The organism is Mesorhizobium sp. CA7, assembly GCF_020165015.1.
Classification (GTDB): Bacteria; Pseudomonadota; Alphaproteobacteria; order Rhizobiales; family Rhizobiaceae; genus Mesorhizobium.
Genome location: NZ_JAIUHH010000014.1, coordinates 1 through 112,648, shown reverse-complemented (window position 1 = coordinate 112,648; position 112,648 = coordinate 1). Strand labels below are relative to the sequence as shown.

Annotated in this window: 104 protein-coding genes (1 of these 104 cut by a window edge); 47 read left to right on the top strand and 57 right to left on the bottom strand. The window is 64.8% G+C overall.

Translation table 11 applies throughout. The features are described 5' to 3' along the window. Together LB552_RS21850 and LB552_RS21845 are read left to right on the top strand one after the other, a co-directional pair. Window positions 1-502, top strand: the 3' portion of a protein-coding gene (locus LB552_RS21850; RefSeq protein ID WP_224604322.1) for a glycosyltransferase family 2 protein. Its footprint begins 176 nt before the window's first position; the window shows 502 of its 678 coding nt (coding positions 177-678); its start codon lies off the left edge, out of view; its stop codon occupies window positions 500-502. Then, window positions 502-1,974, top strand: a complete 1,473-nt coding sequence (locus LB552_RS21845; protein WP_224604324.1) for a nucleotidyltransferase family protein — start codon at window positions 502-504, stop codon at window positions 1,972-1,974. The genes LB552_RS21850 and LB552_RS21845 overlap by 1 nt, the downstream gene beginning before the upstream one ends. 25 nt (window positions 1,975-1,999) lie before the next feature. Here the strand turns inward: LB552_RS21845 and LB552_RS21840 are convergent, their stop codons facing one another. From LB552_RS21840 to LB552_RS21805, 8 genes are all read right to left on the bottom strand, one after another. Then, window positions 2,000-2,404 (bottom strand): type II toxin-antitoxin system VapC family toxin, encoded by a 405-nt coding sequence (locus tag LB552_RS21840; protein ID WP_224610172.1) that lies wholly within the window; start codon window positions 2,402-2,404, stop codon window positions 2,000-2,002. Beyond that, window positions 2,401-2,634: an AbrB/MazE/SpoVT family DNA-binding domain-containing protein gene (locus LB552_RS21835; protein WP_095768178.1), complete on the bottom strand. Its 234-nt coding sequence runs from the start codon at window positions 2,632-2,634 to the stop codon at window positions 2,401-2,403. Before LB552_RS21835 ends, LB552_RS21840 begins: the two co-directional genes overlap by 4 nt. Before the next feature lie 68 nt (window positions 2,635-2,702). Continuing rightward, entirely contained in the window at window positions 2,703-3,443 is a 741-nt protein-coding gene (locus LB552_RS21830) for a ferredoxin reductase (RefSeq protein ID WP_224610169.1), read from the bottom strand. Between the two features lie 24 nt (window positions 3,444-3,467). Continuing rightward, on the bottom strand, window positions 3,468-4,079 hold the full coding sequence (locus LB552_RS21825; RefSeq protein ID WP_224610168.1) for a sulfite oxidase-like oxidoreductase: 612 nt from the start codon (window positions 4,077-4,079) through the stop codon (window positions 3,468-3,470). 115 nt (window positions 4,080-4,194) lie between these two features. Further along, window positions 4,195-5,733: a DegQ family serine endoprotease gene (locus LB552_RS21820; RefSeq protein ID WP_224610166.1), complete on the bottom strand. Its 1,539-nt coding sequence runs from the start codon at window positions 5,731-5,733 to the stop codon at window positions 4,195-4,197. Window positions 5,734-5,922: 189 nt separating this feature from the next. Continuing rightward, entirely contained in the window at window positions 5,923-6,669 is a 747-nt protein-coding gene (locus tag LB552_RS21815; protein ID WP_224610165.1) for an MBL fold metallo-hydrolase, read from the bottom strand. Between the two features lie 14 nt (window positions 6,670-6,683). Beyond that, window positions 6,684-7,850 (bottom strand): diphosphate--fructose-6-phosphate 1-phosphotransferase, encoded by a 1,167-nt coding sequence (locus LB552_RS21810; RefSeq protein WP_224610163.1) that lies wholly within the window; start codon window positions 7,848-7,850, stop codon window positions 6,684-6,686. Window positions 7,851-7,962: 112 nt separating this feature from the next. Then, a complete protein-coding gene (locus LB552_RS21805) occupies window positions 7,963-8,631 on the bottom strand; it encodes a L,D-transpeptidase (protein WP_224610225.1) in 669 nt (222 codons plus the stop codon). A gap of 323 nt (window positions 8,632-8,954) precedes the next feature. On the opposite strand from LB552_RS21805, the gene LB552_RS21800 reads away from it, so the two are divergent. From LB552_RS21800 to xylB, 3 genes are all read left to right on the top strand, one after another. Beyond that, window positions 8,955-9,578 carry a LysE family translocator gene (locus tag LB552_RS21800; protein WP_224610161.1) on the top strand — a complete coding sequence of 208 codons (624 nt, stop codon included), beginning with the start codon at window positions 8,955-8,957 and terminating at the stop codon, window positions 9,576-9,578. Between the two features lie 4 nt (window positions 9,579-9,582). After that, window positions 9,583-10,902 carry a tetratricopeptide repeat protein gene (locus LB552_RS21795; protein WP_224610159.1) on the top strand — a complete coding sequence of 440 codons (1,320 nt, stop codon included), beginning with the start codon at window positions 9,583-9,585 and terminating at the stop codon, window positions 10,900-10,902. 82 nt (window positions 10,903-10,984) lie between these two features. Beyond that, a complete protein-coding gene (gene xylB / locus LB552_RS21790) occupies window positions 10,985-12,439 on the top strand; it encodes a xylulokinase (RefSeq protein ID WP_224610157.1) in 1,455 nt (484 codons plus the stop codon). 197 nt (window positions 12,440-12,636) lie between these two features. On the opposite strand, the gene LB552_RS21785 is transcribed toward xylB, so the two are convergent. Continuing rightward, a complete protein-coding gene (locus tag LB552_RS21785) occupies window positions 12,637-12,999 on the bottom strand; it encodes a nuclear transport factor 2 family protein (RefSeq protein ID WP_224610155.1) in 363 nt (120 codons plus the stop codon). 111 nt (window positions 13,000-13,110) lie between these two features. Here LB552_RS21785 and xylA point away from each other — a divergent pair, with 111 nt between their 5' ends. The 3 genes from xylA to LB552_RS21770 all read left to right on the top strand — a co-directional run bounded on the left by xylA (window position 13,111) and on the right by LB552_RS21770 (window position 15,632). Next, complete coding sequence (xylA, locus tag LB552_RS21780) at window positions 13,111-14,436, top strand: xylose isomerase (protein WP_224610153.1); 1,326 nt, start codon at window positions 13,111-13,113, stop codon at window positions 14,434-14,436. A 170-nt stretch (window positions 14,437-14,606) separates the two neighbouring features. Continuing rightward, window positions 14,607-14,810 (top strand): hypothetical protein, encoded by a 204-nt coding sequence (locus LB552_RS21775; RefSeq protein ID WP_224531740.1) that lies wholly within the window; start codon window positions 14,607-14,609, stop codon window positions 14,808-14,810. Window positions 14,811-14,870: 60 nt separating this feature from the next. Then, complete coding sequence (locus tag LB552_RS21770; RefSeq protein WP_318011965.1) at window positions 14,871-15,632, top strand: TIGR01458 family HAD-type hydrolase; 762 nt, start codon at window positions 14,871-14,873, stop codon at window positions 15,630-15,632. On the opposite strand, the gene LB552_RS21765 is transcribed toward LB552_RS21770, so the two are convergent. Continuing rightward, window positions 15,613-16,593 carry a GlxA family transcriptional regulator gene (locus LB552_RS21765; RefSeq protein ID WP_224610151.1) on the bottom strand — a complete coding sequence of 327 codons (981 nt, stop codon included), beginning with the start codon at window positions 16,591-16,593 and terminating at the stop codon, window positions 15,613-15,615. The genes LB552_RS21770 and LB552_RS21765 overlap by 20 nt on opposite strands. Window positions 16,594-16,724: 131 nt before the next feature. Here LB552_RS21765 and LB552_RS21760 point away from each other — a divergent pair, with 131 nt between their 5' ends. The 12 genes from LB552_RS21760 (at window position 16,725) to LB552_RS21705 (ending at window position 34,432) form a co-directional block, all read left to right on the top strand. After that, entirely contained in the window at window positions 16,725-17,648 is a 924-nt protein-coding gene (locus LB552_RS21760; protein WP_224531736.1) for a 3-keto-5-aminohexanoate cleavage protein, read from the top strand. Window positions 17,649-17,662: 14 nt separating this feature from the next. Next, the gene (locus LB552_RS21755; protein ID WP_224610149.1) at window positions 17,663-18,289 is read left to right on the top strand and encodes an HD domain-containing protein; all 627 of its coding nucleotides are present in this window, start codon (window positions 17,663-17,665) and stop codon (window positions 18,287-18,289) included. 5 nt (window positions 18,290-18,294) lie between these two features. Next, on the top strand, window positions 18,295-19,416 hold the full coding sequence (locus LB552_RS21750) for a carnitine 3-dehydrogenase (protein ID WP_224610147.1): 1,122 nt from the start codon (window positions 18,295-18,297) through the stop codon (window positions 19,414-19,416). A gap of 4 nt (window positions 19,417-19,420) precedes the next feature. Further along, window positions 19,421-20,584 (top strand): acyl-CoA dehydrogenase family protein, encoded by a 1,164-nt coding sequence (locus tag LB552_RS21745; protein WP_095768160.1) that lies wholly within the window; start codon window positions 19,421-19,423, stop codon window positions 20,582-20,584. A 64-nt stretch (window positions 20,585-20,648) separates the two neighbouring features. Continuing rightward, window positions 20,649-22,727, top strand: coding sequence for an acetate--CoA ligase family protein (locus LB552_RS21740; RefSeq protein ID WP_224610145.1), 2,079 nt, complete (start codon window positions 20,649-20,651; stop codon window positions 22,725-22,727). After that, entirely contained in the window at window positions 22,720-23,502 is a 783-nt protein-coding gene (locus LB552_RS21735) for a carnitinyl-CoA dehydratase (RefSeq protein WP_224610143.1), read from the top strand. Before LB552_RS21740 ends, LB552_RS21735 begins: the two co-directional genes overlap by 8 nt. A 216-nt stretch (window positions 23,503-23,718) precedes the next feature. Continuing rightward, the gene (locus LB552_RS21730; RefSeq protein WP_224610141.1) at window positions 23,719-24,651 is read left to right on the top strand and encodes an alpha/beta hydrolase; all 933 of its coding nucleotides are present in this window, start codon (window positions 23,719-23,721) and stop codon (window positions 24,649-24,651) included. A 364-nt stretch (window positions 24,652-25,015) separates the two neighbouring features. Next, on the top strand, window positions 25,016-26,977 hold the full coding sequence (locus tag LB552_RS21725) for a hypothetical protein (RefSeq protein ID WP_411966397.1): 1,962 nt from the start codon (window positions 25,016-25,018) through the stop codon (window positions 26,975-26,977). An 11-nt stretch (window positions 26,978-26,988) separates the two neighbouring features. Beyond that, window positions 26,989-30,837 carry a DUF11 domain-containing protein gene (locus tag LB552_RS21720; protein ID WP_224610138.1) on the top strand — a complete coding sequence of 1,283 codons (3,849 nt, stop codon included), beginning with the start codon at window positions 26,989-26,991 and terminating at the stop codon, window positions 30,835-30,837. Window positions 30,838-31,127: 290 nt separating this feature from the next. After that, window positions 31,128-31,805: a ribulose-phosphate 3-epimerase gene (gene rpe, locus LB552_RS21715; protein ID WP_140686993.1), complete on the top strand. Its 678-nt coding sequence runs from the start codon at window positions 31,128-31,130 to the stop codon at window positions 31,803-31,805. A gap of 260 nt (window positions 31,806-32,065) precedes the next feature. Then, on the top strand, window positions 32,066-32,803 hold the full coding sequence (locus tag LB552_RS21710) for a GntR family transcriptional regulator (protein WP_224610136.1): 738 nt from the start codon (window positions 32,066-32,068) through the stop codon (window positions 32,801-32,803). 108 nt (window positions 32,804-32,911) lie between these two features. After that, entirely contained in the window at window positions 32,912-34,432 is a 1,521-nt protein-coding gene (locus LB552_RS21705; protein ID WP_224610134.1) for a malonate--CoA ligase, read from the top strand. A gap of 201 nt (window positions 34,433-34,633) precedes the next feature. Here LB552_RS21705 and nagA read toward each other — a convergent pair whose 3' ends face one another. From nagA to LB552_RS21685, 4 genes are read right to left on the bottom strand one after another with little or no spacing between them, the layout of a single operon-like run. Continuing rightward, window positions 34,634-35,794 (bottom strand): N-acetylglucosamine-6-phosphate deacetylase, encoded by a 1,161-nt coding sequence (gene nagA, locus LB552_RS21700; RefSeq protein WP_224610132.1) that lies wholly within the window; start codon window positions 35,792-35,794, stop codon window positions 34,634-34,636. Further along, window positions 35,791-36,822, bottom strand: coding sequence for an SIS domain-containing protein (locus LB552_RS21695; protein WP_224610130.1), 1,032 nt, complete (start codon window positions 36,820-36,822; stop codon window positions 35,791-35,793). The genes nagA and LB552_RS21695 overlap by 4 nt, the downstream gene beginning before the upstream one ends. Then, on the bottom strand, window positions 36,819-37,598 hold the full coding sequence (locus tag LB552_RS21690; protein ID WP_224531693.1) for a GntR family transcriptional regulator: 780 nt from the start codon (window positions 37,596-37,598) through the stop codon (window positions 36,819-36,821). Before LB552_RS21690 ends, LB552_RS21695 begins: the two co-directional genes overlap by 4 nt. Next, on the bottom strand, window positions 37,595-38,476 hold the full coding sequence (locus LB552_RS21685; protein ID WP_095768149.1) for an N-acetylglucosamine kinase: 882 nt from the start codon (window positions 38,474-38,476) through the stop codon (window positions 37,595-37,597). Before LB552_RS21685 ends, LB552_RS21690 begins: the two co-directional genes overlap by 4 nt. Window positions 38,477-38,676: 200 nt before the next feature. On the opposite strand from LB552_RS21685, the gene LB552_RS21680 reads away from it, so the two are divergent. The 6 genes from LB552_RS21680 (at window position 38,677) to LB552_RS21655 (ending at window position 45,160) form a co-directional block, all read left to right on the top strand. Then, complete coding sequence (locus LB552_RS21680; RefSeq protein WP_224610128.1) at window positions 38,677-39,585, top strand: N-acetylmuramic acid 6-phosphate etherase; 909 nt, start codon at window positions 38,677-38,679, stop codon at window positions 39,583-39,585. Between the two features lie 156 nt (window positions 39,586-39,741). Further along, on the top strand, window positions 39,742-41,001 hold the full coding sequence (locus LB552_RS21675; protein ID WP_224610127.1) for an ABC transporter substrate-binding protein: 1,260 nt from the start codon (window positions 39,742-39,744) through the stop codon (window positions 40,999-41,001). 241 nt (window positions 41,002-41,242) lie between these two features. After that, window positions 41,243-42,172: a carbohydrate ABC transporter permease gene (locus LB552_RS21670; protein WP_095768146.1), complete on the top strand. Its 930-nt coding sequence runs from the start codon at window positions 41,243-41,245 to the stop codon at window positions 42,170-42,172. 8 nt (window positions 42,173-42,180) lie between these two features. Further along, the gene (locus LB552_RS21665; RefSeq protein WP_224610125.1) at window positions 42,181-43,020 is read left to right on the top strand and encodes a carbohydrate ABC transporter permease; all 840 of its coding nucleotides are present in this window, start codon (window positions 42,181-42,183) and stop codon (window positions 43,018-43,020) included. Window positions 43,021-43,084: 64 nt separating this feature from the next. Further along, complete coding sequence (locus LB552_RS21660) at window positions 43,085-44,146, top strand: Gfo/Idh/MocA family protein (RefSeq protein ID WP_224610123.1); 1,062 nt, start codon at window positions 43,085-43,087, stop codon at window positions 44,144-44,146. A gap of 15 nt (window positions 44,147-44,161) precedes the next feature. Then, on the top strand, window positions 44,162-45,160 hold the full coding sequence (locus LB552_RS21655; protein ID WP_224610121.1) for an ABC transporter ATP-binding protein: 999 nt from the start codon (window positions 44,162-44,164) through the stop codon (window positions 45,158-45,160). Between the two features lie 204 nt (window positions 45,161-45,364). Here the strand turns inward: LB552_RS21655 and LB552_RS21650 are convergent, their stop codons facing one another. The 5 genes from LB552_RS21650 to LB552_RS21630 form a co-directional block, all read right to left on the bottom strand. After that, entirely contained in the window at window positions 45,365-46,210 is an 846-nt protein-coding gene (locus LB552_RS21650; protein ID WP_224610120.1) for a fumarylacetoacetate hydrolase family protein, read from the bottom strand. Between the two features lie 170 nt (window positions 46,211-46,380). After that, window positions 46,381-47,112 carry an SDR family oxidoreductase gene (locus LB552_RS21645; RefSeq protein WP_224610118.1) on the bottom strand — a complete coding sequence of 244 codons (732 nt, stop codon included), beginning with the start codon at window positions 47,110-47,112 and terminating at the stop codon, window positions 46,381-46,383. A 362-nt stretch (window positions 47,113-47,474) separates the two neighbouring features. Further along, a complete protein-coding gene (locus LB552_RS21640; protein ID WP_224610116.1) occupies window positions 47,475-49,850 on the bottom strand; it encodes an aldehyde dehydrogenase family protein in 2,376 nt (791 codons plus the stop codon). A gap of 16 nt (window positions 49,851-49,866) precedes the next feature. Further along, window positions 49,867-50,913 carry a deoxyribose-phosphate aldolase gene (gene deoC, locus LB552_RS21635; RefSeq protein ID WP_224610114.1) on the bottom strand — a complete coding sequence of 349 codons (1,047 nt, stop codon included), beginning with the start codon at window positions 50,911-50,913 and terminating at the stop codon, window positions 49,867-49,869. A 437-nt stretch (window positions 50,914-51,350) separates the two neighbouring features. Continuing rightward, window positions 51,351-52,178, bottom strand: coding sequence for a ferredoxin--NADP reductase (locus LB552_RS21630; RefSeq protein ID WP_224610112.1), 828 nt, complete (start codon window positions 52,176-52,178; stop codon window positions 51,351-51,353). Window positions 52,179-52,399: 221 nt separating this feature from the next. Between LB552_RS21630 and LB552_RS21625 the strand changes: the two genes are divergently transcribed. Next, window positions 52,400-54,472, top strand: a complete 2,073-nt coding sequence (locus tag LB552_RS21625) for a hydantoinase/oxoprolinase family protein (RefSeq protein WP_224610110.1) — start codon at window positions 52,400-52,402, stop codon at window positions 54,470-54,472. Between the two features lies 1 nt (window position 54,473). Beyond that, a complete protein-coding gene (locus LB552_RS21620) occupies window positions 54,474-56,162 on the top strand; it encodes a hydantoinase B/oxoprolinase family protein (protein ID WP_224531664.1) in 1,689 nt (562 codons plus the stop codon). Between the two features lie 243 nt (window positions 56,163-56,405). Here LB552_RS21620 and LB552_RS21615 read toward each other — a convergent pair whose 3' ends face one another. Genes LB552_RS21615 through LB552_RS21590 form a run of 6 tightly spaced genes read right to left on the bottom strand, consistent with a single transcriptional unit; the run spans window position 56,406 to window position 63,530 of the window. Next, window positions 56,406-56,867 (bottom strand): MarR family winged helix-turn-helix transcriptional regulator, encoded by a 462-nt coding sequence (locus LB552_RS21615; RefSeq protein WP_224610222.1) that lies wholly within the window; start codon window positions 56,865-56,867, stop codon window positions 56,406-56,408. Beyond that, complete coding sequence (locus LB552_RS21610) at window positions 56,864-57,448, bottom strand: amino acid synthesis family protein (RefSeq protein ID WP_224545264.1); 585 nt, start codon at window positions 57,446-57,448, stop codon at window positions 56,864-56,866. The genes LB552_RS21615 and LB552_RS21610 overlap by 4 nt, the downstream gene beginning before the upstream one ends. Next, window positions 57,441-58,325: a UPF0280 family protein gene (locus tag LB552_RS21605; RefSeq protein ID WP_224610108.1), complete on the bottom strand. Its 885-nt coding sequence runs from the start codon at window positions 58,323-58,325 to the stop codon at window positions 57,441-57,443. The genes LB552_RS21610 and LB552_RS21605 overlap by 8 nt, the downstream gene beginning before the upstream one ends. After that, window positions 58,325-59,866 carry a 6-hydroxynicotinate reductase gene (locus LB552_RS21600; RefSeq protein WP_224610106.1) on the bottom strand — a complete coding sequence of 514 codons (1,542 nt, stop codon included), beginning with the start codon at window positions 59,864-59,866 and terminating at the stop codon, window positions 58,325-58,327. The genes LB552_RS21605 and LB552_RS21600 overlap by 1 nt, the downstream gene beginning before the upstream one ends. Next, window positions 59,863-62,640: a molybdopterin-dependent oxidoreductase gene (locus LB552_RS21595; RefSeq protein WP_411966398.1), complete on the bottom strand. Its 2,778-nt coding sequence runs from the start codon at window positions 62,638-62,640 to the stop codon at window positions 59,863-59,865. Before LB552_RS21595 ends, LB552_RS21600 begins: the two co-directional genes overlap by 4 nt. Window positions 62,641-62,672: 32 nt before the next feature. Continuing rightward, entirely contained in the window at window positions 62,673-63,530 is an 858-nt protein-coding gene (locus tag LB552_RS21590) for an FAD binding domain-containing protein (protein WP_224610104.1), read from the bottom strand. 301 nt (window positions 63,531-63,831) lie between these two features. On the opposite strand from LB552_RS21590, the gene pncA reads away from it, so the two are divergent. Both pncA and LB552_RS21580 read left to right on the top strand, forming a co-directional pair. Beyond that, window positions 63,832-64,446 carry a bifunctional nicotinamidase/pyrazinamidase gene (gene pncA, locus LB552_RS21585; protein ID WP_224531653.1) on the top strand — a complete coding sequence of 205 codons (615 nt, stop codon included), beginning with the start codon at window positions 63,832-63,834 and terminating at the stop codon, window positions 64,444-64,446. Between the two features lie 289 nt (window positions 64,447-64,735). After that, window positions 64,736-66,118: a sodium:proton antiporter gene (locus LB552_RS21580; protein ID WP_224610102.1), complete on the top strand. Its 1,383-nt coding sequence runs from the start codon at window positions 64,736-64,738 to the stop codon at window positions 66,116-66,118. Window positions 66,119-66,238: 120 nt separating this feature from the next. On the opposite strand, the gene LB552_RS21575 is transcribed toward LB552_RS21580, so the two are convergent. The 8 genes from LB552_RS21575 to gcvA (LB552_RS21540) form a co-directional block, all read right to left on the bottom strand. After that, complete coding sequence (locus LB552_RS21575; RefSeq protein WP_224610100.1) at window positions 66,239-66,967, bottom strand: ABC transporter ATP-binding protein; 729 nt, start codon at window positions 66,965-66,967, stop codon at window positions 66,239-66,241. After that, window positions 66,960-67,688 (bottom strand): ABC transporter ATP-binding protein, encoded by a 729-nt coding sequence (locus LB552_RS21570; protein ID WP_224610098.1) that lies wholly within the window; start codon window positions 67,686-67,688, stop codon window positions 66,960-66,962. The genes LB552_RS21575 and LB552_RS21570 overlap by 8 nt, the downstream gene beginning before the upstream one ends. Further along, window positions 67,685-68,647, bottom strand: coding sequence for a branched-chain amino acid ABC transporter permease (locus LB552_RS21565; protein ID WP_224610096.1), 963 nt, complete (start codon window positions 68,645-68,647; stop codon window positions 67,685-67,687). Before LB552_RS21565 ends, LB552_RS21570 begins: the two co-directional genes overlap by 4 nt. Further along, window positions 68,644-69,525, bottom strand: coding sequence for a branched-chain amino acid ABC transporter permease (locus LB552_RS21560; protein ID WP_224610093.1), 882 nt, complete (start codon window positions 69,523-69,525; stop codon window positions 68,644-68,646). The genes LB552_RS21565 and LB552_RS21560 overlap by 4 nt, the downstream gene beginning before the upstream one ends. Window positions 69,526-69,743: 218 nt before the next feature. Beyond that, a complete protein-coding gene (locus LB552_RS21555; protein WP_224610091.1) occupies window positions 69,744-71,048 on the bottom strand; it encodes an ABC transporter substrate-binding protein in 1,305 nt (434 codons plus the stop codon). Between the two features lie 153 nt (window positions 71,049-71,201). Next, window positions 71,202-72,644, bottom strand: a complete 1,443-nt coding sequence (locus LB552_RS21550) for a hypothetical protein (RefSeq protein WP_224610090.1) — start codon at window positions 72,642-72,644, stop codon at window positions 71,202-71,204. A gap of 183 nt (window positions 72,645-72,827) precedes the next feature. Then, the gene (gene pncB / locus LB552_RS21545; protein ID WP_224610087.1) at window positions 72,828-74,132 is read right to left on the bottom strand and encodes a nicotinate phosphoribosyltransferase; all 1,305 of its coding nucleotides are present in this window, start codon (window positions 74,130-74,132) and stop codon (window positions 72,828-72,830) included. Between the two features lie 189 nt (window positions 74,133-74,321). Beyond that, window positions 74,322-75,296 carry a transcriptional regulator GcvA gene (gcvA, locus tag LB552_RS21540; RefSeq protein ID WP_224604494.1) on the bottom strand — a complete coding sequence of 325 codons (975 nt, stop codon included), beginning with the start codon at window positions 75,294-75,296 and terminating at the stop codon, window positions 74,322-74,324. 217 nt (window positions 75,297-75,513) lie between these two features. Here gcvA (LB552_RS21540) and speB point away from each other — a divergent pair, with 217 nt between their 5' ends. From speB to LB552_RS21520, 4 genes are all read left to right on the top strand, one after another. Beyond that, window positions 75,514-76,569: an agmatinase gene (gene speB, locus LB552_RS21535; RefSeq protein WP_224531636.1), complete on the top strand. Its 1,056-nt coding sequence runs from the start codon at window positions 75,514-75,516 to the stop codon at window positions 76,567-76,569. Between the two features lie 140 nt (window positions 76,570-76,709). Then, complete coding sequence (locus tag LB552_RS21530) at window positions 76,710-77,510, top strand: transporter substrate-binding domain-containing protein (RefSeq protein WP_140846404.1); 801 nt, start codon at window positions 76,710-76,712, stop codon at window positions 77,508-77,510. Window positions 77,511-77,576: 66 nt separating this feature from the next. After that, on the top strand, window positions 77,577-78,245 hold the full coding sequence (locus tag LB552_RS21525) for an amino acid ABC transporter permease (RefSeq protein ID WP_224531632.1): 669 nt from the start codon (window positions 77,577-77,579) through the stop codon (window positions 78,243-78,245). Then, window positions 78,242-78,889, top strand: coding sequence for an amino acid ABC transporter permease (locus tag LB552_RS21520; protein ID WP_140846402.1), 648 nt, complete (start codon window positions 78,242-78,244; stop codon window positions 78,887-78,889). The genes LB552_RS21525 and LB552_RS21520 overlap by 4 nt, the downstream gene beginning before the upstream one ends. A gap of 40 nt (window positions 78,890-78,929) precedes the next feature. Here the strand turns inward: LB552_RS21520 and LB552_RS21515 are convergent, their stop codons facing one another. Beyond that, window positions 78,930-80,333: an MATE family efflux transporter gene (locus LB552_RS21515; RefSeq protein WP_224604497.1), complete on the bottom strand. Its 1,404-nt coding sequence runs from the start codon at window positions 80,331-80,333 to the stop codon at window positions 78,930-78,932. A gap of 243 nt (window positions 80,334-80,576) precedes the next feature. Here LB552_RS21515 and LB552_RS21510 point away from each other — a divergent pair, with 243 nt between their 5' ends. From LB552_RS21510 to LB552_RS21485, 6 genes are all read left to right on the top strand, one after another. Then, the gene (locus LB552_RS21510; protein ID WP_224610085.1) at window positions 80,577-81,494 is read left to right on the top strand and encodes an AraC family transcriptional regulator; all 918 of its coding nucleotides are present in this window, start codon (window positions 80,577-80,579) and stop codon (window positions 81,492-81,494) included. A 279-nt stretch (window positions 81,495-81,773) separates the two neighbouring features. After that, window positions 81,774-83,048, top strand: a complete 1,275-nt coding sequence (locus LB552_RS21505; protein ID WP_224610082.1) for an ABC transporter substrate-binding protein — start codon at window positions 81,774-81,776, stop codon at window positions 83,046-83,048. A 101-nt stretch (window positions 83,049-83,149) separates the two neighbouring features. Next, the gene (locus tag LB552_RS21500) at window positions 83,150-84,016 is read left to right on the top strand and encodes a carbohydrate ABC transporter permease (protein ID WP_224531626.1); all 867 of its coding nucleotides are present in this window, start codon (window positions 83,150-83,152) and stop codon (window positions 84,014-84,016) included. Beyond that, window positions 84,013-84,840, top strand: coding sequence for a carbohydrate ABC transporter permease (locus LB552_RS21495; protein WP_224610080.1), 828 nt, complete (start codon window positions 84,013-84,015; stop codon window positions 84,838-84,840). The genes LB552_RS21500 and LB552_RS21495 overlap by 4 nt, the downstream gene beginning before the upstream one ends. 14 nt (window positions 84,841-84,854) lie before the next feature. After that, complete coding sequence (locus LB552_RS21490) at window positions 84,855-85,901, top strand: NAD(P)-dependent alcohol dehydrogenase (RefSeq protein WP_224610078.1); 1,047 nt, start codon at window positions 84,855-84,857, stop codon at window positions 85,899-85,901. Between the two features lie 2 nt (window positions 85,902-85,903). Beyond that, a complete protein-coding gene (locus LB552_RS21485) occupies window positions 85,904-86,989 on the top strand; it encodes an ABC transporter ATP-binding protein (RefSeq protein WP_224610077.1) in 1,086 nt (361 codons plus the stop codon). Window positions 86,990-87,344: 355 nt separating this feature from the next. Here the strand turns inward: LB552_RS21485 and LB552_RS21480 are convergent, their stop codons facing one another. The 9 genes from LB552_RS21480 to gcvA (LB552_RS21440) form a co-directional block, all read right to left on the bottom strand. Next, the gene (locus tag LB552_RS21480) at window positions 87,345-88,931 is read right to left on the bottom strand and encodes an FGGY-family carbohydrate kinase (protein ID WP_224610075.1); all 1,587 of its coding nucleotides are present in this window, start codon (window positions 88,929-88,931) and stop codon (window positions 87,345-87,347) included. Further along, a complete protein-coding gene (locus tag LB552_RS21475; RefSeq protein WP_224610072.1) occupies window positions 88,928-89,611 on the bottom strand; it encodes an HAD family hydrolase in 684 nt (227 codons plus the stop codon). Before LB552_RS21475 ends, LB552_RS21480 begins: the two co-directional genes overlap by 4 nt. Before the next feature lie 22 nt (window positions 89,612-89,633). Continuing rightward, complete coding sequence (locus LB552_RS21470) at window positions 89,634-91,112, bottom strand: mannitol dehydrogenase family protein (protein WP_224610070.1); 1,479 nt, start codon at window positions 91,110-91,112, stop codon at window positions 89,634-89,636. Window positions 91,113-91,260: 148 nt separating this feature from the next. Next, entirely contained in the window at window positions 91,261-92,031 is a 771-nt protein-coding gene (locus LB552_RS21465) for an L-iditol 2-dehydrogenase (RefSeq protein WP_224610068.1), read from the bottom strand. Then, window positions 92,028-93,032 carry an ABC transporter ATP-binding protein gene (locus LB552_RS21460; protein WP_095768105.1) on the bottom strand — a complete coding sequence of 335 codons (1,005 nt, stop codon included), beginning with the start codon at window positions 93,030-93,032 and terminating at the stop codon, window positions 92,028-92,030. Before LB552_RS21460 ends, LB552_RS21465 begins: the two co-directional genes overlap by 4 nt. 46 nt (window positions 93,033-93,078) lie before the next feature. Next, a complete protein-coding gene (locus LB552_RS21455) occupies window positions 93,079-93,903 on the bottom strand; it encodes a carbohydrate ABC transporter permease (protein WP_224610066.1) in 825 nt (274 codons plus the stop codon). Window positions 93,904-94,109: 206 nt separating this feature from the next. Next, window positions 94,110-94,982, bottom strand: coding sequence for a carbohydrate ABC transporter permease (locus LB552_RS21450; RefSeq protein WP_095768103.1), 873 nt, complete (start codon window positions 94,980-94,982; stop codon window positions 94,110-94,112). A 143-nt stretch (window positions 94,983-95,125) separates the two neighbouring features. Beyond that, a complete protein-coding gene (locus LB552_RS21445) occupies window positions 95,126-96,436 on the bottom strand; it encodes an ABC transporter substrate-binding protein (RefSeq protein WP_224525737.1) in 1,311 nt (436 codons plus the stop codon). Between the two features lie 174 nt (window positions 96,437-96,610). Further along, a complete protein-coding gene (gene gcvA / locus LB552_RS21440) occupies window positions 96,611-97,519 on the bottom strand; it encodes a transcriptional regulator GcvA (RefSeq protein ID WP_224610064.1) in 909 nt (302 codons plus the stop codon). A 100-nt stretch (window positions 97,520-97,619) separates the two neighbouring features. Between gcvA (LB552_RS21440) and LB552_RS21435 the strand changes: the two genes are divergently transcribed. After that, window positions 97,620-97,805 (top strand): hypothetical protein, encoded by a 186-nt coding sequence (locus LB552_RS21435; RefSeq protein ID WP_224610062.1) that lies wholly within the window; start codon window positions 97,620-97,622, stop codon window positions 97,803-97,805. 20 nt (window positions 97,806-97,825) lie between these two features. Here LB552_RS21435 and LB552_RS21430 read toward each other — a convergent pair whose 3' ends face one another. After that, window positions 97,826-98,824 carry a sugar-binding transcriptional regulator gene (locus tag LB552_RS21430; RefSeq protein ID WP_263481722.1) on the bottom strand — a complete coding sequence of 333 codons (999 nt, stop codon included), beginning with the start codon at window positions 98,822-98,824 and terminating at the stop codon, window positions 97,826-97,828. A gap of 167 nt (window positions 98,825-98,991) precedes the next feature. On the opposite strand from LB552_RS21430, the gene LB552_RS21425 reads away from it, so the two are divergent. Then, the gene (locus LB552_RS21425; protein ID WP_224610061.1) at window positions 98,992-99,624 is read left to right on the top strand and encodes an HAD family hydrolase; all 633 of its coding nucleotides are present in this window, start codon (window positions 98,992-98,994) and stop codon (window positions 99,622-99,624) included. 329 nt (window positions 99,625-99,953) lie between these two features. On the opposite strand, the gene LB552_RS21420 is transcribed toward LB552_RS21425, so the two are convergent. From LB552_RS21420 to ureC, 8 genes are all read right to left on the bottom strand, one after another. Beyond that, entirely contained in the window at window positions 99,954-100,721 is a 768-nt protein-coding gene (locus LB552_RS21420) for a class II aldolase and adducin N-terminal domain-containing protein (RefSeq protein ID WP_140628305.1), read from the bottom strand. Between the two features lie 82 nt (window positions 100,722-100,803). Further along, window positions 100,804-101,436 carry an urease accessory protein UreG gene (gene ureG / locus LB552_RS21415; protein ID WP_095768097.1) on the bottom strand — a complete coding sequence of 211 codons (633 nt, stop codon included), beginning with the start codon at window positions 101,434-101,436 and terminating at the stop codon, window positions 100,804-100,806. Further along, complete coding sequence (locus tag LB552_RS21410) at window positions 101,433-101,873, bottom strand: DUF3995 domain-containing protein (protein ID WP_224610058.1); 441 nt, start codon at window positions 101,871-101,873, stop codon at window positions 101,433-101,435. The genes ureG and LB552_RS21410 overlap by 4 nt, the downstream gene beginning before the upstream one ends. Further along, the gene (locus LB552_RS21405; protein ID WP_411966396.1) at window positions 101,870-102,613 is read right to left on the bottom strand and encodes an urease accessory protein UreF; all 744 of its coding nucleotides are present in this window, start codon (window positions 102,611-102,613) and stop codon (window positions 101,870-101,872) included. The genes LB552_RS21410 and LB552_RS21405 overlap by 4 nt, the downstream gene beginning before the upstream one ends. After that, the gene (gene ureE, locus LB552_RS21400) at window positions 102,534-103,103 is read right to left on the bottom strand and encodes an urease accessory protein UreE (protein ID WP_224610056.1); all 570 of its coding nucleotides are present in this window, start codon (window positions 103,101-103,103) and stop codon (window positions 102,534-102,536) included. Before ureE ends, LB552_RS21405 begins: the two co-directional genes overlap by 80 nt. After that, window positions 103,100-103,705, bottom strand: a complete 606-nt coding sequence (locus LB552_RS21395) for a glutathione S-transferase family protein (protein WP_224610055.1) — start codon at window positions 103,703-103,705, stop codon at window positions 103,100-103,102. The genes ureE and LB552_RS21395 overlap by 4 nt, the downstream gene beginning before the upstream one ends. Before the next feature lie 56 nt (window positions 103,706-103,761). Continuing rightward, window positions 103,762-104,355 (bottom strand): hypothetical protein, encoded by a 594-nt coding sequence (locus tag LB552_RS21390; RefSeq protein WP_224610053.1) that lies wholly within the window; start codon window positions 104,353-104,355, stop codon window positions 103,762-103,764. 93 nt (window positions 104,356-104,448) lie between these two features. Then, entirely contained in the window at window positions 104,449-106,161 is a 1,713-nt protein-coding gene (gene ureC, locus LB552_RS21385) for an urease subunit alpha (protein WP_411966395.1), read from the bottom strand. Between the two features lie 167 nt (window positions 106,162-106,328). On the opposite strand from ureC, the gene LB552_RS21380 reads away from it, so the two are divergent. Together LB552_RS21380 and LB552_RS21375 are read left to right on the top strand one after the other, a co-directional pair. Then, the gene (locus LB552_RS21380; protein ID WP_140546156.1) at window positions 106,329-106,706 is read left to right on the top strand and encodes a hypothetical protein; all 378 of its coding nucleotides are present in this window, start codon (window positions 106,329-106,331) and stop codon (window positions 106,704-106,706) included. A gap of 159 nt (window positions 106,707-106,865) precedes the next feature. Continuing rightward, complete coding sequence (locus tag LB552_RS21375; RefSeq protein WP_224610051.1) at window positions 106,866-107,351, top strand: hypothetical protein; 486 nt, start codon at window positions 106,866-106,868, stop codon at window positions 107,349-107,351. Window positions 107,352-107,371: 20 nt separating this feature from the next. Here LB552_RS21375 and LB552_RS21370 read toward each other — a convergent pair whose 3' ends face one another. Genes LB552_RS21370 through LB552_RS21350 form a run of 5 tightly spaced genes read right to left on the bottom strand, consistent with a single transcriptional unit; the run spans window position 107,372 to window position 109,776 of the window. Beyond that, the gene (locus LB552_RS21370) at window positions 107,372-107,677 is read right to left on the bottom strand and encodes an urease subunit beta (RefSeq protein ID WP_224610049.1); all 306 of its coding nucleotides are present in this window, start codon (window positions 107,675-107,677) and stop codon (window positions 107,372-107,374) included. A 7-nt stretch (window positions 107,678-107,684) separates the two neighbouring features. After that, window positions 107,685-108,278: a HupE/UreJ family protein gene (locus LB552_RS21365; RefSeq protein WP_224610047.1), complete on the bottom strand. Its 594-nt coding sequence runs from the start codon at window positions 108,276-108,278 to the stop codon at window positions 107,685-107,687. 25 nt (window positions 108,279-108,303) lie between these two features. After that, a complete protein-coding gene (locus LB552_RS21360; RefSeq protein WP_224610045.1) occupies window positions 108,304-108,558 on the bottom strand; it encodes a DUF1272 domain-containing protein in 255 nt (84 codons plus the stop codon). A gap of 12 nt (window positions 108,559-108,570) precedes the next feature. Further along, entirely contained in the window at window positions 108,571-108,873 is a 303-nt protein-coding gene (locus LB552_RS21355; protein WP_041003069.1) for an urease subunit gamma, read from the bottom strand. A 21-nt stretch (window positions 108,874-108,894) separates the two neighbouring features. Continuing rightward, window positions 108,895-109,776, bottom strand: a complete 882-nt coding sequence (locus tag LB552_RS21350) for an urease accessory protein UreD (protein WP_224610043.1) — start codon at window positions 109,774-109,776, stop codon at window positions 108,895-108,897. A gap of 203 nt (window positions 109,777-109,979) precedes the next feature. Between LB552_RS21350 and LB552_RS21345 the strand changes: the two genes are divergently transcribed. From LB552_RS21345 to LB552_RS21335, 3 genes are all read left to right on the top strand, one after another. Further along, complete coding sequence (locus LB552_RS21345; RefSeq protein WP_041003067.1) at window positions 109,980-110,234, top strand: acyl carrier protein; 255 nt, start codon at window positions 109,980-109,982, stop codon at window positions 110,232-110,234. A 4-nt stretch (window positions 110,235-110,238) separates the two neighbouring features. Continuing rightward, a complete protein-coding gene (locus tag LB552_RS21340; protein WP_224610041.1) occupies window positions 110,239-111,447 on the top strand; it encodes a beta-ketoacyl-[acyl-carrier-protein] synthase family protein in 1,209 nt (402 codons plus the stop codon). Between the two features lie 133 nt (window positions 111,448-111,580). After that, complete coding sequence (locus tag LB552_RS21335) at window positions 111,581-112,285, top strand: glutathione S-transferase family protein (protein WP_224610040.1); 705 nt, start codon at window positions 111,581-111,583, stop codon at window positions 112,283-112,285. The last annotated feature ends 363 nt before the right edge of the window (window positions 112,286-112,648 follow it).

The window sequence follows — 112,648 nt, the reverse complement described above, 5'->3', positions numbered from 1 at the left end:
GCGCCAGGACAATGCCGGACCCGGCAGCGCGACCACCCGCGGCATCGCCGCGCTGTCGACGCCCTTCGTCGCCACGCTCGATGCCGACGACCTTTGGCTGCCTGGAAAGATCGCGGCGCAGCTTGCCCATCTCGAACGGCTTCCCGGCGTATCCGGGGTCTTCACCCATATGCGCGCCTTCCGCGACGGAGAGCCCGACGCGATGGCCCCGACCGCAACCCCCGGCTGGTCGCGCTCAACGATGCTGATGCGCCGGGAGACCGCGGAGAGCGTCGGCCCGATGGTCGATCCGCCGGGCGGCCGCGGCGAGATGATCGACTGGATCGCCCGCGCGCGGGAAAGCGGTTTTGTCCTCGACATGATGCCTGATGTCCTGGCGCTGCGGCGCATCAGGCCGGGGAGCCTGTCCTATGGGCGCGACGCGGCACGCGACCGCGGTTACCTGGAAGTGGCACGCCTGGCCATGCTGCGACGGGCGCAAAGCAAAGCCAGCTCCAGCTGATGGCGAAGAACCGTCGCATCGGCAGGCGTTTTCCAGACTATGGCTGGTCCTGGCCGACCGGCTCGCTCGACCAGTTGCTCAAGGCAGCACTTCTGCCCGACGAAGAGGCGGCGCGCCTTTGCGCCGCCGGCTGGCTGAACGAGAACGACATCGACCACGTCTCCTTCCGGGAACACCGGTTGCTTGCCGCGATTTCCGACAGGTTCGGACGCAAGCTTGCCGGCAACGCCGCTTATCCGCGCCTGGTCGGCCTGCAGAAGATGCTGTGGACCAAGTCGCGCATGGCCATGCGCGAGGCCGAGCCCGCACTGAAGGCGATGGTCGATGCCGGCTGCACGGTGATGCTGATCAAGGGCGCCAGCCGCATCGCACTCGATGCCGCCGCGCAGCGCGGGCGCGTGGCGCATGACATCGATATACTGGTGCGGCCGGGCGATATGCAGCCGGCCTTTGATGTGTTGCGCGACCGCGGCTGGCAGATCGCCAGCGGTGTTTCCCCGCAATATCTGCGCGCACGGCTGGGATCGCTGCGCTCGATGAATTTCTTCAAGGGCAATTACGGCGACATCGACCTGCATCAGCTTGCCTATGACGGGTCGCAGCAGAACACCGAGGACGACCTCGCCATCTGGCGCCGCGCGATTGCCGCCAAATTCAGCGATGTCAGCGTAGTCGTCCCCTCGGCCGCCGACCGCATCGCGCTCGCCATCGCGCATGGCGGCCTCGACGCACATACGCATAGCGACTGGCTGGTCGATTGCACCGTGGCCATCGAGGGCGGCACTGTCGACTGGACCATATTCCTCGATATCATCGCCAGGCGCAGTCTCGCCGTCGCCGCGGCGGTGGCGCTTTCCTATCTTGCGCTGGAGATCGGCATCGCTGTGCCGGAGGCCGTGCTGGCCAAGGTGGTGGACATGGCTGACCGGCGCGGCGCGGCGCGGCTGTCGTCGGTTCTGCAGGCCAAGCCGCGCACCGATTTCGGCGCGCTGATCTGGCTGTCGCGGGGATTTGCAAAGCAGCTGCGCCTGCAGCGCAAGAAGGGCCGGCTGAAGCAGACCGAGCCCGACATCGTGTGGCGCGGCAAGTCCGTGACGACCAAGGCCATAGGCGAGCCTGCGGCATTTGTGCTCTCGCAACCCCTGGACGGACCGCAGGGCGAGGCCAGCGAGGTGATGCTCGATCTCATCGTTCGCATCGTCGTCCCGCCGGTCAGGCGACGCATCGAGATGGAGATCAATGCGGGCGACCGGCACGTGGCCCGGCTGCGCTCGATGTCGATCAGTCGTTCCGGCGGGGAGCGGATGCTGCGCTTTCGCGGCAAGGTGAAGCTTGAGGGGACAGGACGGGCCCTGGTGCTGGAGGCTCGGCCGTCACGCCAGTTTCGCGTCTGGGACAACGAGCAGGCCGTCGCCAGCTACGGCGCGCTGCCTTTCCAGCTCGTTTCGGCGAAATTCTCTCCGACCGGCTGACATCAGCGCAACAGTCCGGGACGGCTCAAGAGCCTGGGGTAATCAGCTTCAGGGAGGGGAAATAGGTTCGATATCGGCCGATATCGCGGGTCAGAAGTGGAAGACGGCCGACCGCAGCGTGCGCACCAATGAAGAAGTCCGGCAAAACACCAGTCTTTTGTCCTCCTGACCGGTGGTACTGTGTAAATACCTTTCCGGCAAGGAAAAGAGCGGCCCTCGGCATGGGAGCCATTTCAAGACCGGCCGCATCGAGAAAAGCGTCAAGATCCTCGATGCGGGCATAGCGTACGGCGAGCTCGGCATAGACCGCATCGTTGATCAACAATGGTCCGGTGAGGCTCGCCGCCTCAAGCTGAGCAACCGACCAATCTGCCCAGTTTGGATCGTCAGTAACAAGGTCAAGCAGGACGTTGGTGTCGATGAGCGTCACGCTTCACCACGCGTCAGCGCCATGATCGCGTCGGTCGTAAGCCCCTCGCCGGCATGGCCGCGCAACTTGGCGAAGCGGCTCGCCGTTTGCTTTCTGTCGACACGAGCAAGCACTACGCTCCCATCGGCGGCGCGCCGGAAATCGACCCTGCTTCCCGGGACGATCCCCAACAGATCGCGGACCGGTTTTGGAATGGTGACCTGTCCTTTTGACGTAACGGTGGTGGCCATCTTCGCTCCTCAGTAATACCAATTGTAAGTAAGGTATTACCTTTCGGTCGAATTTCAACGGGCTTCTGTCAAACTCCATAGCGCTCGGTGCGGATAATCCCCGCCGGAACGCCGGCGCCAATCAGGGCATCAGCGGCGGCCGAGACGAAGGCGTTCGAGCCGCAGACATAGGCGAGCCTCGGTGCCTTCGGCAGGCGCTCGACGGCCTGCACCATCATGCGGGCGTCGACGCGCCGGGAATAGTCGGGCGGCCGCCTCGCCGGCTCGCGGGTCAGCGTCAGCACCAGATCGAAACCAACGCGGCGATCGTCGAGACCGATCAGCTCGTCGCGAAAAATCACCTCCTCCCAGACTCGCGCCGAGAACACCAGCACAACGGGTACCGCCGTGTTGCGCAGCGTGCGATGGCGCACCATCGCCATCAGCGGCACGACGCCCGAGCCGCCGCCTACCAGAAGGATCGGCCCGCCGTCGCTCTCCTCCCAGATGAAATGGCCCCCCAGCGGCCCGCGCAGCTCGATCTCGTCGCCGACGGCAGCCACGTCGTGGAAGAAGGGCGAGACCTCGCCGTCGTCGAGCCGCTCGATCGCGAGCTCGATGCCGCCACCCGGCGCCGAGGCAATAGAATAGGAGCGGCGCGCCTGATAGCCGTCCGGCGCCGTCAGCCTGATGTCGACATGCTGCCCGGCCAGATGGGCGAAGGGCCGCGTCGGCTGGAACCAGAAGCTGGTGACGCGCGGCGTGCGCTTTTGGATGCGGGTGATCGTGGCTGCCTGCCAGGGCGATTGCGGCGACGGCTCGGCACTCATCGATTGCTGCTCACAAATAGCCCCTCACGGGTCACTGGAATAGCGCTGCTCGCGCCAAGGGTCGCCATACATATGATAGCCGCGCAGCTCCCAGAAGCCCGGCTCGTCGCGCTCGGTGAACTGCAGCCCGTTCACCCATTTGGCCGATTTCCAGAAATAGAGATGCGGCACCAGAAGCCGGGCCGGCCCGCCATGGTCGGGCGTGATCGGCTTACCTTCGTAGAGCAGCGCCACCATCGCCTTGCCGGTGACGAGGTCCTTGGTCGGCACATTGGTGGAATAGCCGTCAAAGGACAGCGCCAGCGTGTAAGCCGTCGGTGGCTCGATGCCGGCATCGGCGAGGATGTCGTCGATCATCACACCTTGCCAGGGCGTGTTGAACTTGGTCCAGGCCGTCACGCAATGGATGTCGCGCGTCATCTTGCTTTGCGGCAGGGCGTTGAATTCGGCCCAATTCCATTTCTTGATCGGCTTTGGCCCCTGCTTCAAGGTGAAGGACCAGTCCTCGGTGCGGACCCGCGGCGCCGGCCCCGCCGACAGAACCGGGAAACCCTGCTCCAGATACTGGCCCGGCGGGATGCGCGTGTCGGTGTCGGAAGGAGGACGCCGTCCGGAAAAGAAGCCACGCGTAACCATCGAACATCCCTTGCGCCGGATTTGGTCGATCGCGGGGAGTGTTCTCGAAGACGCCTTCCGGGGCAACAGAAATCTTGGCGACCCGCCTTGCAACCGGCAGGTCGCCACGACGTCGTCAGCCGGCCGCGAACGGGACCGCGACGAAGATCTGCTGGTCGCCGCGATCGACAAGCAGCAGCACCGACTTCTTGCCCGACTTGGCTGCCTCGGCGATCGCCTGGTTCGCCTGTCTGGCGTTCTTTACGGGCGTCTGGTCGACGCCGACGATCACGTCCCCCGGCTGGAGGCCCGCTGCCGAAGCCGCTTTGTCCGGATTGACACGCTCAATCACGGCGCCGTGCTGGTTGTCGGCGAGGTTGAGCTCCTGCCGGATGTCGGGAGTGATATCGGTCAGCCCGAGGCCGAGCGACGGCACGCCCTGGCCCGCCGACGGCTTGCCGCCTTCGCCATTCGAGGCGGTCTGCACCTCGTCGGTGTTGCGGCCGACGTCGGCGGAGACCTGAACCGCCTTGCCCTTTCGCCAGATATCGACCGTTTCCTTGTTGCCGGGCGGAACATCTGCGACGGCGCGCGACAGGTCCTTCGGATCCTTGATCTCCTGGCCGCCAAAGCCGGTGATCACATCCCCGACTTCAATGCCCGCCTTGGCCGCAGGCGAGCCCGGCGTGACCGACGAGACCAAGGCTCCGGCAGGATGATCGAGGCCAATGGCGCCGGCAACATCCGGGGTGACCGGCTGGATCTGGACGCCGAGGTAGCCGTACTCGATGTCGCCGCCCTTCATCAGCTTGGCGACAACTTTCTGGGCCTGGTCCGACGGGATGGCGAAGCCTACGCCGACGCTGCCGCCATTGGGCGAGTAGATGGCGGTGTTGATGCCGATCACATTGCCACGGATGTCGACCAGCGGGCCGCCGGAATTGCCGTGGTTGATGGGCGCGTCGATCTGGATGAAGTCGTCGAACGGCCCGCTATGGAGATCGCGGCCGCGCGCCGAGACGATGCCGGCGGTAACCGTGGTGCCGATGCCGAATGGGTTGCCGATCGCCAGCACCTGGTCGCCGGTCATCAGCTTGCTGGAATCGCCCCACTTGACGGTCGGCAACGGCTTGTCTGCCTTGATCTTGAGCACAGCCAGGTCATGCTTCGCATCATGGCCGACAAGCTTTGCCGGAAGCTCGGTGCCGTCGTCGAGCGTCACCTTGATCGAGGTGGCGCCGTCGATGACGTGGTTGTTGGTTACGATTGTGCCATCCGCGCTGACGATGAAGCCGGAGCCGAGCGCCTCGCTACGTGGTGCCCGCTGAGGGGGCGTCTTGGGCATCGGCATGCCCTGGTCGCCGAAGAATTGCCGGAAATAGTCGTCGAAAGGCGAGTTGCCGTCGAAGGGCGAACCCTCGCTCATGGCGTCCGGCTGGCCCTTCATCATTGTCGTGACTGTTACGACTGCCGGCTTTGTGGTGGCAACGATGGGAGCGAAGGAGCCGTTAGGCGCGGTAACGCCGGCGGCGGGAGTTTGCGTGGTGGCGACGGCGTTGCTCAATCCGGCGTTGTTCGTGCTCTCGGCAAAGGAACCGATAACGGGAGAAATGATCAGCGCAGCGCCCAACAGGGCCGCGACGCGATGTCTGCGAAGAATGTTCATGGGTGACATGGTCGTTTCTGTCCGGGCGAGAGGTTGATCCGGCGCCCCGGATGTGTCTCGAAGCACGCATCCGTTGGCGTGTCGGCGACCGGGATTGCCTGCCTCGCCTTGCATGGCAGCCGGCCGGATCGACAATCAGGATTTAGGGTGCGGAATGGCCTGAATCAGGGCCTTTGGATGACCTTACGAAGATTTAATTCAGAGAGCGCTTACGAACCGCTCTCTCCGACGCAGATAAGCGGAGGCGATCTCACGCATTCGCTGGCCGGTAAAACTCGGGCCATGGCCGCCATGGCCGATGCGGATCGGCAGGTCGAGCAGGCGCCGCATGGTGCGGCAATAGGCCGTGCGGTCCGAATCCGGCAGATCGTCGATCAGCATGCCGTCATAGATGGCATCGCCGGCGAGGAAGAGGCCATCGGCCTCGTCGAAAAGCGCGATCGAATCCGGCGAGTGTCCAGGCAGATGCAGCACACGGAATTTGCGGTCGCCGAGATCGACGATGTCGCCTTCGTCGAGCGCACGCGTCAGCGGTGCTGAGGGAATCCGGTAATCGGCCGCCTTCCAGTCCGGCGCCGGCAGTTTCGAGACGGCGCCGTCGAGATTGTGGAACATGTAAGCGTAGGTGACGGCATCATCCATGGCGTCGAACCGCGGCGCGCTCATCTTCGGGCCTAGGCGCAGCGGGAATTCATGCAGCGAGCCGACATGGTCGAGATGGATGTGCGTGGCGACGACGATGAGCGGCTTGCCGGGCGGCGTGTCGATCTCAGGCGCCAGCGGGCGGATACCCATGCCTGTGTCGACCAGCAGATCCGCCTCGCGGCCCTTCAAATGCCACATATTGGCGCGCACGAAATCATGCACGAAAGGCTCGGTCAGCATCGTCGTGCCGGCATCGACTTTCGCCTTGCCGAACCAGTCGCCAACCTCAAGCTCGGGCATCGAGCCGCCGCCCATCAGATGAACGGCTTCCCGACCTTGTATTTTTCCGGCACCAGCCGCTTCAGGTAGGCCATGCCGGCTTCCGAAAGCTGATTGGCGTCCGGCTTCATGAAATCGTCGGGCATGTGGCGGGTCTTGCCGGCCACCGCCTTCAGCGGCACCTTCTTCAACACCGTCTTCGACCCGTCATATTGCAGCGCGACCGAGCCGCCGCCTTCGCCTGCGACAGCAACCGCGAAAGCGCCGGCGTCGAAGGCTTCCTTGGCGTCCACGGCGCTGATCGCGCCGACATAACCGCGCGGCATGTAGCCCAGCGCGTCGACCCGCGCGCGTTTGCCCGGCAGGCCTTCGGCCAGGGCCCGTTCGAGCGCCGCCGGCAGGTCGCTGCCCGACAGTTTGACGTTGCCATGCTGGTCGCGCTCGAGCTTGTCCGGCGGCACCAGGCTTTCGATGAGAGCCTTGCCGTCGGCGGTGCTGACGCCTTCCGAGACGGCGACGATGCAGCGCTTGTGGCGGTCCAGCTTTTCGCGCACCTCCTCGATGAAGCGCTTCGCCGAGAAGGCACGCTCCGGCACATAAATCAGATGCGGGCCGCTGTCGGGATCGAGCTGCCAGGCGGCCGCGGCGGCGGTGAGGAAGCCGGCATGCCGGCCCATGACGATGCCGACATAGATGCCGGGCAGCGCGCGGAAATCGAGGTCGACGGAGAGGAAGGCGCCGGCGACGAATTCGGCCGCCGAGATGAAGCCCGGCGTGTGGTCGTTCTCCTCAAGGTCGTTGTCGATGGTCTTCGGCGCATGCACGAAGGCGATCGAGCCGCCGGCGGCATCGGTCAGGATCTGCTGCGTGCCCGACGTGTCGTTGCCGCCAATATAGATGAAGGCGTCGGCGCCGGCCTTTTTCAGGCCGTTGAGGATGACCTCGCAATAGGCAGCGTCCGGCTTATCGCGGGTCGAGCCGAGGGCCGCGCTCGGCGTGCCGGCAATCAGCCGCAGCCTGTCCTCGGGGATGGCGGAGAGATCGACATAATTGCCGTCGCGGATGCCGCGCACGCCATGGAGCGAGCCCAACACCTTGGCGCCTGGATGACGCTTGCGGATTTCCAGCGTGGCGCCGACGACCGTCTGGTTGATGACGGCGGTCGGGCCGCCGCCCTGCGCGATGACGAAGGTTCCAGACATGTTTTTTCTCTCCCAAAGCGAAGGTTTGCAAGCACCTTGGCCTGTCTTGCGACATCGCGCAACGGAAGAAACAGGATCTCGAAATGGCGGCCAGACAAGTCGCCTGGAAAGATCAGACCACGACGACCGGGTTCTTCTTGGAAACGCGGCTGTAGAGGTCGATGATGTCCTGGTTGATGAGGCGCACGCAGCCCGACGACATCGCCTGGCCGATGCTCCACCATTCGGGCGAGCCGTGGATGCGGTAGCCGGTGTCCTTGCCGTTCTGGTAGATGTAGAGCGCCCGGGCGCCCAGCGGATTGGTGAGGCCGCCGGGCTGGCCGCCTTGCCATTTCACCAGTTCGGGCTTGCGCTGGATCATTTCCGGCGGCGGCGTCCACACCGGCCACTCGCGGCCGTACTGGATGTTGGCGCGGCCCGACCAGCGGAAGCCGTCCTTGCCGATGCCGACGCCGTAGCGGATGGCATCGCCGCCCGGCTGGACGAGATAGAGCATGCGCTCCTGCAAGTGGACGACGATGGTGCCGGGCGCCTCGCCGGTCTTGTCGACGACGATCTGGCGGCGGAACTGCGGCTTGACCTTCTGCCACGGCACCTCCGGCACCTGGAAGCCGCCGTCGGTGAGCGAGGCATACATGACGTCCGGGCCGGTGATGTTCTTGTCGACGCTGATCGCCGGACGCATGGGAGGCACGGAACCGGTGACGGTGTTGTCGAGCTGCATTTGCGGCAGGTCGAGCGTGTCGGTGGTGCTGCAGCCGGCAAGGCCGAGCAGCGCCATGGCGCCCGCGCCGGAAAGCACGGCGCGGCGGGAAAGCTGAATTTCGGTATCGATTGCGGCGCCGTTGGAAGGCGACGTCAGACGTTGCGGCAACTCGCGCATGCACAAACCCTACGCTGCCGGCGGGAGTGGCCGGATCGCAGGCATTTTCGCCATTCATCGTTGAAAAAGGGTGAAAGAGCCCGTGCCGGGCTTAACCCTAACGGATCGTTATGGCGGTAGATGAGCCGCCGGTCTGGGCGCTGAAGATTTTTCGGACGGCCCCTTTACATTCTCGCCGGCCCCAGGATTTATCCTTTTCTTTGCGCTCAAGGAGCAGGGAAATGTCCTTCGAAAACTGGGCTGCCTTCGCCGCCGCCTCTTCCATTCTTCTCATCATTCCTGGCCCGACGATCCTCCTGGTCGTCTCCTATGCGCTTGGGCAAGGCTGGCGCACCGCGTTGCCGATGGCAGTGGGCGTGGCGCTGGGCGACTTCACTGCCATGACGCTGTCGATGCTCGGCATCGGCGCGCTGCTCGCGGCTTCGGCAACGGTGTTCACCATGCTCAAGGTGATCGGCGCCGGCTATCTCATCTATCTCGGCATAAAACTGTTCCGCGCCGGCGGCGCGCTGAAGGCGGAACCCCGCACCGACGCGGTCTCGGCAGTAAGGATGATGGCGCATGCCTGGCTGGTGACGGCGCTGAACCCGAAGAGCATCACCTTCTTCGTCGCCTTCCTGCCGCAATTCCTCGACCGGCATGTCGACTTCTGGACGCAGATGCTGATCTTCGAGACGACCTTCCTGACTTTGGCCTTCGCAAACGCCTTCGGCTACGCGCTGGTCGCATCCAGGGCCCGGGCAATCGTTCGCAACCCGAAGGCGATCCGCATCTTCAACCGCACTGGCGGCTCGCTGCTGGTCGGCGCCGGCATTGCCACGGTGGCGATGCGGTCGGCCAACTGACGCTATGAAGGACACGTTCGGTCTTACCTATTCCGGTGCGACCGAAGCCGGGTTTTCGTCCTACGCCCGCGCCGTGCATGAATTGCAATGCTTCATCGGCGACCCGGTCGGCTCCATCGACCGCGCCATCGACGATGATCCGGCCTTCGTCATGGCGCATGTTTTCAAGGGCTATCTGTTCGGCCTCGCCACCGAGCGGGACGCAATGGCCGTCGCGCGATCATGCTACATGGCGGCGCTGCCGCTCGCCGGCACCACGCGCGAACGGGCGCATGTTGCGGCGCTTGGGCATCTAGCCGATGGCCGCTGGCATGAAGCCGCGCGCATCCTCGAAGACATCGCGATCGACACTCCGCGCGATGCGCTGGCGCTGCAGGTCGGGCATCAGATCGATTTCTTCACCGGCAATGCGCGCATGCTGCGCGACCGCATCGGCCGGGCGCTGCCGGCCTGGCAGAAAGACATGCCGGGCTACCACGCCATTCTCGGCATGCAGGCCTTCGGGCTGGAGGAAATGGGCGATTACGCCCGTGCCGAATCCCTGGGCCGAGAAGCCATCGAGATCGAACCGCGCGACGGCTGGGCGCAGCATGCGGTCGCGCATGTCATGGAAATGCAAAGCCGGCAACGAGACGGCATCGCCTGGATGCGCGCCAATCCAGATGCATGGACCAAGGAGAGTTTTCTCCAGATCCACAATTGGTGGCACCTGGCGCTGTTCCATTATGATCTCGGCGAAACCGACGAGGTGCTCAAGCTCTATGACGGGCCGATCTATGGCGACCGCTCGACATTGGCGCTCAACATGGTCGATGCCTCGGCGATCCTGTGGCGCCTCGCTCTGGGCGGCGTCGATGTCGGCGACCGCTGGGCGGCGCTCGCCGGCAACTGGATGCCAAAAGCCGCCGCCGGCAATTATGCCTTCAACGACGCGCATGCGATGATGGCCTTTGTCGGCGCAGGCCTGGAGGCGCCGGCCAAGACGCTGCTCGAGGCGCAACGCGAAGCGATGCGCGGCGAGGATGACAACGCCGCCTTCACGCGCGATGTCGGCCATCCGCTGACGCTTGCGATCAAGGCCTTCGGCGAAGGCAAATATGACGAGGCCGTGCGCCTGATCCGGCCGATCCGCTCGATCGCGCATCGTTTCGGCGGCAGCCATGCGCAGCGCGACGTGATCGACCTGACGCTGATCGAGGCCGCGTTGCGCGCCGGCGATACGGCGCTCGCGCGGGCGCTGACGGCCGAACGGCGGCTCGCCCGGCCCGACAGCCCGCTGTCGGCGCTGTTCTCGCGTCGCGCCGCCGATTTGTCAGAGAATTGACCCGGAGCGGATCTTGTCCTAAAAACTGGCCAAGCCAGATTTTTTCGGGATCCGAAAAAATTAACGGCAGTGGGAGGAAATCATGTATCTCGGCCTCGACCTGGGCACTTCGGGCGTCAAGGCGCTGCTGATCGACGACAGCCAGAAGGTCATCGGCTCCGGCCATGGCTCGCTCGACGTTTCGCGGCCGCATCCGGGTTGGTCGGAGCAGGATCCAGCGCATTGGATCGAAGCCTGCGAGACGGCGATTGCCGAGCTCAAGGCTTCGCACCCGAAGGAGCTTGCCGCGGTCAAAGGCATCGGCCTTTCCGGCCAGATGCATGGCGCCACCCTGCTCGATGCCTCGGACAAGGTGCTGCGCCCGTGCATCCTGTGGAACGACACGCGCAGCCATGTCGAGGCGGCCGCGCTCGATGCCGATCCGCGCTTCCGCAAGCTCACCGGCAACATCGTCTTCCCGGGCTTCACCGCGCCGAAGCTTGCCTGGGTAAAGAACAACGAGCCGGCAATTTTTGCCAAGGTGGCGAAAGTGCTGCTGCCAAAGGATTACCTGCGGCTCTGGCTGACCGGCGAGCATATTTCGGAAATGTCGGATTCGGCCGGCACCTCGTGGCTCGATGTCGGCAAGCGCCGCTGGGCACCCGAATTGCTGGCGGCGACATCGCTCGACGAAAAGCACATGCCCTCGCTGGTCGAAGGCACTGCCAAGGCCGGCGCCTTGCGGAACGAGCTCGCTTCGAAATGGGGTATCGCGGCGGGCGTCCCAATCGCCGGCGGCGCCGGCGACAACGCGGCCTCGGCCTGCGGCATGGGCACGGTCGGCGCCGGGCATGCCTTCGTGTCGCTCGGCACGTCGGGCGTGCTGTTTGCGGCGAACGCCTCCTATCTGCCCAATCCGGAAAGCGCGGTCCACACATTCTGCCATGCGCTGCCCGACACCTGGCACCAGATGGGCGTGATCCTTTCGGCCACCGATTCGCTCAACTGGCTGTCGGAGATCACGGCAAAGAGCGCCGGCGACCTGACCGGCGAACTCGGCGACAAGCTGAAGGCACCGACGGGCGTTACCTTCCTGCCCTATCTCTCGGGCGAGCGCACGCCGCACAATGATTCCGCCATCCGCGGCTCGTTCATCGGGCTGGCGCATCAATCGAGCCGGGCCGTGCTGACGCAGGCGGTGCTCGAGGGCGTCGCCTTCGCCTTCCGCGACAGTCTCGAGGCGCTGAAGACGGCCGGCACCACGCTGAGCCGGGTGACCGCGATCGGCGGCGGCTCGCGCTCGCGCTATTGGCTGAAGGCGATCGCCACGGCGCTGCAGGTTCCGGTCGATATTCCGGCCGACGGCGATTTCGGCGCCGCTTTCGGCGCGGCAAGGTTGGGGTTGATCGCCGCGACGGGGGCTGATCCGCTGGCTGTGTGCACGGCGCCGGCCACGGATGCGACGATCGAGCCGGATGCAGGGCTTGGCGGTGCTTTTGCTGATGCCTATCAGAGGTATCGGGCGCTCTACCCGGCGATAAGGGCGATAACTGCGTGACTATGCGCGAGGCCCCCCTCTCTGCCCTGCCGGGCATCTCCCCCGCAAGGGGGGAGATTGGATGTCACGCCGGCTTTCGCCAATCGCCGGCGTTGCAAGGAGAGGCGAGGCCTCGAAGCTGCCAATCTCCCCCCTTGAGGGGGAGATGGCCGGCAGGCCAGAGGAGGGGGCCTCACATCCCACCTCCTCGGTTAGCCTCACTGCGCCGGCACCTTATCCAAGAACCCGGTGACACTCTTCAGGCGACCATTCTCGATGACGCCAATATCGGTGCCCTCGATGACGGATTCCGTGCCTTCCGGCCCAAGATTCCACGAGAAGCGGATGCGGTCGGCGAAACCGTCCGGCTCACCCTTCAGCGAGAAGCGGAAGCCGACGAAGCGCTGTTGCACGCCGTCGATCAGCGCGGCGATGCCGTCATGGCCATCGCCTTGCATGATCGGGTCGCGATAGCTGACGTCGCTGGTGAAAGCCGCGTCGAGCAGCGCCTTGCGGCGCTGCGCATCGATCTCGTTCCAGGCGGCGATGTAGTTGCGGGCGATCGTGTTGAGGTCGGTCATAGTCATGTTCCTTCGTTGGATCGTTTCGACATGACGCTTTTCGCCCGGCAAAAGAGTGAAACCAATTACGCCTGAGGTAATCGGGAAACCATCTCGGAGAGGAAGGAAACCATGAGCAGCGGATTTTTCGGCGACATCAAGACAATCAAATATGAAGGGCCGGATTCGACCAATCCGCTGGCCTACCGATTCTACGATCCCGACGAGGTGGTGGCCGGCAAGCGGCTGGAAGACCATCTGCGCTTCGCCGTCGCCTACTGGCATTCCTTCGCATGGCCGGGCGGCGACCCATTCGGCGGCCAGACCTTCGACCGACCCTGGTTTGCCAAGCCGGGCGGCGTCGACACGATGGAACTGGCCAAGCTCAAGGCCGACGTCGCCTTCGAGATGTTCTCGCTGCTTGGCGCGCCCTATTTCTGCTTCCACGACGCAGACGTGCGCCCGGAAGGCAAGGATTTTTCGGAGAGTGCCGCGCGCCTCGACGAGATCACCGACTATTTCGCCGACAAGATGAAACAGACCGGCGTCAAGCTGCTCTGGGGCACGGCGAACCTCTTCTCGCATCGCCGCTTCATGTCCGGCGCGGCCACCAATCCCGATCCGGATGTGTTCGCCTATGCGGCGGCGACGGTGAAGAGCTGCATCGACGTTACCAAGAAGCTCAAGGGCGAGAACTATGTGCTGTGGGGCGGCCGCGAGGGCTATGAGACACTGCTCAACACCGACCTTGCCCGCGAGCAGGAGCAGGCCGGCCGCTTCCTCAACCTCGTCGTCGATTACAAGCACAAGATCGGTTACACGGGCACGATCCTGATCGAGCCGAAGCCGCAGGAGCCGACAAAGCACCAGTACGACTACGACGTCGCGACCGTCTACGGCTTCCTCAAGCGCTTCGGGCTGGAGAAGGAAGTAAAGCTCAACATCGAGCAGGGCCACGCGATCCTGGCCGGCCATTCCTTCGAGCATGAGCTGGCTTTGGCGAATGCGCTGGGAATCTTCGGTTCGATCGACATGAACCGCAACGACTACCAGTCGGGCTGGGACACCGACCAGTTCCCCAACAACGTGCCGGAAATGGCGCTGGCCTATTATCAGGTCCTGCAAGGCGGCGGCTTCAAGACCGGCGGCACCAATTTCGACGCCAAGCTCAGGCGCCAGTCGCTCGAGCCGGACGACCTCCTGATCGGCCATATCGGCGGCATGGATGCCTGCGCACGCGGCCTCAAGGCGGCGGCAAAGATGATCGAGGACAAGGCGCTGTCCGGCCCGCTCGCCGAGCGCTATGCCGGCTGGAACACCGCCGAAGGCAAGGCGATGCTTTCGGGCGGGCGCACGCTGGAGGAGATCGCCGAGCGCGTGGTGAAGGAGAAGATCGAGCCGCAGCCGCGCTCCGGCCGGCAGGAACTGCTGGAGAACATCGTCAACCGCTACGTCTGATCGCTCAGGCGGAATGCCGAGCGTATAGCATTCGCGCGGGGCAGAATTTCACGACAAGGTTTTGCCCCGAGCCGCCCCTCAATCGCCCCGCTCTTGCCTTCAAACAGCCGTCACGGAACTCGTATAAACGTGGCTCCTGTGGCGGGTGAAGAAGAAGGAGGCGAACCGATATGCAGCACGAACGCGAGATCGACGCCCTGCTTTCGTCCGGTGAAACCGGATCGATCATCGACCGGCTGATGGCCTTGCCCCATTCGAAAGAGGGCGGTCGCAAGACAAATGAATGGGACCGCGCGGTCGCCGCGCGGTTGGAAACGGCGCTGGCCAAGAGCATGCGCACGCGCATCGTCGGCGAGGGCCGCGACGCCGCCTGACAATTCCCGTGATTTGACGAAAAGAGGTGGCTTCTCCATCCTGCACCGATGATACGCGCGGTGCTGCTTGACCTTGTGGGTGTCGTCTATGATGGCGATACCCCGATCGCAGGAGCTGTGACCGCGGTCGGGCGTTTGCGCAAGGCCGGCCTGCCGCTCCGCTTTGTCAGCAACACGACACGCTCGCCGCGCAGCAAGATCGTCGCGCAACTTGCCGCCATGGGCATCGAAGTTGCGGATGAAGAATTGCTGACGCCGGCGCGCGCTGCGATCGAATGGTTGCGCAGGCATGGCCGCGAGCCGCATCTGCTCATCCATCCCGATCTCGAAGCAGAGTTTTCGGGCCTGGAGGGAGGAAGCGGCAAGGCGGTTGTCGTGGGCGATGCCGGCGAGGCGTTCGGCTACGCCAGTCTCAACCGTGCTTTCCGCGCGTTATCCGCCGGCGCCGATTTTGTGGCTTTGGCCACCAACCGCACCTTCAAGGATGCGGACGGCCAGCTCAGCCTCGACGCCGGCGCCTTCGTTGCGGCCCTCGAATTCGCCAGTGGCCGAAGCCCCGTCGTGCTCGGCAAGCCGTCGGCGGATTTCTTCCATTCGGCGCTTGCCGATTTGAACTGCCCGGCCGCCGATGCGGTCATGGTCGGCGACGACGCGGAGAGCGATGTCGCCGGCGCGCTCAGCGCCGGGCTCGGCGCGGCGCTGCTCGTGCGAACCGGCAAGTACCGACCCAAGGACGAGACGCGATACGATCCGGCTCCGACGGCAGTGGTCGATGACCTCGCCGCCGCAACAGACTGGATTCTCAACCGCGCCGCAGCCTGACCGGCGCCTCGCCGAAAGCTCTTGAAAATGCCCTGGAAAATGCTGCGGCGGAGGAAAAGCCCGTACGCCCGGCAATGTCGGCCATGGCGATGCGCGTATCGACCACGAGCCGCCGGGCGGCGCTGAGGCGCAGCCTCAGATAATAGGCGCCGGGCGTCTCGCCGATCGACTTGCGAAAAATGCTTTCCAGCGTTCTTGCCGTGACGCCGGCGCGTTTTGCCACGGCGTCAATGGTGAGCGGCTGGTCGACATGCGCTTCCATCAGCCGGATTGCCTGCGCAAGCCGCGGATCGTAGCCGTCGAGCCGGCCGAGCGAGACCAGCGGCTGCGCGTCGGTCGCGGCGCGCGCCTGGTCGTAGATGAAGACGCTCGCCACATCGAGCGCGGCGGCCATGCCGAGCCGGGTGCGAATGAGATGCAGCATCAGGTCGAAGGTCGGCGAGGCGCCGCCGGAGGTGAAGACCGGCCCGTCGATGACATAGCGGTCCGGCCGCACATCCACGCCTGGAAAGGCGGTCGAGAAATCCTCCATGTCTTCCCAATGCGTGGTGGCGCTGCGGCCCTCGAGCAGGCCGGCGCGCGCCACCAGCCAGGTGCCGGCCTCGACGCCACCGCAAGCGCGTGCAGCGCGCGCTGCCCTGCGCAGACCCGCGAGCAATGCCGAGGTGGCGTAGTTCTGCGTGCCGAAGCCGGCGACGACAACCAGCATGTCGGTGGCCTCGGCCGCGTCGAATTGGCCGCTGACGGCCACGGGGAGGCCGCATGTCGTCACCGGCGCCTCGCCGGTGACCGAGACCAGCTTGAAATCGAACAGCGTCTCGCCTGAGATGCGGTTTGCTGCGCGCAGCGGGTCGACAGCCGAGGCCACGCACATGATCGAGGACCCCGAGAACACGAGGAGCGTAACCTTGAGCCTCTCGCGCTCGGATCGAAAGATGGTCGGCTTTTCGCTTTTGATCATGAGAGCTTCGTAAAACGCAAAACAGTTTCCGGCAAGTCGGGCATTCTTGGTGAATTGCCGTGCATGCCGTGCCGCTATCGGCTCCCGCTTCTGGGGGGCATGCATGGCCGATCGAATCTGGGAGGATCAAGATGCCGCTTGCGATGAACCGCGAGGTCTTCATTACCTGTGCCGTGACCGGCTCCGGCGGCACGCAGGACCGCAGCCCGCATGTGCCGCGTTCGCCCAAGCAGATCGCCGATTCGGCGATCGACGCCGCCAAGGCGGGTGCGGCGATCGTCCATTGCCATGTGCGCGACCCCGAGACCGGCAAGCCGAGGCGCGACGTGCATCTCTATCGCGAGGTGACCGAGCGCATCCGCGAAGCGAACGTCGACGTGGTGCTGAACCTCACCGCCGGCATGGGTGGCGACATGGTGTTCGGCTCGCCGGAAGCGCCTTTGCCGCTCAACGAGAAGGGCACCGACATGGGCGGCGCCACCAACCGCATGGAGCATGTGCGCCAGTGCCTGCCGGAGATCTGCACGCTGGATTGCGGCACGATGAACTTCGCCGAGGCCGACTATGTCATGACCAACACGCCGGGCATGCTGCGCGCCATGGGCGGCATGATGACGGCGCTGGGCGTGAAGCCGGAGATCGAGGCCTTCGATACTGGACATCTGTGGTTCGCCAAGCAGCTGGTCGAGGAAAAGGTGCTCGACCCGGACGCGCTGGTGCAGCTCTGCATGGGCGTGCCATGGGGCGCGCCGGACGACCTCAACACTTTCATGGCCATGGTCAACAACGTGCCCTCGACCTGGAACTGGTCGGCCTTCTCGATCGGCCGCAACCAGATGGCCTATGCGGCGGCGGCCGTGCTTGCCGGCGGCAATGTCCGCGTCGGCCTGGAAGACAATCTGTGGCTCGACAAGGGCGTGCTGGCGACAAACGCGCAGCTGGTCGAGCGCGCGGCCAGCATTGTCACCAATCTCGGCGCGCGTATCCTGGGGCCTGAGGAAGTGCGCAAGAAGCTCAACCTGACCAAGCGGGCACCGATCGCGGCCGCGGCGTAAGGCGGGCGCTGGCCATGGCTGATACCGTCAAGTTCACTGCGATGAAGGACGGCGACAAGGAAGACTATGAATTCCTGACCGCCCATGAGATCGACTACGCCGCCAAGACCGGCGACCGGCTGCTCGACGCGCTCGTACAGCTGGATGAGGGTCTTTCCGGCTACAAGATCACCCGGCTCGGCCATTCGCTGCAGGCGGCGACGCGCGCCTGGCGCGACGGCGCCGACACCGACTGGATCGTCTCAGCGCTACTTCACGACATCGGCGACATCTACGCGCCCTACAACCACGACGAATATGCGGCTGCGATCCTGAAACCCTTCGTGCGCGAGCAATGCACCTGGGTGGTGCAAAAGCATGGCGACTTCCAGCGCCTCTATTATGCGCATCACCTGGGCGGCAATCGGCATGCCCGGGACCGCTTCGCCGGCCACCTCTATTTCGATGACTGCGACCAGTTCTGCGAGCGCTGGGACCAGTCGAGCTTCGATCCCGACTACGAGACGCTGCCGGTCGAGTTCTTCCGGCCCTTCGTGCTCGAGGTCTTCGCCCGAAAGGCCTACGATCCGGCGGTGATCCGCACCGGCGAGCGCGTGGCCCTCACAGATCCCGAAACAGCCAAGACGAGAACCGGAGCCTGACAAGCATGAGCATCATCAACAAGGCGGCCGCGATCGGCGGCGGTGTCATCGGCGCCGGCTGGGTGGCGCGGCTGCTCTTGAACGGCATCGACGTGTCGATCTTCGATCCCGATCCGGAAGCGTCGCGCAAGGTGGGCGAAGTGATGAAAGGCGCGCGCCGGGCCTACAAGCAGATGCTGCCCGGCGGCCTGCCCAAGGAAGGCAAGCTTACCTTCGCAAAGACCATCGCCGAGGCGGTTGCCGACGCCGACTTCATCCAGGAAAGCGTGCCGGAGCGGCTCGACCTCAAGCACAAGGTGCTGGCCGAGATCGACCAGCATGCGCCCGCCAACGCCATTGTCGGCTCCTCGACCTCCGGCATCAAGCCGACCGACATGCAGGTGGCGATGAAGAAGCATCCGGAGCGGCTGGTCGTCGGCCATCCGTTCAACCCGGTTTATCTCTTGCCGCTGGTCGAGATCGTCGGCGGCGAGCAGACCTTCCCCGAAGCGATCGAGGTGGCCAAGGAGCTCTACGCCTCGATCGGCATGAAGCCGGTGGTGGTGCGCAAGGAGATCGAGGCCTTCGTCGGCGACCGCCTGCTCGAGGCCGCATGGCGCGAGGCGCTTTGGCTGGTCAAGGACGGCATCTGCACCGTCGAGGAACTCGACGACATCATGCGCTATTCCTTCGGCCTGCGCTGGGCGCAGATGGGCATGTTCCAGGTCTACCGGGTCGCCGGCGGCGAGGCCGGCATGCGCCACTTCATGGCGCAGTTCGGACCCTGCCTGAAATGGCCGTGGACCAAGCTGATGGACGTGCCGGAGTTCAACGACGAGCTGGTCGACCTTATCGCCACGCAGTCGGACGAGCAGGCGCATGGTCTGTCGATCCGCGAACTGGAGAGGATCCGCGACGACAATCTGGTCGCGATCATGGAAGCGCTGTCGAAGCAGAACAAGGGCAAGGGCTGGGGTGCCGGCGCGCTGCATAAGGACTATACCAGGCAGCTCGCCAAGCTGGCCGCGAAGAAGACTCCAGCCAAAACTGCCGAAAAGCCCAAGCCGGCGAAGAAGGCAGCCAAGCCGGCAAAGGCTGAGAAGCCCGCCAAGGGCGATAAGGCGAAGAAGAGCAAGAAGAAGGGCTGAGGCGATGCATTTCGGTCTTTCGGAAGAACAGAAGCTCATCGTCGAGACGACGCGCGCCTTCGTCGAGAACGAGCTCTACCCGCATGAGCGCGAGGTGGAGCGCACCGGCGTGCTGCGCCGCGAGCTGATCGACGAGTTGAAGGCCAAGGCGATCGAGGCCGGGCTTTATGCCGCCAACATGCCGGCCGATGTCGGCGGCGCCGGCTTGGACACGGTGAGCTGGCTGCTCTACGAGAAGGAGCTTGGCCGCGCCAATTACGCGCTGCACTGGACCTGCGTGGCGCGTCCGTCCAACATCCTGCTTGCCGGCACGCCGGAGCAGCGCGAGAAGTATCTTTTCCCGTGCATCCGCGGCGAGAAGTCGGACTGCCTGGCGATGACGGAGCCTGGCGCCGGCTCCGACCTGCGCGGCATGAAGGCGACCGCGGTGCAGGACGGCTCGGACTGGGTGCTCAACGGCACCAAGCATTTTATCTCGCATGCCGACATCGCCGATTTCGCCATCGTGTTCATGGCTTCGGGCGAAGAGGATTCGCCACGCGGCAAGCGCAAGAAGATCACCGCCTTCTTCGTCGACAAGGGCACCAAGGGCTTCACGGTGCGCGACGGCTATCGCAATGTCTCGCATCGCGGCTACACCAATTCGATCCTCGAATTCGACGATTGCCGGCTGCCGGCTTCCCAGGTGCTCGGCGAAGTGCACAAGGGCTTCGACGTCGCGAATTCGTGGCTTGGCGCCACGCGTCTCCAGGTTGGCGCCACCTGCCTCGGCCGCGCCGAACGCGCGCTCTCGCATGCCATCGAATATGCCGCGCAGCGCCAGCAATTCGGCCAGCAGATCGGCAAGTTCCAGGGCGTCTCGTTCAAGCTCGCCGACATGGCGACGGAATTGAAGGCCGCGGACCTGATGGTCTTCGAAGCCGGCTGGAAGTACGATCAGGGCACCGTCACCGATCAGGACATGGCGATGGCCAAGCTGAAGGCCACCGAAATGCTGGCCTTCGTCGCAGACGAGGCCATCCAGATCCATGGCGGCATGGGACTTATGGACGACCTGCCGCTGGAGCGCATCTGGCGCGATGCCCGCGTCGAGCGCATCTGGGAAGGCACGTCGGAGATTCAGCGACATATTATTTCGCGGGCGCTGCTGCGTCCGTTCGGAGCTTAGAGCATGATGCGCCAAGGCCCGGATCCGGCCTTGGACAAGATCGCGCTCAAACGAAAAGATGGCCATGCATAAACTCGAACGTCTCCTGCGCCCGAAATCGATCGCCGTGTTCGGCGGGGCGCAGGCCGCCGCCGTCGTGGCGCAGTCGATCAAGATGGGCTTTGCCGGCGAGATTTGGCCGGTGCATCCGACCAAGGACGAGGTCGCCGGCCGCAAGGCCTATCGCTCCGTCGCCGACCTGCCCGGAGCACCGGACGCCGCGTTCGTCGGCGTCAACCGGCATCTGACCATCGAGGTGATCAAGGCGCTGGCCGAACGCGGCGCCGGCGGCGCCGTCTGCTTCGCCGCCGGCTTCCTCGAGACCGAGGCCTATGACGAGGACGGCGAGCGGCTGCAGGCCGAGCTCGTCGCCGCCGCAGGCCAGATGCCGATCATCGGGCCGAACTGCTACGGCCTGATCAACTATGCCGACGGCGCGTTGCTTTGGCCCGACCAGCACGGCGGCATCCGGTTGGCCGAAGGCGGCAAGGGCGTCGCTATCATCACCCAGTCGTCCAACATCGCCATCAACATGACGATGCAGAAGCGCGGCCTGCCGATCGCCTTCCTGATGACGGCAGGCAACCAGGCACAGACCGGCCTTTCGGAAATGGCATTGGGCCTGATCGAGGACGAGCGCGTCACCTCGCTCGGCCTGCATATCGAGGCCTTCGATTCGGTCGCCGGCTTCGAGAAGCTGGCGGCACGGGCGCGCGAATTGAAGAAGCCGATTATCGCCATGAAAGTCGGCCGATCGGAGCAGGCAAGGCAGGCGACGGTGTCGCACACGGCCTCGCTGGCCGGCTCCGACGCCGCCTCCGGCGCCTTCCTGAAGCGTCTGGGCATCGCGCGCGTCGATTCCATTCCCGCCTTCATCGAGGCGCTGAAGCTGCTGCACATCACCGGACCATTGCCCGGCTACAGGCTCTCGTCGATGAGCTGCTCGGGCGGCGAGGCTTCCGTGATGGCCGACAGCGCCGAAGGGCGCTGGGTGCATTTTCCGGCCCTGACGGCCGAGCACCGCGCGCATGTCAAATCGACGCTCGGACCGCTGGTCGCGGTCGCCAATCCGCTCGATTACCACACCTTCATCTGGAACAACGAGCCGGCGATGACGGCCACTTTCACCGCCATGGTGTCGGGCGGCTTCGACCTCAACATGCTGGTGCTGGACTTCCCGCGCCCGGACCGCTGTTCGGACGTCGACTGGTGGGCAACGCTGCGCGCCTTCGAGGCGGCGCTGAAGACCAACAAGGCGCAAGGCGCGATCGTCTCCTCGCTGCCGGAAAACCTGCCGGAGGAATACACCGCCGGCCTGATGGCGCGCGGCATGGTGCCGCTGTTCGGCATCTCGGAAGCCATGGACGCCGCCCAGGCCGCCGCCTTCATCGGCTGGGCTTGGCGCGAGCCGCAGGCGCAACCGGTCGACACCACCGCGGCAGGCGCATCCGAAGCCAAACGCGTGACGCCGGACGAGGCCGAGGCCAAGGAGAGGCTCATCAACGCCGGCCTGCCAGTGCCGAAGGGCGAGCGCGCCTCCAATGCGGTCGAGGCGGTTATCTCCTCCATGACGCTTGGCTTCCCGGTGGCGCTGAAGGCGCTCGGCGTGGCCCACAAGTCGGAAGTCGGCGCTGTCAGGCTGAACCTCAAGGACGCCGAATCCGTCAGCGCCGCCGCGCATGATCTTCTGCCGCTCGGCACCGGGCTCTATGCCGAGCGCATGGTGCGCGACGGCGTCGCCGAATTGATCGTCGGCTTCACCCGCGACCCGATGTTCGGCGTGGTGATGACGCTCGGCACCGGCGGCGTGCTGGTCGAACTTTTGCGCGACAGCGTCACCCTGATGTTGCCGGCGACGCGCGACGATATCGAGGCGGCATTGCGTGGGCTCAAGCTCTATCCTCTCCTCGAAGGCTATCGCGGCCGGCCGAGGGCCGATGTCGACGCCGCCATCGACGCCATCGCCGGCATTGCCGACTTCGTGCAGAAGAACGAGGGCGAGATCGAGGAACTCGACATCAACCCGCTGATCGTCTGTGCTAAAGGCAAGGGCGCCTGGATCGCGGATGCCCTGCTGGTGCTTGGAGAAAAGAAGAATGGCTGAAATCATCACCACCCGCCGCGAAGGCGCTGTCCTCGAGGTCACGCTCGACCGGCCGAAGGCCAACGCTATCGATCTGAGGACATCGCGGCTGATGGGTGAGACCTTCAAGGCGTTCCGCGACGATCCCGACTTGCGCGTCGCCATCGTCAAGACAGCCGGCGACAAGTTCTTCAGCGCCGGCTGGGACCTGAAGGCGGCGGCCGCCGGCGATGCGGTCGATGGCGACTACGGCGTCGGCGGCTTTGCCGGGCTGCAGGAGCTGCGCGACCTCAACAAGCCGGTGATCGCCTGCGTCAACGGCATGGCGGTGGGCGGCGGATTCGAGCTGGCGCTGTCCTGCGACCTCATCTACGCCTCGGACCATTCCTCCTTCGCGCTGCCCGAGATCCGCGCCGGCACGCTGGCCGACGCTGCGACCATCAAGCTGCCGAAGCGCATCCCCTACCATATCGCCATGGACCTTCTGTTCACCGGCCGCTGGATGGATGTTGCCGAGGCGCATCGCTGGGGCTTGGTCAACGAGGTGCTGCCCAAGGACAAGCTCGAGGAGCGCGTCTGGCAGATCGCAAGGCTGTTGGCCAGCGGTCCGCCGCTGGTCTTCGCCGCGATCAAGGAGACGGCGCGGGTGGCCGAGGCGCTGACCTTCCAGGACGCCATGAACAAGGTGACGCGCCGGCAGCTGCCGACGGTCGATAAGCTCTACGGGTCGGAAGACAATATGGAAGGGTTCCGGGCGTTCGCGGAGAAGCGCGAGCCGGTTTGGAAGGGCAAGTGATTCTGCGGAGATGACGGAGCGAGGCCCCCCTCTCTGCCCTGCCGGGCATCTCCCCCTCAAGGGGGGAGATCAGATGTCACGCCCGCTTTCGCCAATCGCCGACGTTGGGAAAGAAGTGCCGTCGACGAAACTGCCAATCTCCCCCCTTGAGGGGGAGATGTCCGGCAGGACAGAGAGGGGGGCCTGGGCTCGGCCTTGGCTACCTGTTCCGCACCCATGACCGACTACAAAACTCTCATCGACGCAGAAACCTGGGCCTTCATCGAGAAGACCAACTCCTACTATCCGCCGGACACGATCGACTACACGATCGAAGAGCAGCGCGCGATCTATGACCGGATGTGCCGGGAGTTCTTTGCCGGCTATCCGCAGGGCGTGACCGCCGTGACGACAGGCATCGCCGACGGCATCCCGATCCGCATCTATCGCAACGCGGAGCCGAACGACGCTGCGATGGTGCTCTACCTTCATGGCGGCGGCTTTATCCTGGGCGGGCTGGAGAGCCATGACGATGTCTGCGCCGAGCTTTGCGCCCGCACCGGTTACGAGGTGGTCTCGGTCGACTACCGGCTGGCGCCGGAGCATCTGCATCCGGCCGCCTTCGACGACGCCATGGACGCGTTCGAATGGGCCGCCAAGACCTATGACTGCCCTGTCGTGCTTTGCGGCGACAGCGCCGGCGGCAATCTCTGCGCGGCGGTAGCGCATGCGACGCGCGGCCATGAAAAGAAGCCGGCCGGCCAGATGCTGATCTATCCCGGGCTCGGCGGCGACCATTCGCGCGGCTCCTACGTCACCCATGCCGAGGCTCCGATGCTGACCGCGCGCGATCTCGACTTCTACAAGCATATCCGCACCGGCGGCGTCGACCAGACCGGCGACATCACGCTCTATCCGCTGGCCGACGCCGATTTCGCCTATTTGCCGCCGACGGTGCTGATCACCGCCGAGTGCGACCCGCTGTCATCCGACGGCGAGGCTTATCGCGACCGCGTTATCGCGGCCGGCGGGCGCGCCGCCTGGTTCGAGGAGCCGGGCCTGGTGCATGGCTACCTCAGAGGCCGCCACATGATCGGCCGGGCACGGACGAGCTTCACCCGCATCGTCGAGGCGGTATCGGCGCTCGGCCGGGGCGACTGGATCTGGTAACGCCCCTGGCGACCGCAAACACTTTCCACCCCGCTATCCTCCCATGAACCTTTCCACGCCGGCCAGCGACTGATGGCCAGGCGCCGCAATGGCGCGGCAGGAAAGGAAAGCCGCCATGACCAGAAACCCAGAGACTTCGCGGTCTCCGGGAACAACGGGAATCCAGCGCGATCACCCCCTTCGGGAAGGGATCGACGCGCTGGGCTTCCGGCTGATTCCGTTGACCCTGCCCAGCAGCCGGCGTATCGTCGCCAAGAGGAAAACAGACAATTCGAACGGGGAAGAACGTGCCGCAACGCCGAGCCTTGCCCTGGTTGGCGCGGTAGAGGCGGACGTTCCTTCCAGCGGCTTCGGGGGGAGTTCAATGTCTGGCGTTCGCGGCTCGTTCCTGCGTTCCCGTGGCCGCCGTTTGCGCCGCGCAATCGCAACAAGCGGCGGAATTCTGGCTTTGGCGCTGTCCGCCGGCTTGTGGCTCGGCGCGGCGAAGGCGCAGGAAACCCAGATCATCTATCCCGGTTCGATGGCGGTCACCGGCTTTCCGGGCACCACCATTCCCGATTTCGATCAGGGTCTGCCCCCCGGCGTCGACCCGGTCGACGAGACCTTCATCGATACATCCCGCGCATCCTTGCGCATTTTCGACGTCTCGCATCTCGGCGGGCCCGCTTCCGGCCAACTCGTCAACACGCGGCCGCCCTTCGAGGTGACGGCCGGGCAGATCGGCGAGGTGTTCGGCCTCGCCTATGACGATGGCGTGCGCGACGGCGTGCCCTCAGGCGTTCCCAACCTCTACGCGGCTGCGACCTCGCTGCATGGCGTCGAGATCGTCACGCCGGACGCCGACCATGACGGCAGGCCGGAACGGCAGCGCCGCGGCACCGCGGGCGCCACTTTCATGCAGGGTCAGTTCGGCACCGAGAATGGCGGCGGACCAGGCACGATCTGGAAGATCGACGGCATCACGGGCGCCGTCTCCAAATTCGCCGACATCGACACCAACAGCGGGCCGGGCATCGGCAACCTCGCCTTCGATGCTACCCATCGCCAGTTCTTCGCTTCGGATCTCGATACCGGGCTCATTCACCGCATCGATATCGAGGGCAATTTGATCGACAGCTTCGACCATGGCGTCGCCGGGCGCCCCGCGCATGGATTAGCCCCGGTCGCCGACGACACCGCCGTGATGGACATCCAGGCTGCCGCTTTCGATAGCGAAGACCCCGCGACCTGGGGCTACACGCAGGACGCGCGCCGGGTCTGGGCCGTCGCCTATCATGGCGGCCGGCTCTACTATTCCGTCGGCGAGAAGGCCGAAATCTGGTCGGTCGGCATCGCGAGCGACGGAGGCTTTGCCGGCGGTCCGCGCTGGGAACTGACGGTCAAGGCGGACCAGGACTATGCCGTCACCGACATCTCATTCGACAATAAGGGCTTCATGTATCTCGCCCAGCGCGGCCCGGTCGAGAACCGCTACGATTACAGCCGCTTCGCCGATTCCGGCAAAGGCGAGCTGATACGCTACTGGCGCGAGGATCCGGACGATCCGGCAACGGAATCCGCCTGGGTCGAGGTGCCGCAGGAATATGCCGTCGGCTTCCCGCAAGGCAACCGCCAGTCGGCCGGCGGCGTCGACCTGCAATATCGCTATGACGCCGAAGGCAATCTCGACACTTCCGTTTGCACCGACACCGTCGTCAACACCGGCGACAAGTTGCGCGACAATCCCGAACTTGCCGAGCGCCTCGCCGCCGGCGGGCCGCTTGCCGTGCATGGCGTCCAGCTGACGCCAAGCGCGCTGGTCAAGCCGGCGAACGTTCCGCCCTTCGGCTCATGGTTCGTCGACTTCGACGGCTATTTCGAAGACCCGGACGTCCAAGGCCATGTCGGCGACGTAAGGGTCTGGCGCCCCTGTGAGGGCCGCGCCGGCTACTATGAGGAAATCCCCGGCGGCGGCTATCTGCCTCCGTTCTATCCGCCGGAGTTCCCGCCGCCCGGCAACCTGCCGCCCTGCGTGGATGTCGACGACGTGCATTACTACTGCACGCCACGCGGTCTGCGGGCCGAACTCTATCTCCATGACCATGCCGGCTTTGGCGGCGATTCGATCAAGGCGCAGTCCAGGACGCCCGGCGTCGGGGTATCAACCCCCATGTCGCATGTTCCGGGCAAGCCCTACACGATCGACATCACCGGCCATGATCCGGGCGACACCGTCAATGTCGGCCTCTGCTTCTACCGCAAGTCCGACCAGGACAAGGGTGGCTACTATCCTTGCTGCAAGATGACGCTGCCACTCAGAACGCCAGCCGTCAGCTGCGAACGTTGAGGGAGGGACAGATGACAAATCTCGCCCTTTCCCGCTCCGTCTCGAGCCGTTCGAAAACCATCATGGAGACGATCATGAAACCCCTGTCATATGCCAGGCGCGGCGCGCGCTGGCTGATGGCGGCCGGTATCGCGGTCGCCATGATGCCGGCACTGCCGGCGCTCGCCCAGGACCAGGCTCCGGCCACGGCCAATCAGGCCGCCAATCCAGCATCCCGCGGCATCAATGCGGAGCTCGCCCGGATCGTGCCCTTCTTCACCAAGAAAGGCAGCCAGAAAAGCTGCGATTCCGTCGAGTATGTCCTGAGCTTCGGCATCCATGGCGACCCGCAGGACTTCGACCGCCCAAGCGTGGCCGCCCTGCTCAAAGCGACAAGGCTCGATTTCAAGGACCAACTGCCGCACGGCCTGCAGATTGTCGGCGTCGATGTCTCCGGCGACGGCACCAGCGCCTCGGGCGGGCCGCTGCCCGCTGCTTCAATCGGCACGTCGGCCAGCTCGAACGACACGGCCAGCGTTTCCAACTTCCGCATCAGCGCTGCCAATCTCGATGGCGCGGGTGCTGCGAACGAACGCGTCATCACCTTCCGCATCACCGCCAGGATAGATCATGCGACCTTTCCCGTGCCGACGACGGTCGACAACCAGGGTGAGATCGAGGTGGCCTTCAGGGGCGGTCCGGCAACAACGATCCACTCGCAGGATCCGGACAGACCGGACGACGGTGATTTCCTGACCGGCGTGAAGACCTCGATCAAGATCGACTTGATCAAGTGCAACCCGCCGCCGCCACCTCCCGGCAAGGAATGTTTCAAGGTCGAGCGTGGCACGGTCGATTGCGTGCCCGGCGGCGGCGCCTTCATCTATCATATGCCGGTCGGCCCGGAGATGGGCGACAAATGGGTGCAGGTGTCGACGACGACGCCCGGCGTCAGCATCGTTCCCGACATGCAGAAGGTGCCGATCGGCGGCGGCGTGCTGAACTGGAAGATTATCGGCGCTTCGCCCGGCGAGACCATCCACCTCGTCGTCACTGGCATCGAGACCTATGCCGGCCCGAAGGAAGGCTGGGGGCTCTGCTGCACGCAGGTGATCGACATCGTCATCCCGCGTGACCTGAGATGCCCGCCCAAGGACAAGGAGCCGGACCTGAAGGTCGAGAAACATGCGGACGTGCCGCGTTGCACGATGGCCGGCGGCTGCGACTTCACCATCACCGTCACCAATGTCGGCGACGCGCCCTATAACGGCAAGATCGTGCTCGACGAGGTGACGCTGCCGGCAGGCTCAGTGCTGACCTCCGGGCCGAACGCGCCCTGGGTCTGCGCGCCCGGCACGACGCCGATGACCTGCACCTATCCGGCGGCCACGCTCAACCCCGGCGCCTCCGTCAACCTCAAGCTCGGCTTCAAGCCGGCGGGCGGCTGGCAAGGCGGCGTGCTGCGCAACTGCGCCGCCTATGACTACCAGGCCAGCGGCAAGCCGCTGTTCGGCAGCCAGCAGAACGACCGCGGCTGCGCCTCGATCCCGATCTGCCGCCGTGGCGATCGCGATGCGCAGTGCAATCCGCCGGTCGAGAAGAAGGTCGACCTGATCCTGAAGAAGCGCGCCCGCACCCCGGTCTGCACGCCGGACGGTGCCTGCACTTTCGTGATCGACATCATCAATAACGGCACCGGCACCTATAACGGGCCGCTGACCGTGATCGACACCTACCCCGGCGGCGCGCCGACCTCGTCGACCTTCGGGCCGAGCCCGCCATGGGCCTGCGGACCGAACGGCCCTGGCCAGTTCCGCTGCGACAATGCCGGCATCTCGCTGCCTCCGGGCGCCTCGACGCCGATCGTCGTCAGAGCGGTGATGCCGGCGAACTACCGGCCGGACACGGTGGAGAACTGCGCCGAGGTGAAGGGCATTGCCGGCGAGGTCAACCTCGCCAACAACAAGGCTTGCGCCACCCAGCGCATCCGCCACCCGAATGGCGGCCAGCCCGGCCTGCGCATCACCAAGACCTGCGATGGCTCGCTGGCCGGCGCTGCGGTTGTTTCCTGCCGCATCACCGTCACCAATGTCGGCATCGCCGCCCCCACCGGCCCGGTGCGGGTCAACGATGCCGCCACGCTGGTGTCGGGCGGAGCGCCTGTGCAAATCCAGAGCGTCACCCCCGACGGTGCGGACTGGGCTTGCGGACCGGTGCCTGCCAACACGCTGTCGTGCCAGATTCCCGGCGCCGTGATGACGCCCGGAACCAGCCGGCACTTCGACGTGACGGTGAGCGGCAACGGCGCGTTCGAGAATTGCGCGCGCGGCTCCTACGGGCCGGCGCCGGGTGACGACATTGTCTACCCGATCGGCCAGGCCTGCGCGAAGGGCGGCGGCGGCTCGACCATCCGCGTCGAGAAGACCGGCGATGCCGAGTGCCGGCCGGGAGAACCATGTTCGTTCGAGATCACCATCACGAACGATGGGCCTACCCCCTTCTCCGGTCCGGTCCGCATCGGCGATGCGATCGGCATCGACGGCATCGGCAGGCTGGAAGGCGTCCGGATCACCGCGATCGACCCGCCCTTCGGCTGCTCGCCGGAGCCGGCGACGCTGCCGGCGTCCTGCACCGCGAACCTGGCGCTCGGCGCCGGCGAAAGCCGCAAGCACCATGTCACCGTGACGCTTCCCGACGACAGGCGGCTTGCCGATCTCAAGGGCACGGTCAGCGGACAGAATTGCGTCGGCGTGCTCTCGCCGAATACGCCGGTGCAAAGCGGTGGCGACGTGCTGTCGCGCACGCCGAGCGGCATGCAGGGCGATCGCGGCAAGGCCTATGCGTGCCATCCCTTCACCGTCAGCCGAGAGGTGAAGAACCAGTGCTTGTATGGAATGGTGCTGAACTCGGCCGGCCGCTGTGTCTGTCCGGAAGGCACCATCTTCCGTGACGGCCAATGCTCGTCCGGCGGCGGCAAGCTTCTGCCGCTGCCTGTGCCGCAGCGTTGCGTCCTGCTCCAGGGCCAGATCCGCACCGAGGACGGACGCTGCGTCTGCCCGCGCGGCACCGAGCTGGAAAACGGCAAGTGCGTCCGGGGCGAAGAGCCGCAGGAGCCGCAATGCACGCTGCGTCCCGGCCAGTACCGCGACCAGAGCGGCAACTGCGTCTGCCGCCGCGGCGAGCTGGTGAACGGCGTATGCCAGGTCGTCCCGCCGAAATGCACGATCCGTGGTGCAGTGCTGACGACGGACGGCTGCGTCTGCCCGAAAGGCACGCATCTCGACCGTGCCGCCAAGGCTTGCGTGCCTGACAGGGAGCCGCCCGCCCAGTGCCGTATCCGCGGCCAGTCCCGCAACGCCGATGGCGATTGCGTCTGCCCGAGCGGCATGGAGGTGCGCGGCGGCGCCTGCCGGCCGATCGTGTCGAAGCAGTGCCCGGTCCGCGGCCAGGTGCGCGACGCCAACGGCAACTGCGCCTGCCCGGGCGGCCTGGTGGTGCGGGGCAAGGCCTGCCAGCGACCGAGGCCGAGCCAGGAGCAGTGCGCCATTCGCGGCCAGGTCCACAACAAGCGGGGTGACTGCGTCTGCCCGCGCGGGACCGAAATCCGCAACGGCGCCTGCCGCAAGGCGTCGGTGGAATGCGCACCGGGTGCGGAGTTCATCGACGGACAGTGCCAGCCGGTTTTCACCCGGCGGCGCTGCCCGGCCGGAACGGCCGGACAGTATCCGGATTGCTACCCGATCCGCAGGCAGCCGGACATCGAGATCAACCCCGGCATCCTGCTCAACCCGAATGTGCTGCAGCAATTGGTGCCGCAGCGCCAGCCGCGGCGCATGCTGCAGGATCCGGCGGGCGCCAACATCCAGAACTTCAAGCCGTAATCGTGCGGCTGAAGATCGAGACCCGCCGGAGCGATCCGGCGGGTTTTCTCTTCCACATCGAAGAAAGCTCTACGGCAGGCGGGCCAGTGCGCCCGTCGAAAACATGCTCCCCCTTGGCCGGATCATGGTCGAGGGCGTTTCACCGTTTCACGAAAACGGTGAACGCCCTATCTCTTTGTTTTCACGCAATTCCGGACGGAAAAGCGCTCGCACTTTTCCTGGAATTGCTCTAGGCAATCGCCCTGACAAGGCGCGACCACGCGCACAGGACCGCTGGGAGAATTTGCGCCATGAGCAAGAAGACCCTGATTGCGCCATCGGTGCTGGCATCGGATTTCTCCAAACTCGGCGACGAGGTCGAGGCCGTCGCGGCGGCCGGCGCCGACTGGATCCATCTCGACGTGATGGACGGCCATTTCGTGCCCAACATCACCTTCGGCCCGCCGGTGATCAAGGCGATCCGCAACCGCACCAAGGCCTTCTTCGATTGCCATCTGATGATTGCGCCGGCCGATCCTTACCTGGCGGCCTTCGCCGAAGCGGGCTGCGACGGCATGACGGTGCACGCCGAGGCCGGGCCACATCTCGACCGCTCGCTCCAAACCATCAAGAATCTCGGCAAGAAGGCAGGCGTCTCGCTTAACCCGGCAACGCCGGAAACGGCGATCGAGTATGTGCTCGATCGGCTGGACCTCATCCTGATCATGACCGTCAATCCGGGCTTCGGCGGGCAGGCCTTCATCCCGGCGATCGTGGACAAGGTGAAACGGGTGAAGGCGCTGATCGGCGGTCGGCCGATCCGTATCGAGATCGACGGCGGTGTTTCGGCCGAAACGGCGCCGCTGGTGACCGCGGCCGGAGCCAATGTGCTGGTAGCGGGCGCCGCAGTCTTCAAGGGCGGCAGCGTCGAAGCCTATAGGGCAAATATCGAAGCAATTCGAACGGCTGCCGACAGGGCCGCCAGTTAAACATATAACCGTGCGAGCCTCGCGGGAGTTGTACAACCGCGACAGGGATTGAACGATTGTTCATTCTATGAAGCGACGCAGGAACATCGACTTTTCCTGAGATTCTACTTTGTTCAATAAATAGACGATCCGCTTGTCTTAAAGTCGAATATCGTCATCTTCCGCTTGAGACACCACATTGCCCGGCTGTATGATACATGTACGGGAATTGCTTCGCCGCGGGGCCCTGGCAAACCAGGGGCAAAGTAACAGGAGTTCGATTGACAAACGGAAGCACCGAGCCGGGCGAGAGCAAGGGAGCCAAAAGCACGCTTGCCAGTTCGGTCTACCAGCAACTGCGCGATGACCTGTTGCGCGGAGCCCTGGAGTCCGAGACGAAACTGCGTGTCGAGTGGGTCGTTTCCCGCTATGGCGCCGGCGCCTCGCCGGTGCGCGAGGCGCTCAACCGCCTGGCCGCCGAGGGCCTGCTCGGTCGTCACGACCAACGCGGCTTCTTCCTGATGCCGGTCAGCGCCGCGGAACTGGAGGAGCTGACTCGCACGCGCTGCTGGCTGGAGGAGCGGGCGCTGCGCGAATCCATTGCGCACCGCACCGCCGAATGGGAAGAGCAACTGGTGCTTGCCCTGCACCGCCTGGCGCGCGCGGAGCGCCGCCTGCCGGATGACCCGGCAACCAACAATCCGGAATGGGAAAAGCTGCACCGAGCTTTCCACCGGGCGCTGATCGCGGCCTGCCGGTCGCACTGGCTGATCGGCTTTTGCGATCAGCTTTCCGACCAGGCCTCGCGCTACCGCCTGATCGCGCAAAACGCGCCAAGCACGGGGCGCGACGATCTCGGCGAGCACCGCATCATCGCCGAACGCACGCTGGACGGCGACGCCGACGGCGCGGTCGAGGCGCTTCTCAATCACTACCGCCTCACCGCGGCGATGTGCATGGAACGCCTCGCCCAGGGTTATGATCCGAGGGCCGGCAAGTCCCAACGCGGCCGTAAATAGCGGATCGAAAAATCAACGCAGTTTTTGCTCCGGGCGCCAAATCTGGTATTCGCTCAGGCGAGCGCAAGGCATGCGCCATTCGGCCTTCGTCCGCCTTGAGGACATCTCATGACCAATCATCTCTTCAGCGCTTTCCGTTCCCGCATGCCGGCGCCCGGCCGGCTGCTGATGGAGACGGATGACGGCCGTTCGATCACCTATGGCGACATGCTGGCGAAGTCGGCGCAGCTGGCGCATGCCCTCGCGCAGACCGGCGTCGAGCCCGGCGACCGGGTCGCGGTCCAGGTCGAGAAGAGCCCGGAGGCGATGCTGCTCTATCTCGCCTCGTTACGCACCGGCGCGGTCTTCCTGCCGCTCAACACCGCCTACACGCTGCCCGAGCTCGACTATTTCTTCCGTGATGCCGAGCCGAAACTGATCGTTTGCGATCCGGACCGCCTTGCCGGCGTCGAACCGCTTGCCGTGGCGGTCGGCGCCACGGTGCTCACGCTCGGCCGCTACGGCCAGGGAACGCTGGCCAGCCAGGCTTCGCGGCAAGCGACGGATTTCAGCGATGTCGCGCGCGGGCCGAACGATCTTGCCGCGATCCTCTACACCTCCGGCACCACCGGCCGTTCCAAGGGCGCGATGCTCAGCCACGAGAATCTCGCCTCAAACGCCCGCGTGCTGGTGGAGCAATGGCGCTTCGGCGCCGACGACGTGCTGATCCACGCGCTGCCTATCTTCCACACACACGGCCTGTTCGTCGCCACCAACGTCGTCTTGATGGCCGGCGCGACAATGTTCTTCGAGCAGAAATTCGATCCCGCGCGCATTCTGTCGCTGATGCCGCGCGCGACGGCTTTGATGGGCGTGCCGACCTTCTATGTGCGGCTGTTGCAGCAGGACGGCCTGACACGCGAGGCGGCGAAGACGATGCGCGTCTTCATCTCCGGCTCGGCGCCGCTGCTCGCCGAGACGCACAAGGCCTGGCGCGAGCGCACCGGCCACGCCATCCTCGAGCGCTACGGCATGACCGAGACCAACATGAACACGTCCAACCCCTATGACGGCGAGCGGCGCCCGGGCACGGTCGGTTTCCCCTTGCCCGGAGTCTCGCTGCGCATCACCGATCCCGAGACGGCCAAGCCGCTGGCCCAGGGCGAGATCGGCATGATCGAGGTCAAGGGGCCGAACGTCTTTGCCGGCTATTGGCGCATGCCCGACAAGACCAAGGCCGAATTCCGCGACGACGGCTTCTTCATCACCGGCGACCTCGGCCTGATCGATGCCGACGGCTATGTCCACATCGTCGGGCGCGGCAAGGACCTGATCATCTCGGGCGGCTACAATGTCTATCCGAAGGAGATCGAGAGCGAGATCGACGCGCTGGACGACGTCAGCGAAAGCGCGGTGATCGGGGTCACGCATCCGGATTTCGGCGAAGGCGTCACGGCGGTCGTGGTGCGCAAGCCGGGCTCGGCGATCAGCGCCGCCGACATTGCCAGCGCCATAGCCGGACGGCTGGCGAAATACAAGCATCCGAAGCAGGTGATCTTCGTCGACGAACTGCCGCGCAACACGATGGGCAAGGTGCAGAAGAACGTGCTGCGCGAGACGTATAAGGATATCTACTCCAAAGCCGGCTAACTATCGGGGTTAGCCGAGACGCCCGTAGCGTTCGTCATCCTAGGGCGAGCAAGGAGCGAAGCGACGCGCGCAGACCCTAGGATCCATTCCGTGACGCTAAGGCGTTGCAACAGTTACAGAATTCTGCACCGTTGCGCCCTGCGGCAGAGGTCACGGAATGGATCCTCGGGTCAAGCCCGAGGATGACGAAACCGCGAAGGCCTACGCTCCAAACACCTTCCTGCCGCCGATCCAGACGTTGCTGACATCCAGGTCCTCCGACAGGCGGACAATGTCGGCGGCGGTGCCGTTGGCGAAGCGGCCGAGGCGGTGGGCCTGGCCGATCGCCTCGGCCGGATAGAGCGAGGCCATGCGCAGAGCCTCGTCGAGATCGAGCCCGACGACGCGATGGACGTAGCGCACGGCGGAAATCATGTCGAGATCGGCGCCGGCCAGCGTGCCGTCGGCAAGCCGTAGGCTCCCGTCCTTGCGGTAGATGGTGCGGCCGTTGAGCGTGAACGATGTCATGTCGGTGCCGATCGTCGCCATGGCATCGGTGACCAGCACGATCTTGCCAGGCCCCTGCTTGCCGCGCAGCGCAAGCATCATCGTCGCCGGATGGACATGGATGCCGTCGGCGATGATCCCAGCATACAGGCCGCCGGTGTCGATCGCCGCACCGGCCAGGCCCGGCTCGCGGTTGCCGATCTGGCTCATGGCGTTGAAAAGGTGCGTTACTACGCTGGCGCCGGCTTCGGCGAAGGCGGTGGCCGTCGCGTAATTGGTGTCGCTATGGCCGAGGCTGACGACGACGCCGGCCTTGGCCAGCGCCGCTACACGGGCCGGCTCGACCGATTCCGGCGCGATCGTGGTGAGCAGCACCGGCAGGTCCCGCCGCGCGGCAATCAATGCCGCCTGATCGGCGTCGGTCATCGGCCGAATCAGCGCCGGATCGTGCGCGCCCTTGCGGGCTACCGAGAGATGCGGCCCTTCCAGATGCAGGCCGAGGAAGCCTGGCGCCTTTTCCCGGGCGGCCTCGGCGCCGGCGGCGATGGCGGCGGCGGTGATCGCCGGCGTGTCGGTGATCAGCGTCACCAGCAGCGCGGTGGTGCCGAAGGGCGCGTGCGCCCGGCAGATGGTCTCGATCGAGGCGACGTCGGGATCATCGTTGAGCATGACGCTGCCGCCGCCATTGACTTGGATGTCGACGAAACCGGGCACAAGCAGGCCGCCGCCGGTCTCGACCGTCGAAACGCCGGACGGAATCGCCCCGGCTGGCAGGATGGCCTCGACCACGTCGCCCTTGACGACGAGAGCCGCGTTGTCGTGCCAGTCGGCGCCGTCGAAGATGCGGGCGCCGGTGAGTGCGAAACGGTCGCTCATACGGTTTCCGTCACCTTGCGCAGGTTGCGCGGCGCATCGGGGTCGAGGCCGCGATGGCGCGCGAAGGCCTCGACGAAGCCGTAGAAGGACACGATCAGCGGCAGCGGATCGGTCAGCGGATGGCCGGTGGCGACATGGGGAAGAAGCCGCGCGGCCTTCGCCTTGTCGGAGGTGATGAAGGCGGCGGCGCCCTTGGCCGTCAGGCCGTCGGCAGCCTCGGCGACCGAGGGTTCGGACGCGTCGCGGGCAGCAAGCGCCAGGACCGGAAAACCCGGACCGACCAGCGCCAGCGGCCCATGCATGACCTCGGCGGCGCTGTAGGCCTCGGCATGCATGGCGCAGGTTTCCTTGAATTTCAGCGCCGCCTCGCTGGCGATCGCGAAGGACGGGCCGCGGCCGAGGATGAACAGCGATTGCGGGTTTTCCAAAGCGCCGGCGAGCGCCATCCAGTCGCAGGCGATCGCCTTCTCGAAATGGCCGGGAAGGCCGGCGAGCGCCTTGATCAATGCTTGGTCATCCGTGGCATGCGCCATCAGCGCAAGGCCGGCGACGGCCGAATTGACGAAGGTCTTGGTGGCCGCGACGCTACGCTCAGGTCCGGCCAGGATATCGATGGCATAGTCGGAGGCCCGCGCCAGCGGCGAGTCCGCCGTGTTGGTGATGGCGACGGTGAGCGCGCCGCCGGCCCTTGCCGTTTCGGCCATGGCAACGATGTCGGGGCTCTTGCCCGACTGCGAGATCGCCAGGCAGGCCGAGCCTCGGAGCCTCAACCTGGCGCCATAGATCGACGCGATCGACGGCCCAACGGAGGCGACTGCCAGGCCTGCCGTCAGCTCGACGGCATATTTCATGAAGGTCGCGGCATGGTCGGACGAGCCGCGCGCCACGGTGACGACGAAATGCGGATCCCGCTCGCGAAGGCCGCGACCGGCCTCGGCCAACATGGCGGACGAGCCGTCGAGAAGGCGCGCGGCCGCTTCTGGGATCTCGTTGATCTCGCGCCGCATATGGGTGGTGCTGGCATTCATGGCCGGAGCTCCTCTCCCGGCCCGGTCAGCCGGAGTTCCGCGACGAAATCATAGGCGTCGCCCCTGTAGACCGAGCGGGTGAACTCGATCACCTTGCCGCTCGCCAGATAGGAAATGCGCTCGATCTGCAGTCCGGCAACCCCCGGAGGCACTTCCAAGAGGCGCGCATCGGCGTCGCCGAGATTGGTGGCGGAGATGCGCTGCACGGCACGTACCGGGCGATTGCCGGTCGTTTCCAGCGCCGCATAGAGCGAGGAGCCGATCGCTTCGGGATCGGGCAGGACGCTGGCCGAGAGCGCCGCGCGCTCGATCGCCAGCGGCGTGTCGTTGGCGATGCGCAGGCGCGCGACGCGCGCCACCAGCTCGGTCGAGGAGAGGCCCAGCACCATCATCTCGTCCGGCGACGGCGCATAGAGGCCGCGGTCGAGCCAGACCGAGCGCACATTCATGCCGCGGCGCGCCATGTCCTCGGTGAAGGAGGTGAGCCGCGACAGCGACTGCTCGACACGCTCCATGCGCGGCGCGACGAAGGTGCCCGAGCCGTGGCGCTGAACGAGGATGCCGCCCTTGACCAGGTCCTGCACCGCCTTGCGCACGGTGACGCGCGAGATGTCGGCCTTGCTGGCGATGTCGCGCTCGGAGGGCAACGCGTCGCCCGGACCGATCAGGCCGCGATTGACCGCTTCCTCGATGCTGCGCCTGAGCTGCAAATAGAGCGGCGCGCCGCTCTGCGAGGATTCTTTCAGCATGGAGAAGATCTGGTCGGCGGCGCTCATCGGGCGGCCTCCGGACCCTTGGCAAAGATGCGCACGGCCATCTGCACGGCGCCGCCCAGCGCATCGTCGAGCGGGGCTTTGAGCAGCGCCTGATAGCGTGCCGAAAGGCGCGGCGCGTAAAGAGGCGCCAAGCCGCCGAGCAGGCAGAGCGGAGCATGGTCGGCAAGCTCGAGCGCGTTGAGCGAGGCCTCGACATCGGCGACCGCCTTGCCGAGGATGAAATTGGCGACGAGGTCGCCCTTTTCTGCATGCTCGAAAACCTTTGGCGCGAAGCCGCCGAAATCGCCCGGCTTGGCGTTGGTGGTGAATTCGACCACGTCTTCGGGATTGTTGCGGAAGACAGCGAGCATGGCGTCGGTCAAGGGCGAGCCCGGACGGATGCCGTCATAGGCAAGCAGCGTCTGTTCCAGCAGGTCGCGGCCGATGCGGGCGCCGCTGCCCTGGTCGCCGACCTGGAAACCCCAGCCGCCGATGGCGCGCGACTTGCCGTCCTTACGCGCCATATAGGCGGTGCCGGTGCCCAGAATGGCCATGGCGCCGTCACCGGAGCCGACCGCGCCCTCTAGCGCGATCTCGGCGTCGGTTTCGACACGACTCCGGCTGAAGGGCAGGATCGCCTCGAGCTGCTGCCGGTAGGTGCCGACATTGGCGCCGGCGAGACCGAGAATGGCCGGCGTTTGGGGAATCAGTTCCGGATCCGCCCCGGCGGCCAGAAAAGCCTGCCTGGCCGCCTCGACAATGTTGGTACGGGCGCCAGTGAGGTCGGTGCGGATGTTGGCGGCGCCGCTCTTGGCGCGGCCGACAACGGCGCCGCCGACGGTCGCAAGGGCCGCCCTGCAGCTGGTGCCGCCGCCATCGATGCCAAGCACGAATTTCACGCGATTTCTCCTCGGAGCCGGATAATACCAATAAAATACCAATAGCCAAGAGTTAATTTCTGTTCAAAAAAGATTAAGGCGCATTTTGTTGAAAAATCACGTTAATTTGCCGACAAGGGAGGTCCGCCGCCTGAAATTCATTAATGCGTGTGGACAAGTGGTATTTTTTTGGTATTGTTCGCTCAATCGGAGGAAAATGCATGGCCGAGACGCGCACCGAAGCGCTCCACCAGAATGCCGAGGGGCTGGATGTCCAGGCCCCCGAAACCATTCTGGCGTTCCTGGCCAGCGCCCAGATCGAGGCCGGCAAGGCCGTGCATGGCGCCATTCCGGCGATTGCCGTTGCCGCCGAACTCATCGCGAAGCAATTGAAGAGCGGCGGCAAGCTTGCCTATGCGGCGGCTGGCAGCTCCGGCTTGATGGCGCTGGCCGACGCGCTGGAACTGCCCGGCACCTTCGGCATTGCGCGCGACCGCATCGCCATCCTCATCGCCGGCGGCGACGACGCCTTCCGCACGCTGGCAGGCGGGCCGGAGGACGACACCGGGGAAGCGTCGGCGGCGGTTGCCGCGGCCGCCATCGGCAAGGGCGACTGCCTGATCGCCATCTCGGCCAGCGGCTCGACCCCTTATGCGGTCCAGGCGCTCCAGGACGCGCGGCGCCGGGGCGCCGCCACCATCGCGATTGCCAACAACCGGGGCGCCGTCCTGTTCGAGCAGGCCGACGTCGCCGTCCTGCTCGAAACGCCGCCTGAGCTGATCGCCGGCTCGACGCGCATGGGCGCGGGCACGGCGCAGAAGATCGCGCTCAACATGCTTTCGACGCTCACCGCCATCCATCTCGGCCATGTCCATGACGGCTACATGGTCAACCTCACCGCCGACAACATCAAGCTGCGCGACCGCGCCGTGCGCATGGTCGCCGCCATCAGCGGCAAGAGCCGCGACGACGCCGCCCGCCTGCTCGAGGAAAGCGGCGGCGGCGTCAAGACCGCCATTCTGCTCGCCGCGGGCGCCGCCAGCGCCGACGCGGCCGAGAAGATACTGGAAGGAACCGGCCAGAAGCTCAGGCCGGCGCTTTCCGCGCTGGGGCATGATTCCGAAAAGTGAAACCCGCTTTTCGGAAAAGATCATGCCCTAACAAAGAGGTAGGGCCCTTTTCATCCCGATTTCCATCGGGGTGAAACGGGCTTGCGAGGGGAGCAAGGGGCGCTGAGCCTCTGTTCTCAAAACCGAACCTGAAAAAGGTCAACAGGGAGACTGAAGATGAAGACCAAACTACTGACGGCCCTTCTGCTCGGCACAAGCATCCTCGGCACGACCGGGATGGCGCTGGCCGAGGACGTGACGCTCAACATCGAAAGCTGGCGCGGCGACGACCTGACCATCTGGAAGGACAAGCTGATCCCGGCTTTCGAAGCCAAGAACCCCGGCATCAAGGTGGTGTTCGCGCCTTCGGCGCCGACCGAATACGACGCGGCCCTCGGCGCCAAGCTCGCTGCCGGCTCGGCGGGCGACCTGATCACCTGCCGCCCCTTCGACAAGTCGCTGGAGCTGTTCAAGAAGGGGAACCTCGCCGACCTGAGCTCGCTGCCTGGCATGGAGAACTTCTCGCCCGTCGCCAAGGCCGCCTGGCAGACCGACGACGGCAAGTCGAGCTTCTGCGTGCCGATGGCCTCAGTCATCCACGGCTTCATCTACAACAAGGATGCCTTCGACAAGCTCGGCATCAAGGTGCCGCAGACCCGCGACGAGTTCTTCGCCGCGCTCGACAAGATCAAGGCCGACGGCACCTACATTCCGATGGCGATGGGCACCAAGGACCTCTGGGAAGCCGCGACCATGGGCTACCAGAATATCGGCCCGAACTACTGGAAGGGCGAGGAAGGCCGCCAGGCGCTGATCAAGGGCGAGCAGAAGCTCACCGATCCGCAGTGGGTCGAGCCCTTCAAGGAATTGGCCAAGTGGAAGCCGTATCTCGGCGACGGCTTCGAGGCGCAGACCTATCCGGACAGCCAGAACTTGTTCACGCTCGGCCGCGCCGCCATCTACCCGGCCGGCTCGTGGGAAATCGGCCTGTTCAACACCCAGGCGCAGTTCAAGATGGGCGCCTTCCCGCCGCCGGTCGAGAAGGCCGGCGACACCTGCTACATCTCCGACCACACCGACATCGGCATGGGCCTGAATGCGGCATCGAAGCATGCGGAAGAGGCCAAGAAGTTCCTGTCCTGGGTCGCCTCGCCGGATTTCGCCACCATCTACGCCAACGCGCTGCCCGGCTTCTTCAGCCTGAACTCCTCGCCGGTGAAGATGGAAGACCCGCTGGCGCAGGAGTTCGTCTCCTGGCGCGGCAAGTGCAAGTCGACGATCCGCTCGACCTACCAGATCCTGTCGCGCGGCACGCCGAACCTCGAGAACGAGACCTGGGTTGAATCGGCCAATGTGATCAACGGCACCGATACGCCGGAAGCCGCGGCCAAGAAGCTGCAGGACGGCCTCGACAGCTGGTACAAGCCGGCGAAGTAAGAGCATCGATTGCGATGCCGGCCGGGCTCGGGCCCGGCCGGCATCAAACAGTTCCCGATAGCGATTGTCGGCGCAGCCTCCCGGTCTTACCCTCGCCGTGCGGGGAAGACGGAGCCGATCTGTCGCTGGCCTTGTCTTTCTCCTCAAGGGGACAGCCAAGCCGTGCATCGAGGCATCAGCTAGCATCAACCGACCTGGAACCCAGAGACGGCGGGGAACCGAACTCATGGCTACCGAACTCATGGCTGCAGAAACGCGACCGAAAAGAGCGATCCGCTGGCATGTCGGCGTCTTCCTGGCGCCGGCAGTGCTGGTCTACACCGCATTCATGATCCTGCCGCTGTTCGGCACGCTGCAGCTTTCGCTGTTCCGCAACATCGAGCAGTCCCAGGTCTTTGTCGGACTGGGCAATTTCCGCACGCTGTTCGGCGATCCGAACTGGTCGGTGAATTTCTGGAACGCGCTGAGGAACAATGTCTGGTTCTTCATCATCCACATGCTGGTGCAGAACCCGATCGGTGTGCTTCTGGCGGCGCTTCTTTCCAGCCCTCGGCTGCGCTTCACCGCCTTCTACCGCACGGCGATCTTCGTGCCGACGATCCTGTCCTTCGTCATCGTCGGCTTCGCCTGGAAGCTGATCCTGTCGCCGATCTGGGGCGTGGCGCCGCATCTGATGGATTTCGTCGGATTGAAGAGCTTTTTCACGCCGTGGCTCGGCAAGGAGCAATATGCGCTCACCGCGCTCAGCCTGGTCTCGGTCTGGCAGTTCGTCGGCATCCCGATGATGCTGATCTATGCAGCGCTGCTGTCGATCCCCGACGAGGTGATCGAGGCGGCCGAATGCGACGGCGTCACCGGCATGGCGCAGTTCTGGAAGATCAAGCTGCCGCTGATCCTGCCCTCGATCGGCATCATCTCGATTCTGACCTTCGTCGGCAATTTCAACGCTTTCGACCTGATCTACACGGCGCAAGGGGCGCTGGCCGGGCCGAACTATTCGACCGACATCCTCGGCACCTTCCTCTACCGCGCCTTCTTCGGCTTCCAGCTGCAGGTCGGCGATCCCAACATGGGCGCGACCATCGCCACGATCATGTTCCTGATCATCCTCGCCGGCGTCTGCGTCTATCTGTTCCTCGTGCAGACGCGCCTGCGTCGCTACCAGTTCTGAGGCGCACCATGAGCACAGCCACACGTTCGCTTCCCCGCGCCATCGGCGCGCATGCGATCCTCCTGACCTACACGGCGATCGCGCTGTTTCCGGTGATCCTGGTGGTGATGAATTCGTTCAAGTCGCGCGCGGGCATCTTCGGCGCGCCGCTGACGCCGCCGACACCGAAGACCTTCGACCTGATCGGCTACACCACCGTGTTCGGCCAGGGCGACTTCATCCACTATTTCCAGAACAGCCTCGTCGTCACCGTCGCCTCGCTGTTCTTCGTGCTTCTGTTCGGCGCGATGGCCGCCTTCGCGCTGTCGGAATACCGCTTCCGCGGCAACACGATGATGGGGCTCTACCTCGCGCTCGGCATCATGATCCCGATCCGCCTCGGCACCGTCGCCATCCTGCAATTGATGGTGGCGACCGGACTGGTCAACACGCTGACGGCGCTGATCCTGGTCTATACCGCGCAAGGCCTACCGCTGGCGATCTTCATCCTTTCGGAATTCATGAAGCAGGTGTCCAGCGACCTGAAGAATGCAGGCCGCATAGACGGGCTGTCGGAATACACGATCTTCTTCCGGCTGGTGCTGCCGCTGGTGCGTCCGTCCATGGCGACCGTCGCCGTCTTCACCATGATCCCGATCTGGAACGATCTGTGGTTCCCGCTGATCCTGGCGCCTTCGGAGGAGACCAAGACGGTGACGCTCGGCGCGCAGCTCTTCCTCGGCCAGTTCGTCACCAACTGGAACGCGATCCTGGCGGCGCTGTCGCTGGCGATCCTGCCGGTGCTGATCCTCTATGTCATCTTCTCGCGGCAGCTGATCCGGGGCATCACGTCGGGAGCGGTGAAGTGAGCCGCAATAGCCAACTTTTGATAGGGCTGCGCTTCACCCTCTCAGGAAAAAATGGAGCAGTCAGGTGAGCGATAAAACCTCTCTTCGCGTAGTCGTCGCCGGCCTCGGCAATATGGGCCGCAGCCATGCGCTTGCCTACCACAGCAATCCAGGCTTCGAGATCGCCGCACTCGTCAACCGTTCCGACGTGCCGCTGCCGGACGGGCTCGCCGGCTACGGCATAAGGCGCTCCTTTGACGACGCGCTGCGGGACGAGAAGCCGGATGTCGCGGCGGTCGCCACCTATTCCGACAGCCATGCCGACTATGCGGTGCGGGCCCTAGAGGCCGGCTGCCATGTCTTCGTCGAGAAGCCGCTGGCGACCACGGTTGCCGACGCAAAGCGAGTCGTCGATGCCGCGAAGGCCAACGGCAAGAAACTGGTGATCGGCTATATCCTGCGTCACCATCCGTCCTGGGTGCGGCTGATCGCCGAGGCGCGCAAGCTCGGCGGCCCATATGTCTTCCGCATGAACCTCAACCAGCAATCCTCCGGCCACACCTGGGAGACGCACAAGCAGCTGATGCAGACGACGTCGCCGATCGTCGATTGCGGCGTGCATTATCTCGACGTGATGCTGCAGATCACCGACTCGAGACCCGTCGAAGTACGCGGCATGGGGGTGCGGCTGAGCGACGAGGTGGCGCCCTCGATGTACAATTACGGGCACCTGCAGGTGCTGTTCGAGGACGGCTCGGTCGGCTGGTACGAGGCCGGCTGGGGGCCGATGATCTCGGAAACGGCCTTCTTCGTGAAGGACGTCATGTCGCCGAAGGGCTGCGTCTCGATTGTGATGAAGGAGGGCGTCAGGTCCGACGACATCGACACCCATACCAAGACCTCGACGATTAGGCTGCATAGCGCGGCGACTGGGCCGGACGGCAAATTCGCCCGGGAGGACCAACTGCTGTCGATGGAAGGCGAACCGGGCCACCAGGAGCTTTGCGACCTCGAACAGGCCTTCCTGCTCAAGGCCATCCGCGAAAACATCGACCTCACCCGCCACATGGACGCTGCCGTGAAATCGCTCGCCGTCTGCCTTGCCGCCGACGAGAGCGTGCGCAGCGGCAACGCCGTGAAACTCTAGAACAGGGACGACGCCGTGGGTTCGCTGAAGATCGAGAATGTGAAGAAGGCTTTCGGGCCGGTCGAGGTGCTGAAGGGCATCAACCTCGAAGTGACGGACGGCGAGTTCGTCGTCTTCGTCGGCCCGTCCGGCTGCGGAAAATCGACGCTGCTGCGCGTCATCGCCGGCCTGGAAGATTCGACCTCCGGCCGCGTGCTGATCGACGGCACGGACGTTTCCGTCACGCCGCCGGCCAAACGCGGCATCGCCATGGTGTTCCAGACCTACGCGCTCTACCCGCACCTGACGGTGAAGAACAATATGGCGCTGGGCCTGAAGCAGGCCGGCACGCCGGCGGCCGAGATCGAGCGGCGCATCAAGATCGCTTCCGCCATGCTGTCGCTGGAGCCCTATCTCGAGCGCCGGCCGGCGGAGCTGTCGGGCGGCCAGCGCCAGCGCGTCGCCATCGGCCGCGCCGTGGTGCGCGAACCGAAACTGTTCCTCTTCGACGAACCGCTGTCGAACCTCGATGCGGCGCTGCGCGTCAACACCAGGCTTGAGATCGCGCAGCTGCACCGGCGGCTGAAGGCGACGATGATCTACGTCACCCACGACCAGGTCGAAGCGATGACGCTGGCCGACAAGATCGTGGTGCTCAACTCCGGACGCATCGAGCAGATCGGCAACCCGATGGAGCTCTACAATTCGCCGGCCAACGAATTCGTCGCCGGCTTCATCGGCTCGCCGAAGATGAATTTCATCGACGGCGCCAAGCTGGGCGAGACGGCCAAGACCATAGGCGTGCGGCCGGAACATGTCACCGTCGACGCGACGTCGGGCGCCTGGAAAGGCACGGTCGTGCATGCCGAGCATCTCGGCGCCGACACCAATCTTTATCTCGACTGCGAGAAGGCCGGGCTGATCACCGTGCGCATCTTCGGCGTCTACAACGCCGAGCCTGGCGCGACGCTCTACGCGACCCCGGATGCGGCGAAGACGTATCGGTTTGGGGCGGATGGGAAGGTGCTGAAGTAGCGCCGGCGCTCTCTTCTCCCCTTGTGGGAGAAGGTGGCCGCGAAGCGGCCGGATGAGGGGTGTTGGAAGGATCTCGTCACGGCAGAATGAAGCGTGGGATATCTTCAATCTTCAAGGCGGCACTCCGCTGGAGCACCCCTCATCCGTCTCGGCGCTGCGCGCCGATCCACCTTCTCCCACAAGGGGAGAAGGTGAGGTCTGCGCTTACTCGTCCGCCTTGAACGTCTGCTTCTGCTGGCCCAATCCCTCGATGCCGAGCTCGACGACGTCGCCGGGCTTCAGGAACACCTGCGGCTTCATGCCGAGGCCGACGCCGGGCGGGGTGCCGGTCGAGATGATGTCGCCGGGATGCAGCGACATGAATTGGCTGAGATAGGCGACCAGATATTTCACGCCAAAGACCATTGTCCTGGTCGAGCCGTTCTGCATCGTCTTGCCGTTGACGGTCAGCCACATCTTGAGGTTCTGCGGGTCGGCGACCTCGTCTTTGGTGACCAGCCATGGCCCGGTCGGGCCGAAGGTGTCGCACGACTTACCCTTGGTCCACTGGCCCTGGCGCTCGGCCTGGAAGGCGCGCTCGGAGACGTCATGCGCGACGCAATAGCCGGCAACATAATCCAGCGCGTCGTCCTCCGAGACATACTTCGCCGTCTTGCCGATGATCACGCCGAGCTCGACTTCCCAGTCGGTCTTGACCGAGCCGCGCGGGATCAGCACGTCGTCATCGGGCCCGACGATCGCCGAGCTTGCCTTCATGAAGATGATCGGCTCCGGCGGCACGGTGGCGCCGGTCTCGGCGGCGTGATCGGAATAGTTCAGGCCGATGCAGATGAACTTGCCGGTGCCGGCGACGCAGGCGCCCAGGCGCGGCTTGCCGGGAACCACCGGTAGCGACTTCGGATCGAGCTTCGAAAGCATCTCCAGCGAGGCCGGATGGAGCGCCGTGCCGGCGATGTCGGCGACATGAGCCGAAAGGTCGCGGATCGTCCCATCCGCATCGAGCAGGCCGGGCTTTTCGCAGCCAGCTTCGCCATAGCGCAACAACTTCATCTCAACGTTCTCCACCTTGCGGCCAAGGGCCGGTTTTGCAAATTCCCATCGAAGCCAGCGGACCGTAGTTGCCGACCCCGTCCACGGCAAGCACGCCTCGCTGCTATGCCGACCAAATCGTCGAGATTTTCAGACGTTTCGATCCGACCGCCCGATATCCGAGCCTCTCGTCAGATCGACCAGCCGCCATCGATATTATAGGCCTGCCCCGACGTGTAGGTTGCGCCGGCAAGATAGACGGCGAGATCGGCGATCTCCTCCGGCGTGCCAAGCCTGCCCATGGGCTGGCGGGCGATGAAGGCGGCGCGCGCTGCCTCATAGTCGCCCTGGGCATGCATGCGGTCCTGAAGCGACGGGCTTTCGACCGTGCCCGGGCAGATCGCGTTGCAGCGAATGCCCTTGGCGACATAATCGGCCGCGACCGCTTTGGTCAGGCCGACCACGGCCGCCTTGGTCAGGCCGTAGACGAAGCGGTTCGGCACGCCCTTTTGCGAGCTTGCCAGCGAGGCCATGTTGATGATCGAGCCGTCGCCGCGCTCCAGCATGCCCGGCAGCACGGCGCGGATGGTGCGGATCATCGAACGGACATTGAGGTTGAGCGCGAAGTCGAGATCCTCGTCCTTCATCTCGAGGATGGAGCCGCCATGGACGAAACCGGCGCAGTTGAACAGCACGTCGACCCGGCCGATCTCGGCGAAGGCGGAGGCGACGGCCGCATCGTTCAGCACATCGAGCTTGCGGGTCTTGACACTGGCAGTCTTGCCCAGCTCGGCCAGCAGCAGCTCGTTGATATCGGTGGCGTGAACGGTCGCGCCCGTCTTGGCGAAAGCCAGCGCGCTCGCCCGGCCGATGCCTTGCGCCGCGGCCGTGACAACAACGACCTTGCCTGCAAGATCCGCCATGCTGTTCTCCTCACGCTTTGGACTTAAAGCGTGTCGCGTTGAAACGAATTCATGCAACGCGCTTTAAGTATTTGTTTTGATGCATGTCGTTCTCCCAAAACCGCTGCGCACTTTTGGGCGACATGCATTGAGCCGGATGGCCGGCGGCCGGCCAGAATCCTTGCCGACCCGCGCCCTCCGCCGCGGACAAGATGTTTTTTCTCGTTAAAGAACACCCATCCGGGCGTCAAGCCCGAACGCGATCACCTTCGCGGCAGCTGCTTTAATGCATATAGTCTGTCGCGGCGCAAGGACTTGTACGACAACCGGGCAACAAGTTCCGCTGCCCTGGACCATTCGGGCACGCCGCGCTTCGTAAGCGATCAATCGCCGTAAGGCACCCAGACATTCTTGACCTCGATGGCGCGGCGCAGGATGGCCTCGCCGGCCGCCTCGCCCGAGGCCCAGTCGAGGCTACGACCATTGCCGGTCCAGACGCGCTTGAGGTTGCCGATGGAGTAGGCCTCCGCCTTGGCGCAGGTGTCGGCATCGGCGAAGACCCAGAGCCCGTCGACGTCGTCATGCTTGGCCAGCACGCCGGCAAGCTCGGCGCTGCGGCCGGTGACGATGTTGATCGCGCCGGCCGGAATGTCGGAATATTCGATCACCTGGTAGAGGTCGGTGGCCAGCAGCGGGTGGCGCTCCGACGGGACGGCAACAACCGTGTTGCCCATGGCGAGCGCCGGCGCGACCAGCGAGATGAAGCCCAAAAGCGGCTGGTTGTCCGGCGCGACGATACCGACGACGCCGACGGGCTCATGCAGCGCAAGTGTCACGACACGGGCCGGCGGCTGGTGCACGCGGCCTTCGAACTTGTCGGTGAGGCCAGCATAAAGGAACAACCGCTCGATCGACTGCTCGACCTCTTCGCGCGCGGCCTTGGCGCCGACGCCGGTGAGTTGGACAAGGCGCGCGGCGAACTCGTCGGCGCGGCCCGACAGGTTCTCGGCGAAGTAATAAAGCACCTGGCTGCGGTTGAAGGCCGTCGCCTCCGGCCAGGCCTTGCAGCCACGCGCGGCTGCGACGGCGTCGCGGATATCCTTGCGGTTGCCGAGACCGACTTCGCCTGCCAGCTTGCCCTTGGCGCTGGCAATGGCGATCGAGTAATTGCCGTCCGGACGCACCTGCTTGCCGCCGATGAACAGTTTTGCCGTGCGGTCGATGGCCAAGCCGTCGGCCTGCTCGACCGGCTGGGCCGAGCCGGCCGCGGCCGGCTTGATGGCGGGGCCGACCGGCAGCTTGGCGGCGAGATATTCGAACATGCCTTCGCGGCCGCCTTCACGGCCAAAGCCGCTTTCGCGATAGCCGCCGAAGCCGCAGGCGGCGTCAAACATGTTGGTGCCGTTGACCCAAACCACGCCCGCCTTCAATTGCGGCGCGACATGCAAGGCAAGGTTGATGTTCTCACTCCAAACGGACGCGGCAAGGCCGTAGCGCGTGTTATTGGCAAGCTCGATCGCTTCCTCGGTGTTGCGGAAACTCATCGTCGCCAGAACCGGGCCGAAGACCTCTTCCTGCGCCAGAATATTAGCCGGCGAAACACCCGTCGCCAGCGTCGGCAAGTGATAATAGCCGGAGGATGGCAAAGCGGCGTCCGGCTGCCAGCAGACGGCGCCTTGTTTCGCGCCCTCCGCGATCAGGCCCTTGACGCGGTCGAGCTGCGTACGATCGACCAGCGGGCCGATATCGGTGTTCTTGTCGAGCGGGCTGCCGACGCGCAGCCGGCTCATCCTGACCTTGATCTTGGCGATGAAGGCTTCCGCAACGCCTTCCTGCACCAGCAGACGCGAGCCGGCGCAGCAGACCTGGCCCTGGTTGAACCAGATGCCGTCGACCAGACCTTCGACGGCGCTGTCGAGATCGGCATCCTCGAAGACGATGAAGGCCGACTTGCCGCCGAGCTCCAGCGAAAGCTTCTTGCCCGAGCCGGCGGTGGCCTTGCGGATGATCTTGCCGACTTCCGAAGAGCCGGTGAAGGCGATCTTCTGGACGCCGGGATGATTGACGATGGCCGCACCGGCCTCCGGTCCGCCCTGGACGATGTTGACGACGCCCTTCGGCACGCCGGCCCGCTCGCAGATCTCGGCGAACAATATGGCGGTGAGCGGCGTGAATTCGGCCGGCTTCAGCACCACCGTGCAGCCTGCGGCCAGAGCCGGCGCAATCTTCCAGGCCAGCATCAGCAGCGGGAAATTCCACGGGATGACCTGGCCGACGACGCCGACCGGCTTGTGATCGGGAAAATCCTTCTCGAGCGTCTGCGCCCAGCCGGCATGATGGATGAAATGGCGGATCGCCAGCGGCACATCGATGTCGCGGCTCTCGCGGATCGGCTTGCCGTTGTCGATCGATTCCAGCACCGCGAACAGGCGCTGGTGGCGCTGCATGGCGCGGCCGATGGCATAGAGCACTTTCGCGCGGGCGTAGCCCGAGAATGCCGACCATTTTGGCAGCGCCTTTGCTGCCGCCGCGACCGCCGCGTCGATATCGGCGGCGCCGGCATCCGAGATCTCGGCCAGAAGCTTGCCGGAAGACGGCTCGCTGGTGTCGAAAGTCTTGCCGCTTGCCGCCGGCTTCCAGCCGCCGCCGATGAACAGCGCCTTGGAGAAATCGCGTGCGGCGAGCCAGGCATCCGCCTCATTGCGGGCCTCCGGCGCCGGGCCGTATTCCATGGCGTGATAGCGTTCGAGGATGTTCATGGGGCGCACTCGTAGCCTACGCCATCGCGTGGCGGTGATTGGCCGAATAGTGGCCGGTCAAATGATGCTCGAGCTGGCGCTCGACGTCGGTGAGCAGGCTGGAGGCGCCGAAGCGGAACAGGTCCGGCTCGAGCCAGGGACGGCCGAGCTCCTCCTTCATCAGCACCAGCCAGTCGAGCGAGACTTTTGCCGTCGAAATGCCGCCGGCCGGCTTGAAGCCGATGAGATAGCCGGTCTCCTCGAAATAGGCGCGGATGGCGCGCACCATGGCAAGGCCGACGGGAAGCGTGGCGTTGACGCTTTCCTTGCCGGTCGAGGTTTTTATGAAATCGGCGCCCGCCATCATCGCAACCATCGAGGCGAGCATGACGTTGCGCAGCGTGGCGAGGTCGCCGGTGCCGAGGATAACCTTGAGATGCGTATCGCCGCAGGCGGCGCGCATGGCGACGATCTCGTTGAACAGTTCACGCCACTTGGCGCCGTAGACCAGGCCGCGCGGAATGACGACGTCGATCTCGTCGGCGCCGTCCTTCACCGAAGCCTCGATCTCCTGCAGGCGCGTGGAGAGCGGCGCAAGGCCGTGCGGGAAAGCAGTCGAGACGGCGGCCACATGGATGCCGGTGCCGCGCACGGCGTCGACCGCGGTGGCGACGAAGGGATGGTAGACGCAGACCGCCGCCGGACGGATCGCCTCGCCCGATATGCCGAGGCCCTCGACGATATCGCGGCGCAGCGGGTTGATCGCCTTGGCGCAAAGCCGGCGCACGCGCTCGTCGGTATCGTTGGAGTTCAGCGTGGTGAGATCCATGCAGGCGATGGCGCGCAAGAGCCAGGCGGCCTGGTTGTCGGCCTTGATCGAGCGCCGCTTGGTGAGCGTCGCGACCCGACGCTCCAACGCCGAGCGGTTGACGCTGCGCACCGATTCCAGAAAACCGAGATCGAGCTTCATGCCGGGATTGCGGGCAATGCCGTGGTCCAGCGATAGCGGCGTGTTGGCGGCGGCGCGCGCCGGCAGCGGCATCACCTTGGGCGCGCCTGCGCCGGCCTCGCGGATCGTGCTCATCTCCTGCCCTTTCACTCAGCGCCTTTGCGCTTTTATGCCTTCGTGGGTGTCATTGGGTGCACGAACGAAGATAGCCCGTGAAACGATGCTTCACGAGTCTTTCAAACGGTCATAGCGCAAAAAGCCCGCTCAGGCAGCAGATTTTTGACCGTATGGTCAAAACATCATGCTTGGTAGGCGCTCCATGCGTTGGAGAATGGCCGAAATGCCCATCCCTTCGTCATACTCGGGCTTGACCCGAGTATCCATGCCGTGACCTCTGCCACAGAGTGCAACGGTGCAGAATTCCGTAACCGCCGCAACGTCTTAGCGTAACTGCATGGATTCTAGGGTCTGCGCGCGTCGCTCCGCTCCTTGCTCCGCCCTAGAATGACGAAGCGCGAATGCCGTCGCTAATCTCAGACGCTTCCAACAGAGCAGGCGGACCGCGATATGTCTCAGCCGACGAAGGCGCGCTCGACGACGAAGCTGGCCGGATGGCTCAAGGAACCTTCCTGGAAGCCGAGGCTTTCGGCGAGTTCCTTGACGTCCTTCAGCATATGCATCGAGCCGCAGATCATGATGCGGTCGGTCTCTGGGTTGAGCTTATCGATGCCGAGATCGGAATAGAACTTGCCCGAGCCGATCAGCGCGGTGATGCGGCCCATGCGCGCCGACTCTTCGCGCGTCGTCGAATTGTAGAGCGTGACGCGGCCGCCGGTCAGCTCGCCGATCAGCGGATCGCTTTCGAGCGCCGCCACCAGTTCCTGGCCATAGGTGAGCTCGGCATTGTCGCGGCAGGTGTGGGTGAGGATGACCTCGTCGAACTTCTCGTAGGTATCGGGGTCTCGCAGCAGGCTGGCGAAGGGCGCGATGCCGGTGCCGGTCGAGATCATGATCACGCGCTTGGCGGGCGTCAGCGCGTCGAGCACCAGTGTGCCGGTCGACTTCTGGCGCATGATGACGGTGTCGCCGACCTCGATCTTCTGCAGCTCGGAGGTCAGCGGACCGTCCGGGACCTTGATCGAGAAGAATTCGAGCTCGTCGTCCCAGGCGGGGCTCGCGACCGAATAGGCGCGGAAGATCGGCTTCTCGGCATTGGGCAGGCCGATCATGACGAACTCGCCGGAGCGGAAGCGCAGCGACTGCGGCCGGGTGATGCGGAAGGAGAACAACCGGTCGGTATAATGCTTCACCGACACCACGGTCTCGACATAGACATTGGCCGGGATCGGGAACTGCAGCGGCTTTGCGCCGGCGACGTTCAACGCGGATGTCGTGTTCATTCCAACCCAACTTTCCGGCCCAGACGGAACCTTCTGGCGCCAAACCTTCTCGTGCGCGCCCGAACGGTCAGGTTCCGGCGTGCTCCCTGCACACTGTCAAGCGGTAAGCTCTTGTGTCCGGAATTTATTAGTATACAAATGATCTCCAGGTCAAGATGGCGGCGTAAAACGCCTTTCCAAACCGAGGCATATCCGTAGTCCTGGCATTTCGGGTTTCGGCAATGAATGAGAAATTTTCGGCGTCGGTGGGAAACGTCGTGGCTGGCATCGATGTCGGCGGAACCTTCACCGATCTGCTTTTGATCGACGGCAAGGCGGGCGGCAAGGTCCATATCGCAAAGACACCGACCACGGTGGAAAACCAGGCCTTCGGCGTCGTCGCGGCACTTGGCGCCACCGGTTTTCCGATCGACGGCATCGACCTCATCGTGCATGGCACGACGACTACGACCAACGCCGTGCTGGAACGTCGCCTGGCGCGGACCGGCATGATCACCACCCGAGGCTTTCGCGACGTGATCGAGCTTGGGCGCCGCACAAGGCCGCAGGCCTATGGGATGACGGGCACTTTTGTCCCCGTCATTCCCCGCGACCTTCGGCTGGAAGTGTCGGAGCGGGTCGAGGCGTCGGGCGCCGTGCGCATTCAACTCGACGAAGCCGAGATGCGCGATGCGGCGAAGGCGCTGCTCGACGCCGGCTGCGAGTCGCTGGTCATCCATTTCCTGCACTCCTACGCCAATCCGTCGCATGAGCGGCGCGCGGCAGAGATCGCGGCGGAGCTCTGGCCGAACAGCCACATCACCACCGGCCATGCGCTGCTTTCGGAAGCGCGCGAGTTCGAGCGCGGCGTCACCGCGGCGGTCAACGCCTCGGTGCAGCCGATCCTGGAGCGCTATGTCGAGCGGCTGCGCAAGGAGCTGGCGGCAAAGGGCTACGCCCGCGACTTCCTGATCATGAACGGCAATGGCGGCATGATCTCGGCCCGCTTCGTCACGCAGGAATCGGCCAAGACCGTGATGTCCGGCCCGGCGTCGGGCGTGATCGCCGCCGCCTATACGGGAAAGCGCGCCGGCTTCGGCAATCTCGTCACCTACGACATGGGCGGCACCTCGACCGACGTGGCGCTGATCCGCAACGCCGAACCCGCCGTCTCCAACGAGATCGAGATCGAATATGCGATGCCGATCCATGTGCCGATGGTGGCGGTGCACACGGTGGGCGCCGGCGGCGGCTCGATCGCGCGCGTCGATGCGGCCGGGCTGATCCAGATCGGCCCGGAAAGCGCGGGCGCCAACCCAGGCCCGATCTGCTACGGGCGCGGCGGCATCGAGCCGACCATCACCGACGCCAATCTGGTGCTCGGCCGCCTGGCGCCGAAGAAATTGCTCGCCGTCGACAATCCCGTTACCGTCGAGCGTGTCACCGATATTTTCGAGGACAAGATCGGCAAGCACACAGGCCTCTCCGGCGTCGAAGCGGCGGGTGCCGTCTTGAGGCTCGGCAACATGAAAATGGCGGGCGCCATCCGCATGGTGTCGGTCTCGCGCGGCCACGATCCGCGCGATTTCGCGCTGTTCGCCTTCGGCGGCGCCGGGCCGCTGCACGCGACGGCACTCGCCCGCGAGCTTGGCCTGCCGAGAGTGCTCGTGCCGGCGCGCCCGGGCATCACCAATGCGCTCGGCTGCGTTGTGGCCGATCTGCGGCACGACTTCGTCAACACAATCAACCAGCCGGTCGGCGGCCTCGACGAAACCGCGCTTCGCGAGGTGTTGGAACGGCACCGTAACGAAGGCGAGGCGCTGATCGCCAAGGAAGCGGTGAAGCCCGACGCGATCCGCGTGACGCATTCGGCCGACATGCAGTTCGTCGGTCAGACGCACATTATCAACGTGCCGCTGCCCTCCTTGTCGGTTTCACGAGAAACACTGCAGCTTCTGTTCGAAAAAGCCTATTTCGCGCGCTTCAAGGTCGAGTTGCCGGAGATCCGCGCCAACCTCGTCAACCTCAACACATCGGTTACCGGCGTGCGGCCGCAGATCGACCTGTCGCGGCTGATCGACCCCGCAGGACGTGCCGCCACGCTCGAGGAGGCGCGGCGCGAAATCCGGCCGGTCTGGTATCACGGGACCTGGCACGACACCCCGGTCTATGACCGCGAAAAACTGCCGCTCGATACAACAATTGTCGGGCCGGCGATCCTCGAGCAGATGGATGCCACGACTGTGCTCGAACCCGGCGACCGGGCGCGCTCGGATGCGGACGGCAACATCATCATCGACATCGGCGAGGGCTAAGATGGCAAAGCTCGACACGATCACGCTTTCGGTGCTGCAGGCCGCGCTGCAGCAGGTCTGCGACGAGATGGACCTGACCTTCTCGCGTGCGGCCTTCTCGCCGGTCATCGCGGAAGCCAATGACCGTTCGGACGGCATCTATTCGGCCGTCGACGGCTCGCTGATCGCGCAGGGCAGCCAGGGCCTGCCGGTCTTCGTCGGCGTCATGCAATACTCGACCAAGACCGTCATCGAGATGATCGCCGACGGACGATGCCTGCCGCCGGAGCCCGGCGACATCTACATCGTCAACGATCCCTATCTCGGCGGCACGCATCTGATGGATGTGCGCTTCGTCATGCCGGTCTATCGCGGCGGCAAGATCTTCTGCTGGCTATCCAACACCGGCCACTGGCCGGATATTGGCGGTTCGGTGCCGGGCGGTTTTTCCGCCTCGGCCACGGCGGTCGAACAGGAGGGCTTGCGTCTTCCACCGGTGAAGCTGTTCAAGAAGGGCGCGCTCGATCCGGAGATCTACGCCATCATCTGTTCCAACATCCGGGTCGCAGATCAGCGCATCGGCGACATCCGGGCGCAGGCCGCCGCGCTGCTGATCGGCCAGGATAGGCTCAACGAAATCCTCGATCGATACGGTGACGAAACTGTCGTCGAGGCAATCGCGGAACTGCGCCGCCGGGCCGCCGAGCAGATGCGCGCCTCGATCGCCGTCATCCCGGACGGTGTCTACCGCTCGCAGGCTTTTGTCGATTCCGACGGGGTGGTGAACGAGCCGCTGACCATCAATCTCGCCGTCGAGAAGCAGGGCGACACGCTCACCTTCGACTTTGCCGGCTCATCGAAACCCTGCGCTGGGCCGATGAACAGCGTGCTGGCGACGACGCTGTCGTCGGTCTATCTGGCCATGCGGCATATTTTTCCAGAAGTGCCGATCAGCGCCGGCGCCTTCGAGCCGCTGAACGTCAAGCGGCCGGAAGGCACGTTCCTCGACGCCAAATATCCGCGCCCGGTCTCGGGCTGCGCGGCGGAGGTCTCGCAGCGCATCGCCGAAGCCGTATTCGCCGCGATGGTGCAGGCGCTGCCGGAAAAGGTGACGGCGGCGCCCGCCGGCTCCAGCGGCAATTTCGCGCTCGGCGGCAACGATCCGGCGCGCGGGCGCGACTATGTCATGTACCAGATCTCGGGAGGCGGTTATGGCGGCAATGCCGGCCATGACGGGTTGAGCAATGGCTGCTCGACGATCGGCATTTCGAAATCGCCCCCGGTCGAGATCATGGAGCAGGCCTTTCCGGTGCTCTACCGGCACTATGCGCTGCGCGAAGGCTCCGGCGGCGCGGGAAAACATCGCGGCGGCTTCGGGCTCGCCTATGAAGTCGAGCTATTGCGCGGCGAAGCGCGCGCATCATTCGTCATGGATCACGGCCGCTTCGGGCCGCAAGGCGCGCTCGGCGGCAGGGACGGCGCGCCGAACAGCGTCACCGTGTTCCGGGGCGGCGAAGCGCATGTGCCGCCGCATCTTTCCAAGGAACAGGACATCGCGCTCAAGGCCGGCGACCGCGTGCGTGTCGGCACGCCCGGCGGCGGCGGTTACGGCGATCCGCGCGAGCGCGACCCGAAGCAGGTCGCCGAGGATGTCAGGCTTGGCTATTATACGGCTGAGCAGGCCAGGGAGATGTTCGGGGTGGACGTGTAGGCGGACGGGCGTGGCCAATCGCCCGCGTCGAGTTCCCGCCAACCCCCCTCTGCCCTGCCGGGCATCTCCCCCGCAAGGGGGGAGATCAGCCGTCACCTTGGCTTTCGCCATCGCCAACGCTGCAGGACGAGCACCAGCGTCCGAACTGCTAATCTCCCCCCTTGCGGGGGAGATGGCCGGCAGGCCAGAGGGGGGTGCTGTCCCTCCAGCGTCTAACGGTGTCACCCTCTCGAAAGCAACCCTTCACGCCAGCTTCGCAAGCAGCCGCAGGAACGTCGCGGTTTCTTTGGCGGTCAGCGGCGCCAGCGTTTCCTCGGTGATGGTGCGTGCGAGCGGGATCAGCCGCTCGATCGCCTCACGGCCTTCCGGCGTCAGATTGACCAGCAACCGCCTTTTGTCGACCTCGTGCTTGGAAACCTCGACCAGGCCGCGCGCCTTCAGCCGGTCGATGACGCCCTTCACGGTTGCGGCGTCCATGGCGATCAGCGTTCCGAGCTGGTTCTGCGAGGTTTCGCCGATATCGTAAAGCTTGGCCAAAGCGGCGAATTGCGGCGGCGTCAGGTCGCCGATATGCGAGGCGAAGATCGAAACATGGCGCTGGTGCGCCTTGCGCAGGATGAAGCCGACCTGGTCCTGCAGGTGGTAGTTGTTCTCGTCTCCGTCTTCGGCTTCGACCAGCCGCAGCAGATTGTCCTCGGCGCTCATCTCAGGCCGTCCCATGCCTTGATGTCCTCGGCAGCCAGGCCGCCCATGCGGTTGTGGACACGCGGGCCGCAGGTCATGGCGAGGCAGAACAAGATCTCGTCCGGACGCGGGCCGTCGCTGATGCCGACCTCCATGGCGTCGAAATGGCTGCGCACATAGGCGGCGTTGATGTGGCCAAGCGGCACGTCGAGCCTTGACCCGAAGGCGCCGACCTTCTTGGCCGAGGGCACGATGGCCTTGGCGTCGCCGAGACGCTCGCGCATGGCATAGCCGCCAGGGACATGCCACAGCGCGCCGTGCTCCAGCTCCCCTGCCGTGCCGACGATGGCGCCCTTGCCGTAGCCGTCGATCTTTTTCACGTCGCCGCCGAGCGCCGCGATCAGCCTGTCCGAGAGCAGAAGCCCGAGCGGCTTCAGGTCCTCCATCGCGCCCTGCAAATCCTCGACATAGCGGCCGGCGAAGGGGTTCTTGACCACCGCGAGAGCGGCCGCGCGCAGGCGGGGTTCTTTCGCGACGGGGCCGCCGTCGTGAAAAATCTCCTCGGTCAGGACCGCGACCTTGCGGATCGGAAAGTCAGGCATGGGCAGTTTCCTTCGCTTTATGTTTATTGGGCGCAGCGAGCGTCACCGAGCCACTGATGCGGGCCTCGCCCGCCAGAAACAGCGCCGAGGCGGCGACCAGGCCGCGCCGGCGAAAATCTTCGGCGACGGCAAGGCCGTTGTCTAGCGCGCGCGCAATTTCGGCGGCGTCAAGCGGGCCGACGCTTTGCGTCACCAGCATCTCACCGAGATCGCTGTCTGGCGCCAGATCGCGCGCGGCGGCGCGTGCAATGGCGGGATGTCCGGGCAGATCGACGGCGTTGGCAATCAGCGTCGCCGCCGCATCGGCCTCGGCGCCCGTCGGCGCCAGCACCGTGACGGCATCGGCTATGCCCAATGAAAACGACCGCCCGCGCCAGCCGCTGGTGGCGACGCCGCGCACGCCGTCTTCACCGCGAATGGCGACGCGGTCGACCATGCCATTCCCGGTGCCGGCGATCGCCACTGTCATCGTCTGGCCGATGCCAAGATGGAGAGCGCAGTCGCCGCCATTGTTGACGTAAGCGCGATCGAGCCGACGGCCGGCGAGCATTGAGCTGAGAATTTCGTCGGCTACCGAACCGGCAACGGCGGCCATCGGCGTGATGAAGCATTCTGCCAACGGCATGACGGCAGCCTCCATGCGGCGCGCGGTCGGGCCTGCGAAGTCGCGCGGCGCCAGGAAGAAGGCCGGCAGGCGCAATTCGGGAAGCTCCTCGACCACCTCGATCAGGATCGTCTGAAAGCGTGCGACCGCCTGTTCGTAAGCGGCGCGGCATTCATCCGCTTCCCCAAAGGCCTCGACGATCAGATCGATCGGCCCATGGTTGAGATGGAGCCGCCTGCCGTCGGCAAGCCAATGCGCCTGCGGGCCGTTCATCAGCCGGCCCCGTTCGCCACGGCGCGGCGCAGTTGCGCCAACGGCGGCCAGGGGTTATCGGCCGGCGCGCCCGTGCCGCGGCGTGGGTTGAGATATTCGCCGCCCTTGGCGAGGATGTCCTCGATGCTGCGGATCTCGTTCTCATAGCCGCCGAGCCGGACATAGTCGTCGCGGCGCATGGTGAACTCGATCGGCGCCACCAGCGCCGGCGTCGGCACATAGCCGAAGGCGCCTTCCGGCACGCGGGTGACGTCGACCATCAGCGTGATGCCGCCGCCCGGCCAGACATAGACCGGCGCGCCCCCCACGGTCACATAGGTCTTCAACCCTTGCACCGAGCGGGTGAGGTTGACCGGGTTTTCGGTGACGCCGGCGCGCAGCGAGCCGCCGGCGCCGCCGATGAACAGAACCGTACACAAAGCCGGCTCGCAATTGTCCTCGATCAGGCCGACGGACTTTTGCAGCCGCTCGGGAAACGGCTTCTGGACCGGCTTCAGCTGGTCGTCCAGCTCGTAATAGGCGAACTGCTCGCCGGTGGTCGAGACCATCAGCAGCGACAGGCCGGGACGCGCGCCCTTCTTGGCGTTCCAGTCGCCGAGGATCGACAGCGGATCGGAAATCGTGGTGCCCCCCCAACCGAGGCCGGGCTCCGACACCTTGAAATAGCGGCCGGGGGTCGAACGGCGGCCGATGATCTTTATCCCGGTATCCTCCCAGCCCAGCACCTTGCCGGCCTGATGCTCGGAGACGACGCCGGTGATGTGGTCGTCGACCACCACCACCTCGTCAACGAGGCCGCGCCATTGCGTGGCAAACATGCCGATGGTCGCCGAGCCGCAGCCGACGCGCATGCGATGCTCGACCTTGCCGTCGATGACCGGCGCCTTGCCGGCTTCGACGATGACCGTCGCGCCGCCGTCAATGGTGAGCTCGACCGGTTTCCTGTTGCAGAGATTGAGCAGCGCGTCGCAGGTGGCGCGTCCCTCCGCTTTCGAGCCGCCGGTCAAATGATGGACGCCGCCGAGCGACAGCATCTGCGAGCCGTATTCACCCGTTGTGACATGGCCGATCGCCTCGCCTTGCGCGCGCACCGTCGCCGTCTCGTCGCCGATGTGGCGATCGGTGTCGATCTTCACCTTGACGCCGCAGTACGAAAAAATGCCTTCGGTGACGACGGTGACGAGATCGACGCCCTCGACTTCCTGGCTGACAATGAAGGGCGCCGGCTTATAGTCCGGATAGGTGGTGCCGGCGCCGATCGCGGTGACGAAGCGGCGTCCGGTGTTGACCAGCTCGCCGCGCCACTCCTCGCCCTCGGCAATGAACGGCACGACCGCGCCGCCGGCCTCGGCCGCGTGGTCGAGGATGGTCAGCGGATCCATGCGCACGATGCGGCCGCCGACATTGCCGTAGCGGTCGCAGGCGCCGGTGCGGCCGTCGGCGATGTAGCACATGACCGGGCAGGCATCGCAGCGGATCTTTTCCGCCACCTGCTTCTCGCCGGGATCGTGGGTTTCGAAACGTTCGGCAAGCTCGCTCATCGGCGCGCCTCCTTCTCGCGGATCGCCGCCAGGATGCGGCTCGGCGTCGCCGGCACCTTGGTGACCAGGACGCCTGTGGCATGGCGAATGGCATTGAGGATCGCCGGCGCGGTCGGGATCAGCACATGCTCGCCCAACCCCTTGGCGCCAAAGGGGCCTTCCGGATCCGGAACCTCGACCAATATATGTTCGATGGGCGGCACGTCGCCGATGGTCGGGATGAGGTAGTCGTGCAGGTTCTCGGTGCGGCCGGGGATATATTCCTCCATCAGCGCCATGCCGATGCCTTGCGCGATGCCGCCTTCGATCTGGCCTTCGACCAGGACCGGGTTGATCGCCTTGCCGACATCATGCGCTGCGGTGATCTTGATCAGCTTCACGGTGCCAAGCTTGAGATCGACCTCGAGCTCGGCGATCTGCGCGCCATAGCCGTAGACCGCGTAAGGCTTGCCCTGGCCCTTGGCGTCGAGCGGCAGCGTCGGCGGGTCGTAGGTTTCTTCCGCAACGAAAACGAAGCCGTCGGCATCGGCCTTCAGCGTCGCGAGATCGATGCGCCGCGCGGCATCGCCTTCGCGGATGGAGATGCTGGTGCCGTCGAGCGCGATCGTCGCTTGTTCCGAGACATTGGCAAAGCGCAGGATCTTCTCGCGCAGGGCGCGGCCTGCCTTTTCCGCCGCCTTGCCCGTTACAAAAGTCTGCCGCGAGGCGGATGTTTTGCCGGCATCGGGGGTGATGGCGGTGTCGGCGCTCTTCAGCTTGAAACTGGCCAGCGGCAGGCCGAGCGCGTCGGCGCATATCTGGCTGATGACGGTGTTGGAGCCCTGGCCGATGTCGACCGCGCCCTGGTGCAGGACGACGTCACCCGCGGCCGAGATGCCGACCTTGATGGTGGATGGATTGGGCAACGAAGTGTTGCCGCAGCCATACCAGCAGGAGGCGATACCGACGCCGCGCTTGCTCGCGGCATGGGTTGCGTTGAACGCCTCCGCATCCGCCAGCGCACGCGCCCAGTGCGGCTTGAGCTGTTCCAGGCATTCGCCGATACCGACACCGGATTCCAGGCGCTGACCGGTGACCGTTTCGTGTCCGTTACGAAGGCAGTTCTTCAGCCGAAAATCGAGACGATCCATGCAGAGCTTTGCGGCGAGCTCGTCATAGAGCGTTTCCTGCATGATGGTGGCTTGTGGCACACCGAAGCCGCGGAAGGCGCCGGCGATCGGACCATTGGTGTGGATGGCGTAGCCCGTCGCCCGGTAGTTCGGCGTGAGGTAAGGGCCGGAGGCATGCACCGGCACGCGATTGGCGACGGTCGGGCCCCAACTGGCATAGGCGCCGGTGTTGAAATCGCCCTCGAAGACCATGCCTGTGACACGGCCTTCGGCATCGGCGCCGATGGTCGCCTTCATCTCGGCCGGATGGCGCTTGGTGGTCGACATCATCGATTCATTACGGGTATAGGCAAGTGCGGCCGGCCGACCCGTTTTCATCGCCACAAGGCCGATGAGAGGCTGCAGCGAGACATCGAGCTTCGAGCCGAAGCCGCCGCCTGTCGCCGTCGGCACGATGCGCACCTTCTCCACAGGAAGGCCCAGCACTTTCGCCGTGTCGTCGCGGTCCATATAGGGCGCCTGGGTGCAGGCGACGACGACCAGCGTGTCTCCATCCATGTAAGCGTAGCCGGCTTCCGGCTCGATATAGGCGTGCTCGACAAAGGAGGTCTCGATGGCGCCGGAGACAGTGACCGCTGCGCCAGCGAGCGCGCCATCGGGATCGCCGCGCTCAACATAGCCGGAGGTGAGCAGGTTTGCCGGCCGGTGCGGATGGATCAGTGCCGCGCCGTCAGCTTTCGCATCGCGCGGCTGCAGCATATGCGGCAGCTCGGTCCAGGCGATCGGGAAATCCGTCAGGTCGAGATCGAGGATCGCTTCGCGCTCGCCGGCCACTAGGGCCACGGCCTCGCCGCGCAGGCGCGCAAAACCATCGGCCAGCGCCGGCTGGTCGGCGAAGGGGCCGATGACGCCGAAGCAATTCTTTCCCGGAATGTCGGCGGCGGTGAAGGCGCCGGTGAGGCCAGGATGCGCCTTGGTCCAAGCATCGATATCGCCGAAGCTGAAGCGGGCATGATAATGCGGCGAGCGCACCACCAGCACCGCCAGTGCGTCGGACGGGAAGGAATCGCCGCCGAATTTTTCGTCGCCGGTGACTTTCGGCACGCCGTCGAGCCGGATCGGCGAGGCACCGACGGCATGGCCGGCTTCCGGCAGGCGAAGATCCAGGCTGTTCATGTGCTGCGAGGCCTGCATCACCGCCGCGACGATTTTCCTGTAGCCGGTGCAGCGGCAAAGGACGCCGCCCAGCGCATCCTGCGTCTCGGCCTCACTCGGCCTGGGATTGCGGTCCAGCAGCGCGGTGGCCGCCACAAGCAGGCCGGGCGTGCAGATGCCGCATTGCGCTGCGCCATGTTCGAGGAAGGAGGCCTGCAAGGCGGACAGCCGGCCATCGGCGAGGCCCTCGACAGTGGTGACGGAGGCGCCGGCCACGGAGGCCACCGCCAACAGGCAGGCGCAGACCGGATTGCCGTCGACCAGCACCGTGCAGGCGCCGCAGTCGCCGGCATCGCAGCCGACCTTGGTGCCGGTCAGCCGCAACTCGTCGCGCAACACCTGCGACAGACGCCTGACCGGCGGCACCGACACGCTGACGGCAGCGCCGTTGACCTCGAAGGCGATCTCGGAGCGGTCCATACTGGACCGGGCCATGCCAGATTGAGCCATGCCGGATTTGGCAGCGCCGGACTGGGTCATGCTCATGCGGCCACCTTGCCTTCGCCATGACCGATCGCAGCGCGCACCGCGCGGGCTACGATCTCGCGCGCGGCTGCTTGTCGGTATTCCGCGCTGCCACGCACATCGGCGATCGGCGACAATTCGTCGATCGGCGCCGATAGCACCGCATCGGCAAGGACAGAAGTAACTGGCTGCCCGCGCAACGCCGCCTCGACACCGGCGAGACGGCGGGCGACTGCCGAGCAGGCGCCGACGGCGATCGCCGCATCCGCGACGACGCCATTCTCGACCACCAGCCGCGCCGCGGCCATGGCGATCGAGATGACGAGATAGCGCCGGGCGCCGAGCTTGACGAAGGCCGAGCTGCCGGCAGCGGAACGCTTCGGCACGCGGATGGCGGTGACCATCTCGCCCGGCCGAAGCGCCGTGCGGCGATTGCCGAGGATGAAGTCACCGAGGGCCAGATGGCGGACGGCTTTCGCCGAGCACAATTCGACATCGGCATCGAGGGCCAAAAGCGCCGGCACGCCATCCGCTGCCGGCGAGGCGTTGCAGAGATTGCCGGCGATTGATGCGACATTCTGGATCTGGACCGAGCCAACCTCGCGTGCGGCCGCCTTCAGTGCATCGAAGGCGGGCGGGAGCGGCTGGCGCACGATATCCGTCCAGGTTGTGCGGGCGCCGATCCGCCAATGCTCGCCGGTCTCGGCGATGCCGCGCAGTTCGGCGAGAGCGTTGATGTCGAGGACGTTGTCGCGGAACGGCTTCGCGCCCTGCGCCGGATAGAAATCCGTGCCGCCGGCGAGAATGCGCCAGCGGTCCTCGCCAAGCAGAGCGAGCGCCTCGTCGACCGTGGTGGGTTTCGCGTAACGGATCACGCTCTGCCTTCCAGACAATTGCGCCTTCCCAGACCTTAGGCCTTCGCCAGGCCTCCCGAAGTGCCGCATCAGGTCTTGTTGCCGGTCTCCGGACCGGTCAAATTCATTCGTATGCAAATGATATCAGGCCGGCCGGAATTGTCAAAGCCGGAGTTGGCGCCGCGAAGAGCTGAACGCGATTGTTATGGCGCCGGAGGTTGACGCCGCCGGCCATCTGGTCAAGGTTCCGTGTCCGGTCGCGTCAGCGGCTTTTGGACAGGTGCCCTAAGCCAGACGAGAGGGCCGAAACGAAAGGGACCGCATGGCCGAAGAAGCGCTCATCGTCATCGACCTGCAGAACGATTTTTGCCCCGGCGGCGCGCTGGCGGTTGCCGGCGGCGACGAGATCGTGCCTTTGGTCAACGACCTGATCCGGCGAACGGAGCACGTGATCCTGACCCAGGACTGGCACCCGGCCGGGCATTCGAGCTTTGCCTCCAGCCATCCGGGCAAGCAGCCTTTCGAGGGCATCGAGATGCCATATGGGCCGCAGACGCTGTGGCCTGATCACTGCATCCAGGGAAGCCTCGGCTCCGATTTCCATTCGGGACTGGCGTGGACCAAGGCGGAACTGGTGATCCGCAAGGGGTTCCGCACGGCGATCGATTCTTATTCCGCCTTCTTCGAGAATGACCATAAGACGCCGACCGGTCTCGGAGGCTATCTGAAGGAACGCGGCATCGACACGATCACCCTGGTCGGCCTCGCCACCGATTTCTGCGTCGCCTTCTCTGCGCTCGACGCGGTGAAGCAGGGTTTCAGGACGACCGTGCGGCTCGACGCCTGCCGCGGCATCGACCTCAACGGCTCGGTCGAGGCGATGCTGAAGCGGATGCGCGACGCCGGCGTGACGCTCGAAGACCATTCGGCGGATTGACCGGATCGTGGGGCAAGCGACGGTTCCTTTCGTATCTTCCTGGTGGGGAGAGGCCACCAGTTTGCGGAGCCAAGATGCGGGCTCCCCCTTCTCCCCTTGTGGGAGAAGGTGTCGCCGAAGGCGACGGATGAGGGGTGTTCCAGGGAACGCCAGCGCCTCACTCCGCTGGAACACCCCTCATCCGTCTCGGCGCTACGCGCCGATCCACCTTCTCCCACAAGGGGAGAAGGGGAGGGCGCGCCGCGGCCGAAGGAAGGAGCTTTTCGCATTCATCGCGCTCGCCATCGCGATGCTGCTTCCGGTCCAGGCTTTCGCCTCCGAAATTCACGGGCTGCCGGGCGCCGCGATGCCGCTGTGGTGGGGATTGCCTTTTGCCGGCCTGCTGTTGTCGATCGCGACCGGACCGCTGCTTTTCCCGCATGCGTGGGAGCATCATTACGGCAAGATCGCCGCTGCCTGGGCCATGCTGGCGGTGGTGCCGCTGACGATCGCCTTCGGCCTTCCATCGGCAGGCGAAGCGGTGCTGCACACGCTGCTTACCGAATATCTGTCCTTTATCATCCTCCTGTTCGCGCTCTACACCATCTCGGGCGGCATCCTGCTTGCCGGCAATATCCATGGCACGCCGCTCGTCAATGCCGGCCTGCTGCTCATCGGTGCGCTGCTTGCCTCGGTGATCGGCACCACCGGCGCCTCGATGATCCTGATCCGGCCGATGCTGCGCGCCAATGACAACCGGCCGTTCAACGCGCATGTGGTGATCTTCTTCATCTTCCTGGTCTCCAACATCGGCGGCTCGCTGACGCCGCTTGGCGATCCGCCTCTGTTCGTCGGCTTCCTGCGCGGCGTCGATTTCTTCTGGACGACCGCGAATCTGTGGCGCGAGACGCTGTTCAGCGGCGGGCTGGTGCTCACCGTCTTCCTGGCGCTCGACATCATGCTGCATCGCCGCGAAGGCGGCATGCCGAAGATCAAGGATCCGACGCCGGACACGAAGGTGCGGCTGCGCGGCCTGGCCAACCTGCCGCTGCTTGCCGGCGTGATCGGCGCGATCCTGCTTTCGGCGAGCTGGAAGCCGGGCATCAGCATCCCGATCCTCGGCGTCAGCCTCGAGCTGCAGAACCTGGTGCGCGACGCGATCATCCTGGCGCTTGCCCTGCTGTCCCTCAAGGTCTCGTACAAGAGCCACCGCGAGGCGAACGGCTTCACCTGGGAGCCGATCGCCGAGGTGGCGAAGCTCTTTGCCGGCATCTTTACCTGCATCGTGCCGGTGATCGCCATCCTGCGAGCCGGCCATGACGGCGCTCTGGCGCCGCTGGTGGCCCTGGTCACATCCGCCGACGGCCAGCCAAACAACCTCGCCTATTTCTGGCTGACCGGGGCGTTGTCGTCGTTCCTCGACAATGCGCCGACCTATCTGGTGTTCTTCGAGCTTGCCGGCGGCGAGGCGCACCACTTGATGACCGAGGCCGCCTCGACATTGGCCGCGATCTCGGCGGGCGCCGTGTTCATGGGCGCCAACACCTATATCGGCAATGCGCCGAACTTCATGGTCTTCGCCATCGCCCGGCATCGCGGCTTCAAGATGCCCGGCTTCTTCGGCTATATGGCGTGGTCGGGGCTGGTGCTGATCCCGACGTTCTTGGTTGCGGGGATTTTGTTTTTTAGTTGAGGCGGTGCAAAGCCTTACCTCCCCTTGTGGGGAGGTCGGACCGAAGGTCCGGGTGGGGGCGGCGCTGCCCCCTCCCCGCTGCTTTGCAGCGACCCTCCCCACAAATGGGGAGGGTAATCCTCAGCCAACGCCCACATACCTGCGCACCGCCGACGGATCGGCGCGCAGTGCCTCGACATCGACCGTCTCGCGATTGCGGCCGTTCTCGATGAATGAGACGCGGTCGGCGACCGACAGAACGGCGTCGACGCGCTGCTCGACCAGGATGGTCGAGACGCCAAGCTCGCGCAGCTTCGCCACCGTCTCGCGGATTTTGGCGATCATCGACGGCATCAGCCCTTCGGTCGGCTCGTCCAGCAGCAGTACTTGCGGCTCGAGGCAGAGCGCGCGGGCCATCGCCAGCATCTGCTGCTCGCCGCCCGAGAGCGTGCCGGAGCGCTGCCTCAGCCGCTCCCTGAGCAACGGGAAGAGATCGAGCACGCTCGCGCGGGTTTGCTTGCCCTTGCCGCGCGCCATCAGACCGATCTCGATGTTTTCCGCTACCGTCATCTCGGCGAACAATCGCCTGCCCTGCGGCACATAGGCGACGCCGGCCTTAGGCACGTCATGCGCGGCGAGCCCGGTCAGTTCCTTGCCGTCCAGCTTGATCGAGCCGGCAGCCGCCGGCACCAGACCCATGATCGCCTTCAGTGTCGTCGTCTTGCCGGCGCCATTGCGGCCGAACAGGCAAAGCACCTCGCCCTTGTTCAGCGTGAGGTCGAGGCCGTAGAGCACCTGCACCTCGCCGCAGAAGCAATCGAGGCCGGAAATGGTGAGCAATCCGCCATTGGCTCCAATGGAGTCAGCCATGGGTCGCCCCGAGATAGGCATCCTGAACTTGCGTGTTGGCGCGGATCTCACCCGGCGTTCCTTCGGCGAGGATCTTTCCCGAATTGAAGACGGTGATGCGGTCGGCAAGCTGCATGACCACCGGCATGTTGTGCTCGATCAAAAGCACCGTAGCGTCCCTGGCGATCTCGCGCACCAGTGTGATGAAATTGTCGATCTCGCTGTCGGCGAGACCCTGCGTCGGCTCGTCGAGGATCAGCAGGCGCGGCTTCAGCGCCAGGCCCATCGCGACTTCCAGCAGTCGCTGGTGGCCATAGGAAAGCTGCCCGGCAAGCGTGCCGGCGCGGTCGGCGAGACCGGTCCGTTCGAGTGCCGCCATCACGCCGCTTCTCACCTGGCCCTTCGTGCGGCCGTCGGTCAACGTGCGCTGCACCGGCAGCGCGACATTGTCGAAGGCGGTGAGATTGGCGAAGACGCTGGTGATCTGGAATGTATAGGCGACGCCGAGGCGAACCCTTTTGTAAGCCGGCATGGCGGTGATGTCGGCGCCGTCGAAGACGACCATGCCGGAGGACGGCCGGATGCGGCCTGAGAGCAGGCTGACGAAGGTGGTCTTGCCGGCGCCGTTGGGGCCGATGATGGCGCGGATCTCGCCCGGCATCAGCGCGAAGTCGACGCCGTCGACGGCGCGCAGACCGCCGAAATGGCGCGACAGGCCCTTGGTGGTGAGCAGCGGCGTCATGGCAACCACCCCAGCCAGCGCTCGCGGATGCTGCCCAGAATGCCTTTCGGGAAGAACAGCACCAACAGGATGAGCGCCACGCCGACGATCAGCAGATAGGCGGAGGTGAAGCCGCTGGTGATGTCGGTGACATAATACATGAACAGCGTGCCGATGAGCGGGCCGAGCGTGGTCGCGGCACCCCCGAGCAGCACCCAGAGCAGCGGCAGGATGGAATATTGCACGGAAGCGAAGCTCGAGCCGACATAGCCGAACAGCAGCGCATAGGCCGCGCCCGAGGCCGCGCAGATGGCGCCGGAGGCGACGACTGCGGCGAGCTTGTTGGCGACCGTGTCGTAGCCGAGCATCTTGGTGCGCTCCTCATTCTCGCGAATGGCGACCAGCACGCGGCCGAAGCGGGAGCGGACGACGGCTAAGGTGACGAGCAGAATGATCGAGAAAAGCGCCAGCGCGCTCATGTAGCGCACGGTCGGGTCGGTCAGGTCGAAGGATGCGCCGCCGATCGCGATCACCCGCGACGCCTGCTGGATGACCAAGCCCTGGTCGCCGCCTGTCCAGGCGGCGAAATAGAGGATGAGCAGATAGAAGACCTGAGCGAACATCATGGTGACGATCATGAAGGCGACGCCGGAGGTGCGCAGCGCCAGCAGGCCGATGACCAAGGCGAGCAGCGCGCCACAGGCGACGCCGGCGACAAAAGCTGCCGGCACGCCCCAGCCGAGGTGATAGACGGTCAAGCCGGCGCCGTAGAGGCCGGCCGAGAAGAACATGGCATGGCCGAGGCTGAGCAGGCCGACATAGCCGAAGAGCAGATTGTAGCCCATGGCGAAGACGGCGAGCGCCATGATGCGGGCGAACAGGCCCTGGTGGTAGTCCGGCAGGACGAAGTTCAGCGCGAAGAGAAGCGCGATGACGCCGATATGCAGGGCGTAGGTCTTTGCCGGTGAAGCATCCCTCATCGCGGCGTGGTCCCGAACAGGCCTTGCGGCCGGAACACCAGCACCATGGCGACGACCAGCGTGGCGATGATCTTGGCCAGCGTCGGCGAGAAGAACATCGAGATGATGCCGTCGGAAAGGCCGATCAGGACGGCGGCCACCACGGTGCCGCGGAGCGATCCCAGGCCGCCGATGATGACGACGATGAAGGAGAGCAGCAGCGGATCCTGCCCCATCAGATAATGCGCCTGGCTGATCGGCACGATCAGCACCGCGGCGATCGCCGCCAGCATGGCGCCGACGGCGAAGACGCCGGCATAGACGCACTCGACCGGGATGCCGAAGGCCTGCGCCGTCTCGCGGTCATATTGGGTGGCGCGCATGATCAGGCCGATCTTCGTTCGCGTCAGCACCAGCCAGGTGATCACCAGCAGAATGGCGGAGGCGGCGACCACCGAGAGCTTGTAGCCGGAATAGCCGAACCAAGGCAGGAGAATGCGGTAGCTGAAAGGCGGCTCGACCGGGCGCGCCTCGGGACCATAGAAGGTCAGCGCCAGCTGCTGGATGATGTAGAGCATGCCGATGGTGGCGACGATGGTGCCTTCGGGATTGTAGTGGAGGCGGCGCAGCACCAGGCGTTCGGCAATCAGCGCGACCAGCCCGACCAGCAAGGGCGCGATCACCAGCGCGGCGATGAAACCGATCGCGGGGTGGCCGGAAATCGCCGTCGAGACCGCCCAGGCGAGCACCGCGCCCAGCATGAAGAACTCGCCATGCGCGACATTGACGACGCGCATGACGCCGAACACCAGAGACAGGCCAAGCGCCGTCAGCGCCAGCACGGCGGAGGTGACGAGGCCTTCGAGGGCGGCGAGGAGGAGATGAGGTCCGAAGTGCATATGCTAAGCACCAACGGATGCGCGAGGCACCCCCCTTTGCCCTGCCGGGCATCTCCCCCGCAAGGGGGGAGATTGGCCTTCACCTAAGGCTTCGCCAATCTCCAAAGGAAGAAAATAGGCGCTGCCGCACGAACTGCTGATCTCCCCCCTTGCGGGGGAGATGGCCGGCAGGCCAGAGGGGGGTGCCTTGGCGCTCACGTTTGCAGGAGCTGCTAAGCTCACAGCGCCTGCGTCGTGTAATCCCCTTCCGGCTCGTAGAGACCGTCCTCGATCTTGGTCTTGTGGACGACCTTGAGCTTGCCGCCTTCGACCTTGGAGATGTTCTGGACGCCGAAGCACTGGTGGATCTTGCCGTTGAAGGTCTTCGGTCCCTGCGGATGCTCCGGCCCTTCGGCGAACTCCTTCAGCGCCTCGGTCGCCTCGACCAGCTTGGCGCGGTCCTCCGGTCCCTTGTAGCCGGCGTCCTCCATCGCCTTCTTGACCACGTAGAGCGTTTCCCAGCAGCCGAACATGTGGGCGGCGGTGGAGACGTCCTTGGGGTCGCCGACCGCGGCGCCGTTGTCGTCGATGCCGACCGCGGCGCGGTAGGCTTTCTGTGCGGCCGAGTCATCAGGCTGCGCATAGCGCGGCGAGCCTTCCCAGAAATGGCTGCCATCGAGGAATTCGAGGCCGGGGCTGTTGATGTCGACGGCTTCGAGCGAGTCGATGAAGCCGAAGAGCTGCGGCCGTTGCGAGCCGTAGAACTCGCCGAGCTCCTTGACGAAGGTGAGCACCGCAGGGCCGACCATGACATGGTAGATCACCTCGGTCTCGGCCGGGATCTGCGGGAAGTACTTTGTGAAGGAGCTCTCCGTCGGCGGGATGGCGATTTGAGCGATCACGTCGGCGCCTTGCGCCTTCAGCGCCGGCGGCAGGTAGTCGCGATGGTCGTAGCCGAAGGCGAAGTCGGGGAAGATCTGCGTCACCTTCTTGCCGGCGTTCGCCGCGATCCACGGCGCCATCGACTGGATCTGGCTCTTCACGTCGGTGATGCCGGGCTGGAAGACGTAGCGGTTAAGCTTGGTGGAGGCGGCGTGATGGCCTTCGCTGACGACGAAATAGGGGATCTTGTTCTCGCCGGCGGCGGGCGCCGAGCCGATCACGACATGCGAGAACAAGGTGCCGAAGACGATATCGGTCTTGTGCTGTTTGGCGAATTTGTTGACCACCTCGGCGCCGCGCGCCGGATCGGTGCCGTCATCCTCGATGACCAGCTCGACCTTGCGGCCGCCGATACCGCCGGCGTCGTTGATCGCCTTGACAGCGGCAGCGCTGGTCTTCTCGTACCAGCGACCATAGGCGGCGCCGATCCCGGTGCGGTGCAACTGGAAGCCTATTTTGATCGGCGCCGAGCTCTGCGCCTGGCTGTAACGGACGAAGCCCGGCGCCAGCGCCAGGCCGGCCCCGGCGGCGATACCCTTCAGCGCGGTGCGGCGCGACAGCGTCGTCTTGGAGAGGTCAAAAAATCCGTTCTTGTCAGCCATGTCGGTTCCCCTGTTTTTTCAGTCTTGACCAGCGATAAGGCGGCTAAGCCATCCCCTTCCGAAGGATGGGAAAATTGCATGTGTACAAACTAAATCACCAAAGCCGCGACGTGGCAAGCTAGCTTCCCTCGCGTCATGACGGCGGCCCTTGTCTCATCCCGCCGTCGGCGTGGCAAGCAGCCACAGGCCGAAGATCGTGTAGGCGATCATCAGCAGCGTCAGCGGCAGCTGGCTGAGCGCCGCACGCGACGGCTGAGGATGGAGACGCCAGGCAAGGCCATGCGCGACGAGGACCGCCAGCACATGGCCGGCGATGATGACGCCGGCCTGCAGGTTCCACAGCCACCAGGCGGACTCGGCGCCGGCGACTACGCCGGCCTCGACCATCCTGTTGGCGGTACCGAACAGGTTCCAGCCGAGCGCGAAAGGATTGGAGAGCGCGACCAGCGCATACTGGCCGTCGACCAGGAGCACGGTGAGGTAATGCGCGATATGATAGGCGAGCGCGATCGGCACGATGGACCAGACCAGCAGGCCGGCGGCTTTTGCGAACGACTGCGCATCGCCGGCGAGGCGCTGTCCAAGAAAGGCGGCCAACGCGAACACCGCCGCGAGCAGGACAAGGGTCAGCACGAGGCCGAAGCTGCCGATGCTGACCAGCGCGGTGCGGCCGGGATATTCCAGCGGGTTGACGCCGAACAGGCTGAGCCAGAAGAAGGTCTTCGACAGGCCGTCGAAGGACACCGAAGAAAGCGCCAGCAGGAGAAAAGCCGTGCCGCTCAGCGGCAGCGGGTCGCCGGCAAGCAGCTTCGCACCGGGCCAGCAGAGCGAGAGCCGACCATCGAGGCGTTCGACAGGCGCGAAGCGGGCCACCATGGCGAAGAAGACAGTGAGGAATTCGCCGCGCCGGCTCCAATCGTCGTAGCCGAAGAGGAGCATCGCGACGAAGCTCGCCAGCCAATAGGTGCCGGCGGCAAAAGCCAGGCGGGCCGGATCGTCGGGCGCCGGATCGATCAGCTCAAACCAGGCGAAGGCGAAGAACAGCGCGAAGGCCGGCCAGTAGCCGAGTCTTAACGGCAGATGTGACGGCTGGGCTTCGCTCCATCGGTCGCCGACAAGCCGGCTCACGACGCGCCAGGGCCCATACCATGGGTTGAGCCACGCCCACAGGTCGCCGAGCATGCCTTGCAGCAGGGTGAAGCCGGCCCAGAGCAGCGTCCAAATCACGAGTGGGAGAGGGTTGGAAAGCGGGTCGCGACTGCCGGAGAGACCGGCAGCGACGAGAAGCGCAAAGCCGGCAAAGGAAATCAGGCTGACGACAATGCGGGGGGTGTCGCTGAAGGCAAATAGGGGTAGGCGCCGACGCCAGAAATTGCCGAGGGCAGCGGCCGGCAGCAGGGCCAGGACGAGGAAGCTGACGGCTACCGCCAGCGCGCCGCCGGCGATGTAGTAACCGGTCGGGAGGAGCAGGACGTGGCCGCGGTCGGAGGCATGGGCGAAGGAGGGCGTGGGGAGAGTGGCCGCCAAGGGAGTTGCGAGAAAGGCCAACCTCCAACGTTGGCGCTCTACGGCGCCCCCCTCTGTCCTGCCGGACATCTCCCCCTCTTGGGGGGAGATTAGCAGTTTCGGCGCCAGCTCTCCTCCTGCGACGTCGGAGATTGGCGAAAGCGGAGATGACAGCGTAATCTCCCCCCTAGAGGGGGAGATGTCCGGCAGGACAGAGGGGGGCGCGAAGGAACTCGGCTTATCCGGGAATTCCATTCGTCCGGGCCTTAAGCCTCACACCTTCACCAGCTGCTCCACCCGTCCCTTCTCGCCAAAAATCCTCAGATACCGCTTGATCTCCTTCTCGTCCCCAGTCGCCTTGGCGGGGTTGTCCGACAGCTTCACCGCCGGCCGGCCATTGGCTTCACTGACCTTGCAGACGAGCGAGATGGCGTCGAGGCTCTTGGTTTCGGTCGGCGCGCAACCCTCGAAATCATTGGTGAGGTTGGTGCCCCAGCCGAAGGACATGCGCACCTTGCCGCGGAAATGCTTGTAGGTCTCCTCGATGGTCTCGACTTCCAGGCCGTCGGAGAAGATGAGCAGCTTCTGCTTGGGATCCCTGCCTTTCTCACGCCACCAGGAGAGGACCTTCTCGCCGCCTTCGATCGGCGGCGCGCTGTCCGGCCGGAAGCCGGTCCAGTCGGCGATCCAGTCCGGCGCATCGCGCAGGAACGCGGCGGTGCCGAAAGTGTCGGGGAGCACGATCAGCAGATTGCCGCCATAGTAGCGCTGCCAGTCCTGCAGCACCTTGTAGGGTGACTGCCTCAGCTCGTCCTCGGAATTGGCAAGCGCCGCGAAGACCATAGGCAATTCATGCGCGTTGGTGCCCAAGGCCTCGAGGTCGTTATCCATGGCCAGAAGCACGTTGGAGGTGCCGGTGAAGGCATCGCCGATGCCTTCCTTCAGCGCCTCGACGCACCAGCGCTGCCACAGGAAGGAATGGCGGCGTCTTGTGCCGAAGTCGGAAATACGGATGCCGGGCAGCGCTTTGAGCCGCTCGGTCTTGGCCCACATCTTGGCCTTGGCGCGGGCATAGAGCACGTCGAGCGCGAACGGACCGAAGGAGCGCATCGCCGCGCGCGAGCGCAGCTCGTTGATGATCGCAAGTGCCGGGATTTCCCAGAGCGTCGTGTACATCCAGGGCCCGGCGAAGGAGAGCTCGAACTGGCCGTCGCGCCTGGAAAGCTCGTATTCGGGCAGGCGGAAATCCTCGAGCCAGGCGAGGAATTCCGGCTCGAAGATCTGCTTGCGGCCGTAAAAGGTGTTGCCGCCCAGCCAGATCATTTCCTTCTTCGAGAAGCGCAGGGTGCGGGCGTGGTCAAGCTGTTCGCGCAACTCGCCCTCATCGATCTCATCGGCCAGCCGCACCGACGTGGTGCGGTTGATCAGCGTGAAGGTGGCATCGACCTTGGGATACATGCCCCAGATCATCTGCAGCATCAGAAGCTTATAGAAGTCGGTGTCCAGTAGGCTGCGGACGATCGGATCGAGCTTCCAGGTGTGGTTGTAGACGCGCCGCGCTATATCCGTCTTTGCCATGCTCGCTCACCCATAAAGCACAACGCACGGGAACGCGGGCGCCACGCTTCAAATCCTTGTTCGATCAATTCCGGCCGGAACCCCGTTGCACGGAATTGCTTTAGCAATTGCCTCTTAGCACCGTATTTCCGAACGCGCTTGCTGCTTTGCAAGCTGGCCCGACAAAAAGCAGCTATGCAAGTCCAGCCGTCAGGACGCGGTCCTGGCGCCTATGACCTTGAGGGCGGGGCGTTTTCTGCGGCTCGGCACGCGGCCGGCGACCGGCGCATCGGCGCGGCCCTCGTCCTGTTCCTTCTCGGCGAACAGCCAGTCGATGAAGAGCTGCACGATCGGCGCCGAGCGCATCTCGTTGCGGCAGACGACATAGAAATCGTCGACCGCCGGAACCGACAAACTGAAGGGCGCCACGAGCATGCCCCTGGCGAGCAAGGCGCGCGCGGTGACGGAATCGCCGAGCGCCACGCCATGGCCGTGCACGGCGGCCTCCGTCGCCATGCGGGCATCGCCCAGACGGTGGCGGCGGCCGCGTTCCAGATCGAGCGCGTCGGCGGCGGCCAGCCAGGTGTGCCATTCACGGCCATCGTCGCCATGCAGGAAGACGTGGTCGGCGAGGTCGCGGACGCTGCGGATCGGGCGGTTGTTGATCAGCGTCGGACTGACAACCGGAAACAGCTCCAGGCCGGACCACTTGCGTATCCAGCAGTCGCTCCAGCTGCCGTCGCCATAATGCACGCAGACGTCGATGTCCGCGGCGCGGATGTCTTTGGGATCGTTGGACGGGATCAGCGTCAGCTGGATGTCCGGATATTGCGCCGTGAAGGAGCCGAGCCGCGGCGTCATCCAGAGCAAGAGCAACGCCGGCACGCAGGAGACCGACAGCGCGCCGGCGCTTGCCGGCCGCGTCATGCGCTGGGTGGCGGCGGCAATGCCCTCGAAGGCCGCCGAGACCGCCGGCAGGAACTCCGCGCCATGCGGCGTCAGCTTCACGCGCTGCCCGCTGCGCTCGAAGAGCTTTACGCCCAGCGACTGCTCGAGTGCCTTGATCTGGTGGCTAACGGCGCCGTGCGTGACATTGAGCTCACCCGCCGCCTTGGTCAGTGAGGCGTGCCGCGCCGTGGCCTCGAAGGCGCGCAGAGGGTTCAGCGGCGGCAGGCGCTTGGCCATGAGGGGCTCCTCCTTTGTGAGATTTTCTCACAGCCAAGACCCTAACAATATCAATTGATTTTTCAATGCGGCTGCCCGACACTTTTGCCCGGAAACAGCTTTCAAGAGACGTGGAATCCGCAACGCAGCGGCGGACAGCGATCCAGCCGGACAGCAGGCTGGCTTGGCAAATCGTCCATGCGGGCAGCGCTGCAGGTAGGCAAGAGGAGGACCGGACATGGGTTACGATCGCGGCAAACTCGAAGCGTTGCGCCGCAAATATGGCGAGAGCCATGGCGGCGAGATGTTCGACCCGAAATTCCGCAAGGTCGCCGACAAGATCTTCAACAAGTCGGGCACACGCCTCGCCCCCTATTCCGGCATCCCGACTTTCCTCGCCGCGCCCTACCGCGAAATCGCGGCCGACAATCCGGATTTTGGCGACCTGCAGGTGGCGATGATCGGCGTGCCGATGGATCTCGGCGTCACCAACCGTCCCGGCTCGCGCTTCGGGCCGCGCGCGTTGCGCGCCATCGAGCGCATCGGCCCCTACAATCATGTGCTGGAATGCGCGCCGACGCATGAGCTTCGCGTTGCCGATATCGGCGACACGCCGTTCCGCAGCCGCTACCGGCTGGAGATCAGCCACGAGGACATTGAAAAGCGGACCAATCAGATCGTCGACGCCGGCGTGCTGCCGCTCTCCGTCGGCGGCGATCATTCGATCAGCCATCCGATCCTGAAGGCGGTCGGCAAGAAGACCCCGGTCGGCATGATCCATATCGACGCCCATTGCGATACCAGCGGGCTGTTCGACATGACCAAGTTCCACCATGGCGGACCGTTCCGCAACGCGGTGCTGGACGGCGTGCTCGATCCATCGCGCACGATCCAGATCGGCATCCGCGGCTCGGCGGAATATCTGTGGGAGTTCACCTACGAGTCCGGCATGACCGTCGTGCATGCCGAGGAGGTGACCGGGCTCGGCATTCCTGCCATCATCGAGAAGGCTCGGAAAATCGTCGGCGACGGCCCGACCTACATCTCCTTCGATGTCGACAGCATCGATCCGGCCTTCGCGCCCGGCACCGGCACGCCGGAAGTCGGCGGGCTGACGACGCGCGAGGTGCTCGAATTGCTGCGTGGCCTGAAGGGTCTCAACATCGTCGGCGGCGACGTGGTCGAGGTGGCGCCGCAATATGACGCGACCACCAACACCGCCCATGTCGGCGCGCAGGTCCTGTTCGAGATCCTGAGCCTGATGGTGTTCAGCCCAGCGATCAAGAAGGGCTGATGCCTCGCGCAATTCCAGACGGACGCTATGGCCAAGGCGCCAAGCCTAAACCGCGTCTTCCGGAATTGCTCTCCCAACACGACCGCCGCGCTGGAGCCGGCGGCCGGTTTCAACAACAAGCTTCCAGCAGGGGAATAACAATGTTACTTCGCAACGCACTGAAATCCGTAATCACAGCGGCGATGATACTCAGCGCCGCCGGCCTCGCCACGCAGGCGAAAGCCGACGCCGTCGACGACATCACCAAGGCCGGCGCCATCAATGTCGGCATCTTCTCCGACTTCCCGCCCTTCTCCTCGGCCAGCGCCGACATGAGCATCAAGGGCTATGACATCGACGTCGCGCAGGCGATCGCCGATTCACTCAAGGTGAAGCTCAACCTGGTCAGCGTCACCGGCCAGAACCGCATCCCTTATCTCACCGACAAGCGCGTCGATATATTGATGAGCGTCGGCTACTCCAAGGAGCGCGAGCAGGTGATCGATTTCGCCGCCGCCTACGCGCCCTACTACATCGCCGTCATCGGCCCGGCCGAGCTTGCCGTCAAAGGCAAGGAAGACCTCGCCGACAAGTCGGTCGCCGTCAATCGCGGCACGCTTGAGGATACCTCGCTGACCCAGGCGGCGCCGGCTTCCGCCGACATCCGCCGCTTCGACAACTACAATTCCGTCATCCAGGCCTTCATCTCCGGCCAGACGCAGCTGATGGTGGTCGGCAACGATGTCGGCGCCCAGGTGCTGGCCAAGCAGGATGCGCTGAAGCCGGAGCAGAAATTCCAGCTGCTCACCTCGCCCTCGCATATCGGCCTCAACAAGAATGAAGACCGGCTGAAGAAGGCGGTGAACGACGCCGTCGCCAAGATGCTGGCCGACGGCAAGCTAGACGAGAGCTCGAAGGCCTGGCTGAAAACGCCGCTCAATCCGGACAACCTGAAGGATTGATCTCGAGAGCGGCCCAGCCATGACAAGCGCTGAGCCGCTCCGACTGTTCCAACAAGGTCAATCGCCATGGGCTACAGCCTGGACTTCGGCTGGCTTGCGGGCGCCGTGGGCGCGATCACGCGCGGCGCGGCGACGACGATCCTTCTGATCGCCGTCACCACGCTGGCGGGCACGTTCCTCAGCATCCTCGGCGCGGCCGGCAAGAGAAACGGCCCGAAGCCGCTTCAGCTGGCGATCGGCATTTATGTCGAGGTGATGCGCAACACGCCATTCCTGGTGCAGCTGTTCTTCATCTTCTTCGGGCTGCCCACGCTCGGGATCAGGCTCGACCCGATCCTTGCCGCGATGTTGGCGATGACGCTCAACATGGCAGCCTATACGATCGAGATCGTCGGCGCCGGGCTCGACGCCGTGCCGCGCGGCCAGAGTGAAGCCGCGCTGGCGCTCGGCCTCAGGCCCCGCCAGGTGTTCGTCAAGATCGTGCTGCCGCAGGCGCTGAAAGTGATCTATCCGGCGCTGACCAGCCAGATCGTCATCATGATGCTGGAATCGGCCGTGGTGTCGCAGATCGCGGTGCGCGAATTGACCTACGAGGCCGACATGCTGCAGGCGCGCACTTTTCGCGCCTTCGAGACCTATTTCGTGGTGACGATGGTGTATCTCGGCCTGTCCATGGGGCTGCGCCGGCTGCTGGTCGGCGGCGGCCGCCGTGTTCTGGGGGCGGGCGTGTCATGATCGAATTCACCTTCTGGGACATCGTTCGCAACCTGCTGCTCGCCGCGCGCTGGACGGTGCTGTTGTCGCTCGCCGCCTTCGTCGGCGGCGCGCTGGTCGGGCTGGTGGTGCTGTTCTTCCGCATCGCCAAGAACAACTGGGTGAAGCGGATCGCCTCCGGTTATATCGCACTGTTCCAGGGCACGCCGCTCTTGATGCAGCTCTTTTTGATGTTCTTCGGGCTGCCGATGCTGGGGTTGCGTATCGAACCGTGGACGGCAGCGGCGCTCGGGCTCACTTTTTTTGCCAGCGCCTATCTGGCCGAGATCTGGCGCAGCGGCGTCGACGCGCTGCCGCGCGGCCAGTGGGACGCCGGCGCCAGCCTCGGGCTGCATTATCTGCAGGAGCTCAGGCTGATCATCCTGCCGCAGGCCTTCGCCATCACCCGCGCGCCGACCGTCGGCTTCCTGGTGCAGCTCATCAAATCGACGGCGCTGACCTCGATCATCGGCTTCGAGGAACTGGTCAGGACCTCCAACGCGATCAACAACGCGACCTTCGAGCCGTTCAAAGTCTACGGGCTGGTTGCGCTGATCTTCTTCGTCATGTGCTTCCCGCTGACGCAATATGCACGGCGGCTGGAGCAGCGTGCAGGGGCGCGCTGAGCCGCCAAAAGGCCGCCGACCGGACCGCAGCCTTTGTCGATCAATGCCCGAAGGCGAGCTGCGGCGCGATGCGGTCGCGCCGGAGCCAGCGTGCCAGGAGCAGCGCCGCCACCACGGCCAGTCCCGAGGCCAGGCCGATCCAGATGCCGACGCCGTTCAGGCCGAAATGGAAGGCGAGCAGCACGCCGAGCGGCAGGCCGACGCCCCAATAGCCGATCGCGGCGTAGATCATCGGCACCTTGGTGTCGTGCAGGCCGCGCAGCATGCCGGCCGCGACCGCCTGGGCGCCGTCGAAAATCTGGAAAAGCGCCGCAAACACCAGGAACGACACGGCAAGCGTGATCACCCTTGCATTGACCGGATCGCTGAGATCGATGAAGGCGCTGATCAGCGCATGCGGCCACAGAATCATCACCAGCCCCATCAGCGCCATGAAGGACACGCCGATGACGAAGGCCGTCCAGCCGGCGCGCGAAACGCCTTCCGGATTGCCGGCGCCATGCGCTAGGCCGACCCGCACGGTCACCGCCTGATTGAGGCCGAGCGGCACCATGAAGGAGATCGAGGCGATCTGGATGGCAATCGCGTGGGCGGCGAGCGAATCCGCATCGATCAGGCCCATCAGCAGGGCGGCCGCATTGAAGATCGTCACCTCGAAGGCGAGGATGCCGGCGATCGGCAGGCCGAGCCTGAGCAGGCCGCGGAAGCGCGGCCAGTCGGAGCGCCAGAAGCGGCCGAACAGACGGTAACGGCGGAACTTCTTCTCCCTGATCACCACCGCCGCCAGGCCGACAAACATCAGCATGCTTGACAGAGTGGTGGCGAGGCCGGAGCCGGCAATGCCCATCGACTTGACGCCGAGATTGCCGAACATGAACACCCAGTTGAAGAAGGCGTTGCAGGCGACCGCGACGAAAACGATGATCAGCGCCCAGCCGGGCCGCTCCAGCGCCGAGATGAAGGAGCGCAGCACGATATAGCCATAGAAGGGCAGCACCGCCCATTGCAGCCAATGCAGATAGATGCCGGCCTCATGCGCGAGCTCCGGCTTCTGGCCCATGGCCAAAAGCACCGCTTCGCCATGCCAGAGAAAAATCCAGATCGGGATCGAGATGAGGATCGCCAGCCACAGGCCCTGGCGCACGGTGCGGCGCAGGTCGCGTACGGAATGGCGGCGACGGCCAAGCTCGGTCGCCATCATCGGCGAGGTCGCCAGCATCAGGCCGAGGCCGAAGATCAGCGGCATGAAATAGAGATTGGAGCCGAGCGCGCCGGCGGCGAGCGTATCGGGCCCGAGGCGGCCCATCATCATGACGTCGGTCGCGGTCATGGCGGTCTGGCCGAGATTGGTCAGCACCATCGGCCAGGCGAGCGCGATCGTTGCCCTGATTTCCTGACGCCAAAGGTTTTCCGGCGCGCGAGCGCCGGCTTCGATCGCAGACATTGTTCCGCTCTTTCAGAACACGGCGCGTCGGCCAAAGGGCCGGAAGCCGCACAACAATGGCGCAAAATGGCGCCATTTGCGTCGCCTTGTGAACGAAATGCGACATGTTGGCAAGGGACGAGGCCCGGCTAGCGATTGATCCAGGCGGAGCCGGGATTCAGCGACGCCTCTTTCATTTGCCGGCCGGGGGCTGCTACGGATGCCCGGGCATATGCAGCCGGCGCGCCATGCCGGGAGGAACGAATGCCGTTCAGGCGCAGAAAGAACACAGCCGCGATCCCGCGCACGGTACCTGCCTTCGAGCACATCGTGACGGAGGCCAGCGAGAGCTTCCTGTGGCGGCTGGACGATTATCCGTGGGAGCGCAATGTCTGGAATTTCCATCCCGAATACGAAATCCATCTCTTGCGGAAATCGTCCGGCGTCGTGCTGGTCGGCGACCATATCGGCGAGTTCGGGCCGGGCTATCTGACCATCGTCGGCGGCGGGCTGCCGCATGACTGGGTGACGGCGGTGCAACCCGGCGAGCTGATCGAAGGCCGCGATATCGTGCTGCAATTCGATCCCGAACGGCTGCGCGGCTCCTCGGGGCTGCTGCCGGAGCTGCGCGAGCTGGAGCCGTTCCTGGAACGCTCGCTGCGCGGAATGGTCTTCCATGGCCAGACGGCGCTCGACGGCGCCGAGCTGATGGAACGAATGGGCGAGGTGCATGGGCTGGCAAGGTTCCGCATGTTCCTCGAACTGCTGGACCTTCTGGCCACCACCCAGGAATACGAGCTTCTGTCGTCGCCGGATTTTTCTCCGTTTCTCGACGCGGAATCGCTGGATATTATCCAGCGCTCGCTGACCTATCTGTTCCAGCACTTTGCTGAGGATCTGAAGCTGCCGGAGGTGGCGGCGTTGGCCGGGATGAGCGAAAGCACTTTCTCGCGCTTCTTCCAGAAGAACACCGGCAATTCGTTCAGCGACCACGTCGCCAAGCTCAGGCTCTGGCAGGCCTGCAAGCTGCTTGCCGACACCGAGATCCCGATCACCGACATCTGCTTCCAGGTCGGCTATATGAACATCTCGAACTTCAACCGCGCCTTCCTGCGCAAGCACAAGATGACGCCGTCATCCTACCGCAAGCTGTCGCGGCAGCGGCTGACGCTGCGGGCCTGATTTCGCCACCTAGCTTTTTGTTTCATCGCAATTCCGGACGGAAAACCGCTGCACACTTTTCCTGGAATTGCTCTAATCGTACTGATACTCGTGTGACGAGCAGACTCTGCCGGTGCCATTTTTTGCGCCGCACAATGCATAAAAGTACAGGTCTGCTGCAACGGGGCTTCTAGTCTCGCCCCTTCCAACTCCTCATTTTGGCGGCGGGTCGCAGTCATGCGGGCGACGGTGAGGGTCGCTTAGCCCGCGGACTTGCTTGTTCCTGGAGGAGAAACATCAATGAAATCAACCCGGCTCGCTGCCAGCCTCAGTGCAGCTTTCGTGCTTACCGCTTCCGTTTCAACCGCAGCACTGGCGCAAGCGCCGGTCTGCTCGGCGCCGGTCAAGGTGCTGGCGCAGCCGCGCGACGGGCTGACGCTTCTGGAGGACTCCAAGGACGAGTTCAAGAAGCTGTCCGGCGCCTCGTTCCAGATCGACTATCTCAACGAGAACGACCGCCGCGCCAAGTCGCGGGCCGACGCCTCGACCGTCGGCAACTACAATGTCTACTATGTCGACGAGGCTAATGTGGCGCTGTTCGCTTCCTCGGGCTGGATCGCGCCGCTGACTGATTATTATCCGGCTGAATACGATTTCGCCGATTTCGATCCGGGCCGCCAGAAGGTCGCTACTTATGACGGCAAGGTCTGGTTCGCGCCGCTGACCGGCGGCGGCGACCTGATGGTCTATCGCAAGGACGTGCTGGAGGCCGCCGGCATCCAGCCGCCCAAGACGCTGGACGAGCTGATCGCCGACGTGCCGAAGCTGACCAATGCCGACAAGGGCATGTACGGCATCGCGCTGCGCGGCGCACGCGGCTCGGGCGCCAATGTCTGGCGCTGGATGCCGTTCTTCAAGGCTTATGGCGGCAAGTGGTTCGACGGCGACAAGCCGGCTTTCAATTCGGACGCCGCCGTGAAGGCGACCGAGGCTTATTTGAAGCTGTTCAAGGACTCGGCCCCCGGCACGCAGACCGGCAGCTGGGACGAATCGACCGGCGCCTTCCTCTCCGGCCAGGTTGCCATCCTCGTCGAATCGACGCCGCTGTCGGGCATGGCGGTGGACCCGAAGACCTCGCAGGTGGTCGGCAAGGTCGGCTTCCTGCCGCCGCCTTCGCCGCTGCCGGGCGGCGGCTATGGGCATGGGCTCGCCATCGGCACCAAGGCCAATGCGGATGACGCCGCGAAGAAGTGCGCCGGCCTGTTCATCGCCTGGGCGACGTCGAAGGAGAACGAGAAGCGCCGGCTCGACGCGCACCAGTTCGGCGAGCTGAACCGCACCAGTGTGCTCTCCAGCAAGGAATTCGCCGACATCTACGGCGCCGATCTCGGCAAGGCGCTGGCCGAAACCGGCAAGGTGACGGCGGTGAACTTCTGGCAGGATCCGCGCTGGCCCGATCTCGGCGACCGCTGGGGCATCATCCTCGAGGAACTGGTCACCGGCACTCGCACCGACATCAAGGGTGGCCTCAACGAGCTCGAGGCCTATGCCAATGAGCTGGTGAAGAAGAAGTAATCCTCCCGCCTGCGGCGCGCGATCCACGGCATTCGAAGGAATGCCGGGATCCGTGCGCCGCGGGACCTTCACCAGACAGCAGTAAAAAATCCGAGGAGGCCATGCGCCGACGCTCTTCCCTGCCGGTCACATTTCTGGTTCCGACTTTAGCCATCCTCCTGGTGCTGTCGATGGTGCCGACGCTCTACGCCATCGTGATCGCCTTGCAGAACCGCGAGTTGAGCACGACCGGTTACTCCTGGGTGTGGTTCTCGAACTTCGCCGATCTCTTCCTCGACCGCCGCTTCCTCAACGCCGTCTGGGTTTCGGTGAAATGGGAGATCGTCACCGTGGTAGCGACGATGGTGGTGGCGATCGGGCTGGGCGTGCTGATGTTCGAGGTCGCCGGCCCACGCCTGCGCAACTTCTATTGCCTTTTGTTCATCATCCCGGTGCTTTTGCCGCGCGTCTCGGCCGCCTTCGTCTGGAAGTTCGCCTATCACCCGCTCTACGGTATCGCGACCTATCCCTACCGGCTGATCACCGGCGGGCTGATCTTCGATCCGCTGTCCAAGCCCGGCACCGCATTGTTCGCCGTCGCTTCAGTGGACGTCTGGCAATGGGGGCTCTTCTTCGCTGTCATCGTGCTGAAGCTGCTTGAAACCTTGCCGCCGCAGCCGATCGAGGCGGCCAGGCTCGACCACGCCAAGCGTTGGCAGATCCACGCCTACGTCACCTTGCCGATGCTGAAGGCGCCGCTGATCAGCCTGATGTTCGTCAAGATGATCGAGTCGCTGCGCTCCTTCGACCTGATCTATGTGATGACGCGCGGCGGGCCGGGCGTCGCGACCGAGACGCTCGACATGTATGCCTTCTCGCAAGGCTTCATCGAGTCCGGCAAGGTCTCCTACGCTTCGGCCATGGCGGTGCTGATGATGATCGCGACGGTCATCACCTTCACCATGCTGTGGAAGCGGGTGCAGGCATGAAGCCATATCCGATAAGACCGGGCCGCCTGATCGCAAAGGCCATCCTGGCGCTGGCCGGGTTCCTGGCCGTGTTCCCGCTTCTGTGGACGGCGCTCAATGCGCTGAAGAACAATGTCGACATCATCACCCGCGTGCCGAAGGTGATATTCACGCCGACGCTCGCCAACATCGGCTACATCCTCGGCCGCGACAGCGTGCTGACCGGGCTCTACAACTCGGTCGTTGCCTGCGGTTCGGCGGTGCTGATCGGCGTCGTGCTCGGCCTGCCGGCGGCCTATGCGGTGGCGCGCTATCCCAACCGCTTCGCCGGCGACATCCAGTTCTTCGTCTTGTCGCTGCGTTTCCTGCCGCCGGTGGCGGTGGCGATCCCGCTGATGGTGATCTGGCTGCAGGTCGGGCTCTACGACACTTTGCCGGCGCTGATCGTCACCTATTCGCTGCTGACCATATCGGTGATCATGTGGCTCGCCATTCCCGCCTTCCAGGGCGTGCCGAAAGAGATCGAGGAAGCGGCCTTCGTCGACGGCTACGGCGCCTATTCGGTCTTCTGGCGGATCGCGCTTCCCGTCGCGGCGCGCTCGCTGGTCGGCGCCATCGCCTTCAGCTTCGTGCTGGTCTGGAACGAGTTCCTGATTGCGCTGATGCTGTCGAGCTCCAACGCCAAGACGCTGCCGATCGTGGCTTCCGAGCTCTCCCAGCAAGGCATGAACGTGCCCTGGGGAATCCTCAACGCCTCGGTCGTGCTTCTGTCGCTGCCGCCGCTTTTGTTCCTCGGCGTTTTGAGCGGCTTCCTGAATTCCGTTTTCCGGCAAAAGAAAAGTTGATGCGAGGATACCCGATGCGGGCACTGGTGCTTGAGAAAAAAGGCGAACTGTCGCTGCGCGAGATCGCGCTGCCGCAAGACGTCGGACCGGACGACGTCAGGATCGCCATCCACACGGTCGGGGTCTGCGGCAGCGACGTGCATTACTACACGCACGGCGCCATCGGCAGCTACATAGTTCGCGAGCCCATGGTGCTCGGCCATGAGGCTTCGGGAACCATCGTCGAGGTCGGCGCCAATGTCACGAATCTCAAGGTCGGCGACCGCGTCTGCATGGAGCCCGGCGTGCCGAACCTTGCGTCGCGAGCGACGAAGCTCGGCATCTACAATGTCGACCCGGACGTCCGCTTCTGGGCAACGCCGCCGGTGCATGGCGTGCTCGCGCCCTACGCCGTCCATTCGGCGGCCTTTACCTACAAGCTGCCGGACAATGTCTCCTTCGCCGAGGGCGCGATGGTCGAGCCCTTCGCCATCGGCATGCAGGCGGCGGCGCGCGCCCGCATCGTGCCCGGCGATGTCGCCGTCGTCGTCGGCTGCGGCCCGATCGGCATCATGATCGCGCTCGCCGCGCTGGCGGGCGGCTGCTCCAAAGTGCTGATCTCGGACTTCTCCGCGCCGAAGCTTGCGATCGCCGCCCAGTATCCCGGCATCGTGCCGGTCGATATCGGCAAGCAGTCGCTGGTCGATGCGGTGCGGGCGGCGACCGACAAGTGGGGCGCCGATATCGTGTTCGAGGCGAGCGGCAGCCCGAAGGCCTTCGCAAACCTGTTCGACGTGGTGCGGCCGGGCGGCGCTGTGGTGCTGGTCGGCCTGCCGGTGGAGACGGTCGAGCTCAACGTGCCGGCGGCGATTTCCAAGGAAGTGCGCATCGAGACCGTGTTCCGCTACGCCAACATCTTCGATCGCGCCCTGCAGTTGATCGCCTCCGGCAAGGTCGACCTCAAGCCGCTGATCACAGGCACCTATGATTTCTCCGAGAGCATCAAGGCGTTCGAGCGCGCGGCGCAAGGCAGGCCGCAGGACGTCAAGCTGCAGATCCTGCTGACCGGGGAGAAGGGATAAAGATGTCCGCGATCGTTTGCTCCCATGTCGACAAGGCCTATGGCGCCACGACCGTCATCCGCGACCTCAACCTATCGATCGAGGAGCACGAGTTCGTCGTGTTCCTCGGTCCGTCCGGCTGCGGCAAGTCCACGCTTCTTCGGATGCTGGCGGGGCTGGAGGACATCAGCGGCGGCGAGGTGTCGATCGGCGGCAAGGTGGTGAACGATCTCGAGCCGGGCGACCGCGGCATCGCCATGGTGTTCCAGAATTATGCGCTCTATCCGCATATGACGATCTTCGACAACATCGCCTTCGGATTGAAGCGGCAGAAGGTGCCGGCGAACGAGATCAGGAAGCGGGTCGAGGCGGTCTCGAAGACGCTCGGGCTGGAGCCCTATCTCGGCCGCAAGCCTACAGAGCTTTCCGGCGGCCAGCAGCAGCGCGTGGCGATCGCGCGCGCCATGATCAAGACGCCGAAAGTGTTCCTGTTCGACGAGCCGCTCTCCAACCTCGACGCCAAGCTGCGCAATCACATGCGGGTCGAGATCGCCAGGCTGCACCAGTCGCTGAAGACCACCACCGTCTATGTCACGCATGACCAGCTCGAGGCGATGACGCTGGCCGACCGCATCGTGTTGTTGAAGGACGGCGTGATCGAGCAGATCGGCTCGCCGGCGGAGATCTATCGCCGCCCAGGCAATCTGTTCGTGGCCGGCTTCATCGGAACGCCGAACATGAATTTCATCGACGTGACGGTCGGCAAGAGCAAGGATGGCTGGACGCTGACCGGTGCGGGGACGGTGCTGTCGCTCGGTGGCCAGAGTTTCCACCTGCAGCACGGCGATCGCGCCGTGCTCGGCATCCGGCCGCCCGACCTGGCGCTGGCTGGCGTGGGCGCAAGCAACGTCCTGCAAGGCACCGCCGATCTCATCGAGTTCCACGGCAACGACGCGCTGGTAACCTTCGGCTCCGGCGGCAAGGAGATCAGCGCGCTGGTGCCGGCCCGCGAATGCCCGGAGCTGCGCGCGCCCGTGCGCTACAGCTTCGACGAGGAAAGCATCCATCTGTTCGACGCGGAGACAGGCAAGTCGCTGCGCAAGCAGTAGGGCGATTCCGCCCGGAATTGCCTGGGGGATGCACACATTTCCAAGCGGCTGGCCTTTGGCGATACCGTGCATGGCAGCTTGGCGCATGCATTGTCCTATGTAGCGCTGGTCGACCCCCACTCCGTCTCGGCTTCGCCGAGCCACCTCTCCCCCGATCGACGGGGTAGAGGAAAGGCGCCAAGCTTTCAACGCTCGTCCAGCAACGCTCTTTCCTTTCCCTCCGGAGGGGGGAAAGGTGGCGCTGCGAAGCAGCGACGGATTGGGGGAACCACGTGGCAATCAAGCCTCGGCCTGATCCGTCACGCCAGTCACAGAAGATGTGTGCATGGCGTAGCCGGAATTGCGTTGATGGAAGCTACCCGATCGCGTCGAGCGCCTGCCGCTGGCGATGCATTTCTAGGAAGATGCGGTAGTCGCGGTCGAAGCGGGCGCCGGCTTGCTTGTTGGGGGCGCGCGTCCTGCCGCCCTGCTGCATGGCGACGCAGGCCGCCTTGAGGTCCGGGTAGAGCCCGGCGGCGGTCGCCGCAACCATGCCGGTGCCGAGCAGCACCGCCTCGTCGGCCAGCGGCTCGACCACCGTGCAGCCGGTGGCGTCGGCGTAGAGCTCCATCAAAAGCGGGTTCTTGGTGTGGCCGCCGGTGACATGCAGCGTGTCGATCAGATAGCCGTTCTCGTTCAGCGCCTCGAGCACATGGCGCACGCCGAGCGCGATGGCGACGGCGGTGCGCCAGTAGAGCTTGCACAGGCTGTCGAAGGAGGAATCGAGCGTCAGGCCGCTGATGACGCCGACGGCGTGCGGGTCGGCGAGCGGCGAACGGTTGCCGTGGAAATCCGGCAGCACATGCAGCCTTGCCGCCAGCGCGTCGCCATCCTCGGCGCGCAGCTCGGCGACGCGCCTGGCGATCTTCATATGCATGGCCGCGTCCGGCTCGCCGCCGGCGCCATGCCAACGGATGATGTGGTCGAGCAGCGCGCCGGTGGCCGACTGGCCGCCTTCCGACAGCCACAGCCTCGGCAAAGCCGCGCCGTAATAAGGGCCCCAGACGCCAGCAAAGGGCTGCGGGTCTTGCGACATGGCCATAACGCAGGACGATGTGCCGGCGATCAGCGCCAAATGCCGGCTGATGTTCTTCTCGTCGCCGGCAAAGCCGCCGAGAACGCCCAGCGCACCGGCATAGGCATCGATGACGCCGGCGCCGACCCGGCATTTCTCGGTGAGGCCGAGCTCGGCTGCGGCCTTCGCCGTCAGCGGACCGATATCGGCGCCGACCGGGCTTGCCTTTTCCGGCAGATTGCCGTGCTCGAACAGGTCGCCGAGCCCGACGAGCTCGAAGAAATCGCGCCGCCAGCTCTTTTCCTCATGCGCGAGATAGGTCCATTTCGCCGTCAGCGTGCATTGCGAGCGGGCGAGCGAGCCCGATGCCTTCCAGGTCAGGAAATCGGCAAGGTCGAATAGATAGCCGGCTTCATTCCATGTGCTCGGCAGATGACGCTTCAGCCACATCAGCTTCGGCGTTTCCATCTCCGGCGACATCACACCGCCGATATAATCGAGCACGGCGTGACCGCTTGCGGTGCATTCATCGGCCTCGGCGATGGCGCGGTGATCGAGCCAGACCATCGTGTCCCAGCGCTTCTCGCCCGTGACCGAGACGCTGAGCTGGCCGCCCTGCCTGTCGCGCGCGACCAGCGAGCAGGTCGCGTCGAAAGAGATGCCGGCGATATCGCCGGCGGCGACGCCGGATTTTTGGAGCGCGGACCGCACGGATTTGCACACCGCCGACCAGATATCTTCCGAATCGTGCTCGGCATGATCGGGCTTGGGCTGATGCATGGCGATCGGATGATCGGCGCGGCCGAGCAGGTTGCCGCGCACGTCGAGAATGCCCGCGCGCGCGCTCCCGGTGCCGACATCGACCGCGCAAACGAAACTCTTGATCAAGATGCTTTTTCTCTCGCTCCCAGGCCTGCAATCAAATCGGGCAATTGCAGCATGTCAGCGAATATAAAGTCCGGTTCCGTCGACGCAAGCCGCGCCTTCAGGGCGGGATTGGAGGCATGCGAGCCGCCGGTGAAGGCAAAGACGCGCATCCCCGCCGCGCGGGCGGCGGCGACACCGGCGGGGCTGTCCTCGATCACAAGGCATTCGCGCGGATGCGCTCGCATGCCGGCGGCGGCGTGGAGAAAAAGGTCGGGCGCCGGTTTGCCGCGCTTGACCATGGTGGCGCTGAACAGATGCGGCTCCAGCAGCGGGAGCAGGCCGGTGACGTCGAGCGCATAACGGATACGCTCCAGCGTGCCGGACGAGGCGACGCAGCAGGGCCGACCGAGTTTCGGCAGCACCTCCTTGACGCCTGAGATCGGCTTCAATTCCTCGCGGAATTTGCGCATCAAGTCGACGCGCATGGCGGTCAGATGCCGGTCGCTGATCTCGAGCCCGAACTCTTGGCCGAGGATCTCGCGCACGCTCTTCATGCTCTTGCCCAGGAAATGCTCGTAGGCGGCGTCCTCGCTGACCGTGCCGCCGGCGAGCTCGATCATGCCGAGCAGCGCGGAGACCGAAAGCCCCTCGCTATCGACCAGCACGCCGTCACAGTCGAAGATGACCAGTTCCGGCCGCATCGCGATCTGCTTCCAGTGAGCGTCAGAGCTTGCCGGCGAGATAGCGCGTCAGGGTATCGCGCGCGCCGTCCGCCCACAGCGCCTTCAACGCACGGCCAAAGGCCTCGGCGAAGACGGACGAACGGCCGACATCGCCATAGATGTCCTCCATCGCCAGCCAGGCCTGCGGATCGTCCTTCGCCGCCTTCGCGGCCGCCTGCATGCGGTTCCAGCTCGGGTCGTTCGGCTCGATGACGGCGCCGCTGTCTGTGGTGCCGAAGCAATAGCGGCACCACAGGGCCGATTCCAGCGCGAGGCCGGCGACACCCTCGCCCGCCTTCAGCCGGTCGGCAATCGTCGGGATGATGAATTTCGGCTGACGGTTGGAGCCGTCGAGGCAAAGCCGGCGGATGGTGTCGCCGATCTTGGGATTAGAGAAGCGCCGCTCGATAAGCTGATAGTAGTCCTCCAGATCCGTATCCGGGACCGGCGGCACGGTCGGGATGATCTCGTCATGCTCGAGCTTCGACAGGAAGGCGCGCACCAGCGGCTCCTGCATGGCTTCATGCACGAAATGGATGTCCATCAAGCCAGCCGGGTAAGCGATGGTGGCGTGGCCGCCATTGAGGATGCGTATCTTCATCAACTCGTAAGGCGAGACATCCTTGACGAATTGCACGCCGACCTTTTCCAACGCCGGGCGGCCGGCGGTGAAATGGTCCTCCAGCACCCATTGCTTGAACGGCTCGCAGAACACCGGCCAGTTGTCCTCCAGCCCGAAATCGTCGGCGAGGATCTTGCGCTCGCGCTCGGTGGTGGCAGGGGTGATGCGATCGACCATGCCATTCGGGAAGGCGACCTTGTCCTCCACCCATTTGGCGAGGTCCTCGTCGATCAGCCGCGCAAGGCCGATGACGCCGTCGGAGGTGACGTGGCCGTTATGGGGGATGTTGTCGCAGGACATGACGGTGAACGGCACGATGCCGTCGGCCCGCCGGCGCAACAGTCCGGCAAGGATGATGCCGAAGACGGTCTTCGGCACAGCGCCCGGCTGTGCGTCGGCGACAATATCGGGATGGGCCGGGTTGAATTTGCCGGAGGCCGGGTCGATGAAATAGCCGCCCTCGGTGATGGTCAGCGACACGATCTTGATCGCCGGATCGGCAAGCCGCTCGATGATCGTAGCCGCGTCGCCGGGCATCAGGAAATCGATCATGGCGCCGGTGACGCGGGCGCTCATATGACCCTGATCCTGCTCGACGACGGTGGTCAGCCAGTCCTGCTCTTCGAGCTTGGAGCGGCCGATCTTCTCGCCTTCGAACACGCCGGCGCCGACCAGCGCCCAGTCATAAGCCTCGCCGGTGCCGAACAGGTCGTCGAGATAGACCGCCTGATGCGAGCGATGGAAGTTGCCGACGCCGAAATGGACGATGCCCGCCTTCAGGGTGGAGCGGTCATATTTCGGGCCGGCGACCTTTGCCGGCAGCATGGCGAGGTTCGAGGAAGAGAGTCTTACGGTCATCTCATTTACCCTTTGGCCGATCTGCAGCCCGACTGTTCCGCCTCCTTCGGAGGGCGAGGATGAGGGGCAACACCCGGTATTCCAGTATGCTGCCCCTCACCTGCCCCATGGCGTCTTCTCCGGAGGAAAGAAGAGAAGCGCCTCCCCCTCAACTCATCCATTGGCCGCCGTCGACATTGTAGGTCTGGGCGACGATGTATTCGGCCTCGTCACTGGCGAGGAACACGGCCATGCCGGCGAGATCTTCCGGCTTGCCCATGCGACCGTAAGGCACGCCTTCGCCGACCAGCCGCTTCTTCTCGCCCTTGGGCCGGTTCTCATATTTTGCGAAGAGCGCATCGACTTGGTCCCACATGTCGCTGTCGACAACGCCCGGCGCGATGCCGTTGACGTTGATGCGATGCTTGATCAGGTCGAGCCCGGCCGATTGAGTGAGCGAGATGACGGCGGCCTTGGTGGCGCAGTAGACCGCGACCAGCGGCTCGCCGCGGCGTCCGGCCTGGCTGGCCATGTTTATGATCCTGCCGCCCTTGCCACGCGCGATCATCGAGCGGGCGGCCGCCTGCAGCATGAACAGCGTGCCGGCGACATTGACCGCGAACAGCTTTTCGTAGCTCGCCCTCGTTATCTCGACGATCGGCGCGAGGTCGAAGATCGCCGCGTTGTTGATCAGCACGTCGATCCCGTCGGTCCTGGCCTCGACCGCTTTCACCGCCGCCTCGATCGAGGACTGGTCCGTGACGTCGAGCCTGATCGCGTAGGCGGCAGAACCGATCGCTTTCGCCGTCGCTTCCGCCGCTTCCAGGTCGATGTCGGCAATCGCGACCGTCGCGCCTTCGCGCGCATAGGCTTCGGCGAAGGCCCTGCCGATGCCGCGCGCCGATCCGGTGATCAGCGCCGATTTGCCTTTCAGCCTCACTGCACCAGCGCCTTGCCGTCGGCGCCGAAGCGATGGAGCTTGGTCTTGTCGGGGGTCAGGTAGACGGTGTCGCCATGCTTGACCGCGACCTCGCCGTCGGCGCGGACATTGATGGTGCCGATGCCGTCCGCCTGGACGTGGAGGAAAGTGTCGGAGCCGAGATGCTCGGCAACGCCGACCGTCGCCTTCCAGTCGCCGGCCGAGGTCGAGATGTTGAGATGCTCGGGCCGGATGCCGATGGTCTTGGCGCCATATTTCTCCGCCGGCGCGCCTTCGATCATGTTCATCTTGGGCGAGCCGATAAAACCGGCGACGAAGAGGTTCTTCGGCGTCTTGTAGAGCTCCATCGGCGAGCCGACCTGCTCGATATTGCCGGCATTGAGCACAACGATCTTGTCGGCCATGGTCATGGCTTCGACCTGGTCGTGGGTGACGTAGATCATCGTCGTCTTCAACTGATGATGCAGCTCGCTGATCTCAAGCCGCATCGTGCCGCGAAGCGCGGCGTCGAGGTTGGACAGCGGCTCGTCGAATAGGAACGCCGAAGGCTGGCGCACGATGGCGCGGCCGATGGCGACGCGCTGGCGCTGGCCGCCGGACAGCTGGCCTGGGCGGCGCTCGAGATAGTTGGTGAGGTTCAAGATGCGCGCGGCGTCCTTCACCTTCTTGTCGATGGTCGCCTGGTCTTCGCCGGCCATCTTCAGCGGAAAGGCGATGTTCTTGGCGACCGTCATATGCGGATAGAGCGCGTAGGACTGGAACACCATGGCAAGTTTGCGCTTGGCCGGCGCCTCGCGGGTGACGTCGCGGCCATCGATGCTGATGGCGCCGCCGCTGGTGTCCTCGAGCCCGGCGATCAGCCTGAGCAGCGTGGACTTGCCGCAACCCGACGGGCCGACGAACACCACGAACTCGCCGTCCTCGATGTTGAGGTCGATGTTCGGAATGATCGTCGTCGACCCGAAGGACTTGGAGACGTTCTTGAGCGCGATGTTTCCCATGGTTTCCTCCCGGGGATGGTCTTCGTCGTCCGCCGCTTGGGCGTTGCTACTTCACGGCGCCAAAGGTGAGGCCGCGCACCAGCTGCTTCTGGCTGAACCAGCCCATGATCAGGATCGGCGCGATCGCCAGCGTCGAGGCCGCCGACAGCTTTGCCCAGAACAGGCCTTGCGGACTGGAGAAGGAGCTGATGAAGGCCGTCAGCGGCGCGGCATTGGTGGTGGTGAGCCGGATGGTCCAGAACGCCTCGTTCCAGGCCAGGATGATGTTCAAGAGCATGGTCGAGGCGATGCCGGGAACCGCCATCGGCGTCAGCACATAGATGATCTCGTTCCACAGCGAGGCGCCGTCCATGCGCGCCGCTTCCAGGATCTCGCCCGGGATTTCGCGGAAATAGGTGTAGAGCATCCAGACCACGATCGGCAGGTTGATCAGCATCAGCATGACGGTTAGGCCGATGCGGCTGTCGAGCAGGCTGGTGTCGCGGAAGATCAGGTAGATCGGGAACAGCACCGCGACGGCCGGCATCATCTTGGTGGACAGCATCCACATCAGGATGTCCTTGGTGCGCTTGGTCGGAGAGAACGCCATCGACCAGGCTGCCGGAACCGCAATCAGGATCGCAAGCAGCGTCGAGCCGACCGACAGGATCACCGAGTTCAGGAAGAACTTGAAATAGCCGCTCTGCGCCTGCACCTCGGCATAGCTCTCCATGGTGCCGGACGGGATCAGTGCAAAGCCCTGGATCGCTTCCTGCTCGGACTTGAACGAGGTGATGATCGTATAAAGGATCGGAAAGAAGATCAGCAGGGCGACGATCCAGGCCGCGGCCGTGGCGATGGTCTTGTGCTGGGTGGTGACTGCGCGTGCCATGATCAGGTCCTCCCGTATCGGCGATGTTGGCAGCAGGGTCGACCCCCACTCCGGTTTGCTGCGCAAACCACCTCTCCCCCGATCGACGGGGTAGAGGAAGGGCGCGGCTTCGATGCAGGCGTTTCCTCTCCCCCGGGCAGGGGGAGAGGTGTCCCGCGCAGCGGGACGGAGTGGGGGTGGTTCAGCGCAAGCGGCATCGTCTCCCCCTACTTGTCCAGGTTCTTGCCGACGGCGCGCATGGCGAAGAAGGCAACGATGTTGGCGAGAATGACGGCGATCACGCCGCCAGCGGACGCCTGGCCGATTTTGAATTCCAGGAGCGCCTTCTGGTAGACGAGGAAGGGCAGGTTGGTGGAGGCGTAGCCCGGGCCGCCATTGGTGGTGACCAGGATCTCGGCATAGACCGACAAAAGGAAGATCGTCTGGATCAGGATGACGACGGTGATGGCGCGCGACATATGCGGCAGCGTCAGATAGATGAACCGGCTAATAAAGCCGGCGCCGTCCATCTCGGCCGCTTCCTTCTGCTCGCCGTCGAGCGATTGCAGCGAAGTCAGCAGGATCAGCGTGGCGAAGGGCAGCCACTGCCAGGCGACGATGAGGATGATAGCGGTCAGCGGATGCTGGCCGAACCAGTCGATCGGCTCGGCGCCGAAAAAGCGCGCTATATCGGCAAAGACGCCGTATTGCGGATGCATGATCATGTTCTTCCAGACCAGCGCCGCGACCGGCGGCATGACGAAGAACGGCGAGATGACCAGGATGCGCACGATGCCCTGGCCCCAGATCGGCTGGTCGAGCAACAACGCCAAAAGGATGCCCCCGACCACGGTGATGACCAGCACGCTGACAACGATGATGAGCGTGTTGAGGATCGAGGAGAGGAAGGCCGGGTTGGAATAGAACAGCGCGTAGTTCGAGAAGCCGACAAAGCCGTTACGGATCGGGTTCAGCGGATTGTATTGCTGGAACGAGAACCACAGCGTGAACAGCAGCGGCACGATCATCCAGACGAACAGCAGGATCACCGATGGCGCCATCATGAAACGGGCAAGCGAACGGGTTTGCTGAGTAGCCATGACGGTCACCCTCCCAAGGTCAGCCGGATTTTCAGAGTCGTGCCAGAATTTTCCCGATTTTGAAGGGTGGCCGCCCGAACTGGGTTTCGGGCGGCCCCTTGCCGGTCATGATGCGCTACCGGCGTTCGGCACCGGGAGGAGCCTTACTTGATGTAGCCGCCTTCGGTCATCGCCGCGGTGGCGGCGTCCTGAGCCTGCTTCAGCGCGTCGTCGACGCTCGATTGGCCGGCAAGGGCTGCCGAGAAGAGCTGGCCGACGGTGGTGCCGAGGCCCTGGAATTCAGGGATGGCGACGAACTGCACGCCGACATAGGGCACCGGCTTGACGGTCGGATGCGTCGGATCGGCGGCGTTGATGGAGTCCAGCGTCATTTTCGCGAAGGGCGCCGCCTTCTGGTACTCAGGATTGGCGTAGAGCGAGGAGCGCGTTCCAGGAGGAACATTGGCCCAGCCCTCCTTCGAGGCGACGAGCTCGAGATAGTGCTTCGAGGTCGCCCATGAAACGAATTTCTCGGCGGCATCGGCCTTCTGGGTGCCGGCGGGAATGGCGAGCGACCATGCCCACAGCCAGTTGCCGCGCTTGCCGAGGCCGTTGTCGGGCGCCAGCGCATAGCCGACCTTGTCCGCGACCTTCGAGGCCTTCGGATCTGAGACGAAGGACGCCGCGACCGTGGCGTCGATCCACATGCCGCACTTGCCCTGCTGGAAGAGGGCCAGGTTCTCGTTGAAGCCGTTGGACGAAGCGCCTTCCGGACCGTCGGCTTTCATCAGGTCGACATAGAACTGCAGCGTGTTCTTCCATTCGGGCTGATCGAATTGCGGCTTCCAGTTCTCGTCGAACCAGCGGGCGCCGAAGGAATTCGACATGGCGGTGAGGAAGGCCATGTTCTCGCCCCAGCCGGCCTTGCCGCGCAGGCACACGCCGTTCACGCCATTGGCGCGGTCGGTCATCTTGTCGGCGGCCTGCTTGATGAAGTCCCAGGTCGGCGCGTCGGGCATCTTCAAGCCCGCCTTCTCCATCAGGTCCTTGCGGTACATGACGAAGGAGCTCTCGCCGTAGAAGGGCGCGGCATAGAGCTTGCCGTCGACCGAAAGGCCGCCGGCGATGGCCGGGATGATGTCCTTGACGTCATAGTCGTCGCCGAGCTTGTCGAGCGGCAGGAGCCAGCTCTGCTTTGCCCAGATCGGAACCTCGTAGGTGCCGATGGTCATGACGTCGTACTGGCCGCCCTTGGTGGCGATATCGGTCGTGACACGCTCGCGCAGCACGTTCTCTTCAAGCGTCACCCAGTTGAGCTGGATGTCGGGGTTGGCCTTGGTGAAGTCGTCCGTCAGCTTCTGCATGCGGACCATGTCGCCATTGTTGACGGTGGCGATGGTGATGGATTCGGCATTCGCGGCGAAAGCGAGGGCGCTGGCCGACAACAGGCCCAGGGTGAGCGTGCGAAGTTTCATCAAATTCCTCCCATAAACCAAGATGAGCATTTGCCTTGGCTCTGGGCAATTACTCACTTGGCGTGAATTATGTCAACCCTGAATCTGTGCTGCAGCGCAGCAGAAATGACGCCGCACGACCCGGTTGGGCGACGCGCCGGTATCCTAGGGAGGAGGAACGTCAGGGCGATTGGCTTACGGGCAGGCGATCTCGGCCAGGAGCCAGTCGCGGAAGGCGCGGATCTTCGGCACGTTGCGGCGCGCCGTCGGATAGACCAGCCAATAGGCATGGCCGTCGTCGCCGACGAGGTCGAAGGGCTGGACCAGGCGGCCGTCGGCGATCTCGTTCTTGAACAACGACCTGGTCAGGATCGCAACGCCATGGCCGGCCATGGCCGCGTTCGCTTCATAGGCCTGCGCGCCCATGCTGGAGCCCGGCCGTTTGGCGAGGTCGTGCCCGGTCACGCCGGCGGCCTCGAACCATTGCGTCCACCAGATGTCGCCGGGGTCGAGGATCGGCAGGCGCAACAGGTCCGCCGGCTCCTTGACGCCGCCGATGCTCGCCGCGAGCTTGGGGCTCAGCATCGGCGTGAAGTCGGCGTCGAGCAGCTTGTGCGCCTCAAGGCCCGGCCACTTGCCGCCGCCGGAGCGGATGGCGAGGTCGACATCCTCGCGCGTGAAATCGGTGAGGCGGCTCGACGTGTCGAGCCGCACGGCAAGGGCCGGATGGGCGAGCTGGAACGAGCCCAGATGCTGCGCCAGCCAGTTGGAGGCGAAGGTCAGCACGGTGGTGACGCAGAGCAGTCCGTCGGCGCCGCCGCGCGCCGCGGCATAGGCCTGGCCCAGGATGGAAAAAGCTTCGCTGACGGCGGGCGCCAGGCGCCGGCCGGGCTCGGTCAGCTCGATCTGCTTCGGCCTGCGCAGGAACAGCGGCGCGCCGATGCGCTCCTCCAGCAGCTTGATCTGGTAGCTCGCGGCCGCCTGGGTCATGCCCAGTTCCTGCGCCGCCTTGGTGAAGGACAGGTGCCTTGCCACCGCTTCGAACACCCGGATCGCCTGCAGCGGCGGCAGCGGCGCAAGCTGCGGAGGGCTGAGATCGGGCATAAGGCCTCCTTATGGGTCATGATCGAGGTTTAATTGGAAGCACGAACCGGCCAGACCGATATTTGGGATCAACGATCAATCCAGTTCAAGGCTGACGATCATGGTCACGCTTCAGGAAAAACTCGTTTCCACCCCGGCGCACGGCTGGTTTTACGCGCTTATGCGCGGATTTGCACGGTTTTCGGGCCGCAGGCGCGGCTATATCGATGTCCGGGAACTATCCGAGCATCTGCAGCGCGACATGGGTTTTCTCGACGGCAACGACCCGCGCAGCCCCTCCCAATAAGCCGGCTGTTTTATGGGCAATCAGCCGGCAAGCAGGGCTTCGGCAGTCCGCTCGTCGGTGATGAGGCCATTGACCAGCCGGCGGTTGACGGCCGCCAGGATGCCCGGCAGCTTGCGCTCGCCCATGGCCAAGGCGATGACCAGCGACTTCTCCCGCGACGGCAGCGCGGCGGAAGAGACGCGGTCGTTAGTGATGCCTTCGATCATGCGGCCCTCGCGGTCGAACACCCAGCCGACGATCTCGGCGATGCCGCCGGCCTTCTGCAGCGCCTTCAGCTCGCCTTCTGAAATGAAGCCGTCTTCGTAGAGCGGCGCCTTGGGCCCGAGATCGCCGATGCCGACGAAGGTGACGTCGGCTTCCGCGGCCAGCGCCAGCGTCGGCTGGATCATCGGCTGGTTGAGCAGCATCTCGCGCTCTTCCGGCGAGGAGGCGATGACCGGCAGCGGCATCGGGAAAGACCGCGCCTTGACGCGGTCGGCCATGGTGAAGATGACGTTGTAAAAGGCGGCCGAACCGTCGGGCGAGATGTTGCCGGTCAAGGACACGACCTTATGCTGCGGGCAGTCCATCGGCGGCAGCTGCTCGATGGCGGCCTTCAGCGTGCGCCCGGTGCCGATCGCCATGACGATGGGGGCTTCTGAGCGCAGCCGGCGTTCGATCTCGGCGGCGGCCGCCTCGGCGATGCCGATCGTCGTCGAGTTCGAGGTCGGGTCGCTCGGCACAACCTCGACAAGGTCGAGCGCGAAGCGCGACTTCAGCCGCGCGGCGAGGTCGAGGCAATTGGCGATCGGATGGTCGACCCGCACCTTGATCAGCCCTTCCGACATGGCAAGCGACACCAGCCGCTGCGCCGTCTGCCTGGAGATGCCGAGCTTGGCGGCGATCTGGTCCTGCGTGTTGCCGGCGACGTAATAGAGCCAGCCGGCGCGCGCGGCGTCGTCCAACCTGGTGCTGCCGGTTTCCTGTCGCGAATACACGTCCTGCCTCCCCGCCCGCGAGAATGCTGAAACGGGCGCCATAGCTTACAGCGAATATCGCGTCGCGCAATTGTCTATCGAAAGAGCAATTGCTTGCACGTGTCGAAGGCTCTCGACGGACCAGTCAGCCGTCCGCCCAAGCATTTGCCGGCGGGATGGTTTATCTCCACCCGGAAACCGATTAAGGGGATCGGCGAAAGGAGCCGCGCATGACGCCAAAAGCCGTTTTCTGGGACATGGACGGAACACTGGTCGACAGCGAGCCGTTGCACGCGGCGGCGCTGGCGGCGGCGCTGCGCAGCGTCGGCATCGCCCCGCCGCACGACCTGCATGAGCGCGTGCTGGGCATCGCGGCATGGCCGGTCTACGAGATGCTGCGCGACGAATTCGGCCTCGCCCTGCCCTTCGATGACTGGATCGTGCGCAAATACGATCACTATTTGCCGCTGGCCGAAACGCTGAAGCCACGCCCCGGCGCGATCGAAGTGTTCAACGAATTGCGCGCGCTCGGCGTCGAGCAGGCGGTGGTGTCCAACTCCGACCGGCTGATCGTCGACGCCAATCTGCGCGCCGTCGGCCTCACCTATCCCGGCATGCTGACGGTCAGCCGCAACGATGTGATCGACGGCAAGCCGCTGCCCGAGCCCTTCCTGCGCGCCGCCTACCTGGCCGGCGTCGAGCCGGTGGACGCGTTCGCCGTCGACGACAGCCTGACCGGCGCCATGGCCGGACTGGCGGCCGGCATGAAGACGATCTTCTGGCCGGAAGCGCCAATGGAAGGTCCGGCCGGCGCGATCGTGATCAGCAGCGCCGAGGAGCTGCGGAAAGAGCTTGGACTCTAACGGGACCGCCAAGATCGGCCCTGCCCCTCATTGGACCTTCGAGCAGCTTGGCGCATGCATTGTCCAATGTGGCGCTGGTCGACCCCCACTCCGTCTCGGCTTCGCCGAGCCACCTCTCCCCCGATCGACGGGGGAGAGGAAAGGCGCCAGGCTTTTTGTCGTCGACATCGTCCAGCAACGCTCCCTTCCTTTCCCTCCGGAGGGGGGAAAGGTGGCGCTGCGAAGCAGCGACGGATTGGGGGAACCACGTCGCGATCAAGCCGGGGCCCGATCAGTCAGTCACAGAAGATCTATGCGTAGCGTAACCGGGGAGAAGGAAGGGGTCAGCATCAGTTCCTATAGACCGGCTCTTCCTCGTCGAGGATCGCTTTCAGCTCCGCCAGATGGCGCTCGGCCTGGCCCGGATAATCGTCCATTTCGCGCGCGGTCTTCTCGGCGATCTCGTCGGAGAGCGTGCGCAGCGGACGGCCGGTCCACAGCGCCTTGATGTAGGTCTCGGCGGCGCGCTCGAAATAGAACATGCGGTTGAAGGTGTCGGCGACGGTGTCGCCGATGACCATCACGCCGTGATTGCCCATGACCATCACCTTGACCTTGGGGTCGGTGAGAAGCTGTGAGCAGCGTTCGCCCTCTTCCTCGAAAGCCAGCCCGCCATAATTGGCGTCGACGACATGGCGGTTGAAGAACATGGCCGAGTTCTGGTCGACCGGCGGCAGCGTCGAATCGGCCAGCGAGGCAAGCACCGTGGCGTGGATCGAATGGACATGCATGGCGCAGCGCGCATGCGGGACGTTGCGATGGATGGCGCCGTGCAGGCCCCAGGCGGTCGGGTCGGGCGCGTTGGGGCCGGACAGCGTGTCGGGATCGTTGGCGTCGATCAGCAGCAGGTCGCTCGCCTTGATGCGCGAGAAATGCACCTGGTTGGGATTCATCAGGAACTTCGTGCCTTCGTCGTTGACGGACAGCGAGAAATGGTTGGCCACCGCCTCATGCATGTTGAGCCGCGCCGTCCAGCGGAAGGCGGCGGCGAGATCGACCCGCTCCTCATAGTAAGGCAGGTTGCTCAGCGGTTCCTTGTGCAGGCGGGCAAGGCTCATCGAAAATCCTCCGCTTGGGTTTGTTTTCCGAGAATGCCGCGCATGGCGGCTGCGAGCAACCGATAAACGCTGGCTCAGCGGATCAAGCCGCCGGGCGCGTCGACTGAAGGCCGCCTTGCTCGACGATAAAGTCGATCACTTCCTGCAAGCCTTTGCCGCGCGACAGATCAGTGAAGCCGAAGGGCCTTTTGCCGCGCATGCGGCCGGCGTCGCTCTCCATGACGTCGAGGTTGACGTTCACATAGGGCGCCAGATCGCTCTTGTTGATGATCAGGAAATCCGAGCGGGTGATGGCCGGGCCGCCCTTGCGCGGGATCTCCTCGCCCTGGCAGACCGAGATGACGTAGAGGGTCAAGTCGGCAAGGTCCGGCGAGAAGGTGGCGGCGAGATTGTCGCCGCCGGATTCGATGAAGATGATGTCGAGATCCGGGAATTTCTTGTTCAGCTCGGCAATGGCGCGCAGATTGATCGAGGCATCCTCGCGGATGGCGGTGTGCGGACAGCCGCCGGTCTCGACACCGACGATGCGCTCTTCGGGCAATGCTTGTAGCCGCGCGAGCATCATCGCATCCTCCTTGGTGTAGATGTCGTTGGTGACGACGGCGATCGAAAAGTCGTCGCGCAGCGCCTTGCAGAGCTTTTCGGTGAGCGTCGTCTTGCCGGAGCCGACCGGCCCGCCGATGCCGATGCGAAGAGGACCGTTTTTCGATGTCATGCCGGAAACTCCGTGATGGCAAGGATTGAGAAGCCTGCCCCGATCAAGAGGCAAAGCGGCGAATAAAGACTTTGGTCAAGCCGCGCGAAAGGCTGTTCGGGCGCAAACCGGCGCCACCAGGGCGTGAAGCCGGCGATGCCGCGGCCGAGGAAGACGAGGCCGATCATCAAAGCCGTGGCAGCCAGGCCTTCCCGTGGAAAGGGCGTCGCAAAGACACCCGCGAGCGCCAGTGGCCAGAGCGTCGCGAGCGCGAGGCAAGCGGCGACAGCAAAACTCGCGAATGACGACGGCATCTCATCGACACCGCGGAAGCCGACGACGGCGCGGGCGCAGGATGCCTGGTCCGTGCCCGGCCAGATACCGCCTATGCCCCAATAGACGTGCAGCGTTGTGATCAGGAGCAGGACCAAGGAGAGGATGACGGCAAGCACGATCATGAGCGGAACAGCCTGGAGTATTGCGTCTCGTGCTGCATCGCCATGATGTCGGACATGAAGGCCGCGCCACCCAGATCGTCCAGGCTGGAAGCGGCGGCGCGCGATGCGGTTGCCAGCGCCAGAGGTTCGAAGCCGGCTAATGATGCGACGGCGTCGACCTGGCCGACGACACCCAACCTGATTGCCGCTTGCAGGAGATTGGAGAAGAAAGCCTGCAGAACGGCGGAGAGCGCCTCCGAAAGGCCGATGCCGCTGCTGCCCGCAAGGGCGCCGACTGCTACGCAATAGGGGCAATCGGCCGGCAGGCGCTCCAGCGCTCGAGACGACCAGGCCGACGCCGCCTGGAGGAAGGCTGTGCCCTGCAGCATGGTTTCCGTGTGCCGCTCCTGCGACCCGGCAAGCGCTTCGGCCAGCGCGGCAACCTCGCTGAGATCGCCGCCGTCACGTCCGCGGCGCCAGCTTTCGGCGAAGAGCACGGCATCGTTCCAGCCCGAGCCGATCTCGACCAGCGTTTCGAGCCAGCCCGCAAGATCGTCGCGACCGGCGATCAGCCCGTCCTGCACGGCGCGTTCGAGGCCGTGGCTGTAAGAGAAGCCGCCGACCGGAAAGGACGGCGACAGCCAGGCCATCAGCCGCAGCAGCGCGACGCTGGAAAGCTCCTCAGTCATGATGGTGGTGGTGGTCGTGCGCATGATCGTGGTGATCGTGATCATGGCCGTGGTGGTCATGATCGTGATCATGCGAATGGCCGTGGTCGCGGCTATGCCCGGAATAGGCGCCACGCACTGGGCTGAAGGGCTGCGAAACCTCGTTCACCGTGGCGCCGAGGCCTTCGAGCATCGCCTTGATGACATGATCGCGCAGGATGAGGATGCGGTGCGCCTCGATCGCCGCCGCGAGGTGACGGTTGCCGATGTGCCAGGCAAGTTCGGTGAGATGAACCGCGTCGCGGGCGCGGATGTCGTAGACCTCCTCGGGCGCGGCGACGATTTCGAGTTGGCGGCCGTCTTCCAGCACCAGCCGGTCGCCATTACCGAGCGCCACCGGCTCGGGCAGGTCGACCAGCACCTTTTCGCCACCGGCCGTCTCGATGGCGCGGCGACGCAGGTGCCGCTCGTCATGCGGCAGCACGGCTTTGTCGTAGGGCTCGGTCAAAGCCGGATCGTCGGCGGCGAGCACCGAAACGGCACGCGGGAATTTGGTGAAATCGGTGTTAATGTTGAGCTTCATTTCATGGCTCCGCCATTGGCTTGCGCCCTTGCACGGGCGGGGCGCTGAAGGACACGGTCGAAATAGGCATTTACCCTTTCGGAATCGATCGGGAAACGGCCGGCGCGCGCCCAGCCGCCGATATCGCCGAGCAGCACGTCGACGGCCGAGAAGCGGTCGCCCAGCGCAAAGGGCTTGTCGCCAAGCCGCCGTTCCAGCGCCTTTATTTCGGATGCGAAATCATAGGCTGCGGCCGGGCCGACATCGACCCGCACATCCTTGGGCAGCAGGAAGCGGTGGCGCAGCTTGTTCCACAGCGGCGCTTCCAGCTCGCTCTGGGCGAAATGCATCCAGGAATCCATCTCGGCACGGCCGGCAAGACCCGGATTGGCGCCCATGCCTTTGTCGGCGTGCTTATCGGCCAGATAGACGCAGATCGCCGCCGAGTCGGTCACCTGGAGGTCGCCGTCGATCAGGATCGGCACCTTGCCGGAGGGGTTGAGCGCGTAAGCCTCCGGCGAGCGCAGCTTCACCTCGACGAATTCGTAGGGCTGCCCGAGCTCCTCGAGCATCCAGAGCACCCGGCTGACCCGGGATCCGCGCGATCCGACGGCCTTGTACATGGTTAACCTTGCTTTTCCGAAACCTTAGACCATCGCCCGTATCAGCCCAATGGCGCTCAGACGATGGTGTCGAAGAGCCGCAGGATGAACGATATCTGGTAGACAAGCGCAGCCGCGACGAAAGCGATGTGGAAACGGCGGTCGCGTACCAGGATCGCCACCAGGCAAAGCGCGACGAAGACCGGCGTGCGGATCAGATATTCATTGCCGAAGCGGGCGAAATGCTCCGGGCCCTTGAGCAGCGTGTCGATCACGTCGAGCAGATAGGTAGCCGCCAGCAGCCCGAAGAACCAGGCGCGGCGCGAGTAAAAATAATCCTCGTAGCTGGTGTAGTCGAGCATCGAATCCGGAAACAGCAGCGCGCAAAGCAGGAACAGTGTGATGGCGTAGAAGATGATGAAAAGATATTTGCCGAAGGTCCAGTTCTCGATCGCGTAGAGGCCGAATTCCCACCACCAGAAATGCACCAGCATCAACAGCACCGAAGCGACCCAGGCGAGATGCACCGCATAGAGCCGGTACTGGCCTGGATGCTGGACGATGCGGGCAGTTCCCGAAAGCAGACGCGTGACGCCGAGGCCGATCACCATGCCCATGACGATGCGGATATGCGGGAAGATGTCGTGCGGGGAGGCGATTTCGGTGGGCATGCGTAATCACAATGCGGCTGCTGCTTTGCCGCATATTGCGGTCTGCGCGCGCGAGCCGCAACGATATTTGCCCATTCACCGATCAGCCGCCTGTCAAAACAGGAAATACCTCTGCGCCATCGGCAGCACGGTCGCGGGCTCGCAGGTCAACAGCTCGCCGTCGGCGCGCACTTCGTAGGTCTCGGGATCGACCTCGACATGCGGCGTGGCGTCGTTGAGCACCATCGAATGCTTGCCGATGCCGCCGCGCGTGTTCTCGACCGCGATCATCGCCTTGTCGACGCCCAGCCTGCCCTGCAGGCCGGCGTCGAAGGCGGCCTTCGAGACGAAGGTCACCGATGAATTGGTCAAGGCCTTGCCATAGGCGCCGAACATCGGCCGGTAGTGCATCGGCTGCGGCGTCGGGATCGAGGCGTTCGGATCGCCCATGGGTGCTGCGGCGATCGAGCCGCCGACCAGCACCATCTCCGGCTTGACCCCGAAGAAGGCCGGATTCCACAGCACGAGATCGGCGCGCTTGCCGACGGTGATCGAGCCGATCTCCTTCGACAGGCCATGCGCGATGGCCGGATTGATCGTGTATTTGGCGATGTAGCGGCGGACGCGGAAATTGTCGTTGTCGCCGGTCTCGTCCGGCAGCGCGCCGCGCTGGCGCTTCATCTTGTCGGCGGTCTGCCAGCAGCGGATCGCCACCTCGCCGACGCGGCCCATGGCCTGGCTGTCGGAAGAGATTATCGAGAAGGCGCCGATGTCGTGCAGTATGTCCTCGGCGGCGATCGTCTCCTTGCGGATGCGGCTTTCGGCAAAGGCGATGTCCTCCGGGATCGACGGCGACAGATGGTGGCACACCATCAGCATATCGAGATGCTCGGCGAGCGTGTTGACCGTGTATGGCCGGGTCGGGTTGGTCGAGGAAGGGATGACGTTGGGCAGGCCGCAGACCTTGATGATGTCGGGCGCATGGCCGCCGCCGGCGCCCTCGGTATGAAAGGCATGGATGGTGCGGCCCTTGATGGCCGCCACCGTGTTCTCGACGAAGCCGGATTCGTTCAGCGTATCGGTATGGATCATTACCTGCACGTCGTAGGCGTCGGCGACCGACAAGCAGCAATCGATGGCGGCCGGGGTCGTGCCCCAGTCCTCATGCAGCTTCAGCGAGCAGGCGCCGGCCAGCACCATCTCTTCAAGCGCCGCCGGCTTTGACGCATTGCCCTTGCCCGACAGGCCGATATTCATCGGAAAGGCATCGAAGGACTGGATCATGCGCGCCATGTGCCAGGGTCCCGGCGTGCAGGTGGTGGCCAAAGTGCCGTGCGCGGGGCCCGTGCCGCCGCCCAGCATTGTCGTGACACCGCTCATCAGCGCTTCCTCGATCTGCTGCGGGCAGATGAAATGGATATGCGCGTCGAATCCGCCGGCCGTCAGGATCTTGCCTTCGCCGGCGATGATCTCGGTGCCGGGGCCGATGATGATGGTGACGCCGCCCTGCGTGTCCGGATTGCCGGCCTTGCCGATCGCGGCGATGCGGCCATCCTTCAGGCCGATATCGGCCTTGACGATGCCGGTGAGCGCATCGACGACCAGCGCATTGGTGATGACGGTATCGACGGCGCCGCCGGCCCGCGTCACCTGGCTTTGGCCCATGCCGTCGCGGATGACCTTGCCGCCGCCGAATTTTACTTCCTCGCCGTAAACGGTGAGATCCTTCTCCACCTCGATGAAGAGCTCGGTGTCGGCAAGCCGCACCTTGTCGCCGACCGTCGGTCCATACATCTGCGCATAGGCGGCACGGCTTATCCTGGCCATCAGCGATTGCTCCCGAAATTCAGGTTGAATGAACGCGAGGTGCACATTGTCGCCACCCAATGGTCACGCAATGACCCGCTCGGCGACACCTTGCGCTCCCATTTGGCGGTTGAGGTGCCCCGGTCAGCCCAGAACGACCGTTTGCCAAACCGATGGAAGGAATATCCATGCTCAAAGCGATTCTTCTCGCCGCAACCGCCACTACGTTGATGGCGGGCACTGCCAATGCCCAGCAGCAGCCGACGCCGCAGCCCAGTCCCGCGCCGACCGCGCCCGCCGCGCCGAAGGCCCAGTCCGCGGCGCCCGCTATCCAAAGCGTCAATGTCGTCGACATCACCGAACTGCCCAAGGACACGCAGACGCAGGTCAACCAGATCGTGGCGCAGCGCGGCGATGCCGGCCTGCAGACATTGCGCAAGTCGATCGACGCCACGCCCAAGGTCAAATCCGCGCTCGAAGCCAAGGGCATGAGCTCCGCGCAAGTGATCGCTGCAAGCATGCAGCCCAATGGCGCGCTGACGCTGATCACCAAGAAGGCGAGCTAATTGCACGCCCAGGCGGGCCGCCTTGCGGTCCGCCTGCCTTATTTTGAAGGGAATGCGGGCCGCGTCACGGTCCGCCTGCCGGCTTTTGAAGGGAACCTCCGGCCAAGCAGGACCGTTTCGCTGTTGTCGCCCCGCCACGAGTTCAGTCAGGAGCGAGCGATGGCGAAAGCCCCGCGTTTTAAAAGATGGAGTTCCGCGGTTGCCGCCACGCTTTTCGTGGCCGGGCCGCATGCAGCGCCCGCGGCGCAGCCGCTGGACAACGACAGGCCTGCCGCGGCAATCGTCGATTCCGATGTCCGGCAGGAAGAGGCGCTTTCCTCGACGGAGGCCGGAAAGGTCATCACTGCCATCGACCGCACCCGCGACAACATCGGCACGGTGCGAAAGACAACCAAGCTCGATACGGTCGACATCGTGTTCCTGACCGACGCGGCGCGCAGCGAGGGCGGGCCGCCGCCGGCGATAGAGAACAAGGTGAAGCAGCATCAGGAGGATGTCGCCGAACTGCGCCAGGAGATCGAGGCGAACGCCCTGCTCTTCAACGCGATCGATTCGCGGCGCGTGCAGGCCGAGGACGTGCTCGCCGTAGAGTTCGACAATCCGGGGAAGGTCGTCATCTATGCCGCCGCCAAGCCTCCGAAGTGATGTGAGCGCGCCGGCGGACGTCACAGCTTGCCCATCACCTTTTGCTGGAAGCCATAGACCTCGCGCTTGCCGCCCAGCGGCACCAGCGTGACGTCGCGCTCCTGCCCGGGCTCGAAGCGCGTCGCGGTGCCGGCGGCGATGTCGAGCCGCATGCCGCGCGCGCTCTCGCGGTCGAATTTCAGGCCCTCATTGGTCTCGTAGAAATGATAGTGGCTGCCGACCTGGATCGGCCGGTCGCCGCTGTTGGCGACCTTGAGCGTGACGGTCGGCAGCCCATTGTTGAGCTCGATCTCGCCCTTGGCCGCGATGATTTCGCCGGGAATCATCGCGCCCTCACAACACGCCGAAGGCGAGGCCGACGCCGGCCGCCGCGCAAGCCGCACCTGCAGCGCGCGCCAGGCTGCGGAAGCGCATGCCGAGGCCGAGGGCCGCCGCGATGCCCACGGCATGGAGAAGGGCCGTCGCGGCGGCGAAGCCCGCAATGTATTCCAGCCCGCCGGCGTTTTCGGGCACTTCCGTGCCGTGGGCGTGACCATGGAACAGCGCGAACAGACCGATGACCGCGATCCCGGTCGAGACCGGCAGGTCGATCGCCAGCGCCACCAGCAGGCCAAGCGTCACCACGGAAGCGAGGATGCCGGGCTCGACGAAAGGCATCGGCACATGCAGCATGCCGAGCGCGCCGCCGGCCAGCATCACGCCGACAAAGGCCAGCGGCCAGGCCCAGATAGCCTTGCCGCCCTTCAGCGCCGCCCAAAGGCCGACGGCGATCATGACCGTCATGTGGTCGAGACCGGACAGCGGGTGCGCGAAACCGGCGGCGAAGGACGAGGTCGTGGCGATGCCGACATGGGCATAGGCCGGCATGGCGGCCGCCAGGAAAAGGATCGCGGCAAGCGTGGTACGTTTCGTCGAAGCGGGGATCATCTTTCTGCCCTTCCAATTGAGCCGGTCAAGCGGCCTTGCGCGGGCCGCAGCCTTCGGCCTTGAGCACGCGCCTGGTCGACGGCGGATATTTCGTCAGCTTGGCCGCCGGCCGGATCGGCCGCGGCGCGAAATTGCCGCCGCAATTGGGGCAGACGCCACCCAGCACATTGTCCACGCAGTCGGCGCAGAAGGTGCATTCGAAGGTGCAGATCAGCGCATCGGCCGCTTCCGGCGGCAGATCCTTGTCGCAGCATTCGCAATTCGGCCTGAGCTCCAGCATCTGTCTTCCTCCTCACCGGATCGGTTCATGCACGGTCACCAGCTTGGTGCCGTCGGGAAATGTCGCCTCGACCTGGACGTCGTGGATCATCTCGGCGATGCCGTCCATGACCTGGGCGCGGGTGACGACATGCGCACCCGCTTCCATCAGTTCCGCGACCGGGCGGCCGTCGCGCGCGCCTTCGACGACGAAGTCGGTGATAAGGGCGATGGCTTCGGGATGGTTGAGCTTGACGCCGCGCTCCAGCCGCTTGCGCGCCACCATCGCCGCCATAGCGATCAGCAGTTTGTCTTTTTCACGCGGCGTCAGGTTCATGCAACTTCCCGGCAATCGAAATCAGAGTGACCACAATTTAGGCAGGCCCGCCCGCCCATTGAGCAGTTCGACGAGCGGAACCAGCCGCTTGCGGAGCTGGTAGCCGTCGCCGGCACAGAGCCTCGCAAGAAGCTTGCCAGATCGGCCGACGCGCCAGAAACTGGCGCCGCCCCAACCACCGATGGCGGGGTCGCCGATGATGGCGCGGGCGGGCTCCAGCAGACTTTCGGCCTGCGGCGACACCAGCAGCAATGTGGCGACGGCAAGCGCGCCGCCGGTCGCCGCCGGCCGCTGGAGCGTTGCGGCGATGTCCGGGCCGAGCCGAAAATCCTCCGCATGGATCAGCGCGCCGCCCTGGCGGACCCGCCAGCGGTCATGGAAACTGCCGTTGGTTGTCCGCTCGCCCATCGCCAGCCGGCCGAACAGCGCGGCCTCCAGCACCAATGCCTCGGCATCGTCGCCAAGCTCGACATCCAGCGTGCGGGCGAAGGCGGCGCGGTCGAAAACGATGGTTTCCTGCGGCAGCCAGGCGATGCGGCCGCCCGGACCGACCCGCAGGTTGACGCTTGTCTCGGCCCTGTCGGCGGCGGCGCGATAGACCTTCTCGCAGGCCTGGGTGGTGACGGCGGCGGAGGCGTCGGCGCCGACCTCGACCGTCCAGCCGAGGCGATCGCCGCCGGTCAGCCCGCCGGCGGTGTTGATCAGCACCGCCTCGAGCGGATCGCCTTGCACCGCCGGCAGGCGGATCTTGGCCGATCCGTCCTGATAGAGCCGCCGCAGGCGCGTCCGGCCGCCGCTCTTGCCGCAGATAAGCCTGCCTAGGCCGGCAACGCGTTGCGCGGCAGGCAAGGAAGGGGCGGCCAAAGGCGAGGCAGGCTGGGATGTCAAAGTGTTGCCGATCATGTCCATGATCCCAGGTTAAGCACTCCGGCGGCTTTGTCGATATCGCTTGTTGCTTGACATCGTTTCGGTTTCTATAGAGGGAAGCCACCTTGGAGCGGTCGCGCGGTGCCTGGCGAGGTAAGGCAACGGCGTTTGTTGGGTCCGGGGATCAAAAAAAGAGGCGCTGATCAGTTGGCGTCGGGCAACGACAGGGAAGGAACCGAATGGCTGACCAGCTGACGACCGAGATCATCGAAAAGATCAAGGCGCATGCCGATACCGGCGGCGAGGAAATCACCGCCAGCACCGATCTCGGCACGCTCGGCATCCATTCGCTGGAGCTGACCGAGATCATCTTCGATCTCGAGGAAAAGTACGGCATCGAGATCGAGATGAACACGGTCGATGCCTGGAGCAACCTCAAGAACGTCGGCGACATGGTCGAGGCGGTTCGCGAACTGATCGCGAAAAAAGCCTGACTGCATGCAAAAACGCGTCGTCATCACCGGTATTGGCGGGATTTGCGGGCTCGGCAACGATGCGGCGGCGATATGGGACGCCATGCGCGCCGGCCGCTCGGCCATCGGCCCTATCGACAATCCGTCGCTGCATGACCTCAAGGTCAAGACCGGCTGCGAAATCAAGCAATTGCCGGACCATGGCATCGACCGCAAGCAGGTCGTGTCGATGGACCGCTTCAGCCTGCTGGCCGTGATCGCGGCGCGGGAAGCCATGCAGCAATCGGGCTTGACCGCACATGCCGACAACACCTACCGGATGGGCGCAATCGTCGGCATCGGCGTCGCGGGCTTCGAGACGATCGAGGAGAATTACCGCGCCATCCTGCTCGAAGGGCGCAACCGCGCCGCCATCTTCACCGTGCCGAAAGTGATGCCGGGCGCGGCCGCCGGCCAGGTCAGCATGAATCTCGGGTTGCGCGGTCCTGTTTTCGGGGCCACTTCGGCCTGCTCGTCGGCCAACCATGCGATTTCCTCGGCCGTCGACCAGATCAGGCTCGGCCGCGCCGACGTGATGGTCGCCGGCGGCACCGAAGCGCCGCTGGTGTGGGGCGTGCTGAAGGGCTGGGAGGCGCTCAGGGTGCTTTCGCCCGACACCTGCCGCCCGTTCTCGGCCGACCGTGCCGGCTTGGTGCTCGGCGAAGGCGCCGGCATGGCGGTGCTGGAAAGCTACGATCACGCGATGGCGCGCGGCGCCACCATCCTGGCCGAGATCGCCGGCGTCGGGCTTTCTGCCGATGCCTCCGACATCGTCGCGCCGACCATCGAGGGACCGGAAGCGGCAATGCGTTTTTGCCTGGCGGATGCCGGGCTCAATCCGGAAGATGTCGACTATCTCAACGCGCACGGCACCGGCACCAAGGCTAATGATCAGATCGAGACCGCGGCAATCAAGCGCGTCTTCGGCGAGCATGCCCGTTCGCTTTCGGTGTCCTCGACCAAGTCGATGCATGCGCATTGCCTCGGCGCTTCCGGCGGGCTGGAGATGCTCGCCTGCGTTATGGCGATCCGCGACGGCATCGTGCCGCCGACCGCCAATTACCGCGAGCCGGACCCCGAATGCGATCTCGACGTGACGCCGAACACGGCGCGCGAGCGCAGGGTGCGCGCGGCGCTCAGCAACAGTTTCGCCTTCGGCGGAACCAATGCGGTGCTGGCCTTCAAGACGGTTTGACCGCGGCCCACTGGTTGACTGTGTGTCCATGCCAAGCCGCTTGCCGGTGTATTGATCCCGGCCGGCCGGGATCCTAATTCTCCCTGACCCGCCATGAGCGCCGCCCGCTGCCGATCCGCATCCGGAGTTTGCGATGACCGACCTGTCCGCCTTTCCGATCGCCAAGCGCTGGCCGGCCAAGCAGCCCGAGCGCCTGCAGCTTTATTCCGCCACGACGCCCAATGGCGTGAAGGCGTCGATCGCGCTGGAGGAGATCGGCCTGCCTTATGAGTCGCATTATGTCGATATCGGCAAGAATGAGAGCTGGACGCCGGAATTCCTGTCGCTCAATCCGAACGGCAAGATACCGGCGATCATCGATCCGGACGGTCCGGGCGGCAAGCCGATCGGCCTGTTCGAATCCGGCGCCATCCTGCTCTATCTGGCCGACAAGACCGGCAAGCTCATTCCCGCCGATCCGGCGCGCCGCTACGAGACGATCCAATGGGTGTTCTTCCAGATGGCGGCGATCGGCCCGATCTTCGGGCAGGTCGGCTTCTTCCACAAATTCGCCGGACGCGAGATCGCCGACAAGCGGCCGCTGGAGCGTTACCGCGACGAGTCGCGGCGGCTGATCGGCGTCATGGAAACGCGCCTGAAGGGTCGCAAGTGGATCATGGACGACGACTATACCATCGCCGATGTGTCGATGCTGGGCTGGGTGCGCAACCTGATCGGGTTCTACGAGGCGCGCGACCTGGTCGGTTTCGACGATTTCCCGACCGTTGCCGAATGGCTGGAGCGCGGCCTGGCACGGCCTGCGGTGAAGAGGGGCCTGACCATCCCGGCGAAGGGCTGAAGTAGCTTCGGGAAACGTGCAGCGGTGGGCGCAACAAAAAAGCCCTGCGGGCGTGCTTGACCGAGGTTGATCGCGCGGCCCATGCCGGGCTGGTTCGACGCTCGGAAAAGGCGCTTTGGCTGAAGATGGCGGTGGCTAAGCGGGCGCGGCTAGCGCCTGCGTTGGAGATTAGCCGAAACCCCCGTGTCGTCGTCATACTCGGGCTTGACCCGAGTATCCATGCCGTGGCCCTTGCCGTAGAGTGCAACGGTGCAGAATTCTGTAACCGCAGCAACGCCTTAGCGTCACGGCATGGCAACTGTGTTCACGCGAATGCGGTTTTGTCGCGAATGATAGCGTTGAGGACGACCAGGAGCTTCCTTG

What these genes read in the sequence shown, in the direction of transcription:
- LB552_RS21845 (WP_224604324.1), top strand. Translation starts at nt 502, where the DNA reads ATGGCGAAGAACCGTCGCATCGGCAGGCGTTTTCCAGACTATGGCTGG.
- LB552_RS21835 (WP_095768178.1), bottom strand. Translation starts at nt 2,634, where the DNA reads ATGGCCACCACCGTTACGTCAAAAGGACAGGTCACCATTCCAAAACCG.
- LB552_RS21830 (WP_224610169.1), bottom strand. Translation starts at nt 3,443, where the DNA reads ATGAGTGCCGAGCCGTCGCCGCAATCGCCCTGGCAGGCAGCCACGATC.
- LB552_RS21825 (WP_224610168.1), bottom strand. Translation starts at nt 4,079, where the DNA reads ATGGTTACGCGTGGCTTCTTTTCCGGACGGCGTCCTCCTTCCGACACC.
- LB552_RS21820 (WP_224610166.1), bottom strand. Translation starts at nt 5,733, where the DNA reads ATGTCACCCATGAACATTCTTCGCAGACATCGCGTCGCGGCCCTGTTG.
- LB552_RS21815 (WP_224610165.1), bottom strand. Translation starts at nt 6,669, where the DNA reads ATGCCCGAGCTTGAGGTTGGCGACTGGTTCGGCAAGGCGAAAGTCGAT.
- LB552_RS21810 (WP_224610163.1), bottom strand. Translation starts at nt 7,850, where the DNA reads ATGTCTGGAACCTTCGTCATCGCGCAGGGCGGCGGCCCGACCGCCGTC.
- LB552_RS21805 (WP_224610225.1), bottom strand. Translation starts at nt 8,631, where the DNA reads ATGGCGCTGCTCGGCCTTGCCGGCTGCAGCACCACCGACACGCTCGAC.
- LB552_RS21800 (WP_224610161.1), top strand. Translation starts at nt 8,955, where the DNA reads ATGTCCTTCGAAAACTGGGCTGCCTTCGCCGCCGCCTCTTCCATTCTT.
- LB552_RS21795 (WP_224610159.1), top strand. Translation starts at nt 9,583, where the DNA reads ATGAAGGACACGTTCGGTCTTACCTATTCCGGTGCGACCGAAGCCGGG.
- xylB (WP_224610157.1), top strand. Translation starts at nt 10,985, where the DNA reads ATGTATCTCGGCCTCGACCTGGGCACTTCGGGCGTCAAGGCGCTGCTG.
- LB552_RS21785 (WP_224610155.1), bottom strand. Translation starts at nt 12,999, where the DNA reads ATGACCGACCTCAACACGATCGCCCGCAACTACATCGCCGCCTGGAAC.
- xylA (WP_224610153.1), top strand. Translation starts at nt 13,111, where the DNA reads ATGAGCAGCGGATTTTTCGGCGACATCAAGACAATCAAATATGAAGGG.
- LB552_RS21775 (WP_224531740.1), top strand. Translation starts at nt 14,607, where the DNA reads ATGCAGCACGAACGCGAGATCGACGCCCTGCTTTCGTCCGGTGAAACC.
- LB552_RS21765 (WP_224610151.1), bottom strand. Translation starts at nt 16,593, where the DNA reads ATGATCAAAAGCGAAAAGCCGACCATCTTTCGATCCGAGCGCGAGAGG.
- LB552_RS21760 (WP_224531736.1), top strand. Translation starts at nt 16,725, where the DNA reads ATGCCGCTTGCGATGAACCGCGAGGTCTTCATTACCTGTGCCGTGACC.
- LB552_RS21755 (WP_224610149.1), top strand. Translation starts at nt 17,663, where the DNA reads ATGGCTGATACCGTCAAGTTCACTGCGATGAAGGACGGCGACAAGGAA.
- LB552_RS21750 (WP_224610147.1), top strand. Translation starts at nt 18,295, where the DNA reads ATGAGCATCATCAACAAGGCGGCCGCGATCGGCGGCGGTGTCATCGGC.
- LB552_RS21745 (WP_095768160.1), top strand. Translation starts at nt 19,421, where the DNA reads ATGCATTTCGGTCTTTCGGAAGAACAGAAGCTCATCGTCGAGACGACG.
- LB552_RS21740 (WP_224610145.1), top strand. Translation starts at nt 20,649, where the DNA reads ATGCATAAACTCGAACGTCTCCTGCGCCCGAAATCGATCGCCGTGTTC.
- LB552_RS21735 (WP_224610143.1), top strand. Translation starts at nt 22,720, where the DNA reads ATGGCTGAAATCATCACCACCCGCCGCGAAGGCGCTGTCCTCGAGGTC.
- LB552_RS21730 (WP_224610141.1), top strand. Translation starts at nt 23,719, where the DNA reads ATGACCGACTACAAAACTCTCATCGACGCAGAAACCTGGGCCTTCATC.
- LB552_RS21725 (WP_411966397.1), top strand. Translation starts at nt 25,016, where the DNA reads ATGTCTGGCGTTCGCGGCTCGTTCCTGCGTTCCCGTGGCCGCCGTTTG.
- LB552_RS21720 (WP_224610138.1), top strand. Translation starts at nt 26,989, where the DNA reads ATGACAAATCTCGCCCTTTCCCGCTCCGTCTCGAGCCGTTCGAAAACC.
- rpe (WP_140686993.1), top strand. Translation starts at nt 31,128, where the DNA reads ATGAGCAAGAAGACCCTGATTGCGCCATCGGTGCTGGCATCGGATTTC.
- LB552_RS21705 (WP_224610134.1), top strand. Translation starts at nt 32,912, where the DNA reads ATGACCAATCATCTCTTCAGCGCTTTCCGTTCCCGCATGCCGGCGCCC.
- nagA (WP_224610132.1), bottom strand. Translation starts at nt 35,794, where the DNA reads ATGAGCGACCGTTTCGCACTCACCGGCGCCCGCATCTTCGACGGCGCC.
- LB552_RS21695 (WP_224610130.1), bottom strand. Translation starts at nt 36,822, where the DNA reads ATGAATGCCAGCACCACCCATATGCGGCGCGAGATCAACGAGATCCCA.
- LB552_RS21690 (WP_224531693.1), bottom strand. Translation starts at nt 37,598, where the DNA reads ATGAGCGCCGCCGACCAGATCTTCTCCATGCTGAAAGAATCCTCGCAG.
- LB552_RS21680 (WP_224610128.1), top strand. Translation starts at nt 38,677, where the DNA reads ATGGCCGAGACGCGCACCGAAGCGCTCCACCAGAATGCCGAGGGGCTG.
- LB552_RS21675 (WP_224610127.1), top strand. Translation starts at nt 39,742, where the DNA reads ATGAAGACCAAACTACTGACGGCCCTTCTGCTCGGCACAAGCATCCTC.
- LB552_RS21670 (WP_095768146.1), top strand. Translation starts at nt 41,243, where the DNA reads ATGGCTGCAGAAACGCGACCGAAAAGAGCGATCCGCTGGCATGTCGGC.
- LB552_RS21665 (WP_224610125.1), top strand. Translation starts at nt 42,181, where the DNA reads ATGAGCACAGCCACACGTTCGCTTCCCCGCGCCATCGGCGCGCATGCG.
- LB552_RS21650 (WP_224610120.1), bottom strand. Translation starts at nt 46,210, where the DNA reads ATGAAGTTGTTGCGCTATGGCGAAGCTGGCTGCGAAAAGCCCGGCCTG.
- LB552_RS21645 (WP_224610118.1), bottom strand. Translation starts at nt 47,112, where the DNA reads ATGGCGGATCTTGCAGGCAAGGTCGTTGTTGTCACGGCCGCGGCGCAA.
- LB552_RS21640 (WP_224610116.1), bottom strand. Translation starts at nt 49,850, where the DNA reads ATGAACATCCTCGAACGCTATCACGCCATGGAATACGGCCCGGCGCCG.
- deoC (WP_224610114.1), bottom strand. Translation starts at nt 50,913, where the DNA reads ATGAGCACGATCCGCGAGGCCGGCGCAGGCGCGCCCAAGGTGATGCCG.
- LB552_RS21630 (WP_224610112.1), bottom strand. Translation starts at nt 52,178, where the DNA reads ATGAACACGACATCCGCGTTGAACGTCGCCGGCGCAAAGCCGCTGCAG.
- LB552_RS21625 (WP_224610110.1), top strand. Translation starts at nt 52,400, where the DNA reads ATGAATGAGAAATTTTCGGCGTCGGTGGGAAACGTCGTGGCTGGCATC.
- LB552_RS21620 (WP_224531664.1), top strand. Translation starts at nt 54,474, where the DNA reads ATGGCAAAGCTCGACACGATCACGCTTTCGGTGCTGCAGGCCGCGCTG.
- LB552_RS21615 (WP_224610222.1), bottom strand. Translation starts at nt 56,867, where the DNA reads ATGAGCGCCGAGGACAATCTGCTGCGGCTGGTCGAAGCCGAAGACGGA.
- LB552_RS21610 (WP_224545264.1), bottom strand. Translation starts at nt 57,448, where the DNA reads ATGCCTGACTTTCCGATCCGCAAGGTCGCGGTCCTGACCGAGGAGATT.
- LB552_RS21605 (WP_224610108.1), bottom strand. Translation starts at nt 58,325, where the DNA reads ATGAACGGCCCGCAGGCGCATTGGCTTGCCGACGGCAGGCGGCTCCAT.
- LB552_RS21600 (WP_224610106.1), bottom strand. Translation starts at nt 59,866, where the DNA reads ATGAGCGAGCTTGCCGAACGTTTCGAAACCCACGATCCCGGCGAGAAG.
- LB552_RS21595 (WP_411966398.1), bottom strand. Translation starts at nt 62,640, where the DNA reads ATGGCTCAATCTGGCATGGCCCGGTCCAGTATGGACCGCTCCGAGATC.
- pncA (WP_224531653.1), top strand. Translation starts at nt 63,832, where the DNA reads ATGGCCGAAGAAGCGCTCATCGTCATCGACCTGCAGAACGATTTTTGC.
- LB552_RS21580 (WP_224610102.1), top strand. Translation starts at nt 64,736, where the DNA reads ATGCTGCTTCCGGTCCAGGCTTTCGCCTCCGAAATTCACGGGCTGCCG.
- LB552_RS21575 (WP_224610100.1), bottom strand. Translation starts at nt 66,967, where the DNA reads ATGGCTGACTCCATTGGAGCCAATGGCGGATTGCTCACCATTTCCGGC.
- LB552_RS21570 (WP_224610098.1), bottom strand. Translation starts at nt 67,688, where the DNA reads ATGACGCCGCTGCTCACCACCAAGGGCCTGTCGCGCCATTTCGGCGGT.
- LB552_RS21565 (WP_224610096.1), bottom strand. Translation starts at nt 68,647, where the DNA reads ATGAGGGATGCTTCACCGGCAAAGACCTACGCCCTGCATATCGGCGTC.
- LB552_RS21560 (WP_224610093.1), bottom strand. Translation starts at nt 69,525, where the DNA reads ATGCACTTCGGACCTCATCTCCTCCTCGCCGCCCTCGAAGGCCTCGTC.
- LB552_RS21555 (WP_224610091.1), bottom strand. Translation starts at nt 71,048, where the DNA reads ATGGCTGACAAGAACGGATTTTTTGACCTCTCCAAGACGACGCTGTCG.
- LB552_RS21550 (WP_224610090.1), bottom strand. Translation starts at nt 72,644, where the DNA reads ATGTCCGGCAGGACAGAGGGGGGCGCCGTAGAGCGCCAACGTTGGAGG.
- pncB (WP_224610087.1), bottom strand. Translation starts at nt 74,132, where the DNA reads ATGGCAAAGACGGATATAGCGCGGCGCGTCTACAACCACACCTGGAAG.
- gcvA (WP_224604494.1), bottom strand. Translation starts at nt 75,296, where the DNA reads ATGGCCAAGCGCCTGCCGCCGCTGAACCCTCTGCGCGCCTTCGAGGCC.
- speB (WP_224531636.1), top strand. Translation starts at nt 75,514, where the DNA reads ATGGGTTACGATCGCGGCAAACTCGAAGCGTTGCGCCGCAAATATGGC.
- LB552_RS21530 (WP_140846404.1), top strand. Translation starts at nt 76,710, where the DNA reads ATGTTACTTCGCAACGCACTGAAATCCGTAATCACAGCGGCGATGATA.
- LB552_RS21525 (WP_224531632.1), top strand. Translation starts at nt 77,577, where the DNA reads ATGGGCTACAGCCTGGACTTCGGCTGGCTTGCGGGCGCCGTGGGCGCG.
- LB552_RS21520 (WP_140846402.1), top strand. Translation starts at nt 78,242, where the DNA reads ATGATCGAATTCACCTTCTGGGACATCGTTCGCAACCTGCTGCTCGCC.
- LB552_RS21515 (WP_224604497.1), bottom strand. Translation starts at nt 80,333, where the DNA reads ATGTCTGCGATCGAAGCCGGCGCTCGCGCGCCGGAAAACCTTTGGCGT.
- LB552_RS21510 (WP_224610085.1), top strand. Translation starts at nt 80,577, where the DNA reads ATGCCGTTCAGGCGCAGAAAGAACACAGCCGCGATCCCGCGCACGGTA.
- LB552_RS21505 (WP_224610082.1), top strand. Translation starts at nt 81,774, where the DNA reads ATGAAATCAACCCGGCTCGCTGCCAGCCTCAGTGCAGCTTTCGTGCTT.
- LB552_RS21500 (WP_224531626.1), top strand. Translation starts at nt 83,150, where the DNA reads ATGCGCCGACGCTCTTCCCTGCCGGTCACATTTCTGGTTCCGACTTTA.
- LB552_RS21495 (WP_224610080.1), top strand. Translation starts at nt 84,013, where the DNA reads ATGAAGCCATATCCGATAAGACCGGGCCGCCTGATCGCAAAGGCCATC.
- LB552_RS21490 (WP_224610078.1), top strand. Translation starts at nt 84,855, where the DNA reads ATGCGGGCACTGGTGCTTGAGAAAAAAGGCGAACTGTCGCTGCGCGAG.
- LB552_RS21485 (WP_224610077.1), top strand. Translation starts at nt 85,904, where the DNA reads ATGTCCGCGATCGTTTGCTCCCATGTCGACAAGGCCTATGGCGCCACG.
- LB552_RS21475 (WP_224610072.1), bottom strand. Translation starts at nt 89,611, where the DNA reads ATGCGGCCGGAACTGGTCATCTTCGACTGTGACGGCGTGCTGGTCGAT.
- LB552_RS21470 (WP_224610070.1), bottom strand. Translation starts at nt 91,112, where the DNA reads ATGACCGTAAGACTCTCTTCCTCGAACCTCGCCATGCTGCCGGCAAAG.
- LB552_RS21460 (WP_095768105.1), bottom strand. Translation starts at nt 93,032, where the DNA reads ATGGGAAACATCGCGCTCAAGAACGTCTCCAAGTCCTTCGGGTCGACG.
- LB552_RS21455 (WP_224610066.1), bottom strand. Translation starts at nt 93,903, where the DNA reads ATGGCACGCGCAGTCACCACCCAGCACAAGACCATCGCCACGGCCGCG.
- LB552_RS21450 (WP_095768103.1), bottom strand. Translation starts at nt 94,982, where the DNA reads ATGGCTACTCAGCAAACCCGTTCGCTTGCCCGTTTCATGATGGCGCCA.
- LB552_RS21445 (WP_224525737.1), bottom strand. Translation starts at nt 96,436, where the DNA reads ATGAAACTTCGCACGCTCACCCTGGGCCTGTTGTCGGCCAGCGCCCTC.
- gcvA (WP_224610064.1), bottom strand. Translation starts at nt 97,519, where the DNA reads ATGCCCGATCTCAGCCCTCCGCAGCTTGCGCCGCTGCCGCCGCTGCAG.
- LB552_RS21435 (WP_224610062.1), top strand. Translation starts at nt 97,620, where the DNA reads ATGGTCACGCTTCAGGAAAAACTCGTTTCCACCCCGGCGCACGGCTGG.
- LB552_RS21430 (WP_263481722.1), bottom strand. Translation starts at nt 98,824, where the DNA reads ATGGCGCCCGTTTCAGCATTCTCGCGGGCGGGGAGGCAGGACGTGTAT.
- LB552_RS21425 (WP_224610061.1), top strand. Translation starts at nt 98,992, where the DNA reads ATGACGCCAAAAGCCGTTTTCTGGGACATGGACGGAACACTGGTCGAC.
- LB552_RS21420 (WP_140628305.1), bottom strand. Translation starts at nt 100,721, where the DNA reads ATGAGCCTTGCCCGCCTGCACAAGGAACCGCTGAGCAACCTGCCTTAC.
- ureG (WP_095768097.1), bottom strand. Translation starts at nt 101,436, where the DNA reads ATGACATCGAAAAACGGTCCTCTTCGCATCGGCATCGGCGGGCCGGTC.
- LB552_RS21410 (WP_224610058.1), bottom strand. Translation starts at nt 101,873, where the DNA reads ATGATCGTGCTTGCCGTCATCCTCTCCTTGGTCCTGCTCCTGATCACA.
- LB552_RS21405 (WP_411966396.1), bottom strand. Translation starts at nt 102,613, where the DNA reads ATGATCACGATCATGACCACCACGGCCATGATCACGATCACCACGATC.
- ureE (WP_224610056.1), bottom strand. Translation starts at nt 103,103, where the DNA reads ATGAAGCTCAACATTAACACCGATTTCACCAAATTCCCGCGTGCCGTT.
- LB552_RS21395 (WP_224610055.1), bottom strand. Translation starts at nt 103,705, where the DNA reads ATGTACAAGGCCGTCGGATCGCGCGGATCCCGGGTCAGCCGGGTGCTC.
- LB552_RS21390 (WP_224610053.1), bottom strand. Translation starts at nt 104,355, where the DNA reads ATGCCCACCGAAATCGCCTCCCCGCACGACATCTTCCCGCATATCCGC.
- ureC (WP_411966395.1), bottom strand. Translation starts at nt 106,161, where the DNA reads ATGGCCAGGATAAGCCGTGCCGCCTATGCGCAGATGTATGGACCGACG.
- LB552_RS21380 (WP_140546156.1), top strand. Translation starts at nt 106,329, where the DNA reads ATGCTCAAAGCGATTCTTCTCGCCGCAACCGCCACTACGTTGATGGCG.
- LB552_RS21375 (WP_224610051.1), top strand. Translation starts at nt 106,866, where the DNA reads ATGGCGAAAGCCCCGCGTTTTAAAAGATGGAGTTCCGCGGTTGCCGCC.
- LB552_RS21370 (WP_224610049.1), bottom strand. Translation starts at nt 107,677, where the DNA reads ATGATTCCCGGCGAAATCATCGCGGCCAAGGGCGAGATCGAGCTCAAC.
- LB552_RS21365 (WP_224610047.1), bottom strand. Translation starts at nt 108,278, where the DNA reads ATGATCCCCGCTTCGACGAAACGTACCACGCTTGCCGCGATCCTTTTC.
- LB552_RS21360 (WP_224610045.1), bottom strand. Translation starts at nt 108,558, where the DNA reads ATGCTGGAGCTCAGGCCGAATTGCGAATGCTGCGACAAGGATCTGCCG.
- LB552_RS21355 (WP_041003069.1), bottom strand. Translation starts at nt 108,873, where the DNA reads ATGAACCTGACGCCGCGTGAAAAAGACAAACTGCTGATCGCTATGGCG.
- LB552_RS21350 (WP_224610043.1), bottom strand. Translation starts at nt 109,776, where the DNA reads ATGATCGGCAACACTTTGACATCCCAGCCTGCCTCGCCTTTGGCCGCC.
- LB552_RS21345 (WP_041003067.1), top strand. Translation starts at nt 109,980, where the DNA reads ATGGCTGACCAGCTGACGACCGAGATCATCGAAAAGATCAAGGCGCAT.
- LB552_RS21340 (WP_224610041.1), top strand. Translation starts at nt 110,239, where the DNA reads ATGCAAAAACGCGTCGTCATCACCGGTATTGGCGGGATTTGCGGGCTC.
- LB552_RS21335 (WP_224610040.1), top strand. Translation starts at nt 111,581, where the DNA reads ATGACCGACCTGTCCGCCTTTCCGATCGCCAAGCGCTGGCCGGCCAAG.